Source organism: Streptomyces sp. NPDC015532 (assembly GCF_043078065.1).
Lineage (GTDB): Bacteria > Actinomycetota > Actinomycetes > Streptomycetales > Streptomycetaceae > Streptomyces.
On sequence record NZ_JBIBSY010000003.1, the window covers coordinates 385,378 to 500,196 of the forward strand.

The following is a 114,819-nucleotide window of genomic DNA, read 5'->3' on the forward strand; positions in this document are numbered from 1 at the left end:
TTGTCACGAGGCGGCGCATAGTTATCCTCGACATACGCAATGCCAACCAAGCGGCGATCAACGACGTCAAGTCGATCGTCGAGCAGCACGGGTGGAGTGATCGAGTTGTCTGGTATCCGTGACGTGAACCGAATCGTCCGGATGATGCCGCCCGATGCGGAGGCCGCTTCCGCCCTGCGGGAGTGGGTCGAGCAGGCGGACTCCCTTTTGGACGTCTCAGGACTCGACGTGTCCCAGGCAGATTTGTCAGGTGCGGATCTCGCCATGGGACTCCTGACGCAAACTGTCCTTCGGGGCACGAAACTCGTCGGCACCGACCTCTATCGGGCGAACCTGGATGGAGCCGTGCTGGATGAGGCTGACCTCTCCAGGGCGTCGCTGGTCAAGGCTGAAATCGATGAGGCCTCCCTGCGGGGCGCCACCTTGGACGAGGCAGACCTGGGTAGTACTGACCTCTGGGCCGTTGATGCGCGGTCGGCTCACTTCCGGGGAGCGAAGCTCGATGGCGCCTCCCTGATCGATGTCCAGCTACAGGGTGCCGATCTCACCAACGCGTCAGTGCGTGAGACATCCTTCAAGGCAGTGCTCGACGAACACACGGTCGTTCAGGGGCTCTCTGGCACGGTCTTCGGCCCCGCGGTCATTGACCAGGCAGGTGTGCGGCGAGAGATCAACGGACTGGAACTCGAGCGGTGGCTCAACAGCCGCGGAGCGAAGGTGCATGTTCTTGACCCGCGCTCTGGGGACATCACTTACTACGCGAAGTTCAGCGAGGGATACTCACGGAGCAACCCTCAGGGCATCGTCAGGCGTCGCATGGTGGACGGCGTGGCGCACGACGAGGCATTCACGAGAAACCTGCGCTGGGAGCCGACGGAGTACCTGCGGCTCTACGAGTTGGGGCACAACGAAGTCAACCGCGTGGAAATCACTGAAGCGGAAGCAACCGCGTTCATTCAAGAGGTCACCAGAGAGAACACATGACGGGCCTGGCAAGTGTGCGGCATGGCAACCAGGCAATTTATTGTGAATGGCAGGTAACCCGTGGCGGCGCAGGATTACGACAGCCAGTTGCTGGAGTCAGTGTCGGTGCGACGCCGACGGCTTCGGGATGCCGTGCTGTTCGGTGCACAGCGCCAGCGTCGGTCGGTCGATGAACGGTTGGGGAAAGTGTTCGCCGGGATCGTGATCGCGGCGGTGCTGTGCGCGGGGTGTGTGGGCTGGTCGTTCGTTTCCCATCGAGTCATCGGGAAGAGCCCGTATGGGGCGCCGGTGCAGCCGTCGTCTTCGCCTTCCGTGACCTCTTCGGCCCGATGATAGGTTCGAACGCGTGATATCTGCGGGGGCCATGAGTCGTACGACAAGGGGTGGGCGTACGGCGTTGAGCCGGGTCACCTTGGTCGGTGAGCGGCGGCGGGTCGATCTCGTCCTGCCGTCGCGGGAGCCGATCGGGCTGCTGCTGCCGGAAGTGATGCGACTGCTCGACGATCGCGCGTCGGCGCGGCCGGAGTTGCGGCATCTGGTCACCGTGGACGGTTCGGCGCTGGATCAGGACAGCACGCTGGAGTCGGCCGGGGTGCCGGACGGCGCGGTGCTGCGGCTGGTGAGGGTGGAGGTTGCCCCGTCGGCGCCGGTGGTGCATGACGTCACCGATGAGGTGGCCGACGATCTGGATGTGCGGACGTGGCGGTGGCGGCCCGCGGTGCGGCGTGTGGTGGCCGGGATGGCCACGGTGTTCTGGGCGCTGGCCGCCGGAGTGCTGGCTCGGGGCGCGTACGACCTGCCGGCAGTCGCTGGTGTGCTGCCCATCGCGGCGGTGGTGTCGGCGCTGGCCGGGGCCTTCTTCGGGCGGGCGCGGCAGCGGGGCCTGGCCACCACGTTGATCGTCACGGCCGGTTCGCTGGGCGTGCTCGGTGCGTGGACGTCGGCTGACGCGTACGGCTGGTCCGGCGCCGTGCGGCTGGCGGGTGTCGCGGCGGCCGTGGTGGCGGCGCTGTTGCTCGTGGGGTGGTTCTCGCCATTGGGACGTGGCGCGTTGATCGGGGCCGCGGCGGTTGCCGGATGTCTCGTACTGTGGGAGGTGGCGGCCGCATTGCAGGGCGGTGCGGAGACCGTGACGGGGCAGGCGCGGCTGGGTGCCGTGCTCGCGGTCGTGTCGGTGGTGGTGCTGGGTGTGCTGCCGCGAGTGGCGTTGATGGCGTCGGGACTGTCCTCGCTGGATGACCGGCGTACGGGCGGTGCGTCGGTGAGTCGCTACCAGGTGACTACCGCGCTGGCGGCCACCCATCGCGGGCTGGCCTGCGCCACGGTCGTCCTGGCAGCCTCCGCGGCTGCAGCGGGCGTTCTCGTGCTGCGGGAGCCGTCGGGATGGACTGTGCTGCTGGCCTTTGTCGCCACGGTGGTGCTGGCGCTGCGGGCGCGCGCCTATCCGCTGACAGTCGAGGTGGTCGCGCTTCTGGTGGCCGCTGCAGTCGTCACCGTCCGGTTGATCGTGGTGTGGCTGGGACACGCGGGAGCGGCGGGGCCCATCGCCGTGCTCGCCGTGCTGGCGATCGCTCCCCTCGCGGTGTTGGTGGTGGAGCCGGCCGAGCATGTGCGGGTGCGGCTGCGGCGTGCCGGTGACGTTCTGGAATCGGTGGGTGTCATCGCCCTGTTCCCGCTGCTCATCGGCATGTTCGGTGTGTACGGGCGTCTCCTCGGCACGTTCGCGTAGGGATCCGCATGACTGAAGGAGGGGACTGGCAGCGGGACGTGCTGCGGGAGTTGGCCGACACCCCCGCTGCACCGGCCAGCACCTCCCCACCGATGCCTCCGGCGCCGGTGGACCCGCGGCTCCCGAGCCCGCCGCCGCAACCGGCGTCCCCCACCCGGCCGGTACCCAGAGGAACCCGGGATCCGCGCCTGCCCCTAACGACCCCCGAGTCCGTACCGACCGTGGACCCACGACTCGCCCACGCGCTGGGCCGCCCCCAGCACGGTGACTCCCTGACGCAGCGCACCGGGCGTTCGCTGCGCAGGCTCACCACGTCGGCCGGGCAGGACGTGGCCGAACAGACGCACCTCGCAACAGAGTTGCAACGGCCGGTAACCACCGGGCGCATCATCGCCGTCACGTCCATCCGGGGCGGCGTGGGCAAGTCGACCGTCTCCGCGCTGCTGGGCCGCACCTTCAACCACTACCGACACGATCCCGTGCTCACGCTGGAGGCCGACGCGGCGCTGGGAACGTTGCCAGTGCGGATGGGGGCGGAGTCGGTGCGCTGGTCGTGTGCCGACCTCGCGCAGATACTCACCCCTGCAATGCAACTCACCGATGTCACGGGCTACCTGGTGCCGGTGGCCGACGGTGGTTGGCTGCTGCCCGCGGGTCAGGGGCGTGTCGGCGCGCCGATGGACGTACGCACGTACCGCACCGTGACGTTGGCGCTGCGGCGCTACTTCGCAGTGACGGTGGTGGACTGCGAGTCCTTGCCCGGTGACGTGGCGCGTACGGCGATGGATACCGCGCACGCCCGGGTGGTGGTCGCCCCGATGACCGCCGAGGGCGTCAATGGCACTCGCCAGGTCCTGAACTGGCTGGCCCAGCTTCCGCACGCGGCCCTGGCCAGTACCGCGGTGGCGCTCTCCGCGAGCTCCCCCGACACCACGCTCGACGAGAAGACGGCCGCCGCGCACCTGCGGGAGGCGGGCGTCGCCGTGGTCTCTCTCCCCTATGACCGGCATTTGGCCCAGGGAGGCCCCATCCACACCGTCATGCTGGGCCAGGCCACCCGGGACGCCGCCGTGCGCCTGGCCGCGGAGGCGATGCACCGGGCGGTGAGGGTGCGATGAGCCAGCACCGGATCCACCGGCCCGCGCGCTCCACCCGGCCCCTCGTCCCGGCCCAGCCACACACCATCGAGCCGCCGCCGAACCTGCCCGAGGGAAAGATCGGCAACGCGGCGACCGCGCTGCTGCCGATGGCCGGCGTCATCAGCTCGGTCGTGATGATGACCGTCATCCGCAACAGCCAGTTCGCCGCGCTCGGCGCGATCGTGCTGGTCTTCGCGCTGCTGGGCGCGGTGGCACGGTTCCTGTCCCAGCGCGGCAAGGCGCAGCGCACCCGGCGCACCCAGCGCGAACGCTACCTGGAGTACCTGGAGGAACTGCGCGACGAGCTCGGCACCGGGGAGCGGGAGCTGCGCCGACAGTCCCAGCTGCTCAATCCGCCACCCGAGGCACTGTACGACCTCGTACGCGATCCGGCACGGCTGTGGGAGCGGCGCCGCCATGACGCGGACTTCCTGCAGGTGCGGGTCGGCACCGGGGACGTACCGGTGCAGGAGCTGCTGGTCGGGCAGAACAGCACGGGCGGCGTCCTGACCCCGCCCGACCCCTTCATGCTCAACGAGGCGCGCGCCCTGCAGAACCGCTTCAGCACCGCGACGGACTTCCCGCTCACCGTGCCACTGGACCGGGCCGGAAACGTCAGCATCGTAGGCGACCGCGAGGGCGTGCTGCGGGTCGCCCACGCGCTACTGATCCAAACCTCCGTCACGCACGCCCCGGACGACGTCGCCGTCGCCCTCGGCATACCCGGCGAGAAGCTGGCCGAGTGGGAATGGGCCAAGTGGCTGCCCCACGTCCTCGATCCCAGCGAGCACGACGGTCCCATCGCCGCCCGCCGGATCGCACCCAGCCTGGCCGAGCTGGCCACGCTGTGCCGCCACGACCTGAGGCAGCGCGCCTCGTACGCGGCAGAGGTACGGCGCGGCCTATCCGACCGCAACGCACTGCGGATGACCGGCCGCCTACTGGTCGTCAGCGACGAGTACGGCGAGACAGCGACCGAACTTCCCCGCCCGGACACGGCCGTTGACCTGACCGACATGGGCGTCACCGTGCTGCACCTGCTGCAGCAACGAGTGCACGAACCCGACCAGGTGACCCTCCGCATCACTGTTGCCGGTGGCCAGGTCAGCGTGGAAGACCTGCGTGCGCCCTCGACGGTCTCGCAGGGGGCATCGGACGCGGTCAGCACTCCAGGAGCCGAAGGGCTCGCCCGAATGCTGGCCCCGCTCAGGTTGTCGGCGGAGTCCGCGGCTGAGGGCGCGCCGGTCTCCGGGCCGGTGGACTTCTCGGGCCTGCTGGGCATCGAGGATCCGGCCGCGCTGGACGTGGGCCGGCTGTGGGCGCCGCGCGGTGAGCGAGCGTTCCTGCGCGTACCCATCGGTTTGACGGATCGTCATGAGCCGGTGCTACTGGATCTGAAGGAGTCCTCCGAGCTCGGCATGGGCCCGCATGGGCTGTGCGTCGGCGCGACGGGCTCCGGCAAGAGTGAGCTGCTGCGCACTCTCGTCCTCGCGCTGACGGCCACCCACTCTCCCGAGGACCTGGCCCTTGTACTGGTCGACTACAAGGGCGGTGCCACCTTCGCCCCCTTCGCCGAGCTCCCTCATGTGGCCGGGGTGATCACCAACCTGGAGAACCAGGCCGGGCTCGTCGAGCGCGTCCACAGCAGCCTCGCCGGGGAGGTCAAGCGGCGCCAGCAGGTCCTCAAGGACGCGGGCAACATTGCCGACATCGGGCACTACGCCGCGCTGCGCGCCACCGAGCGGCCCGACCTGGCGCCCCTGCCGCACCTGTTCGTCGTCATTGACGAGTTCGGTGAACTCCTCACCGCGAAGCCGGACTTCATCGATCTGTTCCTGTCCATCGGCCGCATCGGCCGCTCCATCGGCGTCCACCTGCTGCTGTCCAGCCAGCGCATCGAGGGCGGCAAGCTCAAGGGCCTGGACACCTACCTCTCCTACCGCCTCGGGCTGCGCACCTTCTCCGCCGACGAGTCGCGCACTGTGCTGGACACCACCGACGCCTTCCACCTGCCGCCGCTACCGGGCTTCGGCTATCTGAAGGTCGACACCTCCACGTACGAACGTTTCAAGGCGGGCTACGTCTCCGGCGCCTACCGCGGCCCGGCCCTGCGCGACAAACGGAACGACGAGCCGCGCGCCTGGCCCTACCCCACATACAACACGCTCGACCCATCGCATGCGGACGCCGCGGAAGAACTCGCCGCCCCCAAGCGCGAGACCGGACCGACCGTGATGTCGGTCATGGTCGGCCAACTCGCCACCGCCGCCCCGCCGGTGCGCCGGATCTGGCTGCCGCCACTACCGGACGCCGTCACCCTCGACACTGCGGCCGGGCCCCTCGAAGCCGACACGGAAGGCCTTCGACTCGCTCACCGCGACGGCTCGATGCGCATTCCGCTCGGCATCCTGGACGACCCGGCCAAGCAGCGGCAGCGGTCCTGGCTGCTGGACTTGACCGTCGCGGGCGGCCACACGGCTGTCATCGGCGGCCCGCAGTCCGGCAAGACCACCCTGCTGCGTACCCTGGCCCTCTCCCTGGCTCTCACCCACACGCCGTACGACGTCGCCGTGTACGGCCTCGATCTGGTCGGCGGCGGCCTGTCCGTGCTGGCCGGGCTGCCGCATGTCGGCGGCATCGCGGGACGCGCCGACCACGAACGGGCAGCGCGTACCGTCGCCGAGGTCCGCACGATGCTCGGCGAACGCGAGGATCTCTTCCGCGCGTACGGCATCGACTCCATCGACCAGCTGCGCCACCTGCGCGCCCAGGGCCAGCTGCCGCAGCTCGGCTCGACCGACATCGTGCTGCTCGTCGACGGATTCGGCGCGCTGCGCGACGAGTTCGCCAACCTGGACGACGCTGTGGCCGACCTCCTCAAGCGCGGCGGCGGCTACGGCATCCACGTCGTCGCCGGGATGTTGCGCTGGAACGACGTCCGCATCGCCACCCAGTCGATGTTCGGCACCCGCGTCGAACTGCGCCTCAACGACCCGGCCGACTCGTCCATCGACCGCAAGCTGTCCGAGACCCTCTCACCCGACACCCCCGGCCGGGTCCTGACCGACGGAAAGCTGTTCGCACAGGTCGCGCTGCCCCGTATCGACGCCTCCCCGTCCACGGGCGACCTCGGTCCGGCCCTTGAGAAGGCCGCACGGACCATTCGCGCCACCTGGCACGGTGAACTAGCGTCTCCGGTAAGGGTGTTGCCGACCCGACTGCCCACCCCACGGCTGCCGTCCCTGGCGGCCGAACCCCGGCGTGTGCCGATCGGCATCGACCAGGACGCTTTGGCTCCCGCCCTCCTCGACCTATTCGGGAGCGATCAGCATCTGCTGATCCTCGGCGACAACGAGTGCGGCAAGACAAACCTGCTGAAGCTGATCGTCTCTCAACTGGTGGATCGATACGGCGATGAGGAGTTGGTCTTCGGCGTCTTCGACCCACGGCGCGGCCTGCGCGGCGTGGTCCCCGAGCCCTACCGCGGCGGCTACGCCCACAACGCGAAGCTGGCCGCCGCGCTGGCCACCGGCATCGCGACCGAGCTGGAGAAACGCCTGCCGGAGACGGCGGACCCCGACGCGGCCGATACGGAGCCCTCGTTCACCGGACCGCGGATCGTGATCCTCGTCGACGACTACGACATCCTCACCACCGCCGGCCAGCAGCCCCTGGCCCCCTTCCTGCCATACATCTCCTCCGCCCAGGACATCGGCCTGCACTTCGTCATCGCCCGCCGCACCGCCGGGGCCTCCCGTGCCCTGTACGAACCCCTGCTCACCACCCTGCGGGAGACCGGCACCACCGCCCTTCTCATGACCGGCGACCGCACCGAGGGCCAGCTCTTCCCCGGCCTGTACGCCTCCGCACAACCGCCCGGCCGCGGCACCCTCATCCGCCGCGGCCGCCACCACCAGCTCATCCAGACCGCCCTCACCGACGAAGACCCGGGATCCGCGCCGTGACCAAGGACGTCATCGCCCTCACTTCAAAGATGCCGGACCTGCGCACACTCCTCGCAGGCCTCTACGCCGGCGGCCCCGAACTCGGCGTGAACACCCTGGCCGACGGCGCCGTCATCCAGCTCTGCGCCCCCGACGGCCGCCCCCTCGTCTCCGTCGAAGCCCCTATCCTCATCCAGGTCCCCGGCGAAACCGCCCGCCTCCTCGGGACCGGTCCGGATCTCCCGGACAGCCCGGTGTGGTGGACCGAGGCCCGCGCCTCCACCGCCGTCGCGGAGGGCGGCCGGCTGGCAGGGTCCTTCGCCGGACGCCTCGCCACCGTCCTGAACGGCACGGTCTGGCCCCCAGAGGCGGCCTCGACCGACGTTGTCCCGCTCGCCACGGACGTCGCAGCGGTCCCCGTCCCCGCCACGTCGGCCCCGGCAGTGGACGTCCTCACCACCAAGGCTGCCGTGGTCATCCAGGACCGCCCCCTCGTCACCATGACGAGCTGGCTCTCCGACGCCCTGCGCGGCGCGACCACCGACGACCGCGCCCTGCAGATCGTCACCCCACCCACCACCCGCCTGACCCTGCCCACCCGCACCGCCCTGCACGGCCATCCCAACCGCTGGGTCGTCCAAGACCCGGACCACGGTTTCTACGACGGCCTCTCCGGCGCCCTACTCCACTGGAGGGGCGGCACCTTCACCCCCGTCCTCGACGAGAACGGCACCGCCTCCGCCGCCAAGGCCTTCACAGCCACCAGCACTGACGCCGATGAACGCCAGCTCATCCTCTCCCAGCGCACCCGGCACCCCGCCGACGAAGACCTGATCCTCGGCCGCGCCCTGGAAACCGCCTGGCAGCACCTCACCGGCACCCCACCCGCCGGCTGGAGCACCGCAGAACCCGTCAACCTTCCCTGGTCCACCCGCCAGTTGACGGACCTCGCCCGCAACCGCGCACCCCAACCGACCTGGCTGATCGCCGTCGGTCACCCCGGCCGCCCGGCCATCGCCACCGTCCGCATCACCCGCACCCCCGCAGGCGTCGAAGAGGACATCACCCTCACCCTCGGCTACGGCAAGGACGAAACCCCGCCCCTCGACGCCATCGAGCCCCTCGCTGAAACCCTCGCCACGCAGCACGGCCTCACCAGCATGCTCACCTCACTGCGGAGCGCTCGCCGCGACCTCACGATTCCCCCGCGCTTCGAGGCCCCGCCCGTCCCCGTCTCGTTCACGCTGGGTTCCGAAGCGGTCCGGGACGTCGGCCTCGCCCAGGCCCTCCGGCCACCCCTCAACCTCTCGTCCAGCCGACTGGGCCCTCCAACCGAACCCGCCCTCCACTACCTACTCGGTGACGGCACCGACCCCCGCACTTGGAACACACTCCAGCAGCTCACCCGCCATCTGAAGGGGGCATGACAGCCCCGGACCTGGATGACTGGCCACGTGGCGGACATGAAGAGAGCCGCGGTGGCCGACTCGATCGGTGGAGACGTCGCGGCCTTCGGCCAAGACCCGCTCAGCTTCAAGCCCGTCTTGGACTTCGCCTCCCGCCTCCCCTGGCAGGAGCATGAAGGTCTTCGAAGTTGAGCGGTGCCTTGTCGGTGTGTGCTGACTGCCCGTCATGATTTCTGACGGGCGGGATGGTTGTCGGCCCTGGATGCAGGACGCCCGTGGTCCTGGGTGGTCATTTCTGTTCTCTACGCAGAAGGATCACTGGGGAGCCACGGGCCTGGTCAACGATACGACGCTGCTGCTCGACCTCGACGGGTGCCCGTCATACGGGTCGAGCGGTGCGAGGACGGTGGGCGCCGGGTCCACCTGGCCACGGCAGATGCCTCGGCCCGGGGCTGCCCGGCCTGGATAACCGCCAGCATGCGATTCCATCAACCAGGTGTCAGGGTTCCCCGGACGGCTCGGGCCAGAAGCCAAGCCGTACAGAGCCAACTCTGCCGACGGGACGACAGATGCATGGCCGCCGACATTCTCATACCTGGGCGGGCGGACATGTGGCGCAGTGCCAGGCGTCGAGAGGTCAGGCAGCATCCCTGCCAGTGCTTGCGGTGACCTCGCACGCTTTCCCCAAGTTGTCCCATCGTGATTGCATGCGTCCGCAACTATCTGGGGAGTGATCTTGATGTCGCAGGGAAGTGCGTTAGCAACTGGCTGTATCGTCGCTGGTCAGCGGAACTCGTGAACGTCCCGCTTCTTGTAGAGATACGCACATGAGGACCACGGCCCGGCGGCCGCGGTCCTCTTCGCGTTTTCCTGGATCGAGGTGGCTCAAGGACTCCCGGGGTGAGGGCCGTCCGAGCGTCCTCGGCATCGCGGGCGGCGGCCGGTGTGGTTCCGGCCGCCGCCCGGCGGAAGGGTTCAGGTGCGCCTGCGCGCGTCGCGTGGCGTCAGTTCGAGGCGCTGCCCGAGACCCACTCGCTCCACGGCATGTTCCAGTCGCTGAGGCCGTTGCCCGGGGCCACCGTGGCCTTGTCCGCGGAGTTCTTGACGATCACGACGTCACCGGTCATCGAGTTGTCGAAGAACCACGCGGCGGGCTGCTTGCCGTCGCCGGCGTTCCTGACGTCCTTCAGGCCCACGCAGCCGTGGCTGGTGTTGACCTTGCCGAAGACCGAGTCGCCGCCCCAGTAGTTGCCGTGGATGAACGTGCCCGAGTCGGTCAGGCGCATGGCGTGCGGTACGGCCTTGATGTCGTACGAGGGCTTGCCGTCCTTCTCCGTGAGGCCGACGGTCGCGGCGTTCATGTGGACGTGCCGGTACTTCTCGGAGATCACCATCTGACCGTTGTACGTCGGGTGCTCGGCGCTGCCGGACGAGATCAGGATGGTCTTGACCGTCTTGCCGTCCCGTACGACGGACATCTGCTTCGTCTTGGCGTCGACGGTGCTGATCTGGCTCCGGCCGACCTTGAACGTGACCGTCTTCTGGACGCCGTCGACGGTCATGGTGACGCTCACGGTGGAGCCGGGCTTCCAGTAGTGCTCGGGGCGGAAGTCCAGGCGGCTGTCGCCGAGCCAGTGGCCGACGACCTGCTCGCCGCTGCTGGAGCTGACCTGGATCTTCGACTCGACGGCGGCCTTGTCACCGATCGCCCTGTCGAAGGTGAAGCTCACCGGCATGCCCACACCGACGGTCGAGCCGTTCTCGGGGGAGAGGTGCCCGAGGAAGTCGTTGGCCGGGGAGACCGTGGAGATCGCGGCGTTCCCGGTGACGGAGCGGCCCTTCGCGTCCTCGGCCTCCGCGGCGACCTGATAGCGCGTGGCCTGCTTCAGCGGCCCGTTCGGCGTCCAGGCCGTGCCGTCCGCGGAGAGGGTGCCCGGAACCTCGGTGCCGGTCGCGACGGCGGTCATGGTCACCTTGGTGAGTCTGCCGTCGCTGACGGTGACCTTCACCGGGTCGTTGATCCCGACATCGTGGGCGTGCCCGGGCGTGATCTTTATTCGGGCGTCGGAGGTGTCGGAGGTGTCGGAGGCGCCCTGGGGGGCCGCCTGGGTCGCCTGTGCCCGCGTCTCCGAGTGCGTCCCGGTGTCGTTCGTGGCGGCATAACTGGTACCGCCCAGTGCCGTGAGTGCGAGTGCCCCGGCCGTAGCCATCAGCCCGGTGCGTCGCTTGCGTACGGTGATCAAACGCTTCTCCCATGCCACTGGTCGGTGAATCCTGGGACCGATTGCCAGGTACGGCCATCAGTCCCAAAGAAGTATTTTTGCGCATTAGTCCGTTTTGTGGGGTGAATTGTGGCGGGTCTCACGCGGCACGCGTGCGTCGCCGACGCCCCGCTCGACGGCCGGACGGCGCGTGATCGACCCACTCCCACCGATCGGCCCAGGCCGCACGGCGATACGGAGGCGAGGGGTCCGGCGCGACCGGCGCCCGGCCCGCCACCGGCCCGCCCTGAGCCGCGCCCTCCGGGCAGGTCACTGATACTGAGGAAATGGGCAAACTTGGGCGAAACGTCCCAGCGAGCCGACGGGGCGACCGCGTGCCGCCGAAGGCCGTGTCGCCGGAAGCCGGCTCGGAAGCCCGTCGCCATTCGGCCGGCCGACGTCTGCTGCCGTTCCGGAAGCCGCGCAGCGTCGCCGGGCAGGTCTTCCTGCTGCAACTGGTGGTCGTCCTGCTGCTCGTCGCCACGGCCGTGGTGGTGCTCGTCATCCAGGACCGCAATCGCGCGATCCAGGAGGCCGGCGACCGGTCACTGGTGGCGGCCGAGTCGTTCGCGAACGCCCCGGGCACCGCGGACGCGATGAAGAGCGATGACCCGACGGCGGAACTCCAGCCACATGCCGAGGTCGTGCGCAAGAAGACCGGCGTCGACTACGTCGTGTGCCTGAGCCCCTACGGCTTCCGGTGGACCCACCCGGACCCGGACCAGATCGGGAAGCACGTATCGACCTCCTACGGCCAGGCGCTCGGAGGTGAGCCCCACCAGACCACGTTCGACAGCAGCCTGGGGAAGGCGGTCGACTCGACGGTGGCCGTCTTCGACGAGAAGGGGAACGCGGTCGGCCTCGTCACCGTGGGGGTCACGGTGGACAAGGTGAGCAATGTGGTGCAGCGCCAACTGCCGGTGATCTTCATCTCCGGAGGCGTCGCGCTGCTGCTGGCCGCCGGCGGCTCGGCACTGGTCAGCGGGCGTCTGCGGCGCCAGACCCGGGGCCTGGGGCCGGTGGAGATGACCCGGATGTACGAGCACCACGACGCGGTGCTGCACGCGGTCCGGGAAGGCGTGATCATTCTGGACGCTGACGGAAGGCTGCTGCTGGTCAACGACGAGGCGCGCCGGCTGCTCGCCCTGCCGCCGGAGGCCGAGGGCAAGCTGGTCACCGGACTCGGGCTGAGCCCGGGCCTGGCCGCGCTGCTGGGCTCGGGCCGGGCGGCCACGGACAAGGTCTTCCTGGCCGGGGACACCCTGCTCGCGGTCAATGTGCGGCCGGTGGGCGCGAAGGGGGGCAGCGTGGCCACCCTGCGGGACACCACGGAGCTGCGCGCCCTCGCGGGCCGGGCCGACGTGGCGGGCGGGCGCCTGCAACTGCTCTACGAGGCCAGCACGCGGATCGGTACCACCCTCGACGTGAAGCGCACCGCCGAGGAACTGGCCGAGGTGGCGGTCCCGCGCTTCGCCGACTTCGCCACCGTCGAGCTGGGGGAGCCTGTAATGCGCGGTGGTGACCCGACGGGGGCGAATATGGAAATGCGGCGCATCGCAGCCGAGGGCATCCGGGACGACGCGCCCCTTTACCCCGTCGGGACGCGTATGCCCTACGTGCCCGACAACCCCGTGGCCATCGGTATGACCGCCGGCCGGCCGGTCCTGGTGGAGAACCTCGCTCTGGCCGACGGATGGCGGGCCCAGGACCCGGAGCGGGCCCAGCAGGTCATCGAATACGGTATCCACTCCATGATCTCGGTGCCGCTCCGGGCTCGAGGCCAATTGCTGGGGGTCGTGGACTTCTGGCGCTCGGAGCAGGAGCCCTTCGAGCCGGACGACCTGTCCCCCGCCGAGGAACTCGCCGCCCGGGCGGCCGTGTGCATCGACAACGCGCGCCGCTACACCCGCGAGCACACCACGGCCGTCACCCTCCAGCGCAGCCTGCTGCCCGGCATGCTTCCCGAGCTGTCCGCCCTGGAGGTCGGACACCGTTACCTGCCCGCCCAGGCCGGGGTGGGCGGCGACTGGTACGACGTCATCCCGCTGCCGGGCGCCCGGGTGGCCCTGGTGGTCGGCGACGTCGTCGGACACGGTCTGCACGCCGCCGCGACGATGGGGCGTCTGAGGACCGCGGTGCACAACTTCGCCGCCCTGGACCTGCCCCCGGACGAGCTGCTCGCGCACCTGGACGAGCTGATCACCCGGATCGACCAGGACGCGGCGGCGGAGGGCAACACCGAGGCCGTCACCGGTGCCACCTGCCTGTACGCGGTCTACGACCCGGTCACCGGGAGGTGTGTTCTCGCCCGGGCCGGTCATCCCGGTCCGGCGCTGGTCTCACCAGACGGCTCCGTGACCTTCCCCGACATCCCCGTCGCCCCGCCACTCGGCGTGGGAGGAGGCCTGCCGGTCGAGACGGCCGTACTCCGGCTGGCCGCCGACAGCCGGCTGGTCCTCTACACCGACGGCCTGGTCGAGGCCCGCGGCCGCGACATCGACGTCGGGCTCGGCATGCTCAGGGAGGCGCTCGCCGATACGGACGGCGCCACCCCGGACGACACGTGCCGGGTGGTCCTCGACGCGATGCTGCGCACCAGATCGAGTGACGATGTCGCCCTGCTCGTCGCACGCACCCGGCTGCTGGACCCGGAGCAGGTCGCGGAGTGGGAGGTGCCCGACGACCCCGCGGCCGTCCCCCGGATCCGCGCCGAGGCCACCCGCCGGCTGGAGTCCTGGGGGCTCGGCGAGGCCGTCTTCACGACCGAGCTGATCCTCAGCGAACTGGTGACGAACGCCATCCGGTACGGAGGAAGCCCCATCAGCCTGCGGCTCCTGCGCGACCGCGACAGCCTGATCTGCGAGGTCGCCGACGGCACCAGCACCTCCCCGCACCTGCGCCGCGCGACCCTCACCGACGAGGGGGGCCGCGGCCTGTTCCTCGTCGCGCAGATGTCCCGCCGCTGGGGAACCCGGTACACCGACCGGGGCAAGATCATCTGGGCTGAGCAGGCGCTCGACGCCGGAGCGCTGGGAGACCTGGGCGCTCTCCTGATGGCCGACCTGTGACGCGGGACGGAGGAACGGAAACCCCGGACCGTCGCCCCGGGGTGTGCGCCCCCGGAGCGTTCAGGAGCCGTCGTCGACCGTGAAGTACGGGATCTTGGCCGGGTCCTGGCCGAAGGCGGACCCGAGATAGACGGCCGACAGTTTGGTGAGCGTCCCGTCGTCGATCAGCTGTCTGATGATCCGGTCCAGCTCGTCCTTGTTGCGTGACCCCTTCGGGTACAGGGCGCCGTACCCCTGGTCGGTCTTGTACTGGCCCACGAGGCGCACCTTGCCCTCCCGCTTCTGGGGATACGCCAGCAGGATCGTCGTGTCGTGGACGACCGCGTCGATCCGTCCCTCCTCCAGGGCCGTGACCATGTCCGGGTCGTTCGGGAAGGAGGTGACGGGCTTGGTCGGCTTGAGGCGCTCCTTGACGAACTCCTCGCCCGTGGTGCCCTCGGCCACGCCGATGCGGACGTCACGGATGTTGTCCTCGTTGATCTTCTCCCCGTCCCTGATCAGCACTCCCAGGGTCGAGGAGAGGTAGGGCGGGGAGAACTCGGCGACCTTGCTCCGTTCCGGGGTGATCGTGATCTGCGCCAGGGCCAGGTCGAAGTCCTTGGTCTTTCCGGACACGACCTCCGGGAAGGGAGCGTTCTCGACCTTCACCCGGTTGAGTCCGGACCGGTACGCGATGTTGGCGGCCATGCAGTACTCGTAGCCGCTCTTGATGGAGTCCGGTGTGTCACCGTTCCACCAGCCGGGTGCGGGCAGGGTGGTTTTGACCGTGAGGGCGTCCGCCGTCTTGGGCGACAGGTGGAACTCCCCGTAATGACCCGAGATCGGGCAGTCGCCGTAGTGGGTCTTCGGCGACTCCGACCCGCCCTGGTCGCAAGCCGATGTCGCGACGATGAGCGCCACGCTGACAGCCAGAGAGACGGTCGCTGCCGCGGCGCGCATCATTGCACCTCCGGTAGGGGCATACTCCTTGATTCACCATAAATCACCCCGAACCATACGACTGCCGGAGCCGCGTGGGAGGACTCCGGGGCGCGGGTCGGATTCCCGTCTTCGGGCGGTGCCGCCGTGGCCGCCGCAAGCGTGAGCCTTGTCCCGGCCCGGCGGCTGCCCGTGCCTCCCGGCTGCGAAACGTGACGTTAACGCTGGAAACAGTTTTGACATGAACACTTCCGCAAGGTGGTTGCCTGTTGTACCAAATGAGGGCCAGCTTTCCCGCTCAGGGAGGTCTCGTGAGACGCGTCAAATTGCTGTCCGCCCTTGCCACCTTCGGCCTCGCGATGATGTTCAGCCTGGCGCTGACCGGTCCGGCACACGCTGCCGGGCCGGCCTATGTCGCGCTGGGGGATTCGTACTCGGCAGGCAACGGCGCAGGAAACTACGACAGTTCGAGCGGAGGCTGCCACCGCAGCCTCAGCGCCTACCCCTATCTGTGGAAAAACGCCCACGCACCGTCCTCGTTCGCCGACACCTCCTGCTCGGGCGCGGTCACCACGGATGTGACGAACAGCCAGCTCGGCCCGCTGACCTCCGCCACCGGGCTCGTCTCCCTCACCATCGGCGGCAACGACGCCGGCTTCTCGGACGTCATGACCACCTGCGTGACCGGCTCCGACACCGACTGCGTCAACCGGGTGAACTCGGCCGAGAACTACGCCCGGAACACGCTCCCCGCCCGCCTCGACGCCACCTACGACGCCATCCGAGCCAAGGCGCCCAACGCCAAGGTGGTCGTTCTCGGCTACCCGCACGTGTATACCCTCAACGTCTTCTGCGTCGGCCTCAGCGGCACCAAGCACAGCAAGATCGACGAGGCTGCCGACGTCCTCGACACCGTCATCGCCGCCCGTGCCGCCGCCCACGGCTTCGTCTTCGGTGACGTCCGCACCACCTTCGGCGGCCATGAACTGTGCTCCAGCGACGACTGGCTGCACTCCCTGGTGATCTCCCCGAGCTGGGAGTCCTACCACCCCACCGCCACCGGCCACGCGAGCGGCTACTACCCCGTCCTCAACGCCAACAGCTGACCTCCTCGCGGGGCGCGCGTCCTCCGGCCGCGGAGGCCGCGCGCCCTGTGGGGCCGGCGAACACGCGGGCTATCGCATATCGCATACATCGAAGGGGTAGAGGTCTCTCCGTCACCGACCGGAGTGAGGTAGCCCTTCCATGTCGACTTCAGCATCCCGTCGCCCCGACCGGTCCGCCGACCCGCTTCCGGGCGACCGCACGGTCATCGACCGGCTCGTGACGGCCAACCGTGCGTACGCGGCCAGGTTCGTGGACACCGGCAGGGACGCCCGCCCTGTTCAACGCGTCGCCGTCGTGGCCTGTATGGACGCGCGCATCGACCTCCATGCCGCGCTCGGACTCCAGTTGGGCGACTGCCACACCGTGCGCAACGCGGGCGGCGTCGTCACCGACGACACCATCCGCTCCCTGACGATCAGTCAGCGTGCCCTCGGGACCCGTAGCGTCATCCTCATCCATCACACCGGCTGCGGGCTGCAGAGCATCACCGAGGAGTTCCGGCACGAGCTGGAGATGGAGGTCGGGCAGCGGCCGGCCTGGGCGGTGGAGGCGTTCCGTGATGTCGACCAGGACGTACGGCAGTCGATGCAGCGGGTCCGTACTTCACCGTTCCTTCCCCATACCGGCGACGTCCGCGGCTTCGTCTTCGACGTCACGACCGGATTGCTGAGGGAGATCGACCCGCGGGTGTGAGTCTTCCGGTTCCCCGGTTCCCCGGCTCCCCTGTTCTCTTGGTGCGGGGTGCGGGGTGCGGGGTGCGGGGTGCCGGGTGGGGGAGTCGTGGCGTACGGCGAGAGAGCAGGGCTCCTGGAATCGGCCGCGTACCTCCCTGGTGCACCTTGAGATCGAGCTGCATACTGTATGCAGTTTCTCGATTCCTCGGTTTCCCGTGGGAAGTCGTTCGCGAGGAGGGGGCAGCCCCGTGTCCTACCGCACTTCTCTCTCTGCCGTCCTGGCCGAAGTCGTCGCGCCCGCCGCCGAAACGACGGCCGGGGAAGGCAGGTTCCCCCGGGACGCCGTGTCGGCCTTCGGTCGTGCCGGGCTCCTCGGTCTCACCGTCGCCGCGGGATCCGGAGGTGGCGGGCTCGGGCTTGCGGAGGCCGTCGACGTGGTCGCGCGGACCGCCCGTGTCTGCCCCGCGACCGCCGCCGTGCTCACGTCCCATTTCGCCGCGGTCGCCGCCATCGAGTCCTGCGGGGGTTCCTGGGTGCGGGAGGAGATCGCCGCCGGGCGGCACCTCGTCGGCCTCGCCCTGTCCGAGGGCGGATCCGGCGAAGCGGGGGAGGACGAGCCGTACGGGAGGGAGTTCGGGAGGCCCCGCTCCGGCGCCGCCCGTTTCGCGGACGTGGTCGCCCTGCGGGGCCGTAAGCGGCAGGTGGTCGCGGCGGGTGAGGCCGACAGCTACCTCTGGTCCTCGCGACGGCTCGCGGGGCGGGACGGTCTGACGCTGTGGGTCGTTCCGGCGCAGGCCGCGGAACTGTTCGTCCCGGCCCGGCCCGCGGGGGGAGGGCCGAACGGCAGTGCCACGTCCACCCTGTCCGCGGATCCGGTGCTCGTTCCCGCCGACGTGATGCTCGGACGGGACGGTGGAGGGCTCGACATCCTGCTGAACGGCGTGCGGCCGTGGCTGCTGGAACTGAGGGCGGCCATCGACGGCGCACTCCCGGGACTTGGTCACGGCACCGACGCAGCCGGCACCTTCCGGCCGGGCGCCGACGCTCTCGGGCGTGGGGGTGGTGATCTCCGAACCGGCCCCGGCACGCTCCGGCCCGGGGGCGAACACCTCCGGCCGGCGCCCGCGGCGTGATCCGGCGGGCGGCGCCGGTGATGAGCCCCGTGCGGGAGACCCCTCGGTCAGTCCTGGTTCGCCCCGGCGGCGAGCTGCTTGCGATAGAAGCCGGTGGTGCGCTCGGTGTGCTTGCGCATGACCTCGCCTGCGCGGTCGGAGTCGCCCTTGGCGATGGCCCTGATGAGCTGGGCGTGCTCGTTCCAGGCCTCCTTGCCGCGGGGCCGCGCGATCGGCGTGTAGTACCAGCGCACCTTCTGGCTCACCCCCGCGATCAGTTCGGCCAGGACGGCGTTGTCGGCGATCGAGGTGATGAAGGTGTGCAGGGCGGTGTTGGCCGCGACCAGTCGCTCGATGTCGCTCGCGGCGAGCGCGTCGACGCCCTCCTGGTGCAGCTGCCAGAGTCTCTCGACATCCTCGGGCTTCGCTTGCTGGGCGGCGAGTTGGGCCGAGTAGATCTCCAGAACCGCGCGGACACCGAGGAGTTGGGCGGCCTCCTGCTCGGTGGGGGAGTGGACGAAGGCTCCCTGCGCGGGACGAAGGTCGACCCAGCCGTCGGTCTGGAGCCGCTGGAGTGCCTCCCGCACGGGCTGGCGGCTGACTCCGAGGTGCTCGGCGAGCTCGGCCTCGACGAGATGCTGGCCGGGCTTGAGGGAGCCGCTGACGATCAGCTCGGTCAGGGCGTCGTACACCGCCTGCCGGAGCGGGGCCGGGCGGGTGACGCGCCGGGCCGCGGCGGCCGTGAGTGCCTCGCGCATGGGAACCCCGTTCCGCCACCGGCCCGCGCGGGGCCGACGGCTCTGCCAAGAGGTGGCCGCCGGGAGGGTCGCCGACGGTCGCGTCAGGATACAGGTTTTCGTATGCAGGATGGCGGGTTGCCGGGGGGTGGTCCCAGGCCGGTCGGGGTCTCACCCGAGGCCGGGGCTCCCGGCGATGAGGTGACGCCGGTGCGCGGTTCGCCCTGTCGGAGGGTGTCGTCCGCCGCCCGTGGTGTTCGTCGCTGTCACTCCAGCGGTCAATTGCCGTACAGCGTAAGAGGGTTGATTCGGATTGAGTTCTGTATACAGAAGCCTGTATGGGGTAGTGTTCAAGTCTCCCGCACGCATCGCCGGGGACCCGCACGACGGAAGGCGGAGCGATCATGACGGCCAGCGTGAGTGACATGACGGTCGAAGGCGTGGTCCGGACGGCGGCGGCCGTCCATCGGGATCAGCGCGGCGCGCTCCTGCCCGTACTGCACGCGGTACAGGCCGAGTTGGGGTGTGTGCCCAAGGAGGCGATTCCCGTGCTCGCCGACGAGTTCAACCTCTCCCGGGCGGACGTCCACGGAGTGGTGACCTTCTACCACGACTTCCGCGCGGAACCGGCCGGACGCGTCGCCGTGCGCGTCTGCCGGGCCGAGGCCTGCCAGGCGCTCGGCGCCGACGGCCTGGTGACCTACGTCCGCGAGGCCGGACTGGCGCTCGGGGAGACGAGCGCGGACGGCGCGGTCACGGTCGAGCAGGTCTTCTGCCTCGGCAACTGCGCCCTGGGCCCCTCGGTCGAGGTGAACGGCCGGCTGTACGGACGCGTCGGACCTGCCCGGCTGGGCTCGATACTGAACGGGGAGGTCTCATCGTGAGGGGCGAGGCCGACCTTCCCGTGCTGAGCGACGAAGCCGGCCTTCCGGTGTTGAGCGAAGAGGCCGGTCCTCCGATGGTGAGCGAAGAGGCCGGTCCTCCGATGGTGAGCGACGAGGCCGGCCTTCCCGTCGTGAGCGATGAGGTCGACGACGCGACGCACCCCAAGGCCACCGTCTACGTCCCCCGCGACTCGGCGGCCCGGTCCGTCGGCGCCGACGAGGTAGCGGACGCCCTGCGACAGGCCGCCCTACGTGGCGACTTCGCCCTCGACGTCGTACGCAACGGCTCACGCGGCCTGCTCTGGCTGGAACCCCTCGTCGAGGTGGTGACCCCGCACGGACGCGTCGGATACGGACCCGTGGCCCCGGCCGACGTCGAGGACCTGCTCGCCTCCGGCATGCTCGACGGCGCCGACCATCCGCTGCGGATCGGTGTCGTGGACCAACTCCCGTGGCTGGCCCGGCAGAACCGGGTCACCTTCGCCCGGATCGGTGTCACCGACCCGCTGTCCACGGACGACTACCTGGCGCACGGCGGCCTCGCCGGGCTGCGCGCCGCGCTGGAACGCCCGCCCGCGGACGTGGTCGCCGAGGTCACCGCGTCCGGTCTGCGCGGCCGGGGCGGCGCGGGATTCCCCGCCGGCGTCAAATGGAAGACGGTGCTCGACTGCACGGACGACCTGAAGTTCGTCTGCTGCAACGCCGACGAGGGCGACAGCGGTACCTTCGCCGACCGGATGGTCATGGAGGGCGACCCCTTCATGCTCATCGAAGGCATGACCATCGCCGCGTACGCGGTCGGCGCGCGCGAGGGCTACCTCTACATCCGCTCGGAGTACCCGGACGCGGTGGCCACCATGCGGGCCGCGATCGGCATCGCACGTGAACACGGCTGGCTCGGCGAAGGCATTCTCGGTTCCGCGCTCTACTTCGACCTGCACGTCCGCGTCGGCGGCGGCGCGTACATCTGCGGCGAGGAGACCTCCATGCTGGAGAGCCTGGAGGGCAAGCGCGGCATGGTCCGCGCCAAACCCCCGATCCCGGCGATCGAGGGCCTGTTCGGCAGACCGACCGTGGTGAACAACGTGCTCACCCTCGCGACCGTCCCCGTCGTGCTCGCGTCCGGCGCGCGGGCCTACGAGGAACTCGGTGTCGGACGCTCGCGCGGCACCCAGGTCTTCCAGCTCGGAGGCAACATCGCGCGCGGCGGCATCGTCGAGACCGCGTTCGGCGTCACCCTGCGCGAACTGGTCGAGGACTACGGCGGCGGCACGTTCTCCGGGCGGCCGGTGCGCACGGTTCAGGTCGGTGGACCGCTCGGCGCCTATCTGCCGACGTCGATGTTCGATCTGCCGATGGACTACGAGGCCTTCGCGGAGGCCGGCGCGATGGTCGGCCACGGAGGTGTCGTCGTCTTCGACGACAGCGTCGACATGGCCGCCCAGGCCCGCTTCGCGATGGAGTTCTGCGCCGCGGAGTCCTGCGGCAAGTGCACGCCGTGCAGGGTCGGTTCGGTACGCGGTGTCGAGGTCATCGACAAGATCGTGGCCGGCCGGCACCGGGACGAGAACCTGGCGCTCCTGGAAGACCTGTGCGACCTGATGACCGACGGCTCGCTGTGCGCGATGGGCGGGCTGACCCCGATGCCCGTACGGAGCGCCCTCACCCACTTCCCTGACGACTTCCTCGCTCGCGACACCGGCCAGGAGGCCAACTCCCGGCAGCCGAGCGGCGCGAGGAGGGAGGCCACGTCATGACACTGCTCAAGGAACCTGACTTCGGAACCCCGGAACGGCCCGGCGAGGCCACGGTGACGGTCGAGGTCGACGGGCTTGCGGTGACCGTCCCCGAGGGCACCTCGGTGATGCGCGCCGCCGCGCTCGCCGGAGTCGACATACCCAAACTGTGTGCCACCGACAGCCTGGAGCCGTTCGGCTCCTGCCGGCTGTGCGTGGTGCAGATCGACGGCCGGCGCGGCACCCCGGCCTCCTGCACCACTCCGGTGGCGGACGGGATGACGGTGCGGACCCAGACACCGAAGGTGGAGAAGCTCCGCCAGGGTGTCATGGAGCTGTACATCTCCGACCATCCGCTCGACTGTCTCACCTGCCCAGCCAACGGCGACTGCGAACTCCAGGACATGGCGGGCGTGGTGGGTCTGCGGCAGGTGCGGTACGGCTACGAGGGCGAGAACCACCTCGAAGCCGAGAAGGACACCTCCAACCCCTACTTCGACTTCGACCCGTCCAAATGCATCGCCTGCTCGCGCTGCGTGCGCGCCTGTGGCGAGGTGCAGGGCACGTTCGCGCTCACCATCGAGGGGCGCGGCTTCGACTCCAAGGTCTCGCCCGGCGCCGCGGAGACGTTCATGGACTCCGAGTGTGTCTCCTGCGGGGCCTGCGTCCAGGCCTGCCCGACCTCCACGCTCCAGGAGAAGTCGGTGGTCGAACTCGGCATGCCGACCCGCTCGGTGGTCACCACCTGCGCCTACTGCGGGGTCGGCTGCTCCTTCAAGGCCGAGCTGCGCGGCGACGAACTCGTGCGCATGGTGCCGTACAAGGACGGCGGCGCCAACGAGGGGCACTCCTGCGTGAAGGGCCGCTTCGCCTTCGGATACGCCACCCACCCCGACCGGGTGCTCAAGCCCATGGTCCGTGACAGGATCACCGACCCCTGGCGCGAGGCCGGGTGGGACGAGGCCATCGGTACGGTCGCCCGGCGGATGCGGGACATCCAGCGCCGGCACGGGTCGGGATCGATCGGCGCGATCTCCTCGTCGCGGTGCACCAACGAGGAGGTGTACGTCGTCCAGAAGCTGGTGCGCGCCGCGTTCGGCAACAACAACGTGGACACCTGCGCCCGCGTCTGCCACTCGCCGACCGGGTACGGACTCAAGCAGACCTTCGGAGAATCGGCCGGAACCCAGGACTTCCGCTCCGTGGCGGAGGCCGACGTCATCGTGGTGATCGGGGCCAACCCAACCGACGGACACCCGGTGTTCGCCTCCCGCATGAAACGACGCCTGCGCGAGGGCGCGCGGCTGATCGTCGTCGACCCCCGCCGCATCGACCTGGTGCGCTCACCGCACATCGAGGCCGCGCACCACCTTCAGCTCCGGCCCAGCACCAATGTCGCCGTCGTCAACGCCATGGCCCATGTCGTCGTCACCGAGGGACTGGTCGACCGGTCCTTCGTGGACGCCCGGTGCGAAGGGTTCGACGCGTGGGCGGAGTTCGTCGCCCGGCCAGAGAACAGCCCGGAGGCCACCGAGGAGGTCAGCGGCGTCCCCGCCGCCCAACTGCGCGCCGCCGCACGCCTGTACGCGACGGCACCCAACGGTGCCATCTACTACGGCCTCGGCGTCACCGAGCACAGCCAGGGTTCGACCATGGTCATGGGAATGGCCAACCTCGCGATGGCGTGCGGCAACATCGGCCGCGACGGCGTCGGGGTCAACCCGCTGCGCGGCCAGAACAACGTCCAGGGCTCCTGCGACATGGGCTCCTTCCCGCACGAACTGCCCGGCTACCGCCATGTGTCCGACGACGCCGTCCGCGAGGTGTTCGAGAACCTGTGGGGCGGCACCCTCCTCGCCGAACCCGGACTGCGCATCCCCAACATGTTCGACGCCGCGATCGACGGGACCTTCCGCGGCCTGTTCGTGCACGGCGAGGACATCGCGCAGTCCGACCCCAACCTCCAGCACGTCACCGCCGCGCTCGAAGCGATGGAACTCGTCGTCGTGCAGGACCTGTTCCTCAACGAGACGGCCAGGTTCGCGCATGTCTTCCTGCCCGGCGCGTCCTTCCTGGAGAAGGACGGCACGTTCACCAACGCCGAACGCCGGATCAACCGGGTGCGCGCGGTGATGAAGCCGAAGACGGGAAGGCACGAGTGGCAGATCGTGTGCGACATCGCCACCGCCATGGGCTACCCGATGGCGTACGACCATCCCGGCCGGATCATGGACGAGATCGCTGCGGTCACGCCGACGTTCACGGGAGTGTCCTTCGACCTGCTCGACAAACTGGGCAGTGTGCAGTGGCCGTGCAACGACGCCGCTCCCGGGGGGACACCGGTGATGCACGTCGACGCCTTCGTGCGCGGCAAGGGCCGGTTCGTCGTCACCGCGTACGTGCCGACCAACGAGCGCAGCACCCGGCGTTTCCCGCTGGTGCTCACCACCGGGCGCATCCTCAGCCAGTACAACGTCGGCGCGCAGACCCGCCGTACCGGCAATGTCGCCTGGCATCCGGAGGACATCCTGGAACTGCACCCGCACGACGCCGAGGTCCGCGGTATCACCGACGGAGCGATGGTGACGCTGGCCAGCCGGGTCGGGCGGACGACACTGCGGGCGGAGATCTCCGACCGGATGCCGGCCGGCGTCGTCTACACCACGTTCCACCACCCGGTGACCGGTGCCAACGTGGTCACCACCGAGAACTCGGACTGGGCGACCAACTGCCCCGAGTACAAGGTGACCGCGGTCCAGGTCGGGCTCGCCCATCCGCTCGGGCACGGCGACGGGACATCGCGGCGGGCCCGGGGCGAGGGGTCCGTACGCGCCGGGGACGAGACGCCGCGGCCGGACGCCGACGACGTCCTCACGGTGGTGGACTGAGATGACGGCGACCGTGCCTCCCGAGCGCCGGATGGCGAACGACATCGCCATGAACCTCGGTCACCTGCCGGAGGAGTCGGCCGCCGAGGCCATCGCCGGTCACATCGGCCGCTTCTGGGACCCACGCATGCGGTCCCGGCTCCTCGCGTACGCCGACGCCGGAGCCGACGGCCTGCATCCGCTGGTGATAGCGGCGGTGCGGCTCATGCGCTGAACGAAGGCCCGCACGAGGCAGGAAGCGGAAGAGGGGGCGTGGATGCTGTTCCGGCAGTTGGAGTACTTCGTGGCGGTCGCCAGGGAGCGGCACTTCGCGCGGGCCGCGGGGACCTGTTACGTCTCGCAGCCCGCGCTGTCGGCGGCCATCGCCAAGCTGGAGCGGGAGTTGAACGTCACGCTCATCAACCGCGGCCACACCTACCAGGGCCTCACGCCCGAAGGGGAACGGCTCGTCGTGTGGGCCAAGCGGATCCTCGCCGAACAGGACGCGTTCAAGGCCGAGGTGGCCGCCGTGCAGTCGGGCATCACGGGGACACTCCGCCTCGGGACGGACCCCACGGCCTCGACGACCCTGGCGATGCCCGTGGCCGCTTTCTGCGCGGCGCACCCGCTCGCCAAGGTCCAGGTCCGCTCCCGGCTGTCGACGGACGAACTCCACCGACAGATAAGGGACTTCGAGCTCGACGTCGCCATCGCCCACTTCGATCCGGGCGACCGTGAAGGTCTTCAGGTCGTCCCCCTCTACGAGGAGAGGTACATGCTCCTGGTCGCCGACGACCAGCTCATGTCCCAGGCCGGCGCCATGACCTGGGCGGAGGCGGCCCAGCTCCCGCTCGCCCTGCTGACCCCCGACATGCGCATCCGCCGGCTCATCGACGACGTCTTCGCGGAGAAGGGATGTGTGGTGACGCCCCAGGTGGAGACCGACTCCATCGCCGCGCTCTACGCGCACGTCGGCGGCGGCGCGTGGGCCAGCATCGTTCCGCACACCTGGCTGCGCGCCATGCCGGTGATCGGCAGGACGCGCGCGCTGCCGCTGGTCGACCCGGAGGCGGGCGCCCAGGTGTCGGTGGCGATCCACGCGGGGACGCCTGGTTCGGTCGCCGCGCGTGCCTTCGTGAACGCCGCCACCGGGCTCGCGCTGGACGAGGTCTTCGGACAGCCCCTGCCGCACGAGCACTGGGTGCGCTGAGACCGGCCGGACCCGCCGGACTTCGGCGTTCGGAGTCCCCGTCCGCCCTTGATAGACGCTGTTTATCGGCTGGTCGCCGATGGGTCTTGGACGCGGGCGAGCGGGTTGACGATGGTGGGAGGAGCAGCCGTACCGACCGGACCTGCCCAAGGAGGACCTCGGACCATGACCGCTCCCTCGACGCCGGAGACCGCGGCGAACGCCGACGCGCAGACCGAGCTCACCGACGGGTATCACCTGGTCGTCGACGCGTTGAGGATGAACGACGTCGACACCGTCTACGGCGTCGTCGGCATCCCGATCACCGACCTGGCCCGCCTCGCGCAGGCACGGGGCATCCGCTACATCGGCTTCCGGCACGAGAGCAACGCGGGTCACGCGGCGGCGGCCGCCGGCTTTCTCACCAAGAGGCCCGGCATCTGCCTGACCGTGTCCGCGCCGGGATTCCTCAACGGTCTGGTCGCGCTGGCCAACGCCACCACCAACTGCTTCCCCATGGTGCAGATCTCCGGCTCCAGCGAGCGGCACCTGGTCGACCTCAGGCAGGGCGACTACGAGGAGATGGACCAGCTCGCCGCCGCGCAGCCGTTCTGCAAGGCCGCCTACCGGGTGAGCCGCGTGGAGGACATCGGCCGGGGCATCGCCCGCGCCCTGCGCACCGCCGTCTCGGGGCGCCCGGGGGGCGTGTATCTCGACATCCCCGCCGCGGTCCTCGGCTCCATCATGGACGCGCGGGCGGGCGCGAGGACACTGAGCCGCCTCGTCGACCCCGCGCCGCGACAGTTCCCGGCGCCCGAGGCGGTGGACCGGGCCGTCGACCTGCTCGCGGGCGCCGAACGCCCGCTGCTCGTGCTCGGCAAGGGCGCCGCGTACGCGCAGGCCGACGAACGCGTCCGCGAGTTCGTGGAGTCCACCGGCATCCCGTTCATCCCGATGTCGATGGCCAAGGGCCTGCTGCCGGACGACCACCCGCAGTCGGCGGCCACCGCCCGTTCGCTGGCCCTGAAGAAGGCCGACGTCGTGATGCTCGTCGGCGCCCGCCTCAACTGGCTGCTGAACCACGGTGAGGCGCCGCAGTGGAACCCGGACGCCCGGTTCATCCACGTCGACATCGAGGCCAGGGAGATGGACAGCAACCAGCCCATCGCGGCCCCGCTCGTCGGCGACATCGAGTCGGTGCTGGAGGCGATCGCCGAGCGCGCCAAGCCCGGCCGGATCGCGGCCCCCGCCGCCTGGCGGGCGGAACTGGGCGCGCGGTCGGCACAGAACGTCGCGAAGATGGCGGAGCGGCTGAAGGCCGATCCGCACCCCATGCAGTTCATGGGCGCGCTGAAGGCCGTGCGCGACGTCGTGCGCGAGCGCCCGGAGACGTACATCGTCAACGAGGGCGCGAACGCGCTGGACATCGCGCGCAACGTCATCGACATGCACGCACCGCGGCACCGCCTCGACAGCGGTACCTGGGGTGTCATGGGCATCGGCATGGGCTACGCGATCGCCGCCGCCGTCGAGAGCGGCGACCCGGTCGTCGCCGTCGAGGGCGACAGCGCCTTCGGCTTCAGCGGAATGGAACTGGAGACGATCTGCCGGTACAGGCTGCCCGTCGTCACGGTCGTCATGAACAACGGCGGTGTGTACCGCGGCGACGACGTCAACCCCCTCGGCGACGCGCCGTCCCCGACCACCCTGATGCTCGCGGCCCGCCACGACCGGATGATCGAGGCGTTCGGCGGCAAGGGCTACCGCGCGACGACTCCGGCCGAGGTCACGGCGGCGCTCACCGAGGCCCTGGCCTCCGGCGGCCCGGCGCTCATCGACTGCGTCATCGACCCCTCCGCCGGAACCGAGAGCGGCCACATAGCCCACCTGAACCCGAAGGGCATCACGGGCGGCAACATCACGCCGACCAGGTGAGCCCCGAACTCCCCACCCGGACACCTGGTTCCGGCACCGGCACGATGGCGGCTGGGTGGAGTCGTCGGCCGCTGGTGATCCGGGGTCCGGCGTGGGATCGTTTCGCGGTGACCGATACCGCTCTCGGAACGAACGCGTCGGGACGCCCCGACGACCGTCTGCCGTCCGTGTTCCGCTTCGCGACGGAGATCGTGGCCTGGGTGGCCACGCCCTGGGCCCTGGCCGACCGTTCGTGGCTGCTCGCCGTGGCTTCCGTGGTGCTGCTCATCGGTCTGCCGACCGTCTTCGCCACCCCGGGGGACAAGTCCAACGTCCTTGTGCCGGTGCCGGGTTGGGTGACCGTGGTGCTGGTACTGCTTCAACTCGTCGCGGCGGTGGTGTTCTCGTGGCTCGCCTGGCCCGCCTGGGCGGCGGTTCCCGTCACCGTGCTGGCCGCCGCGACCTGTGTGACGGAGCGCGGGCGCTGGCAGTGGCTGCTGAGCCGGGCCGGGTGAGACCGCCCGGTGGCCTGAATCCCCGTCCTGGCACAGCCCGTTCCGGCCCGCGCGAGGTCAGCCGCTCGTGCCGAAGTGGCTGCCGGTGGTCTCGCCGTCGGGCGTGATCGCCGCGGCGACGCAGCGGAACACCCGTAGCCCCTCCGCCCATTGCGGGGCGGTCGGCGGCAGGACGTCCACGTCCCAGCGGGTGGCGTCCGAACGGCTCGTCGACGTGAGGGAGTCACGCAGGACCTGCTGGGAACACAGCGCCCTGACGTCGGGATGCCTGACGAGATCCCTCGCGTTGTACGTCGTCCCGTCCTTGGGCAGCGGGGCGATGGCGAAGGTCTGCCACACGTGTGAGACGTGACAGTCGGCGCGGCTGACGGTGATCGTTCCCGAGATGTCGGTGATGCCGCTCCAGCACTCCGGGGTCGTGACACAGCGGCCGCCCACCCCTTCGACGTCGGCGGCTGCGCAGCCGCTTCGCGTGGTCCGTGCGCCGCCGAAGGCCGCGCCCGCGCCCGGCGAGGCGGTGTCCGAGGTGCCGGGGGTCGGGGACCCGCTCGCCGAGGAGCCGGGGCCGCCCGGCGACCCGTACTCATGGACCACCCAGGTGACGGACACGCTCACCGAGATCACGGCCGCCACCACGCCGATCAGGCCGGGACGCCACCGTGAGGACCCGAGCGTCGCCGGTTGGGCCACCGTGCTCGCCTCTCCAGCGGCGGCGGGCCGGCCGTGACCGTCCTCCGTCCGCCCGCCGTCGGCCCGAGGCCGGCCGTTCCCGCATGCCCTGCCGGCTCGGCCGTCCGGCCGCGCAGGCCCCGGAACCCGCGGGTCCGAGGGCGGTGGGGGAGGGGTGGAGGACGTGGAAGGCGTGTCCCGGTGGGCGGGAAGGGTGGTGGCCGTACGGGGTACCGACCCGAACGCACCCTGTACGGCGCTGTCGACGTCGACGGCCGCCAGGGCGTCCCGCAATGATGACGCGTCCTGTGTCCGAGAGGCCGGATCCGTCTCCAGGGCCTGTCTGAGCACCGCGTTGAGGGCGTTCGGCACGTTCGGCAGGTCGGCGTAGGGCCAGGTGTGCCGGACGATGAGCTCCGCGAGAGTGAGCTGGGTGCCGTCGTCGGGATGGTGCGGCGGGCGGCCCCGCAGGAGGGCGTAGAGCGTCGCGGCGAGCGAGTAGACGTCGCCCGTCGTCGTGGGCTCGGCCAGGTGGAAGGCCTCGGGCGGCGCGTACGCCGGGGTGAGCGCCTCGCGCGTCACCGACAGGTCCCGTCCGGGCCTGGGCATGGCGGCCAGTCCGAAGTCGGTGAGGGCGGCGGTGCCGTACCGGTTGACCATGATGTTGCCCGGCTTGATGTCACGGTGCAGCACCCCGGAGGCGTGCGCCGCTGCCAGGGCGTCGGCGATGCCGAGCCCGATGTCCCGGGCCTCCTTGACGGCGAGCGGTCCATGGCGGTGCAGACGCTCGCCGAGCGAGCCGCCCGGACACAGCTCCATGACCATGTACGGGCGGTCGTCGCCGAGGACACCCGCGTCGTAGACCGGGACGACGTGCGGATGCCCGGACAGCCGGCCCGCGGCGGTGACCTCGCGCAGGAAGCGCTGCCGGTCGCGGTCCGAGTCCAGCACCCTGCTGTCGACCTTCAGCGCGACTTCCCGGCCCACCGCCACCTGGTGCGCCCGGTAGACCGTGGCGAAGCCGCCCCGGCCGAGGATCCCCTGGATCTCGTACCCGGAGAGTTCCACGTGCTCGTACCGCATGGTGCCGTCATCCCCCAACGCACAGCCCACCCACGGCAGAAGCTCCGGCCGGGGACCGCGCCGACTCTAGCCCAGCCGTGCGGGCGCTCACGCCTCGTCCGCGAGTTCGGCGAATCCGTCCAGCAGGGCCGCGGCCACGGTCACGTCGCCGGTGAGCGGGCGGTCCCGCATGTCCGGGTCCAGCGCCGCAGCCGCGCGGGCGTAGGCGCGGCCCGCCGGGGTGCCGGGCGCGGGCGGAGTACCCCTCAGCCGCAACGCCCTTACGGCGGAGACGAGTTCGCAGGCTACGACCAGGCGGTACGCCTGCGCCGCCCGCAGCGCCTTGCGGGCGGCCTGGGGTGCGAAGGTCGCCGCCTCCTCCAGGCCCTGGGACAGCACGACATGCCCCAGCGAGGCCGGGGTGGCGCACGCCTGAATCTCCGCGAGGGCCGAGGCGGCGCTGTACTCCAGGATCATCATCCCGGACCCGGCCGAGGAGGCGTCGGCCAAGTAGGAGCGCAGTCCCGTCAGTTCGGGGCGGCCCAGGGCGGACAGCCGCGCCGCCGAGAGCCGGGCCGTGCCGAGCACGGCGAGGGCGAGCTGGTCGAGCGCGAGAGTGAGCGGTGCGGTGAAGAAGCCGCCGTGATGCCGGGCGACGGGATCGCCCGTGATGCCGTCCCAGCCGATGAGGGGGTTCTCGGCGGCGGAGTTGAGGTCGATGGACAGCACCCGGTCCAGGCCGGACCACGCCTCCATCGCGGGGCCGTGGGCCTGCGGGAAGCACCGGAAGCCGAAGGGGTCCTGCACCCGTGCCGGTGCGCTGTCCGGCAGCCCCGGTACACCCGGGTCCCCACCGGTCGCGGTGCCGAGCAGCCACCGGACGCGTGCCGCCACCTGTGCGATCGCCGGGTGGGCGGGGGCCGTGTGGACCTCCGGTGCGTACGGTTCGAGGGAGCCGTCCACCGCGTGCAGGGCGAGCGCGGCCACGGCGTGTGCGGCACGCAGCGGGATCCCGAGGTCGTGCCAGGCGAGAGCGGACTCACCGAGGGTGAGGGCATTGCTGCTCAACAGGGCCAGCGCGTCCCCGCGTTGCAGGAGAAGGCGCTCGGGGAGCGAAGCCCCGGCGAGCAGCCTTTCGGGCCGCGGGCTCTCGGGCGACGGGTCGTCGGCGACCAGGCTTTCCGAAACCGTCCGGTCCCGTGTCCAGGTGTCGTGGCCGAAGAGCGCGAGTCCCAGCCGGGCCAGGGCCGTCAGATCACCGGTGCCCACGGAGCCGTACTCCAGCACCCGGGGATGCAGTCCCGCTCGCAGCGCCTGCGCGACGGCCGCGGGGATCTCGGGGCCCAGCCCCGAACCGCCGGCCAGGAGCTGATTCGCGCGGACCGCCATCATCGCGCGGACCAGGCGGGCCGGCAGGGCCTCGCCCGCGCCGCCCGCGTGGCTCAGCAGCAGCCGCAGGTCGTGGCCCGCGCCGTCGTGCTCCTCGACCGCGAGTCCCCGGTGCGCTCCCACGCCGGTGCTGCGTCCGTAGACGCGGGCACCCTCGGCGGCCAGGCGCTGGGCCGCCCGACGGGTGTGCTCCATCGCGTCGAGCGCCGCCGGGCACAGGGAGAGCGGGGTCGCCTCATCGGCGATCCGGGCCACCGTGGCGGCGTCGAGGCCCCGGCCGTCGAGGACGACACCGGGCGGCGCGCTCACGGAGGCAGGGCGGTCGGCGGCCGGGGTGCCGGGGGCTGTGCGGGCCGTGCGGTCGAGCATGACGGTCGTTCACTCCTCAGCCGTACGCCGTCGCCGTCACGAGCCCGGGCCGGGAGGACGTCCTCCCGGCCCTGGGCACTCGTCCGGCGTGCGGTGCCGGTGTCAGCTCAGTCCCGCCGAGGCCAGCCAGTTCTTGGCCACGTCCAGCGGGTCCTTGTTGCCGTCCTGCACGTCGCTGTTCAGCTTCACCAGGGTTTCGGTGTCGAGCTTCGCCGAGACGTCGTTGAGGACCGAAACCCCGGCCGCGGGAAGGGCGCTCTTGTATGTCAGGGGAGTGACATTCTCGAACCCGAAGAGATTCTTGGGGTCCTGGAGCACGACAAACTTGTTCTTGCCGATTCCGGGGTCCGTCGTGAAGATGTCCGCGGCCTGGATGCTGTTCCCCTTCAGTGCCGCCACGGTGAGCGGGCCGCCCGCGTCCAGGGCCTTGAAACTCTTGAAATCGAGACCGTATACGGACTTCAGGCCCTTCAGGCCCTGCTGCCGGGTCTGGAACTCGGGCGAGCCGCCGACGACCAGGTCCTTCGCCGCGTCGGCGAGGTCGCTGATGGTCGACTTCTCCGTGAGGTCGTACTTCTTGGCCGTCGCCTCGTTCAGGGCGATCGCGTCCTTGTCCTGGGCCTGGGACGGGATCAGCAGCGAGAGCTTGGGGTCGAGCTTGGCCGAGATGGCCTGGCTGGTCTCTTCGACGGACGTCGGAGCGGCCTTGGCGTCCAGGTAGGCGAGCAGCGCGCCGTTGTACTCCGGAAGGACCGTGATCGTACCGTTCTTGATCAGACCGTACGTGGTCTCGCGGCTGCCGATGTTCAGCTTGTAACTGACTTTGATGCCCTTGGACTTGAGGGCCTCGCCGTAGATGTCGGCGAGCAGGATGCTCTCGGGGAAGTTGTTGGAACCGACAACGACCGTACCGGCCTTGGCGGTGTCGCCCTTCAACGGGTCCTTGCCGTCGGTGTCGTCGGAGGAGCCGCAGCCCGTCAGCGCGGCGGCGGCCACAAGCAGCAGGGAAACAGCGGAGGTTGCGGAGGTTCGAGTGCTTCTGGCGATGGTCACTTGGTCATCCAGACTTGGCAATCGGTGGGGCGGTGGTGGCTGGTGGGCACGGGCGACGGTCCTGACGATCCAACCGAGCCGCCTCAAGTACCGTCAAGACACGAATAGATCACTGATGGGGACCGTACAGCTTCAGCCCGTAGGCGCAACGTGACCGAAAGGGGATCGAACCAGGCGTCCTCGCGTGCCACTTTTCGGTTGATCATGGCCGTACTCTGACGGCAGCCGCTAGTGTTGGCCGCGTCGAGGGCCCCCTTCCACTTGTCGGCCCGATCGCGCTGCTCGTGACCATTGATCCATGCAGGCGGCCTGCTACGAGGCTTCCAACGGGGTATGAAGTCAAGGAGGTTGGGTGCCCGCGCACAGAAAAGCCGCCTCGGGGCAGCCGTCCAATGCTCTCGGGACCGGCCGGACACCATCCCTGCTGGACCGCTGGCCCTTCCGCCGGAAACTCAATGTTCTGGTGATCGTGCCGCTCGCGGTCATCTCGGTGATGCTCGCCTATGTCGTCTCCGGTGAGATCGGCCGGGCCCGGTCCGCCGCCGACACCGCCCAACTCGTCCGCGACAGCGCGCAGGTGACGAAACTCATCGACGCCGTGCAGACCGAGCACCGGCAGGCCCTCCTGGTCTCGCTGCGTTACGAGGCCGCGCCCTCGGGGGAGAGCGCGCCGGACACCGCCGCCTATCTGGCGGCGCAGGAGCAGGTCGGTACCCGCATCGACGCGGTCCGGGCCGCCTACGGCGACCGGCTGCCCGACGGCGAGGCCCAGGCGCTCAAGGAGCTCGAAGGCCTGGACAGCCTCCGCAAGACCGTCGAGCAGGGGCCGATCCCCGCCGACAACATCGACCCCGCGTACGGATCGGTGATCGAGGGGCTCATCGACGGCCTCGGTCTCGGCCGGTCGGGCAGCGAGTCCTCCGCGTCGGCAGGCAGTCTGCTGGACGCGCTGCTGCGGGCCGACACCGCCCACGCGTCCTTCGAGACCAGCGTCTTCGCCGCCCGCACCCGTGACTCCAACGCGCTCATCGAGTTCACCGGCGCCGTCGGCGACTACGACCAGTACACCTACCAGGCCGAGCGGTTCACCCGGTTCGCCGGCACGGAACAGGGCAGCGACCTCGCCGAGATCGAGCACAGCCCGTACCAGAGCGTCATCACCCAGCACTGGGCCGCGCTCCAGGTCGACACCGGAGCGCTGGTCGCCGAGAACGCGACACAGCTGCGGGCCGCGCTCGACGAGGCGCTGCGCGCCGGTCCCACCTACGAGCGGCAGGCCGAGAACCGGCTGAAGATCGTCCAGTCGCTGATCGGCGGGATCGCGGGGAACGCCCAGTCCGCGTCGAACGCCGCCTGGTGGCGGGTGGTCTGGCTGATCGCCGGCATCCTGGCCGCGTTCGCCGCCTGGCTGCTGTTCTCCGTACTGACCCGGCGTTCCGTGGTGCGGACCGTACGGACCCTCACGGCGGCGGCCCAGCATGTGGCCGGCGCCGCGGCGAGTGAGCTCGCCCGCGTCGCGGACGACGACGCCGACGACGCGAGCCCACCACGGCTGGAGGCCGTTCCCGTGCTGGTGCGCGACGAGATCGGTCAACTGGCCGAAGCCTTCAACCAGGTTCAGGTGACCGCGAGCGCGCTGCTGGAACGCCAGGTCGTCAGCCGGCGCAACATCGCCGAGATGTTCGGCAACGTCGGCCGCAGGGTCAGCAACCTCACGGCCCGCCAACTCGCCCTGATCGACTCGGTGGAGCGCGGCGAGACCGACCCCGAGGTGCTGGACCGGCTCTACCGCATCGACCACATCGCCGTCCGTCTCCAGCGCAACGCGGACAGCCTCATGCTGCTCGCCGGGATCAGCGAGACCGGTCTCAACACCGAACCGATGCGGCTCAGCAACATCGTCCGCGCCTCGCTCGGCCAGATCGAGGGCTTCCAGCGGGTGACTCCGCACGCCGAGGGCGATGTCGTCGTCGTCCCCGACATCGTCGGCGATCTGACCCTCATGCTCGCCGAACTCCTGGAGAACGCCGTGATGTTCTCCCCGGCGACCAGCGGCGTCGAGGTCGTCCTGCGGCCCCGTCACCACGGGGGCGGCGCCCTCGTGGAGATCATCGACCACGGGCTCGGCATGAGCCCCGAGCGGCTGGAGCAGGAGAACGCCCGGCTGATCCGCCGTGAGCGCCTCGACCTGGCGCCGACGGAGGTGCTCGGCCTGTTCGTGGTCGGCGGTCTGTCCCGGCGCTGGGGCATCGAGGTCGCCCTCTCCCGCACCCCGGGCGGCGGTGTCACCGCCACCGTCGCGGTGCCCGCGGTCCACCTCGTGCCCGGTGACCACGTCGCCGCCGCCGTCGCACAGGCCCCGCGGATGCAGCCTGCCGCGCGCCGCCCCGGTCCCGGTGAGCCGCGCAGGGCGCGGGTCGAGGCGCCGGCCGGACCCGCGGGCCTGCCCCGCAGGGTGCCCTCGCGGCCCCGTGGCGCCGAGTCCCCCGGCCACGCCCGCCGTTCGGAGGCGGCGGACACCGGCGCCGAGCGGGCGACGACGCACGGCGGTGCCCGGCCCGGCACCGGTCCCGACCCGGCGCCCACCGGCCCGGCGCGGTCCGGCGACGCCGGACCGCTGCGCCGCAGGGTGCGCGGGGCGACCCTGTCGGCCGGCACCGCCGCGAGCCGGCTGCCCAGACCCACCGAACCGCCCACCCACCGCAGGCCGCCCTCCTGGCAACCCACGGACGCCGAGGCCGCGCGCTCCGAACTCGACGAGTTCGAGGCCGCCGTCCTGCGGGCCGAGCGCGAGAGCGCGACCGAGGACCACACCGGCGCGGCCACCAGGCCGGGCGGCAGACCCGGCGGTCCGGCCGGGACCGACACCCAGAACAGAAGACCCTCTTCCCCGGAAGGCATGAGCACGTGACCATGTGGACAGGCGGGCCCGAGTCCCGGACAGCGGAACCCGCGGCGGACGTGAAAGCCGCCGCTGCCGACTTCAACTGGCTGCTCAACCGATTCGCCACCGAGACGGCCGGGGTCGTGGACGTGATCGGTGTCTCCTCCGACGGACTGCTCATCGCGGTGTCCCAACTGCGCGGCCAGGCCGACTCCGAGCGGCTCGCGGCGATCGTCTCCGGAATCACCAGCCTCGCCATGGGGGCGTCCGGCAACTACGGCCTCGGCAGCCTCAACAAGGTCATCATCGACCTGGAGGAAGGGCATGTGCTGGTGTCCGCGCTCGGCGCCGGAGCGGTGCTCGGCGTGGTCACCTCGAAGGAGGCGAAGCTCGGCAACATCGCCTACGAGATGACCCTCTTCGCCAACCGGGCCGGGGCGGTGCTGAGTCCGCAGCTGGTCATGGAACTGAAGAGAACCGTGGGCGTCGCACCGGCCGGCTGATGTCCGACGGCGCGTCACATGACCGGTGACGCGCGCACAGGTGAAGGGGGAGGACGTGATGACGTCCGGCGAGCCATTGGCCGGCGGCGACGCCGAACGGGGAGCGGAGCGCCCCGCCTCGGTCGTCCGGCCGTTCCTGCTGACCGCGGGACGGATCGCCGGCGGCGACAGTCTCGTACCGCCGATCCCGATCGAGACACAGGTGGTGGCCACGCGTGTGGGACTGGCGGCGCTGGACCGCTTCGTCTTCGACCAGCACCGCGACATCATCACGGTCTGCCGTGAGCCGCAGTCGCTCGCGGAGATCGCGGCGAGACTGCGGATGCACTTGAATGTGGTCCGTGTTCTCGCCGACGATCTGCGCGCCGACGGTCAACTGGCCCTGTACGCGCCGCAGGCCCGCTCCAATCGCGATGTCACTGTTCTGCGAAGGGTGATCGATGGTCTCCGAGCTGTCCCCGATTCCCGGGGCTCGATCCGTGAGGGATGACGACGAGCGTCCCCGGCCGCCGCTGCCGGTGAAGATGGTGATCGCGGGCGGCTTCGGCGTGGGCAAGACCACGACGGTGGGGGCCATTTCGGAGATCGAGCCGCTGACCACCGAGGCGTCCATCACCTCGGTCGCCGCCGGTGTCGACGACCTCTCCCACACCCCGGAGAAGGTGACGACGACCGTCGCCATGGACTTCGGCTGCGTCACCCTCGATCCGACCCTGAAGCTCTACCTGTTCGGGACCCCCGGCCAGGAGCGGTTCGGGTTCATGTGGGACGACCTGGTCGAGGGCGCGCTCGGCGGACTCGTCATCGTCGACACCCGGCGGCTCGACGACTGCTACGCGGCTGTCGACTACTTCGAGCACCGGGAGATCCCCTTCGCGGTGGCCGTCAACGCCTTCGACGGCCGGGTCGAACACGATCTGAACGACGTACGGTGGGCCCTCGACGTCGCCGACCATGTGCCGCTGACCGTGTTCGACGCACGCGACCGGGGGTCCGTGCGGGACGCGCTGCTCGTCGTCCTCGAACACGCCCTCGCCCGGGCCGAGAGAGCGGCGCGCGGTCCGGGAGAGGGTTCCTGAGCGAGGGCACGCGCGCCGGCGGGTCCGGCCCCGGGACGCGGACGGTCCGAAGGCGTCCCGGTCCGGCCGGGACGAGGACGGGGACGGCCCGAAGGCCGTCCCCGCGCGCTGTCCCTGTCCGTGCCGCTACGTGGTCCGGCGCCTGCGCACTCCGGGTGAGACCGCCACCCGGCCAACGGCCCAGAACAGCACGAGGACGAGCAGCGCGAGGACGGCCGTGAGGGCGGCTCCGCCGGCCACCTTCTCGTAGTTGTGCTGGTACAGGCCGTCCAGGATGTAGCGGCCGACCCCGCCGAGGGACACGTAGGCCGCGATCGTGGCCGTCGAGACGATCTGGACCGTCGCCGAGCGCAGCCCGCTGAGGATCAGGGGCAGCGCCGCCGGCACCTCGACCTGGAAGAGGATCCGTGCCTCCGCCATGCCCATGCCGCGGGCGGCGTCGACGGGGGACGGGTCCACGCTGCGGACCGCCTCGTAGGTGGTGATGAGGACCGGCGGGATCGCCAGCACCACGAGCGGGATCATCACCGGCACGATGCCGAGGCCCAGCCAGACGAACATCAGGACCAGGAGCCCGAACGTCGGCAGTGCGCGCGCCCCGGCGGACACGAAGGCCAGCGCGTTGCCGCCGCGCCCGGTGTGCCCGGTGACCAGGCCGATCGGCAGACCGATGGCCGAGGCGATCGCGAGGGCCGCGGCCGTGTACTGGACGTGTTCCCACACGCGCTGCGGGATGCCGTCGTAGCCGTGCCAGTGGGAGCCGTCGCTGAAGAAGGCCTGCATGAAGTTCAGTACGTTCACGAGGCGCCCTCCGGGGTGCCGGCGACGGCGTCCGCGGTCGTGGCCCCGGAGCGCCCGGCGGCACCGCCGGTCGGCGGCTGCCAGGGGGTGAGGACCCGCCGCAGCAGGACGAGCAGGGCGTCGATGGCGATGGCGAGGACGGCGATGGTGACCACCGCGGTCACGGCGAGCCGGGGGAGGCCGTACAACTGCGCGTAGGTCAGCAGATTTCCGAACGCTCCTTGGTTGCCGATCAGCGCGCCGACGCTCACCAGGCTGATGCTGGAGGCGACGGCCACGCGCAGCCCCGCCATGATCGCCGGTACGGCGATGGGCAGTTGGACCTGGAAGTAGCGGCGCACGACACCGATGCCCATGGCCGAGGCGGCGGCGTTCGTCTCCTCGGGGACCGAGCGGACCCCGTCGACCACCGCTGGGACGAGCACGACGAGGCTGTACAGGCACAGCGGGATCATCACGGTCAGCAGGCTCAGCCCGGTGTAGTCGATGAGCACCACGAAGAAGGCGATGGAGGGGATCGCGTAGAGCACGGTCGAGGTCCACAGCACCGGCGCGTAGAGCCAGTCGTAGTGGACGCACAGCAGTCCGATCGGCACGGCCAGCAGCAACCCGGCCAGTACGGGGACGAGCGCCTCCTCCATATGGAGGGCGATCAGGCTGAGATAGCTGTGCTGGATGGTGCTCGGAATGTGGAAGAACCCGTTCATCGCGAGGCCTTCGCCGTCGCCGTCTCCTGCGGGGCGTCCGCCGCCCGGCGCTTCCGGGCGGACCGGATCGCCGCGGCGACCGTCTCCTGCCCGGCGACCCCGAGGACCTTCCCCGAGCCGTCCACGCCGACCGCCTGGCCGGTCGGCGAGAGCACGGCCCGGTCCAGGGCGACCCGCAGCGAGTCGCGGCCCACCTCGAAGGTGGGACCGTACCCTTCGAGGTCCGCGATGTCCTCGCCCCAGCTTCCGGGGTCGGCCCAGCCGAGCGGCCTGCCGTCGGCGTCGGTGACCAGGACGGGCGCTCCCCCGGGCTCGCGTGCGGCGATCTCCCGCCAGTCGCAGCCCACGGGGAAGACCCGGGAGCGGTCGAGTCCGAGATCGCGGGTGGACAGGAACGACAGTCCGCGGATGCCCCGGTCCGCGCCGAGGAACTGCTCGACGAACGGATCGGCCGGCGCCGAGAGGATCTCGTCGGGGGCAGCGAACTGGGCGAGTTTGCCGCCGGCGCGCAGTACGGCGATCTGGTCGCCGATGGTGATCGCCTCGTCCATGTCGTGGGTGACGAACACGATGGCCTTGCCCAGTTCGCCCTGGATGCGCAGCAACTCCTCCTGGAGTCCCCGGCGTACGACCGGGTCGACCGCGGAGAACGGCTCGTCCATGAGCAGGATGGGCGGGTCGGCCGCCAACGCCCGGGCGACGCCGACCCGTTGCTGCTGACCGCCGGAGAGCTGGTAGGGATAGCGGCGGGCCAGGGCCGGATCGAGGCCGACCCGTTCCATCAGTTCCGCGGCGCGCTCGCGGGCGCGCTGCTTGGACCAGCCGAGCAGCCGGGGCACCGTGGCGATGTTGTCGACGATGGTCCGGTGCTGGAAGAGGCCGGCGTTCTGGATGACGTAACCCATGGAGCGGCGCAGGGTGTTGACCGGGCGGGTGCGGATGTCCTCGCCGTCGACCCGGATCGTGCCGCTGCTCGGCTCGATCATCCGGTTGATCATGCGGAGCGTGGTGGTCTTGCCGCAGCCCGAAGGTCCGACGAGAACGGTGATGGAGTGATCCGGTATCTGGAGAGACAGGCGATCGACGGCCACCGTGCCGTCGGCGTATCGCTTGCTGACATCTTCGATGGCTATCAAGCGTCGAAACCCTTCGGGAACGGCTTTGCCCGCGCGTGGCGCGATCACGTGCACGAGGCTGCGTAGTCTAGCCAGTCGATGTTCGTTCCCGGCCATGACAGAGCGTGAATGTCGCGCGTACGTCCGCTTTTCCTGGGCACTTCCGGCTTCCCGGGAACCCGGTCAACTCATTCTCGGGTTCGTACCGTTCGGTGATCAGCCCTCGGAACCCACGGGCGCCGAGCCCGCGGTGACCAGTTCCCGCGGGCGCTCGGTCTCCCGGGGCCGCTGGATCCGCTCCGCGGGCCCGCGGCCACCCTGCCGCCACAGCCACGCGATGTCGCGGCCGAACGACCACACGAGCAGCGCGAGCGCGGTCAGTACGGCGGCCATCTCCGCGTCGTACGGCAGGAGTCCGGAGCCCGCGACCAGCAGGATGACGCCCTGGAGGGCCGCCACCGTCTTGCGCGCCATGCTCGGCGGCAGCTCGCCGTTCAGCCACGGCATCACCCGGGCGGCGGCGACGAACGCGTACCGCATCGTGCCGATCAGCAGCACCCACGGGCCGAGCGACATCCCGACGTACACGCTCAGCACGAGGATCAGGAACGCGTCCACCTCCATGTCGAAGCGGGCACCCAGGGCCGAGGACGTGCCGGTCCGCCGGGCCACCTTGCCGTCGACGCCGTCGAGGATCAGCGCGACCGCCGTCAGGCCGACCAGCAGACTGATCGGCGGCGAGCTCTCGAAGGAGTCCGCGACCAGCGCGGTGACACCGCCCACCAGGATCGCGCGGCCGAGCGTGACGCGGTTGGCGGGTCCGAAGGAGCGGGGCTGTGTGCGCCGCAGCGCGCGGGTGAGCACCGCCCAGGTCGCGAACGCGAACACCAGGCCGGTCAGCCAGCCCGCCGGCCCCATCCCGATCGCCGTGCCCAGCAGGGCCAGCACCAGGAGCTGCACGCCGGCTCCCACCGTGGTCTCCTGCTGGGGAAGCCTTGCGCCGTACATGTTGTTCAGGGCCACCGCAGATCCTCCGGCCGAATGACAGATTCGATCAACGCCGCGTACCGTGTGCGCGACTTGTCACTGCTCCGTACGTGAAGATCTGCGGAATCGTTCAGGGGGACGCTCATGGAACTCACAGCTCGCGCCTTCTGGCTCGCATCTCCGGGCCACGGCGAGATCCGTGACGTCACCCTCAACGCGCCCACCGAGGGCGAGGTACTGATCCGTACGCTCTACTCCGGAGTCAGCAGGGGCACCGAGACCCTCGTGTTCCGCGGGGGAGTCCCGGAGAACCAGCACGCCTCGATGCGCGCGCCGTTCCAGGACGGGGATTTCCCCGCACCCGTGAAATACGGCTATCTGAGTGTCGGCCAAGTGGAGGAAGGTCCCGCGCGGCTGCTCGGGCGGACGGTCTTCTGCCTCTACCCGCACCAGACGCGGTACGTCGTCCCGGTGAGCGCCGTGACCGTCGTCCCCGAGTCGGTGCCCGCCTCCCGTGCCATCCTCGCCGGCACCGTCGAGACCGCGGTGAACGCCCTGTGGGACGCCGCCCCGCTCATCGGCGACCGGATCGCGGTGGTCGGTGGCGGCATGGTCGGCTGCTCGGTCGCCGCGCTGCTCGCCCGCTTTCCCGGGGTGCGCGTCCAGCTCGTCGACGCCGACCCGGCACGCGGTGCCGTCGCCCGCGCCCTCGGTATCGACTTCGCGCTCCCCGAGGAGGCCGAGGGCGAACTCGACCTCGTCGTGCACGCCAGTGCCACCGAGGCCGGGCTCAATCTCTCCCTCGGCCTGCTCGCCCACGAGGGGACCGTCATCGAGCTGAGCTGGTACGGGGACCGCCGGGTCGCCCTGCCGCTCGGCGAGGCCTTCCACTCCCGCCGGCTGACCCTGCGCAGCAGCCAGGTGGGTTCCGTTTCCCCCTCAGGCCGGGCCGGAAGGATGTACGCGGACCGTCTGGCTCTCGCCCTCGAACTTCTCGCCGAACCGGCCTTCGACGCCCTGATCACCGGGGAGTGCTCCTTCGGCGAACTCCCCGACGTGATGGGGAAACTGGCCTCCGGATCGATACCCGCGCTGTGCCACCGAGTCGCCTACGAAGAGGTTTGAGCCGACGAGAACCGGCCTGACCTCTACGGACTCCGAAGAAAGGGCGACACGCGGCTGAACAAGGTGAACCGGACAGCCGTACTACACGACGTGATCCCGGCAGGGGATCAGACGCACCGCACCTGGAGGGTCGTCCGTTGTTCAGCATCACCGTCCGCGATCACCTGATGATCGCCCACAGCTTCCGTGGCGAGGTCTTCGGACCCGCGCAGCGCCTCCACGGGGCGACGTTCCTGGTGGACGCCACCTTCCGTCGCCCCGAGCTGGACGACGACAACATCGTCGTCGACATCGGACTGGCCACGCAGGAGCTCGGCGCCGTCGTGAGCGAGTTGAACTACCGCAACCTCGACAGCGAGCCGGACTTCAAGGACACCAACACCTCGACCGAGTTCCTGGCGAAGGTCATCGCCGACCGGCTGGCCGACCGCGTGCACGCCGGAGCCCTGGGCGCGGGCGCCCACGGCCTCGCCGGCATCACCGTCACCCTCCACGAGTCGCACATCGCCTGGGCGAGTTACGAGCGTGCCCTGTGACCGATGTGACCCTCGACAAGGCGTCCGCGCCGTCCGGGCGTCCCGCCACGGTCCCCGGACCGGGCGCCCTGAACTACGTGCCCGTGCAGACCCCGGCTCTCAAGAACGCCGAGATCATCCCCATGTCCCTGCGCACCGTGCACTTCGTGATGCCGGGCGGCGTCGACGACCCGGCCACGCCGAGCGGCGGCAACGCCTACGACCGCCGGCTCTGCCTCGACCTGCCCGGCTTCGGCTGGCAGGTCCAGCGGCACATCGTCGCCGGCGAGTGGCCCCGCCCCGGTGCCGCCGCCCGTACGGAACTCACCCGGACCCTGGCGGACCTGCCCGACGGCACGGTCGTCCTCCTCGACGGGATCGTCGCCTGCGGAGTCCCCGAGATCGTCGCTCCCGAGGCCGACCGGCTGCGTCTCGTCGTCCTCGTCCACCTGCCGCTCGGCGACGAGACGGGACTCGAACCCGCCGTGGCCGCCGAGCTGGACGCCCTGGAACGTACGACCCTGCGGGCCGTGTCCGCCGTCGTCGCCACCAGCGAATGGGCCGTCCGCCGGCTCGTCGCCCACCACGGTCTCGCCCCCGACCGGGTCCACGCCGCCGCACCCGGCGCCGACATCGCACCGCTCGCCTCCGGCACCGACGGTGTCTCGCGGCTGCTGTGCGTGGCCGCGGTGACCCCGCGCAAGGGCCAGCACCGTCTCATCGAGGCCCTCGCCACCGTCACCGACCTGCCTTGGAGCTGCGTCTGCGTCGGCGGTCTGGGCCAGGACCCGGCCTACGTCGACCATCTGCGCGCCCTGATCGCCCAGCACGGCCTCGGCGACCGGCTGCACCTCGCCGGACCGCAGGCCGGCGCCGAACTCGACGCCAGCTACGCCGCGGCCGACCTCATGGTCCTCACCTCGTACGCGGAGACCTACGGCATGGCCGTCACCGAGGCCCTGGCCCGCGGCATCCCCGTGCTCGCCACGGACGTCGGCGGTGTGCCCGAGGCCGTCGGACGCGCCCCCGACGGCGGTGTGCCCGGCATCCTCGTCCCCCCGGAGGACCCGGCGGCCCTCGCCGCCGAGCTGCGCGGCTGGTTCGGCGAGGCCGACGTGCGGCGCCGGCTGAAGGCCGCCGCCCGCGGACGGCGTGCCGCGCTCGACGGCTGGGCCACCACCGCGCGCAGCCTGGCCGGTGTGCTCGGCCGGCTGTCCCAGGAACCCCGGAGGGCGGCATGAGCACCGCGACCACGCCCGCGAGCGGGCCGGACTCCGGCATCCCCGAGCAGAAGGTGAGGACGGGCGTGCCCGGTCAGCGAGTCGGGGACCCTGACGCCGAAGGGGTGCGCTACGCGCCCCAGTGGCTCCAGCTGCGTGAGCCCGCCGACGCCGCCGCGCGGGCGGTCGACCTCCTCGACCCGCTCCGCATCCGGCTGGCCAACCGGCCCGTGCGCGGCGGCCTGGCCATCCACGACCTCGGCTGCGGCACCGGCTCCATGGGCCGCTGGCTGGCGCCCCGGCTCGACGGTGCCCAGCACTGGATCCTGCACGACCGTGACCCGTACCTGCTGCACTTCGCCACCGTCGGGGCGCCCAAGGCGGCGGCCGACGGCAGCCACGTCGGCGTCACCACCCAGCGCGGTGACATCGGGCGGCTGACGGCGGACGCCCTGGCCGGCGCCTCCCTGGTGACCGCGTCGGCGCTGCTCGACGTGCTCACCGCCGAGGAGATCGACCGGCTCGCGGCGGCCTGCGCCGGCGCGGGCGTGCCCGCCCTGTTCACGCTGTCCGTCGCGGGCCGGGTCGAACTCACCCCGGCCGACCCGCTGGACGCCGAGATCACCGAGGCGTTCAACGCCCACCAGCGGCGCGGCGACCTGCTCGGCCCGGACGCCGTCACCGAAGCCTGCGAGGCGTTCGCCCGTCACGGCGCGACCGTACGGGTGCATCCGAGCCCGTGGCGGCTCGGCCGTGACGAGGCCGACCTCACCGCGGAGTGGCTGCGCGGCTGGGTCGCCGCGGCGGTGGAAGAGCGCCCCGAGCTGGCCGAACGGGCGGAGGCGTATCTGGAGTCGCGCCTGGCGGCGTGCGCCGCGGGCGAGCTGCGGGTCGTCGTCCACCACAGCGATGTGCTGGCGCTGCCCCGCCCGGTCGGGGGTGCGGCGTGAGCGCGGGCCTGGAGACACTGGGACCGGCCGCCGCCCCGGCGGCCGGGGCCCCGGACCTCGACGGCCCGCCCCTGAACATCCCCGCGGAGTCCGGCGCCCCGCTCGCGCCGGGCCCCACGGGCACGGAACCGGAGTCCCTCCCGGCCGAGGGCTCCGCGAGCCCGGCGGCCGGGGGAACCTCCCGCACCCGGCGCGTGTCCGGACGGGTGCGCAAGCACTTCGGCGCCGCGGCCGGCGTCCTCATCCTCGGAGTGCTGCTCTGGCGGCTGGGTACCGGGGTGTTCGTGGACGGGCTGCGACGGATCGACGGGACCACCCTGACGGTGGCGATGGCGATCGGGCTGCTCACCACGGTCTTCAGCGCCTGGCGGTGGTGCCTGGTCGCACGCGAGCTGCGTATCGAGCTCCCGCTGGGCGCGGCCGTCGCCGACTACTACCGGGCGCTGTTCCTGAACGCCGCGCTGCCCGGCGGGGTACTCGGCGACGTGCACCGGGCGGTACGGCACGGGCAGAGCGCCGGCGACATCGGCCGGGGCGTGCGTTCGGTGGTGCTGGAACGCACCGCGGGACAGGCCGTGCTGGTGGCCGTCGGAGCGGTGGTGCTGCTCACCCAGCCGTCGCCCGTGCTCGCGCAGGCCCGCGAGGCCGCGCTGGTGCTCGTGCTCGTCTCCGTGTGCGGCGCGGTGACCTTCGGCGTCCTCCGCAGGCGCCGGACCGCTGCCGCCACCGGACGGTACGGAGCCGTCCGCGGCGCGCTCGTCGAGGCCCGGGGTGCCCTGCTGGCCCGGCGCAGCTGGCCCGGCGTGACGCTCGCGTCGGTCCTGGTGCTCGCCGGTCATCTGGCGATGTTCGTGCTCGCCGCCCGGGCCGCCGGATCCGACGCGTCGGTCGCCCGGCTGACGCCGCTGGCCCTGCTGGCCCTGCTGGCCATGGGGCTGCCGCTGAACGTCGGCGGCTGGGGCCCCCGCGAGGGCGCCACCGCCTGGGCGTTCGGCGCCGCCGGGCTCGGCGCCGGCATGGGCCTGACCGTCGCGGTGATCTACGGCGTGCTCAGCCTCGCGGCGAGCCTGCCCGGCGCCGTGGTCCTGGTCGTCCGGTGGGGTGCCGCGCTCCGGCGCCCCCGGGAGGAGAGCGCGGGAGGACCTGTTCAGTGCAGCGTCTCGGACGTCACCAAGGAGAAGTACGCCCCGAAGGCCTCGGCCAGCCCGGCGAGGAGTTCCTTCCCCTTCTCGGCGCCGGCCATCGAGGGGCGGCCGATGACCCCGGACTCGGTATAGCCCGACATGCCGAGAGTGAGCAGATGCCGACGGTCGTCGGCCACGAAATCGGAGGCCTCATAACCGTCTTTGACGCATTCCGGATGGGCGTGCAGGAGAATGGACGTCTCAATTTCCCCGGCGTGCATATCCGTGAGCAACGACGTCTGCACACCGGCCCGTTCACACGCGCCTTCCCAGTCCTCCATGGCGGGGAAAAGCGCCATGCGCGTACCGGTGCCCGCGGATTCCTGGACCACGTTGCCCAGAACGTAATTCCCCCCGTGCCCGTTGACCACGACCAGGGTGTCGACGCCCGATCGCCGCAACGAAGCGGCGATGTCCCGGACGACGGCGTACAGCGTGACGGCGGAAATGCTGACGGTGCCCGGCCAGGCCGCGTGCTCGTGCGAGCACGAGATCGTCACCGGAGGAAGAAGATGCACCGGATAGGCGGCCGCGATCTCCCGCGCGATGGCGCACGCCACCAGTGTGTCGGTCGTCAGGGGCAGGTAGGCGCCGTGCTGTTCGAGGCTCCCGACGGGAAGGACGGCGACCTGGCGGGCGACACCGGCCCCCCGCTCGCGGACATCCTCCGTGGTGTCCAGTGACAGCACACCGGACTCCATCACGCGTGTTCCCGAACTACTCATCTTTCACGGCCCTTTCGACTCTGCTTAGGAACCAGATCATGACAGATAACTTTGGCGTACTCGGCGGGAATGCCCACCTCACAGGTGTCGAACGAGTCGTGATTGCCCCGCTGCCCACCGTGTACGGCGATTTCCACGCCGTCGGCTACCTCGACCACGATCGTGGCGAGGAACAAGTCGTCCTCGTGTACGGCGACTTGGACACCCTGGGAAAGGGGGACATCCTGACCCGGCTGCATTCCGAATGCCTCACCGGCGACTCCTTCGGATCGCAGCACTGCGAGTGCGGCCCCCAGCTCACCGCCTCGCTGCAGGCCATCGCGGCCGAGGGCCGGGGTGTCCTCGTCTACCTGCGCGGCCACGAGGGCCGGGGCATCGGCCTGCTCGCCAAGCTCAAGGCGATGAAGCTCCAGGCGGAGGGGCTCGACACCGTCGAGGCGAACGTCGCCCTCGGCCTGCCGGTGGACGCCCGCGACTACCGGGTGGCGGCGGAGATGCTGCACGACCTCGGCGTACGGTCCGTGCGGCTCCTGTCGAACAACCCGCGCAAGCGTGAGTCGCTGCTGCGCCACGGCATCAAGGTCGCCGAGCAGGTGCCGCTCCTGATACCGCCGTGCGAGGACAACCTCACCTACCTGCTGACCAAGCGGGAGCGCCTCGACCACTACCTGCCCCACCTGGACGGCGAGGAGTGGGCCAAGGCGATCTTCGCCGGCTCGGCGAAGACGGTCGTCACCGAGGAATGAGCGAAGAGGCCGGCGGGCGCGGGGCGACGGAAGAGGGATGACGGAAGAGGGGCGCACGGTCCCGGGGCTGTCCGCTCAGGGCCCCGGACCGATGCCGCCCTCGACCCCGCCCCCGCCCCCGCCCTTGACCCCGCCCTCGACCCCGCCCTCGACCCCGACCCCGCCCTCGACCCCGACCCCGCCCTCGACCCCGACCCCGCCCTCGACCCCGACCCCGCCCTCGACCCCGACCCCGACCCCGTATGATCGCCGCGCACGCGAGGGCGCCCGACGGGACGGCACGCCCCCATACCGGCGGCAGGGGGGGCCATGAAGACGGCGGCGCGGGTGCCGAAGGCCCGGACGGCACCCTTGCGCAGCGCCGGCTTCCGGCGGTTCGTGCTGGCGAGTCTGATCTCGGCGACGGGATCCGCGATGGCGCCACTCGCGCTCGCCTACGCGGTGATCGGACAGGGCGGCGGAGCCGGATCGCTCGGCCTGGTGCTCGCCGTGAACACCGTGCCGACCATCGCCTTCCTGCTGGTGGGCGGGGTGCTCGCGGACCGGATGTCCCGCAGCCGGATCCTGCTGGTGGGCAACCTGGCCGCCGCCGTGGCACAGGGGGCGCTCGCCGTCATCGTGCTGACCGGCAGCGCCTCGACCGGATCCATCGCCGCCTGCGGCTTCCTCTCGGGAGTCGCCGTGGCGTTCACCGTGCCCGCCGGCCAGGGCGTGGTGAACCAGTTGGTGGAGCCGGAACATCTGCAGCAGGCCAACGCGCTGGTCAGGCTGCCCAGCAACGCCGTACGGGTGCTCGGGCCCGTGGCCGGCGGGCTGGTCGTCGCCCTCTGCGGACCGGGGTGGGCGCTGACCGGGGACGCGCTCTCGTTCCTGGCAGCGGCCCTGCTGCTGCACGGGCTGCGTCTGGACGCACCCGTCGCTGCGGGCAGTGTCCTCGGCGACCTGCGGTCGGGCTGGTCCGGATTCCGCTCCCGTACCTGGCTGTGGACGTACACGCTGGCCGGCATGGCCGTGGTCGCCGCCTGGCTGGCCGGATTCCAGATGCTCGGACCGGTCCTCGCCGCGCGGCTGTACTCCGGGGCGAGTTCCTGGGGCCTGGTGCAGGGGGCGTTCGCGCTCGGGCTGCTGACGGGCGCACTGGTGTGCCTGTGGTGGAGGCCGTACCGGCTGCTCGCCGTCGCCGTGAGCACCGCCTCCCTGCTCTTCCTGCCGTTGACGGCGATGGGGCTCGCGCTGCCGCTGCCGGCCGTCCTGTTCTCCGCGCTTCTCGCGGGCGCCGGTCTCGACGTCGCCATCGTCGCGTGGACCACGGCCTTCCAACTCCACGTACCTGAGCAGGAGTTGGGAAGGGCCGCCGCGTTCAACAGCGTCGGGGAGCGCTGCGCGATCCCGCTCGGCTATCTGCTCGCCGCCCTGGCCGCGGGCGCCTGGTCGGAGCGCGAGGTGCTCCTGATCTGCGCGGGGGTGATCGTGACCGCCACCGTGCTCAACCTGTGCGTACCGGACGTGTACCGCGTCAACCGGACGACCCCGGGCTGATCAGGCACGTACCGCCTCGTGCACCAGCCGCTTGAGCTCGGGGAAGACCGAGTGGGAAGCCCTCGGGCGCAGTTGGCTCAGGAACTGCACGGTCAGATCGCGCCGTGGGTCGATCCAGAAGGTCGTGGTGGCCACCCCGCTCCAGCCGAACGCGCCCTCGGCGGCGGGCGCCCGCGTGACCGCCGGGTCCACCACGACGGACACCCCCAGACCGAAACCGAGGCCGGCGTTACCGGGTTCCCGGTGGACAGGGCTGCCGAAGGAGCGCCGGTCGGCGTTGCCTGGCAGCTGGTTGGCCGTCATCAGGTCCACGGTCCCGGGGCGCAGCAGACGGGTTCCGTCGAGTTCGCCGCGGCGCCGGAGCATCTCCATGAAGCGGTGGTAGTCGTGGGCCGTGGCGACCATCCCCCCGCTGCCGGACAGGAAGCGGGGCCGCCCGCGCAGCGGGAGACCGGCGATCGGGGTGAGTGCCCCGTTGTCGTCCTCGCCGTACAACTCGGCCAGTCTGCCCGCCTGTTCGTCCGTGACCTGGAAGCCGGCGTCCGTCATCCCGAGCGGCCCGAGGACGCGCCGGTGGAGGAAGACGTCGAGGTCCTGGCCGGACACCACCTCGATGACACGGCCGAGGACATTGGTGGCCACCGAGTAGTTCCACTGCGTGCCCGGCTCGAACTGGAGCGGCAGCCCGGCGTACACCTCGCAGGTCTCGGCCAGGTCGGCGTCCGGTGCCACGGAGGACTCGACCCCGGCGTCCCGGTAGAGACCGTCGACGGGGTGCGTGTGGTAGAAGCCGAAGGTCAGGCCCGCGGTGTGGGTGAGCAAGTGGCGTACCAGGATGGGCTGTCGGGCGGGCCGGGTCGTGGTGTCCGGCCCGGACCCGCCGACGTACACCCGCGGTTCGGCGAAGGCGGGGAGGAAGTCGGCCACCCGGTCGTCGAGTCCGAGGCGGCCCTCTTCGAGCAGCATGAGCGCCGCGACCGAGGTGACCGGCTTCGTCATGGAGTAGATCCGCCACAACGTGTCGCTCCGCACCGGGAGTTCCGCCGCACGGTTACGCCGGCCGTACGTGGTGAGGTGGGCGACCCGCCCGTGCCGGGAGACGGCCACCAGGAAGCCGGGGAGCCTGCCGTCGTCGACCAGGGCGGCGAAGTGCCGGTCGAGCCGGTCCAGCGCCTCGGGGTCGAGGCCGGCGGATTCCGGCTCGACTTCCTGTCGCAGATGTCCCATGGCTCTCCTTCGGACCGCGGCTCGTGTCCCTCATCGTCCCAAACGCGCTGGTGACGCGTCGCGCGGGCTTCCCCCGACGGCCCCCACGGTGTCCTTGTGCCCCGGAAGCCTCAGGGAGAGCAGGGCTCCCGCCGCGGAGAACAGCGCCAGCGCCGTCAGCGGGGGGCCGATGGCGGCGCCGGGACTGAGCGACATCAGCGTGGCCGCCACCGCGATCCCCAGCGTGGGCCCGATGTTCATCGCCGTCTGCTGCAGCCCGCCCGCCACACCGGCCGACGCCGCTGGGGCGTGCCTGACGGTGACCGCCGTCGCCGTCACCATCACCGTGACGAAACCGGCGCCCAGCAGCAGGAAGCCGCAGGCGACGGGCAGGGCGGTGGACGTCGGTCCGAGCCGGCCCAGGAGCAGGACACCGAGCGTGAGGACGAGCGTCCCGGCCACGGCTGTCCGCCGCGGGCCGAGCCTGCGCATGAGGACGGCGGCGAGGGGAGCCCCGAGCACCATCATCACTCCGGCGGGCAGTGCCCGCAGGCCGGTCTCCTGCGGATCGAGACCCTGGGTGCGCTGGAGGAAGTAGCTGGCGGCGAACAGGGTGCCGAGCATCGCGGCGGACACGGCCACCAGGATGCCGAGCGCCGCGCCGATGGTCGCCGAGCCGAGGATCTCGGACGGCACCAAGGGGTTGGCGGCCCGGCGCTGCCGGTGTACGAACGCGGTGCCGGCGGCGGCCACCAGGGCCGCTCCGGCCACCGTCGCCGCCGTCCAGCCGGTGTCGGGTACGGCGACCAGGGTGTGCACCAGGGCGGCCAGGGCGACGGTGAGCAGACAGGCTCCCGGCACGTCGAGGCCGTCGGCCGCCGGCGGGCGGACCGTTCTCCTCGCCGGGCCGTCGGGCGCCCGGACGAAGAGCGCGGCCGCGCCCATCGCCAGCGCGGGCGGCACATTGAGGAAGAAGACGGACCGCCATCCGAAGTGGCCGACCAGCGCGCCGCCGAGCAGCGGACCCGTGGCCGCGGCGATCCCGATGGCGCTCGCCCGCAGCGCGATGGGCGTCCCGAGCCGGTCGGGCGGGTACGCGGCGCGCAGCATGCCGAGCGTGGCCGGTTGCAGCAGCGCGCCGAAGACACCCTGGGCGACCCGCAGCGCGATCACCCAGCCGATTCCCGGCGCGAGACCGACTCCGGCCGACGCCGCCCCGAAGCCCAGGATGCCGAGGGCGAAGATCCGTTGATGCCCGTAGCGGTCGCCGAGGCGTCCTGAGAACACCAACAGGCCCGCCACCGCGATGAGATACGCGGTGCTCGTCCACTGGACCCGCGCGAACGAGGCGTGCAGGTCGGCCTGGAGCGCGGGCTGTGCGACGGTGAGGACCGTGCCGTCGAGGGCGACGATCACGGCGCCGACGACGCTGCTCGCGAGGGTGATCCGGCGGTGTGCCGCCCCTGGAGGGGGCAGGCGCGCGGCCTTCGTGGGGGTGACGCCGTCGGAGCCGGGGGCGGTCATCGTTCCTCCGGGCCGAGGTGCGCGTCGAGCGCCGCTTTCAGCAGCGGTGCGCAGTCGTCGGCGTCGGTGGTGAGCTGGAGGCTTCCCCAGCCCCACAGTTGGGCGATGCCGTGCAGGTTCGCCCACAGGGCGCCGGCGACGATCCGGGCGTCGGCCTGCGGGCGCACCCGGCCGACGAGCTCCACCAGTGTCCCGAACAGCGGCAGGCTGGTCTCCCGGAGCCCCAGCCGGTTGCTCTCCAGCAGGTCGTGACGGAACATCAGCTCGTACATGCCGCGCTGGGCCAGCGCGAAGTCCAGGTACGTCTTCGCGAGGGCGGTGAGCCGGGCCCGGGGGTCCGTCCCGGCGGCGCCGGCCGTGTGCGCCGCGCGGTGGTGGAGGTCGTCGAAGCCGTGGCGCGCGATGGCGGACAGCAGTTCCACATGGGTCGGGAACCAGCGGCGCGGGGCGCCGTGCGAGACCCCCGCCCGGCGGGCGATCTCCCGCAGGGTCAGCGCCTGCGCGCCTTCCGTCGTCACGAGGTCGACTCCGACGTCGATCAGGCGCGTCCGCAGCCCGGTGGTGGTTTCCCGCTCGCTCATAGACACTGTCTACCAGGTGGGGGTAGACAGCGTCTACGATCCCGGCCGCACGGTGGGGCGATGGGCCGGCGGGGTGACCGGGAGCGGGGAAGGGGGCCGACCCGGAATGACGTACCGGATCCGGAGCGTTCACCTGACATGACTGAGGAAGCGACCAAGAGCGCGACGCCGGACACGGCGCAGGACGCACTGCTGAAGCTGCTCTCCGCGTACAAGGGCGGGGTGCTCGTCACCCTCAAGAAGGACGGCCGGCCCCAGCTGTCGAACGTCAGCCACGTGTACTACCCCGAGGAGGGGGTCATCCGCGTGTCGCTCACCGACGACCGCGCCAAGACCCGCAACCTGCGCAGGGATCCGCGGGCGTCGTACCACGTGACCAGCGCGGACCGGTGGGCGTACACGGTCGTCGAGGGCACGGCCGAGCTGACGCCCGTCGCCCGGGATCCGCACGACGAGACGGTGGAGGAGCTGATCAAGGTCTACCGGGACGTCCTCGGTGAACACCCCGACTGGGACGACTACCGCGCGGCCATGGTCCGCGACGGCCGGCTGGTGCTGCGGTTGCGCGTGGAGCGGGCGTACGGGATTCCCTCACGCTGACACCCGCTGTCCCGGAGCGCGGGTACCCGCGGTGTGAGCACGCCCGAGTCCCCGAGCGGTCCTGCGCGTCGGGGACTCGGGCGGTCCGGATCAGGCGTCCGGACCCGGCGTGCGGACCGGGCGTCCGGGTCGGGCGATCACGGTCTCGCGGTGTGTCGTGTCGTCCGCGGCGCGCAGGCCGAGCCGCTCGGTCGGCACCTCGTGGGTCTCGCGGGCGGTGAGCACGGCGATCACCGGCGGTACGCACAGCGCCGCGGTGAACAGCGCGACCGAGGACCAGTCGTCGCCGTGGGGACCGGCGATCCGCGCGGCGAAGGTGACGGCGAACCCGGCCACGGCGAAGCCGATCTGGGTGCCGACGGCCGTGCCGGAGAGCCGGACGCGCGTGGAGAACATCTCTCCGTAGAAGGAGGGCCAGACACCGTTGGCGGCGCTGTAGACGACGCCGAAGGCGAGGATGCCGAAGAGCAGGACCAGGGGGTAGGAGCCGGTGGAGATGGCCCACAGGTAGGCGAACATCAAGGCCGCGCTGCCCGCGGCGCCGATCAGGTACACCGGGCGGCGGCCGATGCGGTCGGAGAGCACGGCCCAGGCGGGGATCGCGCCGAGGGCGACCAGGTTGGCCAGCGCGCCGACCCACAGCATCTGTGTCCGTGAGAGGCCGACCGCGTCACTGGTGCCGTAGGCCAGCGCCCACACCGTGAAGATCGTGCTGACCGAGGCGATGAGCGCGCCCGCGACCACGCGCAGCACGTCCGCCCAGTGGTCGCGGAAGAGCACGGCGAGGGGCAGTTCGACGACGCCCTCGGTCTCCGCCTGCCGGGTGAAGGCCGGAGTCTCCTGGAGGGTGCGGCGGATGACGTAGCCGACCAGGGCGACGGCGACGCTCGCCCAGAAGGGCACACGCCAGCCCCAGGAGAGCAGTTGGTCCTCGGGCATCGTGGCGACCGCCAGGAAGACCAGGGTAGCGATGAGCTGGCCGCCCTGGGTGCCGCTGAGGGTGAAGCTGGTGAAGAAGCCGCGCCGCTCCGGCGGTGCGTGCTCCAGCGTCATCGAGTTGGCTCCGGCCTGCTCGCCGGCCGCGGAGATGCCCTGAAGGACGCGGCACAGGACGAGCAGGACCGGGGCGATGCCGCCGACCTGGTCGCGGGTCGGCAGACAACCGATGAGGAACGTCGACAGACCCATGAGGATCAGGGTGAAGACCATGATCTTCTTGCGGCCCAGCCGGTCGCCGAAGTGGCCGAGGAACAGCGCGCCGACGGGGCGGGCCGCGTAGGCGACGCCGAAGGTGGCGAGCGACAGGAGGGTCGCGGTGGCCGGGTCGGACTCGTCGAAGAAGACCTTCGGGAAGATGAGGGCCGCGGCGCTGCCGTAGATGAAGAAGTCGTAGTACTCCAGGGCGCTGCCGATCCAGGCGGCCATGGCGGCCTTCGTGGGCTGGCCGGGTGGCGCGTCGAGCGGGACGGCGGGTTCGGACACGGCTTGCTCCTTCGGGTGACTCCGGGGACGGGAGTACGGCGGGGCGCGGGGCCGGTGCCGTGACCCCGAGGGCGGGCCGCGGCACCACAGCCGTACCAAGTAGAGGCCGGACGGCGGTGCGACGGTGGCCGGCTGTGACCCCGCAACTAATTAACCCACTGGATAGTTAGTAGCGGATGGCTACGGATGCTGCGCCCAGGTCACCCGGGTGTCAAGGGGTCGCGCCGAAGGATGTTCCCGTGCTCAGTCGGCCGCGCGGTCCGCGGTCAGATAGGCGATGACCATGTCGCCGAGCATCGCGCGATAGTGCTCCCGCTGGTCGGGGGCTGTCAGGTCGCGGCCGAACAGGGCGCCGAACGTATGCCGGTTGGAGACGCGGAAGAAACAGAAGGCGCTGATCATCGCGTGCAGGTCCACGGCGTCGACGTCGGCGGTGAACAGGCCCGACTTCCTCCCGGTCGCCAGGATCCGGCGGATCACGTCGAGCGCGGGGGAGCCGATCCTGCCCAGCGCCTCGGAGTCCGCGATGTGTTCGGCCTCGTGGATGTTCTCGATGCTCACCAGGCGGATGAAGTCGGGGTGCGCCTCGTGATGGTCGAAGGTCAGCTCGGCGAGCCGGCGGATGGCCGCGACCGGGTCCAGGTGCTCGACGTCCAGCTCCTGTTCGGCCTGCCGGATCACCGTGTAGGCCCGCTCCAGCACCGCCGTGAAGAGCTGCTCCTTGCCGCCGAAGTAGTAGTAGATCATCCGCTTCGTGGTGCTGGTGCGGGCGGCGATCTCGTCGACCCGGGCGCCCGCGAAACCGGCACGGGAGAACTCCTGGGTCGCCACGTCGAGAATCTCGGCCTTGGTGCGGGCGGCGTCGCGGATGCGCCCGCCAGGTCGTGCCGGTTCTTCGACGCTGGTCATCGGGTTCCTTCGGGCGAGACGGTCGGTGTCCGCGATTCTAGAAGCAGGGCGGGTCCGTGGGAGATCGCGAGGGCGTCCTCGCGTGCCTTGCCCGGGGCGGCCCTTCCCTTCGGGGAGGCGGCTTGATATGACTAACGAACCAGTTCGTACATTAGTGACGGCCGATCGGTCACCGCTCGCCCGCCGACCCCACGCCTCCGGAGGCCCGCCGTGTCCCAGACCTCGTACCTCGTCGGCCTCATCGGCTCCGGAATCGGCCCCTCCCTCAGCCCCGCCCTGCACCAGCGGGAGGCCGACCGGCAGGGGCTGCGCTGTCTGTACCGGCTGATCGACATCGACACCCTCGGCGTTCCGCCGGGAGCCGTAGGCGATCTCGTACGGGCCGCACGCGACGTCGGCTTCGACGGGCTGAACATCACCCACCCCTGCAAACAGCTCGTCATCCCGCATCTCGACGATCTCGCCCCGCAGGCCGCCGCACTCGGCGCGGTCAACACCGTCGTCTTCGAGGACGGCCGCGCCACGGGACACAACACGGACGTCACCGGCTTCGCGGCCTCCTTCGCGCGCGGACTGCCCGACGTCCCGCTGGAACGGATCGTCCAGCTCGGCGCGGGCGGCGCGGGGGCGGCTGTCGCCCACGCCGTGCTCACCCTGGGCGCGGGACATGTCACCGTCGTCGACGCCCTGCCCGACCGCGCCGCCTCCCTCGCCGCCGCGCTGAACGGCCACTTCGGCGAGGGCCGGGCCGCCGGGGCGGTACCGGACACACTCGCGCCCCTGCTCGCCGGCGCCGACGGCGTCGTGCACGCCACCCCCACCGGCATGGCCGCGCACCCGGGACTCCCCTTCCCCGCCGCGCTCCTGCGCCCCGGACTGTGGGTGGCCGAAGTGGTCTACCGGCCGCTGGAGACCGGACTGCTGCGCACCGCCCGCGCGGCCGGCTGCGCCACGCTCGACGGCGGCGGAATGGCCGCCTTCCAGGCCGCGGACGCCTTCCGGCTGTTCACGGGGCGCGAGCCCGACACGGCACGGATGCTCGCGGACATCGCCGAGCTGGCCGGCGCCGCGGGCGCCCGGAGCTGAGGGCGTCGCGCGGCGGATACCCGAGACGGACAGACCGAAGGAGCATCGCCATGCGTACGTCCATCGCCACCGTGTCCCTCAGCGGCTCCCTGACCGAGAAGCTCACGGCCGCCGCCCGGGCGGGCTTCGACGGAGTGGAGATCTTCGAGAACGACCTGCTCGCCAGCCCCCTCACCCCCGAGGAGATCCGGGCCCGCACCGCCGACCTCGGCCTGCGCATCGAGCTCTACCAGCCGATGCGCGACATCGAGGCCGTCCCGGAGGAGGAGTTCACCCGCTCCCTGCGGCGGGCGCGCCACAAGTTCGCGCTCATGCGCCGCCTCGGTGCCGACACCGTGCTGGTGTGCTCCAGCGTCTCGCCGCACGCCGTGGACGACGACGCGCTCGCGGCGGAGCAACTGCGCCGACTGGCCGTCCTCGCCGAGGACTTCGGCGTCAAGGTCGCGTACGAGGCGCTCGCCTGGGGACGGCACGTGAGCACGTACGACCACGCCTGGAGCATCGTCGAGGCGGCCGGACACCCCGCTCTCGGCACCTGCCTGGACAGCTTCCACATCCTGGCCCGGGGATCGGACCCCAAGGGGATCGAGGACATCCCCGGGGACAAGATCTTCTTCCTGCAACTGGCCGACGCCCCGCTGATGGCGATGGACGTGCTCCAGTGGAGCCGTCACTACCGCTGCTTTCCCGGTCAGGGCGGCTTCGACCTCGCGGGACTGCTCGCCCACGTCCTGCGCGCCGGTTACCGCGGGCCCCTGTCCCTGGAGGTCTTCAACGACGTCTTCCGGCAGGCCGAGGCCGGTCCGACCGCCGTCGACGCCCGCCGTTCCCTCCTCGTCCTCCAGGAGACGGTCAGGCCGCTGCTGCGCGAGGCGGCCGGGCTCGCGGCACCGCCCGCTCCCGTCGTGCCGACCGGCGTCGCCTTCGCCGAACTCGTCACACCCGACGTCGTCCCCCTCGCCACGCTCCTCGGCGCCCTCGGCTTCGCCCGTACGTCCCGGCACCGCAGCAAGCCCGTCGACCTCTGGGAACAGGGCGAGGCCCGCGTCCTCGTCAACACCGGACCGGCCGTCCGGCAGGGCGGCACCGCTCTCGCCGCGATCGGCCTGGAGTCGCCCGACCCCGCCGCCGCGGCCCGGCGCGCCGAATCCCTCCTCGCTCCCGTCCTGCCGCGCCGCCGCGCCCTGGAGGACGCGCCCCTCGACGCGGTCGCCGCGCCCGACGGCACCGAACTCTTCTTCTGCGCCTCTCCCCGGCCCCCGGCGCCACCGGCGGGCGGCGCTTCTCCCGCCCGCGGTGAACTCCCGCTCTGGACGGACGACTTCGAGCCGGTGGAACGGGTGTCCCACGATGAGTCCGTCGAGGGGGCCCCGGGAGCCTCACGCGTGACCCGGATCGACCATCTGGCGCTCACCCAGCCCTGGCACCAGTTCGACGAGGCCGCCCTGTTCCACCGTGCCGTCCTCGGGCTGGGCGCCCAGGAGAGCGTCGACGTGGCCGACCCCTACGGACTGCACCGCAGCCGCGCGGTCACCAACGACGACGGAAGCGTCCGGATCGCCCTCGGCGTCGGCCCGGCGCCCACGGACGACGGCGCCCGCGCGCAGCACATCGCCCTCGCCACCGGCGACGTGACCGAGGCAGCCCGGCGCTTTCGCGCGGCCGGCGGCCGGCTGCTGGAGATACCCGCCAACTACTACGACGATCTGGCCGCCCGGTACGGGCTCGGCGAGGAGGAACTGGCGGTGTACCGCGAGCTCGGCATTCTCTACGACCGCGACGGGGAAGGCGAGTTCCGGCACTGCTACACGCGGACCGTCGGCCGTGTCTTCTTCGAACTCGTCCAGCGGGACGGCGGATACCGGGGGTACGGAGCGCCGAACGCCCCGGTGCGCCTCGCCGCGCAGCGCGCGGCGGGGCGGCCGGGGCGCTGAGCCGAGGGGCCCGGTGGGCAGGGTGTCCTGGAGGTCGAACTCGTGCGGCGGCAGGTCGAGCGTGAAGCACGCCTCGCGCGCGACGGCCTGCTCGGTCTTGTCGAAGTCGCCGTCGGCGCCGCCGATGACGATGCCGATCCGGATGACCGCACGCGCCTCGGCGGGCTTCCTCATCGGCGGTCAAGAGCCCGGTCCGCCCGGGTGGGCGGACCGGAAGACTCTCTTCGGTTTCTACGGCGGCACCGTAGAAGCTAGTGGACCGTGACGGAGGTTCCCGGTTGATTCCAGGCGGCGATCACGGGGTCGCCGTGCTCGGTGGAGAGCCGGCTGACGGTCCCGGTCGAGAGCTGGAACAGCCGTCCCGACTCGGGGGGCAGTCCCAGCCGCCGGGCCGTGAGCACCCGCAGGAAGTGCGCGTGCGCCACCAGCACCACGTCACCCGGGTGGTCGCAGAGCGCGGCGTCCACCCGGGAGAGCACCCGGTCGGCCCGCACGCCCACCTCGCGAGGCGATTCGCCGGGGTGGCCGTCCGGACCGGGCGGCACCCCGTCGTCCCAGAGCACCCAGCCGGGCCGGGCCCGGTGGATGGCGCGGGTGGTGATCCCCTCGTAGCCGCCGTAGTCCCACTCGTGCAGATCCGGGTCGGTCCGCGGGCCGGACAGCCCCGCGAGTTCGGCCGTCCGGACCGCGCGGCCGAGGGGACTGGTCAGGACCTGGGCGAAGGACCGCCCGGCGAAGAGCGGCGCGAGGGACTCGGCCTGCTCCTCGCCGTGCCGGGTGAGCGGAAGGTCGGTCCAGCTGGTGTGCTGTCCCGTCAGCGTCCACTCGGTCTCTCCGTGGCGGACCAGGATGAGATCGCCCATGGCCCGTCCTACTTCGCCGACTCGACGGCGTGGCCGCCGAACTGGTTGCGCAGCGCCGCGATCATCTTCATCTGCGGCGAGTCGTCCTGGCGGGACGCGAAGCGGGCGAAGAGGGACGCCGTGATGGCGGGCAGCGGAACGGCGTTGTCGATGGCCGCCTCGACGGTCCAGCGGCCCTCGCCCGAGTCCTCCGCGTGGCCGCGCAGCTTGTCCAGGTGCTCGTCGCCGTCCAGGGCGTTGACCGCGAGGTCGAGCAGCCAGGAACGGATGACCGTGCCCTCCTGCCAGGAGCGGAACACCTCACGTACGTCGGTGACCGAGTCGACCTTCTCCAGGAGTTCCCAGCCCTCGGCGTAGGCCTGCATCATGGCGTACTCGATGCCGTTGTGGACCATCTTGGAGAAGTGGCCCGCACCCACCTTGCCGGCGTGCACGAAGCCGAAGTCGCCCTCCGGCTTGAGCGCTTCGAAGACCGGCCGCACCTTCTCGATGTTCTCGGCGTCGCCGCCGACCATCAGCGCGTAACCGTTCTCCAGGCCCCACACACCTCCCGAGACGCCGGCGTCGACGAAGCCGATGCCCTTGGCCGCCAGTTCCTGGGCGTGCTTCTCGTCGTCCGTCCAGCGGGAGTTGCCGCCGTCCACGACCGTGTCGCCGTCCTCCAGCAGATCGCCGAGTTCGTCGATGACGGACTGGGTGGGGGCGCCCGCCGGCACCATCACCCAGACCACGCGGGGCCCTTCGAGCTTGCCGACGAGTTCGGCGAGGCTGTGCACGTCGGCGACGTCCGGATTACGGTCGTAGCCGATGACGGTGTGCCCCGCGCGGCGTATCCGCTCGCGCATGTTGCCACCCATCTTGCCGAGACCGATGAGTCCGAGCTGCATATCAGTTCACTTCTTCCGGAGAGTGCGGTAAGCGGCCACCAGGGCGGCCGTGGAGGGGTCGAGACCGGGCACGTCGGCGCCTTCGGTGAGGGCGGGCTCGACGCGCTTGGCGAGCACCTTGCCGAGTTCGACGCCCCACTGGTCGAAGGAGTCGATGTTCCAGATCGCGCCCTGGACGAAGACCTTGTGCTCGTAGAGGGCGATCAACTGGCCGAGGACCGAGGGGGTCAGTTCGGCGGCGAGGATCGTGGTGGTGGGGTGGTTGCCCTCGAACGTCTTGTGCGGCACCAGTTCCTCGGGCACGCCCTCGGCGCGGACCTCGTCCGGGGTCTTGCCGAAGGCCAGCGCCTGCGTCTGCGCGAAGAAGTTCGCCATCAACAGGTCGTGCTGGGCCGCGAGTTCGTCGCTCAGTTCACCGACCGGGTTGACGAAGCCGATGAAGTCGGCGGGGATCAGCTTGGTGCCCTGGTGGATCAACTGGTAGTAGGCGTGCTGGCCGTTGGTGCCGGGGGTGCCCCACACCACCGGTCCCGTCTGCCACTCGACGCGCTGCCCGTCACGGTCCACGGACTTGCCGTTCGACTCCATGTCGAGCTGCTGGAGATAGGCCGTGAACTTCGACAGGTAGTGCGAGTACGGCAGCACGGCGTGCGACTGCGCGTCGTGGAAGTTGCCGTACCAGACGCCCAGCAGGCCCAGCAGCAAAGGCACGTTGGCCTCCGCGGGAGCCGTGCGGAAGTGCTCGTCGACCAGGTGGAACCCGTCGAGCATCTCGCGGAAACGCTCCGGGCCGATCGCGATCATCAGCGACAGACCGATCGCCGAGTCGTAGGAGTAACGCCCGCCGACCCAGTCCCAGAACTCGAACATGTTCGCCGTGTCGATACCGAAGTCCGACACCTTCTCCGCGTTCGTGGACAGCGCCACGAAGTGCTTCGCCACCGCCTTCTCCTCACCGAGCCCGGCGAGCAGCCAGGTGCGTGCGGAGGTGGCGTTGGTGATCGTCTCGATCGTGGTGAACGTCTTCGAGGCGATGACGAACAGCGTCTCGGCCGGGTCCAGGTCCCGCACGGCCTCGTGCAGGTCCGCGCCGTCCACGTTCGACACGAACCGCACGTTCAGCGAGCGGTCGGTGAACGAGCGCAGCACCTCGTAGGCCATCGCCGGGCCGAGGTCGGAGCCGCCGATGCCGATGTTGACGACGTTCCTGATGCGCCGGCCGGTGTGCCCGGTCCACTCGCCCGAGCGGACCCGCCCGGCGAAGTCCGCCATCTTGTCCAGGACCGCGTGCACGGCCGGCACGACGTTCTCCCCGTCGACCTCGACCACCGCGTCCCGCGGCGCCCGCAGCGCCGTGTGCAGCACCGCCCGGTCCTCGGTCACGTTGATCTTCTCGCCCCGGAACATCGCGTCCCGCAGCCCGAACACGTCCGTGGCCACGGCGAGTTCCTGGAGCAGGGCCAGGGTCTCGTCGGTGATCAGGTGCTTGGAGTAGTCGACGCGCAGATCGCCGACCTGGGCGACAAAGCGCTCGCCGCGCGCGGGGTCGGCGGCGAACAGGTCACGCAGCCGCGGGTGCAGCAGCGTGGTCGCGCGGTGGTCCTCCAGCGCCACCCACTCCGGACGCCGGGTGGGCTTGGGGTAGTCAGACACGAGGGCTCTCCTTGGGGGCCTCGCCGCGCAGGGCGATGGCGTACATCTCGTCCGCGTCGAGGCGGCGCAGTTCCTCGGCGATCAGCTCGGAGGTGGAGCGCACCTTCAGCGCGAGGGTGCGGGAGGGCTGACCGGGCAGGGTCAGGGTGGCGAGCGGGCCTTCGGGGCGGTCGATCACGATCTCGCCGTTCTCGGTGCCCAGCCGGACGGCGGTCACCACCGGGCCCGCGGTGACGACCCGCTCGGTCGTGACCTTCAGGCGGGCCTCCAGCCAGCGGGCGAGCAGTTCGGCGCTCGGGTTCTGCGCCTCGCTCTCGACGGTCGCCGAGATCACCTTCGTGCGGGCCTGGTCGAGGGCCGCCGCCAGCATGGAGCGCCACGGCGTGAGCCGGGTCCACGCCAGGTCGGTGTCGCCCGGCGCGTACGAGGCGGCGCGGGCGTCCAGCGCCTGCAACGGTGTCTCGACGGCGTACATGTCGGTGATCCTGCGCTGGGCGAGGGCGCCCAGCGGGTCCTTGACCGGGTTGTCGGGCGCGTCCACCGGCCACCAGACCACGACGGGGGCGTCCGGCAGCAGCAGCGGCAGGACGACCGAGTCGGCGTGGTCGGAGACGTCGCCGTACGTCCGCAGGACGACCGTCTCGCCGGTGCCCGCGTCGGAGCCGACGCGTACCTCGGCGTCCAGACGGGAGTTGGTGCGGTCGCGCGGGGTGCGGGCGACGCGCTTGATGACGACCAGGGTGCGCGAGGGGTGCTCGCGGGAGGCCTCCTCGGCCGCCTTGATCGAGTCGTACGCGTTCTCCTCGTCGGTGACGATGACCATCGTCAGGACCATGCCCACGGCGGGGGTGCCGATGGCACGGCGCCCCCGTACGAGTGCCTTGTTGATCTTGCTTGCCGTGGTGTCGGTCAGGTCGATCTTCATGGCCTGCGCCAGCTCCGTCCGTCTCGTGCGAGCATCTCGTCGGCTTCCTCTGGACCCCAGCTGCCCGAGGGGTACTGCGCGGGTGTGCCGTGGCTCTCCCAGTACCCCTCGATCGGGTCGAGGATCTTCCAGGACTCTTCCACCTCCTGGTGACGGGGGAAGAGATTGGCGTCGCCGAGCAGGACATCCAGGATCAGCCGTTCGTACGCCTCCGGGCTGGACTCGGTGAACGACTCGCCGTACGCGAAGTCCATGGTGACGTCCCGGATCTCCATCGACGTACCCGGCACCTTCGATCCGAAGCGCACGGTCATGCCCTCGTCGGGCTGGACGCGGATGACGATCGCGTTGGCGCCGAGTTCCTCTGTGGCCGTGGAGTCGAACGGGGAGTGCGGGGCGCGCTGGAAGACCACCGCGATCTCCGTGACCCGCCGGCCGAGGCGCTTGCCGGTCCTGAGGTAGAACGGGACGCCCGCCCAACGGCGGTTGTCCACCTGGAGCTTGACGGCCGCGTAGGTGTCGGTCGTCGACCCGGGGTCGATACCGTCCTCCTGGAGGTAGCCGCGCACCCTCTCGCCGCCCTGCCAGCTCGCCGCGTACTGGCCGCGCACGGTGTGCTCGCCCAGGTTCTGAGGCAGCTTCACGGCCCGGAGGACCTTGAGCTTCTCTGCGAGCAGCGACTGGGCGTCGAAGGAGGCGGGTTCCTCCATGGCGGTGAGCGCCATGAGCTGGAGCAGGTGGTTCTGGATCACGTCCCGGGCGGAGCCGATGCCGTCGTAGTAGCCGGCCCGGCCCCCGATGCCGATGTCCTCGGCCATCGTGATCTGGACGTGGTCGACGTACGACCGGTTCCAGACGGGCTCGTACATCTGGTTGGCGAAGCGGAGCGCCAGGATGTTCTGGACGGTCTCCTTGCCGAGGTAGTGGTCGATCCGGAACACCTGGTCCGGGTCGAACACCTCGTGCACGATCCTGTTCAGCTCGCGGGCGCTCGCCAGGTCGTGGCCGAACGGCTTCTCGATGACCGCGCGCCGCCAGGACCCCTCGGGAGGGCTCGCCAGCCCGTGCTTCTTGAGCTGCTGGACCACCTTCGGGAAGAACTTCGGCGGTACGGAGAGGTAGAACGCGTAGTTGCCGCTGGTGCCCCGGGAGGAGTCCAGCTCGTCGACGGCCGAGCGCAGCTGCTTGAACGCCGTGTCGTCGTCGAAGTCGCCGGGGATGAACCGCATGCCCTCGGCGAGCTGCTGCCAGACCTCCTCGCGGAACTCGGTCCGCGCGTGCTCGCGCACCGAGTCGTGCACCACCTGCGCGAAGTCCTGGTCCTCCCACTCACGGCGGGCGAAGCCGAGGAGCGAGAAGCCCGGCGGCAGCAGACCCCGGTTGGCGAGGTCGTACACGGCCGGCATCAGCTTCTTGCGGGACAGGTCGCCGGTGACGCCGAAGATGACCAGACCGGAGGGGCCCGCGATCCGGGGGAGCCGGCGGTCGCGCGGGTCGCGCAGCGGGTTGTCCCAGTCGGCCGCCGGGACACCGAGCGCCCCGGCGAGAGCACCGGCCGCCGGGACACCCAGGGCCTCGGCGAGGGCCTCGGGCGTCAGGCCGTCCTGTTCCACGGCCGTGTCACCGGGTCCCTGCGGCGCGGTGGCCGCATCCTGCGGCTCGCTGTCGGAATGCGCCTCACCCCTGGTCATTCCCCTTCAACTCCCTTGCCCCGCAGGGAGGCCGCCACCGCGTCGAGGAGGTCCTCCCAGGCCGCCTCGAACTTCGCGACGCCCTCGTCCTCCAGCTGCCCGACGACCTCGTCGTAGGAGATGCCGAGCGCCTCGACCGCGGCGAGGTCGGCGCGGGCCCGGTCGTAGCCGCCGGTCACCGTGTCGCCGTGGATGTCACCGTGGTCGGCGGTGGCGTTCAGCGTCCCCTCCGGCATGGTGTTGACCGTGCCCGGCGCCACCAGCTCGTCGACGTACAGGGTGTCCTTGTACGCGGGGTCCTTGACACCGGTCGAGGCCCACAGCGGACGCTGCCTCTGCGCGCCGGAGGCGGCGAGCGCCGTCCAGCGGGCGTCGCCCTCCGCCGAGTTGCCGGCGGAGCCGAACACCGCTTCGTACGCCTCGTAGGCCAGACGGGCGTTGGCGAGGGCCGCCCTGCCCCTGAGCGCGAGGGCGTCGTCCGTGCCGTTCTTCGCGAGCCGCTTGTCGATCTCGTTGTCGACGCGGGAGACGAAGAAGGAGGCGACGGAGTGGATTCCGGCGAGGTCGATGCCCGCGGCCCGCGCCCGCTCCAGGCCGGCCAGATAGGCGTCCACGACCTCGCGGTAGCGCTCCAGCGAGAAGATCAGCGTGACGTTGACGCTGATGCCGAGGCCGATGACCTCGGTGATCGCCGGGAGACCGGCCTTCGTCGCCGGGATCTTGATCATCACGTTCGGACGGTCGACCAGCCAGGAGAGCTGGCGGGCCTCGGCGACGGTCGCGGCGGTGTTGTGCGCCAGCCGCGGGTCGACCTCGATGGAGACCCGGCCGTCACGGCCCTCGGTCGCCTCGAACACCGGGCGCAGGATGTCCGCGGCGGCGCGGACGTCGGCGGTCGTCATCATGCGGACGGCCTCGTCGACCGTCACCCCGCGTACGGCGAGGTCGGCGAGCTGCTGCTCGTACCCCTCGCCGGAGCCGATGGCCGCCTGGAAGATGGACGGGTTGGTGGTCACGCCCACCACGTGCCGCGTGGCGACGAGTTCGGCCAGGTTGCCGGACTCGATGCGCTTGCGGGAGAGGTCGTCGAGCCAGATGGAGACGCCCTCGCCGGAGAGGAGTTCAAGAGGTGCCGCGGGCGCGGTCGTTTCGGTCACAGTGATCATCTTCCTTCGTGCGAACGGATCAACCGCGCAGGGCGGCAATGGATTCCCGCGCGGCGGCGGCGACGTTCTCGGCGGTGAAGCCGAACTCGGCGAACAGCGTCCCGGCGTCGGCCGAGGCGCCGAAGTGCTCCAGCGAGACAATGCGTCCGGCGTCCCCGACGTACCGGTACCAGGTCAGACCGATCCCGGCCTCGACCGCCACGCGGGCCTTCACGGACGGCGGAAGGACGCGGGCCCGGTACTCGGGGGACTGCTCCTCGAACCACTCGACGGACGGCATCGACACCACCCGGGTGCCGACCCCCTCGGCCTCCAGCAGCTCGCGCGCCGCGACGGCGAGCCGCACCTCGGAGCCGGTCGCGACGATGATGAGGTCCGGGGTCTCGGTGGAGGCGTCCACAAGGACGTAACCGCCGCGCGCCGCGTCGGGGTTGGCCGGGTAGGTCGGCACACCCTGACGGGTGAGCGCCAGACCGTGTGGTGCCGGGTTCGTGGCGTGCCGCTTGAGGATCTCGGCCCAGGCGATCGCGGTCTCGTTGGCGTCGGCGGGGCGGACGATGTTGAGGCCGGGGATGGCGCGCAGCGAGGCGAGGTGCTCGACCGGCTGGTGGGTGGGGCCGTCCTCGCCGAGGCCGATCGAATCGTGCGTCCACACGTACGTCACCGGGAGCTGCATCAGCGCGGACAGCCGGACGGCGTTGCGCATGTAGTCGGAGAACACCAGGAAGGTGCCGCCGTAGATGCGCGTGTTGCCGTGCAGCGCGATGCCGTTCATCTCCGCGGCCATGGAGTGCTCGCGGATGCCGAAGTGGATCGTGCGGCCGTACGGGTCCGCCTCCGGCAGCGGGTTGCCCTCCGGCAGGAACGAGGAGGTCTTGTCGATGGTGGTGTTGTTCGAGCCGGCCAGGTCGGCGGAGCCGCCCCACAGTTCAGGCAGCACGGAACCGAGCGCCTGGAGGACCGTGCCGGAGGCGGCGCGGGTGGCGACGGACGTGCCCTCCTCGAACACCGGCAGCGCGCTCTCCCAGCCCTCGGGAAGCTGTCCGGCGACGATCCGGTCGAAGAGCTTCGCGTTCTCGGGCCGCTCGGTGCGCCACACGCCGATCCGCTTGTCCCAGGCGGCGTGCGCCTCGGCGCCCCGGTCCAGGGCCTGGCGGGCGTGGGCCAGCACGTCGGCGTCCACCTGGAAGGACTGGTCCGGGTCGAAGCCCAGGATCCGCTTGGTGGCGGCGATCTCCTCGGCGCCCAGCGCCGAGCCGTGCGAGGCCTCGGTGTTCCGTGCGTTCGGGGCGGGCCAGGCGATGACCGTGCGCATCGCGATGATCGACGGGCGCCCGGTCTCGGCCTGCGCGGCCCTCAGCGCCGCGTACAGGGCCTGCACGTCGATGTCGCCGTCGGGGGCGGGCTCGATGCGCTGCACATGCCAGCCGTACGACTCGTAGCGCTTCGGCACGTCCTCGGAGAAGGCGGTCGCGGTGTCGCCCTCGATGGAGATGTGGTTGTCGTCGTAGAGGAAGACGAGGTTGCCGAGCTTCTGGTGGCCGGCGAGCGAGGAGGCCTCCGCCGAGATGCCCTCCTCCAGGTCGCCGTCGGAGACGATCGCCCAGATGGTGTGGTCGAACGGGGACTCGCCCCCGGGGGCCTGCGGGTCGAACAGGCCGCGCTCGTAGCGGGCCGCCATCGCCATGCCCACCGCGTTGGCGGCACCCTGGCCGAGCGGACCGGTCGTGGTCTCCACGCCCGCGGTGTGTCCGTACTCGGGGTGGCCGGGCGTCTTGGACCCGTGGGTGCGGAACGCCTTCAGATCATCGAGGCCGAGTTCATAACCTGACAGGAAGAGCTGTGTGTAGAGGGTCAGCGAGGTGTGGCCGGGGGACAGGACGAAGCGGTCGCGGCCGGTCCACTCCGGGTCGGCCGGGTCGTGACGCATCACCTTCTGAAAGAGCGTGTACGCCGCCGGGGCCAGGCTCATCGCGGTTCCGGGGTGCCCGTTGCCGACCTTCTGCACGGCGTCGGCGGCCAGAAGGCGGGCGGTGTCGACGGCTCGGCGGTCGAGCTCGGTCCAGGTGAAGCTGTCGGAGCTCTGCGTACTCATCTTCAAGAAGTCCTTACAGAATGGGCTGGAACGCGGTCTGTGTGTTCAAACCTAAAAGTCAGACTTTTGCTGGGGAAGGTGCCCGTGTGTCAGCCTTCGGTGAAAGTGGGACACGTGGAGCCGTGGCGAGCCGACGCGAGAAGGACATGAACGACAGAACCACCCAAGGCGGCACCGGCGGTGCGGGCGGCCAGGACGGGATCAGGACCTTCCCCTTTCCGGCCGATCTGAGCCTGTCCGGCGTGGGCATGCAGGTCGGCGCGATGGGGGCCGGGCGTACCTGGCACGCGGACGCCCCGCTGGAACGCGTGCACCGCATCGACTTCCACGTCGTGATGCTCTTCCACGAGGGACCGGTACGGCACATGATCGACTTCGCGGAGTACGAGGCCCGCGCGGGCGACGTCCTGTGGATCAGGCCCGGCCAGGTGCACCGCTTCTCCAGCACCGACCCCTACCGCGGCACCGTCCTGACCATGCAGCCCGGGTTCCTGCCCCGCGCGACCGTCGAGGCGACCGGCCTCTACCGCTACGACCTGCCCCCGCTGCTGCGCCCCGACGCCGCCCGGCTGGCCGCACTCGAACACGCGCTGACCCAGCTGGAGCGCGAGTACGTCGACACGACCACGCTGCCGCTCAGCCTGCACACCGCGGTGCTGCGGCACTCGCTCACCGCGTTCCTGCTGCGGCTCGCCCACCTCGCGGCGAGTTCCGCCGAGGCCGCCCACGAGCACACGGACACCACGTTCACCCGATTCCGGGACGCGGTCGAGAAGGACTTCGCCGTCAACCACAGCGTCAGCGCCTACGCCGACGCCCTCGGGTACTCGCGCCGGACCCTGGTGCGCGCGGTGCGGGCCGCCACCGGCGAGACGCCCAAGGGGTTCATCGACAAGCGGGTCGTCCTGGAGGCCAAGCGGCTCCTCGCCCACACGGACATGCCGATCGGGCGCATCGGGGCCGCCGTCGGATTTCCCGACGCGGCCAACTTCTCGAAGTTCTTCCATCAGCACACCGGGGCGACCCCGGTGGTCTTCCGGACCGAACTGCGCTGAGCGGGACGGACCCTGGTGGGTCCGCCCCGCTCGTGGTGCCGTTCTACGGGTGACTACCCGTCAGTCCGCCTGTCCGTCCACCCGGTCAGTGACCGAAGTCGAACCAGTTGACATTCACGAAGTCCGCGGGCTGGCCGCTGCTGAAGGTCAGATAGACGTCATGGGTTCCGGTCACGGAGCCCATGTTCGCGGGTACGGTCCTCCAGGACTGCCAGCCGCCGGTGTTGGCCAGCGCGAAGCTGGCGACCGGTGTGCTCGTACGGCTGTCGAGGCGCACCTCGATCAGGCCGCTGACCCCGCCCGCCGCGCCGCTCGCGACCCGGCCGTAGAACTGGGTGGCCGCCGAGGAGCCGAAGTTGACGCCCTTGTAGACCGCGTAGTCGCCGTTCGCGATCGTGCCGATGTCCTGGCCGCCGCCGGTGTCCGTGGTGGTCTCGCTGACGACACCGCTCTGGCTGTCGTAGGACTCGGCCTGGATGGCGCTGTAGGCGTCACGGTTGCCGGTGGGCGGCGGAGTGGTGCCACCGCCGCCGCCGGCCGCCTGGAGCACCTGGACGTAGTCGACCACGAGCGGGTGACCGGGCTCCGTGCCGCCGTCGGGGCCGCCGCCGAAGGCGCCGGGGAAGCCGCCGCCCATCGCGACGTTCAGGATGATGAAGTAGCCGTGGTTGGTGGCGTTCGCCCAGGTGGTCGCGTCGACCTGGTTCGCCTTCACCGTGTGGAAGTTGACGCCGTCGAGGTAGAAGCGGACCTCCTCGGGGCTCGTCGACCTGTCCCACTCCATCGCGTAGGTGTGGAAACCGGCCTGGCAGGTCGTCCCGGTACAGGGCGTGTTGTTGCCGATGCCGCTGGTCTCGTTGCACGGGCCGCCCGGGCTGGTGCCGCAGTGCATCGTGGCCCACTCGGTGTTGAGGCCCTGGACGTTCTCCATGATGTCCAGTTCGCCGACGCCCGGCCAGTTCTGGTAGTTGCCGCGGTAGGGCGCGCCCAGCGCCCAGAAGGCGGGCCAGTAGCCCTTGGCGGCGGCGCCGGTCACGTTCGGCATCTGCAGTCGTGACTCGATGCGCAGCTTGCCCCCGGCGGGGGGCTGGAAGTCGGTGCGCTTGGTCTCGATACGGCCCGAGGTCCAGTTGCCCGAGGCGTCGCGGCGCGGGGTGATCAGCAGGTTGCCACTGCCGTCCAGGGCGACGTTGCTGGTGCTGGAGGTCATCGTCTCGACCTCGCCGGTACCGAAGTTGGCCGGCCCGCCGGGGTAGCTGGTGCCCGTCGTGTACTGCCAGTTCGTCGTGTTGACGCCGCTCCCGGCGGACCCGGTGAAGTCGTCGACGAAGACCTGGGACCAGCCGGTGGGGGGTGTGGGGGCGGACGCGTTGGCGGGGAGGGTGGCCGCGGTCGCGGCCGCCGCCGCCAGGCTCAGCGTGCCGAGCACGGCGATGAGCACGCGCCGGACGGAGCCGCGTCTGGGTGTGCCGGAAGTTTCACTCATGGGTGCCTCTTCGCGTACGGAGTGTGGGGTGCGCGGGTGGGGGGAGCGCTCCCATGGCTGCTTGAGAGCGCTCTCAAAAAAGCTGCGCGGCCAATGTGCTCTCTGTCACTCCGGTCGTCAAGAGGTGAAGCCGAGAAAGTCCTTTCGCCGTACGGGAGTTCACGCCGTGAAGGAAGGCAGAAGGCCCGATGGGCGTGCCCCGAGGGGCAGTTGAAGTCCGTCCATCGGGTGCGGCCCTCAAAGAGCGCTGCCGGCCTTCCAGTCGGCCCAGGACAGGTTCCAGCCGTTCAGGCCGTTCGACGGTTCGACGGTCCGCTCACCGGAGTTCTCGACGACCACCACGTCGCCGAGCATCGAGCTCTCGTAGAACCGGTACCCGGGCACGGAGCTGTCGTTCGCGCCCTTCGTGTCATGGAGGCCGACACAGCCGTGGCTGGTGTTGCTGCCGCCGAAGACCGAGGCCGCGGCCCAGTAGTTGCCGTGGATGAAGGTGCCCGAGGTGGTCAGGCGCTGGGCGTGCGGCACGTCCGCGATGTCGTACTCGTCGCCGAGCCCGACCGTCGAGGACTCCATCCGGGTCTCCTTGAACCGCTCGCTGATCACCATGATCCCGGACCACGTGGTGTGGTCCGCGGCGCCGCCGCTGACCGGGTAGCCGGCGAGAGCGACCCCGTCCCGCTCGACCGTCATCGTCTTCTTGGCGAGGTCGACGGTGCTCACCTGGCGGCGGCCTATGTGGAAGGTGACGTCCTTGGACTGGACTCCGTAGACGCCGTCCGTGCCCTCGACGTCCCTCAGGCGCAGGCTCAGCGTGATCTTCGTGCCGGCCGCCCAGTATCGCGCCGGACGGAAGTCGAGACGGGTGTTCCCGAACCAGTGACCGACCACCTCGACCGCGGGCTCCGCCGTCACCGTGATGGCCTTTTCCACGGCGGCACGGTCCTTCACCGCCTGGGTGAAGTTGATCGACACGGGCATGCCGACGCCGGACGTCGAATTCGCCTCGGGCGTGAAATAGCCGGCGAACGTCTCGCCCGGGGACCTGGTGACGAACGTCGCGGTGTGCTCCGCGGCACCCTCCGCTTTCGCCGTGACCGTGTATTTGGTGCCCGAGTACGGATTCCCGGCCGAGGTCCAGCGCGTACGGCCGTCGTCGAAGGATCCGGCCAGAGTGGAACCGTCGTTGCCGGACACCTCGACCGACGACAGCGTGCCGTCCGCCACGGAGACCACGACCGGAGCGGTGAAGTCGGCCCTCTTCGTGCCGTCGGCCGGGGAGACGGTGACCGTCGGCGTCTTCACCTGCGCCTTCGCCGTCGCCCCGGCCCCGGCGGCCCCGGTGGGCGTCGCGTCCTTCCCCTCGGTGGCGCCCGCCGGACCGCCGCACCCGCTCAGCGCGAGGGCCGGTACCGCGGCACCCAGGGCCGCCAGAATTCCGCGCCGTGACCAGGCCGGACGTCCCGGACTCCGGCGCACCCGGCCCGGGTCCCGCGGTGCGGACTCGGGCCGGTTCGCTATCTCAGGGACGCCCACGGAACGCCTTTCGTCGGTTCTCTCGCTCACCACCACTGCGGGTGCATCCTGCGTGACTTTCCTGGGTTGATTCTTTGAATCCGGCTGCCCCAGCCTGAGATTCCGGTGAAGACGCGCGGAGGGACGGCCGGATTCCACGGTTGCCGGGCCGCCCCGCATTGTGAACAGAGTATGAAGTGCCCCGCCCGATCCCTGAGTTCTCCATGAGATCCGCTTTCGGGGAGTTCTTCCGGGAGTCCTCTCGGGAGTCCTTGCGTGAGGACTCCGCAGAGTCCTTTCGGGACTCTGCGGACACAGGAGTGAAGGAGAAGCCCCGCTTGCCGGATCCGCGACCACCCACGCCGGAGGCATCCGTGAACCCAGCCCGTGAGCGGCACGCCGTGGCCATCGTCGGAGTAGGCGCCGCCGGCACCCTCACCGCCCTGCAACTGTGCGAGACGGCGACCCGCCGCCGCACCCCGCTCGACCTCTTCCTGGTCGACCCCGTCCCCGAGGCCGGGCGGGGCGGCGCCTACGCCACCACCGATCCCCGGCACCGGCTGAACGTGCCCGCGGGAGGGATGAGCTGCTATCCCGACGACCCCGGCCACTTCACCCGATGGCTGTGCCGGCACGGTGAACCCACCGTCAGGGGAACCGACTTCGCCACCCGCTACCGGTACGGCGCCTATCTCGCCGACACCCTGGCCCGGGCGATCGTGCACGCCCACGGCACGGTCGCCGTGCACCGGCTGCGGACCAGGGCCGAAGCCTGCGCCCCCGCCCCGGACGGGGGCCTGGAACTCCGGCTCGCCGACGGGCACCGCCTGGCGGCCGACAGCGTGGTCCTCGCCACCGGACCGGCCGCCACGACGGGGGCCTGGGCCCCGCCCCGGCTCCGTGCCTCCGAACGGTTCATCGGCTCACCGTGGGCGCCCGGCGCCCTCGACGGACCGCTCGCCGACCCGGCCGGCCGCGCGCCGGAGGGTGCGAGCGACGACGTCCTGCTCGTGGGCACCGGCCTCACGGCGGTCGACCTCGCGCTGAGCCTCGACCGGCCCGGACGCACCGTGCACGCCCTCTCCCGGACCGGTCTGCTGCCCCAGCCGCACGCGCTGAGCCCCGCACCGGCGATGGCCGCGCCCGAAGGTCTCGACGCGCCGGACCTGCGCACGCTGCGCCGGGCCGTCTACCGCCACATCGGCCGGGCCGTGCGCGCCCACGGCGACTGGCGCCCCGCGCTCGACAGCCTGCGCCCGCACACCGCGCGCCTGTGGCGCAGCCTCACACCCGAGGAACGCGCAGCCTTCCTGCGGAGCGAGGGCGCGCTCTGGAACACCCACCGGCACCGGATGGCACCGGCGACGGCCGAGTCGCTGGACCGCGCCCGCACGGCCCGGCGCCTGCGCGTGCACACCGGCGGGATCGCCGACGCCGTCCCCCGGCCGGACGGCTCCGAGCTGCTCACCCTCTCCGACGGGCGGCGCCTCACGGCTGGTTGGGTGATCGACTGCACCGGACCGGGGCCGCGCTCCGAAGACCCCCTGTGGCGCTCGCTGTTCGACACGGGTGCCGCCGTCCCCGGCCCGCTCGGCCTGGGCGTCGCGACCCGCGACGGCCGGCTCCTCGACGCCGGAGGCAGGGCCGGGTTCGCCGTGTTCACCCTCGGCGCCCCGCGCCGCGGTGAACTGTGGGAGACCACCGCGATCCCCGAGATCCGTGTCCAGGCCGCGGAGTTGGCCGAGCAGGTGCTCGCGCCACTGGCTCCCCGCCGCCGCCCCGCCCGCCGTCGGCCTCTCGACGCGCACGGGCTCCCGCTGTCCACCCACGCCGAGGCGGCCGCCGCCCACCGCACCGGCCTCGAACGGGTCCTCAAGGTCAGGGCAGGCGCCGAGGACGCCTTCGCGCGCGCCGTCGCCCTCGACCCCGGCTTCGCGCTCGGGCACGCGGCCCTCGCCCTGCTCGGCCATGAGTGCGGCGCCGACGTCGACGTACCGCGGGCCCTGGCCGACGCGCGGCGCTGCGCACGGGAACGGGCCGACGCGCGGGAACGCTCCTTCGTCGACGTGGTGACCCACCGCGTGCGCGGCGACAGCCCGGACACCGGAGCGCGCGCCCTGCTCGGGCACCTGGCCGCCTACCCCGCCGACGCGCTGGCGCTCGCCGCGGCCGTGCCCACCATCGCCTTCTCCGGCATCAACGACCTCGACAGCGGCTACGCGTTGAGCCTGGTCGAGCGCGCCTCGCCCGCCTACGACGGCCACTGGTTCCCCGCCTCGCTCCTCGCCTTCCTGCGCCAGGGCCAGGGCCGCTACGAGGAGGCCGCCGAGCTGGCCGGACGCGCGCTGGCCGCCGAGCCCGCCTCCGGACACGCCGTGCACGCGCTCGCCCACGTCCACTACGAGTCAGGGGCCCACGAGAGCGGCCGCGACTGGCTGGACGCCTGGCTGTCCGGGCACGGACGGGGCGCCGTCCACCGGGCCCACTTCTCCTGGCACATCGCCCTGCACGAACTGGCCCTGGACGACCCCGCCGCCGTCCGCAGACGCTGGTTCGCCCAGCTCGCGCCCGGGCGGGTGACCGGGGTGCGCGCCCTGGTCGACTCGGGGTCGCTGCTGTGGCGGGCCCGGCTCAGCGACAGCTGGCGGGGGCGGGTGCCGGTGGCGGACGTGCTCGACAGCGTCGCCCGCGACATCGTGGAGCGGCCCGCGACCGCCTTCACCGCGCTGCACGCCGCCGTCGCGCTCACCGCCGCCGGTGATCTCGCGGCCCTGCACCGGCTGCGCGACCACGCCGCCGGCGCCGATCCGGTGCAGCGCGAGGTCGTCGTCCCCCTGTGCGAGGCCCTCGCCGCCCTCGTCGAGGAGCGCTTCAACGAAGCCGCCCGGGGGCTGGGCGCCCTGCTGCCGGTTCTCTGCCGGGTCGGCGGCAGCGCGGCCCAACGCGAGGTCGTCGAGGAGACACTGCTGTACGCCCTGGTCGCGGCGGGCCGCTCCGAGGCCGCCCGGCGCCTCCTGGACAGCCGCCTCGACCGGGGTCACGCACCCCGGGACCGGCGGATGCTGGCGGCCTTGTCCGACTGAGCCCGCGGCGCGGGACGGCCTCGCGGGCCCGCCGGAGCACCCTCGTGCGCCGCCGGCCGCCGAAGCGGAGCCGTGCGCTGTCGGCTCGGGCCCGCCGGTCCCCGAAGCGTGCCCGGTGCGCCTCAGCGCTCGGCGCGGCGGTCGCGATGGGGTATCCGGCGGACCGGGCGTGGTCACGCCGCGTCAGGTTCCCGGCTCGGCTCGGGGTGCCGGACGCCAGCCGAGGGCCCGGGAGACTCCGCGGGCCGCCACGCGTACCGCCGGGACCAACGCCGGTACCCGGGCCTCGGCCCAGGGCACGACGAGCGACACGGCCGCGACGACCGGGCCGTCCGGACCGCGCACCGGAGCGGCCACCGACAGGGCGTCCTCGGTCACCTGACGGCTGCTCACCGCCACTCCCGTGCGCCGGACTTCGGACAGGGCGCGGCGCAGACGGGCCGGGTCGGTGATCGTGTACGGGGTGTACGCGGCCAACGGCCCCGCGCAGTAGGTGTCCTGGAAGGCGCCCTGCGTGTACGCCAGCAGCGCGAGCCCCACGCCCGTCGCGTGCAGCGGCCAGCGGGCGCCCACCTGGATGCGTACCCCTACCGAGGAACGGCCCGAGATCCACTCGGTGTAGACGACCTCGGCACCGTCCCGGACCGCCAACTGCACGTTCTCGTGCGTCGCTTCGTACAGGTCCTCCAGATACGGCAGGGCGACCTGGCGCAGCGGGAGCCCGCGCGGGGCGAGCGCCGCGAGCTCCCACAGGCGCAGGCCCACGTGGTAGAGGCCGTCCCTGTCCCGTTCCAGCGCGCCCCACTCGGTGAGCGCGGCCACCAGCCGGTGGGCGGTGGTGAGGCTGAGGCCGGCTCGGCGGCTGATCTCCGTCAGGGACAGCGCGGGGTGCCCGTGGTCGAACGCGGCGAGCACGGCGAGGAGGCGGCCGGAGGCGGACAGGGCGGCGTGCTCTCGACCTGCCATGGACCGGCTCCCTGCGGCCTGACCCCGGACGGGGCGGTTCGGGCGTGGGGACCCACCATCCCGTACGGGCCGGACGGCGACAATCGTCGAGGCCGGCCGGGGTGACGCGTGGCGTAGGTCCCCGGGGCGGGAACTCGACGTGGTGGTGACGGACCGGCCCGGGCGCGCGATGGCACGCTGCTCCCTGGAAGACATGGGTGAAACAGGTGGTCGTGGCATGCTCCGTCGCCGCGCGGCCTGGGTCACCGCGAACTGCGAAGGTGGTACTTGCGTGAGGCTGACCATTCTGGGCGGCGGCGGATTCCGTGTCCCGCTCGTGTACGGGGCACTCCTCGGGGACCGGGCCGAGGGCCGTGTCACCCGGGTCGTGCTGCACGACCTGGACGGGGGCCGGCTCGCCGCCGTGGCCCGAGTCCTCGCCGAGCAGGCGGCCGGGCACCCGGACGCACCGGAGGTGACCGTCACCACCGACCTCGACGAGGCCCTGCGCGGCGCCGACTTCGTCTTCTCCGCGATCCGCGTCGGCGGCCTCGACGGGCGCGCCGCGGACGAGCGGGTCGCTCTGGCCCAGGGCGTCCTCGGCCAGGAGACGGTCGGCGCCGGCGGCATCGCGTACGGCCTGCGTACGGTGCCCGTCGCCGTGGACATCGCGCGGCGCGTGGCCCGGCTCGCGCCCGACGCCTGGGTCATCAACTTCACCAATCCGGCCGGGCTGGTCACCGAAGCCATGTCCCGTCACCTCGGCGACCGCGTGATCGGCATCTGCGACTCCCCGGTCGGCCTCGGGCGCCGGATCGCCAAGGTCCTCGGCGCGCACCCGGGCGAGGCGTGGATCGACTACGTCGGGCTCAACCACCTCGGCTGGGTGCGCGGCCTGCGCGTCGCCGGCAGGGACGAACTCCCGCGTCTGCTCGCCGACCCCGATCTGCTCGGCTCCTTCGAGGAGGGCCGGCTCTTCGGCCCGCAGTGGCTCCAGTCCCTCGGCGCGGTCCCCAACGAATACCTGCACTACTACTACTTCAACCGGGAGACCGTCCGCGCCTACCAGCGGGCCGAGAAGACGCGCGGCGCGTTCCTGCGCGACCAGCAGGCCGGTTTCTACGAGGAGATGGGGCGCCCCGACGCGGCGGCCCTGACCGCCTGGGAACGCACCCGGGCCGAGCGCGAGGCGACGTACATGGCGGAGAACCGGGACGCCTCCGGTGCCGGGGAACGCGAGGAGGACGACCTCTCCGGCGGTTACGAGAAGGTGGCGCTCGCGCTGATGCGGGCCATCGCCCGTGACGAACGCACGACCCTGATCCTCAACGTGCGCAACCGGGGCACGCTGAGCGTCCTCGACGCCGAGGCCGTCATCGAGGTTCCGTGTCTGGTGGACGCCAACGGCGCGCACCCCGTCGCCGTCGACCCGCTGCCGGGCCACGCCACCGGACTGGTGTGCGCGGTCAAGGCGGTGGAGCGCGAGGTGCTCTCCGCGGCCGAGTCGGGTTCCCGTAGGACCGCTGTGAAGGCCTTCGCCCTGCACCCGCTCGTCGACTCCGTGAACGTGGCACACGCGTTGCTCGACGGCTACACGGCCGTGCACCCGGGTCTCGCCTATCTGGCGTAGGACTCCGGCGACGGACGACAACGGACCCGCGAACAGGCTGAGATGGGCCGCCCGGATCTACCGGGCGGCCCACCGTGTTCCCTTGTCCCGTCGTCGTCAGCCCGTGAAGCCGGCCGTGATCGACGTGAACTGCCAGGTGCTCTGGCTGATGCCGGAGCAGTTGCTCACCACGCCGCCGCCGGGGCAGGACCGGTCGCGGTTGACCGCCCAGTAGGCGAGCCGGGCGATGTGGTGACCGTTCGCCCAGTCACGGATCGAGGTCCAGATTGCCGGGGTGGTGTTCTCCTGCTGGTCGGACAGGCCGTTCATGCCCGAGATGCCGATGTGGGAGTAGGCCGTCGCGTCGTCCCAGCCGAAGGTCGACTTCAGCTTGGTCTTCAGTCCCTCGGCGGCGTTGACCGTGTTGCCGTACATGTCGGAGCCGCCGCCGAAGTCGAACGGCATGATGGTGAAGACGTCGATGTTGGCGTTCAGGGACTGCGCCTGCTCGATGAGCCGGTTGCCGTAGTAGGTCGGGCCGGTCGTCGAGGTGCCGAAGGTGACGATCGTCTTCAGGCCGGGGTTGTTGGCCTTGACGGTCTTCAGCGCGGTCAGGATCCGGGCCTGCACGGCCTCGTTCTCGAACTCGTCGGTGTTCTCGATGTCCATGTCGATCGCCTTGAGGCTGTAGGCGTCGATCACCTTCTGCAGAGCACCGGCGAGCGCGCTCGCCGACGAGCAGTTGGCGCCGAGCTTGCTGCCCTGCCAGCCACCGAACGACGGGACGATGTCACCGCCCGCGGAACGGATCTGGTTGATCGCCGTCTGGTCGACACCGCCGGTCAGTGCCCGGCTGCCGTCCCAGGCCGGGTTGCAGCCACCGGAGTCGAGCACGAACGCCATCGTGAACCACTTGATCCCGGTCGCGCTCATCACCGTGGTCGGGTTCGGGGGGTCGCCCCAGCCCTCGTACAGATAGGGAGCTGCCTGCTTGAAGCCGGTGCCGCCCCCGCCGCCCGCGTCCGTGGTGACGCTCACGGAGTTGGAGGCTCCGGAGGTGTTCCCGGCCGCGTCCCGCGCCTTGACGGTGAACGAGTACGCGGTGCTCGCGGACAGTCCGCTGACCGTGGCACTCGTGCCCGACACACTGAGCAGCTTGTTGGAGCCGCTGTAGATGTCGTACGCGCTGACGCCGACGTTGTCGCTCGACGCGCTCCACGACAGGGACACGCTGGAGGACGTCTTGCCCGTGGACTTCAGGCCGGTGGGCGCGGTCGGCGCCTGGGTGTCGCTGCCGCCGCCACCGCCGCCGGGGCCGTCGAGGCTGACGTCGTCGGCGTAGTAGGTGCCCTGCGCGTACCAGCCGTGGACGTAGATCTTGGCGCTGGTCTGCGAGGCGCCGGTGGTGAAGGACACGGTGAGCTGGCTGTAGGCCGACGGGGAGGTCGTCCAGGTCGAGGCACCGCCGTCCACACCGAGGTAGACGTAGCTGCCGCGCACCCAGCCGGAGAGGCTGTACGTCGTGTTCGGCTGGACCGAGACGGTCTGGGTGCACTGTGCGTTGTCGCTCGAACTCGCCGCCCCCGCAAGGGCTTTGGAGCCGCCGTGCACGGGGCTGGAGACGATCGAGCCCAGGTTGCCGGAGCAGGACCAGGGGGAGAGGCTGCCGGTCTCGAATCCCGGGTTGGACAGGATGTTGGCCGCCTCGGCCGTGCCCGGCAGGGCGACCGCGCCGGCGAGGGCCAGCGCGGCGGTGCCGAGCAGGGCGAGGAAACGGTGTCTGGAACGTCTGAGCATGGTCATGCGCACGCGATCTCCCTGGGGATATGGGGGTGTTCGGGAGTGCAGAGAGGTGCGCAACCAAGTTGGTATGGACCAATCCCGCTGTCAAGACACTGCGCGGGAATTGGTCCAGACCGGTAAAGGGGGTGGATGGCCCAAAATCTGTGGGCCTGGCCCTAGGCCGGCGCGATCGCGGGCGTGGCGGCGGTGGTGGCCTGGGTGGGAACGGCGGAGGCGGTCGCCTCGGCCGGGGCGGACGGCGCGGACACCGGCTCCATGGCCTGCGCCGGCATCGCGGACAGGGTGGGCACGCCTGGGTCGTTCCGCTGCGCGGGCAGCGACACCGGACGCACCGGCCGCGGCCCGGCGACCACCGTGTAGTCCGGTCCGAGGAACGGCGGGTTCAGCTCGCCCGACTCCTCACCCAGCGCCAACTGCACAGCTGCCCAAGGGGCGTTGACCCCGCACTGGGCGGTCTGGTGCAGCCCGCCGGCCGGACGGGTGTTCACGTCCATCAGCACCGGCTCGTCGCCGTACATGCGGAACTGGATGTTGGACAGATAGTGCAGTCCGAACGCCTCGGCGAGCAGCCGGGCGGGCCCGGTCCACGCGTCGTCGAGCGTGAATCCGCGGCGCCGGCCGTTCTTCGTGCGCCCGATGGCCATACGGACCCGGCCGTCCGGCCCGGTGAGGCAGTCCACCGACACCTCCGGCTGTCCGAGGTGCGGCATCACCAGCCAGTCGACGGGCTCCTCGGCCGTGTGCAGCGCCTCCACCACCAGGTCCAGGGGCACGTACGCGCTCGGGAAGCCGTTGAGGTGCTTGAGCGAGAACGGGGAACGGGTGATCACCCGGAAGCCCACCCCGCCCGCGCCCGCCGCCGGCTTGAAGCAGGCGCGCTCACCCGCGGCCTCCAACTCCTCGACCGCCGCGACCAGTTCCTCGGCCGTGCGCACCCGCCACCACGGAGGGACGGGAACACCCACGGCCTCCACGGCCTGGTACGCGACGACCTTGTCGTGGAAGACCGCGACCGCCTCCGCCGGCGGCGCCAGCAGCGCCGTACCGAGCGCCGCGAACTCCGCGCGCTGCGCCACGATCGCGTCCTGGTGCAGGACCGGCACGAACACGTCGATGGAACGGCGTGCGCACATGTCGAGGGCGTACTCGACGTAGGCACGCGGAGACAGGCCCTCGGGCTCCGGCTCGGCGGTGTCGGCGGCGGCCAGGACGGGCGAGTCGGCGTCGCCGTGGGTGGCGTGGATCTCGACCGCGCGGTGCTGCGGATTATTTCGCAGCTGGTCCATGAAGAACACGTTCTCCGCGTACGTGCGGTTGAGCCAGACGCGTACGCGAGAGCCCATGCAAGCCACCATTCGGGGTTCGCGGGCACGGCGGAGCGGGCCGGGCCCGGCCAGGGGTAGGGGAGGTACACCGAGCCGTCGCACGCCAAAGCAGATTCGGGCGGTGGTGTTGGGGCGATCATAAGGGGCGCGGGACCCCGATGCTGCTACAGGGATGTTACGGATTCGGCGGCCCGCCCGAGCGGGCCTCCTTGTCCGTCGGCGGGAGCGTGTGCTGTTGTGTTGGCATTCGCTTTCTACGGGGGTGGCGCGTGCGGCCGACAGACGGCGATGCGGGAAACCTGCTGGCCATCAGCGACCTGCACATCGGCTACCCCGAGAACCGCGCCCTCGTCGAGAACATGCGTCCCGAGACGGATCAGGACTGGCTCCTGGTGGCCGGTGACATCGGGGAGATCGTCGAGGACATCCGGTGGACCCTCCGGACGCTCGCCGACCGCTTCCGGAAGGTCGTCTGGGTGCCGGGCAACCACGAGCTGTGGACCCATCCCAAGGATCCCGTCCAGCTCCGCGGAGTGGCCCGCTACGAGCATCTGGTCGCCCTGTGCCGGGAGTTGGGCGTCATCACCCCCGAGGACCCCTACCCCGTCTGGAACGGGCCGGGCGGCCCCGCCGTCGTCGCGCCGCTCTTCCTGCTCTACGACTACTCCTTCCTGCCGCAGGGCTGTGCCACCAAGGCGGAGGGACTCACGTACGCCGAGGGGACCGGCATCGTGTGCACGGACGAGTACCTGCTGCACCCCGACCCGTATCCGAGCCGCGAGGAGTGGTGCCGGGCCCGGGTGGCCGAGACCGGACGCAGACTCGCCGCGGTCCCCGAGGGGCTGCCGGTCGTCCCGGTCAACCACTACCCCCTGGACCGTCACCCGATGGACGTCCTGTGGCACCCCGAGTTCGCCATGTGGTGCGGCACGGCGGCGACCGCGGACTGGCACCGCAGGTTCCGTATCGAGACCATGGTCTACGGACATCTGCACATCCCCCGGACCACCTGGCACGAGGGTGTCCGGTTCGAAGAGGTGTCGGTGGGTTATCCGCGAGAATGGCGTAAGCGACCGGGACCGCCGGGCACGCTGCGCCGCATTCTGCCGATGGAGGTCAAAGCCGGTGATGGAGGAGCTGCTTCCGGAGTCGGTGGTGGCCGTGGAGAGCCACGGTGACGATCCGGCCGGGGACGCGAGTCTGTACCCCGAGGAACTGGCGGTCCTGACCCGCGCCGTCAACAAGCGGCGCCGCGAGTTCGCCGTCGTGCGCGTGTGCGCCCGGCGCGCCATGGAGAAGCTGGGTGTGGCCCCGGGGCCCGTGCTGCCGGGCGAGCGCGGCGCCCCGCGGTGGCCGGCGGGCGTCATCGGCAGCATGACGCACTGCGAGGGCTACGGCGCGGCCGCGCTCGCCCGCGCCGGCGATCTCGCCTCCCTCGGCATCGACGCCGAACCCCACCTGGCACTCCCCGACGACGTCCTGGAAGCCGTCGCCCTGCCCGGTGAGTCGGACCGTCTGGACCGGCTCGGCGCCCGCGTGCCCGCCGTCCACTGGGACCGGCTGCTGTTCAGCGCCAAGGAGTCGGTCTACAAGGCGTGGTTCCCGCTCACCGGCAAGTGGCTGGACTTCTCCGGGGCGGACATCGACATCTCCCTCGACCGGGCTCCCGTCACGGAGGGCCTCTCGGGAGACCTGAGGGCCCAACTCCTCGTCCCGGGGCCTGTGGTGGACGGTCTCGCCGTCCAGACCTTCACCGGCCGCTGGACGGTGCGGGGCGGTCTGGTCGCGACGGCGGTCACGGTCCCGCACACCGGGCCGGGCCCCGCGTCGGGGTCCGGCGCCTGACCGTACGCCGCCACCCCGGCACGGTCCCGGCGCCGACCGCGCGCGGTCAGCCCGGTTCCGGGCACCAAGCGTGCAGGAGTTCGAAGAACGCGTCCTCGTTGCCCGCGAGGCCCGCCGCCTTCAGGGCCCGTTCCGTCTCGGCGAGCACGGCGGGCGGGACCATGGGTGGCCGGCCTCCGTCCGGCGGGCCGTCGAACGCCGCCCGTACCGTGTGGAGGAGGCGGAGGTAGGCCTGCACGGCGGCGCGTTCGTGGTCGGTCAGTACGGCGGTCGGCATCGGACGGCTCTCCCTGGTCGGCTTGTCGTGACACTGGTCCTGACCCCAGCTTGCCGTCCGCCACTGACAATCCGGTTTCGGTCCGCGGAGGTTCGCCCGCTTAGCGGAGGCGAAACCTCACGGAAACGCCTGGTGGAACAGGGCCCCTACGCTGGACGGAAGAGCGGGGGCCGCCCACCGGACGGCCTCGCAAGCCGCCACCCGGCGGCTCGGGAGCCGCCTTCGCGGCGGCCTGCGAACGGGAGGTTCGGCCCGTGGTCGACGTACAGCCCAGGCAGCCGCGGCGCACCGCGCGGCTGCGTTCGGTCGGTGACGGAGAACTGCGTCTTCGGCACCGCCTCGTGCACGGCTATCGGCGCGCCTACCGGATGGCGGGACAGGGCCCTGCGCTCGTCCTGATCCACGGCATAGGCGACTCCTCGGCGACCTGGGCGGAGCTGATCCCCGACCTCGCCCGCAGACACACCGTGATCGCGCCCGACCTGCTCGGGCACGGCGCCTCCGACAAACCGCGCGCCGACTACTCGGTGGCCGCCTACGCCAACGGCGTCCGCGATCTGCTCGCCACGCTCGACATCGAGTCCGCCACCCTGGTCGGGCATTCCCTGGGCGGGGGAGTGGCCATGCAGTTCGCCTACCAGTTCCCCGAGCGCACCGAGCGGCTGATCCTGGTCAGCGCGGGCGGTGTGGGCGGCGAGGTCAACCCCGTCCTGCGTGCCGTCTCGCTGCCCGGAGCCCATCTGCTGCTCTCCACGCTGCGCCTGCCCGGCATGCGGCTGAACGTGGGTCTCTTTCTGCGTCTGATGCGTCTGCTCGACGCCGATCTGGCCCAGGACGCACCGTCGTTGCTGAACCTCGTGGACGCGCTGCCCGACGCGACCTCCCGCAGCGCGTTCATCCGGACCCTGCGGGCCGTGGTCGACTGGCGCGGTCAGGCGGTCACGATGCTCGACCGCTGCTATCTCACCGAGGGCATGCCCACCATGCTGCTCTGGGGGGACCGGGACAGCGTGGTACCGGTGCGGCACGCCCACGGGGCGCACGCGGCCATGCCGGGCAGCCGCCTGGAGATCTTCGAGGGAGCGGGCCACTTCCCCTTCCACAGCGATCCGGCGCGCTTCCTCGCCCTGGTCGAGGAGTTCACGGCCACCACCGGTCCGGCCGACTGGAGCCGCGAGCACTGGAGGGAGCTGCTGCGTGCCGGGCGCCCGGGCACGGCGGCGGGGCAGCCGGACACCGTCCGCAACCGCGAGCGGGAGCGGGACCTGCGCGAGGCGAGCGAACGCAGCGCGACCTGAGGACCCGAGGAAGGGACCGTGGACGGGCTCAGCCGGTTCGTTCGCGGGCGTCGCGCTCCGGCCCGGTCGTCGTCCGGCCCCGGACGGCCGCGACGACCGGCGAGTGGCGCAGCGCGTTCGACATGCGCACGAGGTCGCGCCGGCCGTCGGTGTGCGCGAACGTGGTTCCGGCCGCGGGCGGCGGGTCCGCCGTCTCGGCCGAGCTGATGACCCGGCCCTCCGGGTCCGCGGCCCTGGCCCGCACCGCCACGGTCACCATCGCCGCGTCCGCCTCGGCGTGTGCCTCGGCGGCCGAGGAGCCCGCCGCGACCGCGGCTCCGTACGCCCGGGAGCGCACCTCGGAGTCGAAGTAGGGGTAGAGGCTCAGCATGCCGTCATGGATGTCGGACTCCCGCTGGGTGACCTGGAGTTCGGCGGGCGACCACCAGGACATCCGCACCGCGCGGTCCTCCGGCACGGAGACCGGCTTCAGCTCGCGCCACAACGGCCCGAGCCGGCGATAGGTCGACCAGGTGTTCCAGCTGTCCTCGATACGCCGCCAGGCGAGGGGGAGACAGAAGCCGACGGCGGTGATCTGGGCCCCGGCCGAGGCGAGCAGGGGGGCCACATTGGTGCTGAGGCCGTCCAGGTCCGTGTCGTTCCAGCGGGCGACCACCGCGGTGAACTTGGCAGCGGAGTAAGGGATGTTGCACAGCGACCCGAAAGCGATGATCACGAGTCCGGCGCGCAGCCGGCCACGGACCTGGATCGCCCAGCGCCAGCACATGATGTTCATCGCGACACCGGCGACGGTGAGCGACGCGAGATAGAGGACGATCATCTCGCGGATGAAGGGGGTGTTGGCGTAGTACGTGTCGAGGTCGCGCAGCCGCTCGACGGAGGCGTCCCCGAGGGCGAACAGGGCGATCAGCGCCACGCCGACCACGGTGTACCCGAAGGTCCAGCGGCGGGAGAGCCGCCGGGTCACCTCGGGCGGTCCGCCGCGCCAGTTGATGATCAGTACCAGGCACGAGGCGCTGTAGGCGCTCAGCAGGCAGTAGACGAGGGGGGCCGAGACGTTCGGTATCCCGGTGACGTCGTTGACCGCGGCGATGGTCGGCGGGGCCGCGAAGAGGAACACCAGGCCGGCGAGGGCGAGGAGCACGCCGACGGAACGCAGCAGCGGGTCGCGCCAGCCGCGCAGCAGTGAGGGCCCTTTGAACGCGATCGCCGCGCCCATGGCGACGGCCGGGATGTAGTAGCTCGATCCGTCCATGACCCCGGGACCTTCAGCCTCGCGGCCCGCGACAGCCCAGGGAGGCCTCGATGCGGCCGGCCAGACCGTGCCGCTGCACCGGTCCGCGCAGTGAGGAACCGGCCAGCCAGGTACGGCACTTGCTGGCGAGCAGAAGGCCGAAGCTCTCGGCCTCCTGTTCGTCGGCGAGGTCGAAGCGGGTGCGCGCGGCCACTCTGAGGACGGTGGCCTGGAGGTCGGCCCCGTCGCTCAGTAAGCGCGCCGCGACGGCAGCGCCGTCGACGTGATGGCTGCAGTGCCCGGCCTTCATGTGCCACAGCTCGTGGCCGAGGATGACCAACTGGTGGTCGGGCGCGGTGCGTTCCTCGATGACGACCAGGTCCTGTTCGGCCATGTCGAGCCACAGTCCGCTGGCGGTGCCGGGCGGGAACGCGGCCGTACGGAACTGGACGGGACGGCCGCGGCGCCGGCTCATCGCGCCGCACAGCGCGGTGTAGAGGTCGGCGGGTGCCGCCGGTGCGGGGAGCGAGAGCTCCGAGACCAGCTCGCCGCACAGGCGGCGCATTTCCCTTCCGATGCCCACTGATCTCCCCCGGCTCACGACTCTGGCCGTTTGACGCTCTCCAGGAGCATGTCCAGCCATTCCGCGACCTTGTCCCGGTGCTGGTCGGTGGGCAACTGCGCGGCCCGCCAGGCGATTCCGCGGACGCCGTGGTCCAGGAGCAGCCGTTCGAGCGGATCGTGGGCGACGGAGGCGGCGGCGCGTTCGCGGTCGGCGAGCCGTTGCAGGAGTTCCTGTTCCGACCGCTGGAGGGCGCCCACGAGCGCTTCGGAGTCCTCGGCCGTGAGGAATCCGGCGTGCACCCGGAAGAAGCGCTGGATCGCGTCGCAGTGCTCCATGGTGGGGCGCCGGTCTCCGTTGATGAGGGCGCCCGCCTGCTGGCGCGACATACCGGCGCCGTCCGCTATCTCCTGCTGCGTGTAGCGGCGGCCGTTGGGCTTGAGCCGGGTGCGGCGCAGCAGGTCCAGGCGTTGCAGGAAGCGCGCCTGAAGGTCGGGTTCGCCGGCTGGGCGGCCGCCCAGCAGGGCCTTCGCCACGGGTTCGGGGACACCGGACTCGGCCGACAGCCGCCGTACGTCGAAGACTTCGGCGTGCGGCACGCCGAGCCGGTCGGCGAGTGCGGTGACCCTGGCCACGACGGCCTGCAGCAGAACCGTCGCCGTGGCGCACGGAACCTCGAAGCCATCCGTCACCGACAGATCTCCTACGTCTCTCTCAGGTGGCTCTCACGAAGTTCGGGAACCATGTGGACACGAGGGTCAGGAACCATCCCGACGGCAAGGCCGGGGGCCAACCGGAGCCTAGCCGGTCGCTCGAACTCACATCCAGGTCTCGCCACAACTGTGGCGAGATTCAGCCGTCAACAAGCGCCAAATGCCACGATAGTTGACACGCCTGTCCCCGGGGCAGCAGGATCGGGGCGCCGCGTGAAGGCCGCAGAGGCAAGAGGGGTGACCTCCCGATGGCGTACCAGGCAGGAAGGCAGCGGTCCCAGCCGCGACCTGTCCCCGAGAGTCTCGAAGCGCAGGCGTACCTTCAGGACTACGCCACGCTCCTCGAGGCCGTGCCCTTCCCCTCTTTCGTCTTCGACGACCGCTGGGACGTCGTGCTGTCCAACGTCGCCTTCGAGACACTTTTCGACGGCGTCGGCGCGCATCCGACCGCCATGCCGGGCGACAACTTCCTGCGCTTCGTCCTCTTTCACCCGGACGCGGGATCGATTCTCGGTGAGCACGAGTCGAGTTGGTGTCTGCCGATGCTCGCGCACTTCGCCGCGGCGGTGGAGCGCAACGGCCAGGACCGCGGACTCCAGGCGATCCGCCGCGACATCGCCGCCGACCCGATCATGGACGCCGCCTATCGGCACGGTCTGCCGCACTGGATCGAGGCGGTCGGCCCGCGCGGGGTCGAGCACGACGGCGCCGTGCGCCCGCTCGTCCACCCCGATCCCCGCTGGGGCGCCACGGACTGCCGGATCGTCGACGAGACCCCCAAGGCCCTTCAGCGGATCGGCTATTCGCGGATGACCCTGGTGCTGCGCGAGGCGGTCCGGCCGGTCACCGGCGGACCGCGCAGGACACGCAAGACGCGCAATGGAGCGGCGGAGCTTCGCGCCGTGTGACGCGCGTAGCCGGAGCGCCTCCGCGCCTCGCCCGGATGACGCCGACGCCCTGCGGGGCGCGCGGGCGACCCGCGGCGGCGACCGTTCAGCAGGCCGGCATCACGAGGACGAGGGGCACGCCGTCGCAGGGCACGAGCCGCAGGTCCCCGTGGCGCGTGCTCCGCGCCGCCGCCAGCACGGCCGCGAAGTCCGGTCCCTTGGTGAGCGATCCGGCCAGATGGGCGGGGTCCGCGGAGGCGGCCACCCGGCCCCGCGCGTTCACCAGGTAGGCGGCCCCGGGCAGCCGTTGCAGGAGCGGGACGACCGCGGCCTCGAAGTGCCGCAGATACACGTCGGCCGCGGCGACCCCCACGAACCGGCCCTCCACGTGGACCGGCGCGGACAGGGTCAGGCTGTACTCGTCGGAGCAGAGGTAGTCGACGTAGGGACCGGCGACCGCGCGCTGCCCCGTGTCGCGGGGGAGGGCGAACCAGTCCCAGTGCGTGTAGTCCGAGTACGCGGAGCGCGCCGGATCGAGGTCGAGCAGCAGCGGCCGTACGCCACCGTCGGAGTCCTGCTGCCACCACTCCAGCCACGCCGGTACGTCACCGAGCAGCCCCGGCGCCGCCACGAAGCCGGCGCCCGACACCAACTCCTCGCGGGTCAGCCGCAGATGCAGTCCCGGGCGCAGGGCCGCCAGATCCACCGTCGCCGGGCGGCGGCGCTCGGCGGCGACGCGGGAGAGCAGCGCGGTCGTCTGGTCCCGGGTCTCGGCGACCGCGGCGAAGACGGCCTCCAGAGTGCCGCGGACCCGCGCGGCGACGGCCGCCTCGGGCGCGTCAAGCGTCGCCGTCGCGCCGGCCCGGCCGGGGCTCCTGCTCATGGGTGCCCTCCAGGGGACGCCTGCCTGAAGCGGCGCGCGGCATCGCGAGGCGGAGGGTGATGAGCCGCGACGTCGAGTCCTGCACGCACCGCTCGGCCAGTGCTCTGGCCGAATCGTGGGCCCCATCTTGCACGGCCGAGATTACGGAGCGGTGACGGTCGGTGACTTCTTCACAATATTCGTCGTCCCCGAGCACGAGGCACAGCAGCGCGCCCACCTCCGTCTGGAGCACGACCTGTTCCCGGGTCAGCCGGGCGGACTGCGCCGCCGCGGCGAGCTCGACGTGGAAGCGGCCGTAGACGCGGCTGCGGGCGGCGCCGTCCTCGGCGGACGCCAGGTCGTCCAGGGTGCGCCACAGTGCCTTGAGGTCGTCCGGTTCGGTGCGCTGCGCCGCGAGCCGGGCAGCCGCTCCGGACACGGCCGCCCAGTGGTCGCCCAGGTCACGCAGTTCCTCGGTGCTCCAGTCGGCCAGCCGCGCCAACAGCCTTTCCTGACCCGGCACTTCGGGCAGTGACACGAAGCTGCCGCCACCGCGCCCGCGCCGGGTGGTGACCAGTCCCTGCTGCCGCAGGGCCATGAGGGCCTCGCGCAGGGTGACCGTGGACACGCCGAGCTGGCCGGCCAGCTCCATTTCTCCCGGCAGCTGCTCGCCGTCGGCGAGCAGGCCGAGCTCGATGGCGTCGCCGATCCGGTGTACGACCGTCTCGACGCGCGCGCGGTTGTCCACGGGAGTGAAGACGGCTCTGCGAACGCCGTCGCCCCTGTGTTGCTTCACGGTCACCACCTTGTGCGTTGACTCAACCTTTACTCTAAAGGGGTCTTGAAGTTTGAACTATGGCTTCATATCTTTCCGGTCAGTGTTGCAAACGTACCTCCGCACCAGAAAGGTTCCCCGCCCATGGAGGCAAAGGCGATCCGGCTCCAGGGCCTGCGAAAGGCGTTCGGTGACACGACCGCCGTGTCCGGAGTCGATCTGGAGATAGCCGACGGCGAGTTCTTCTCGATGCTCGGCCCGTCCGGCTCGGGCAAGACGACCGTGCTGCGGATGATCGCCGGATTCGAGAGCCCGACCGAGGGCCGGATCGAGCTGGCGGGCCAGGAGGTCACCGGCCTCGCCCCCTTCGAACGGGACGTGCACACCGTCTTCCAGGACTACGCCCTGTTCCCGCACATGACCGTCGAGGAGAACGTCGCCTACAGCCTCAAGGTCCGCAAGGTACCCAGGGCGGAGCGCCTGGTCCGGGCCCGCAAGGCGCTCGCCGACGTACGCCTGGAAGGGTTCGGCAGGCGCCGCCCGGGTCAGCTCTCCGGGGGCCAGCGCCAGCGCGTCGCCCTCGCCAGGGCACTGGTCGGCCGCCCCCGTGTCCTGCTGCTCGACGAACCGCTCGGCGCCCTCGACCTCAAGCTGCGCGAGCAGATGCAGGTCGAACTCAAGGCGATCCAGCGCGAGGTCGGCATCACCTTCGTGTTCGTCACCCACGACCAGGAGGAGGCCCTGACGATGAGCGACCGCGTCGCCGTCTTCAACCAGGGCCGCGTCGAACAGGTCGGCACCCCCGCCGAGATCTACGAACGCCCCGCCACCGCCTTCGTCGCGGGCTTCGTCGGCACCTCCAACCTGCTCGACGGCCAGTCGGCGCTGCAGGTCGTCGGCGCCCCGGGCACGTACAGCATCCGGCCGGAGAAGATCCGGGTCCTCAAGGAGCCGGCCGAGACCGGCACGCTTGCGGAGCCGGACCACTCCTCGGCCACCGGAACCGTCGCCGAGGTCGTCTATCTGGGCGACGCCACGCGCTTCCTGGTGGACCTCGACGCGGGCGGCCGCCTCACCGCGCTCCAGCAGAACCTGGAGACCTCCTCCGAGGACGTCGCCGCCCTGCGCGGCACCCGGGTCCGGCTCCAGTGGCACCGCCGCCACACCTTCCAGGTCCCCGACCCCAGCTGACTCCCCGCTCAGTCCCCCGTCACGTATGGAGTACGCCGTGCGCCTCACCCCAACCCTCAAGGCCGCCGCCGCTGTCGCGGTGCTCCTCGCGGCCACCGCCTGCGGATCGTCCGGCACGGGCTCCTCCGCGTCCACCGGCTTCAACCCGCCCGACCTCAAGGAACAGTCGAAGCTCGGCAAGGCCGAGGGGCAGGTCAACCTGATCGCCTGGGCCGGTTATGTCGAGGACGGCTCCAACGACCCCGAGGTCGACTGGGTCAGCGACTTCGAGAAGCAGACCGGCTGCCAGGTCAACTCCAAGGTGGCCGCCAGCTCCGACGAGATGGTCAAGCTGATGAAGACCGGGCAGTACGACGCGGTCTCCGCCTCCGGGGACGCCTCCCTGCGCCTCATCGCCTCGGGCGACGCGGCCCCGGTCAACACCGGCCTCGTACCGAACTACAAGGACGTCTTCAGCGGCCTGAAGAAGGGTGCCTGGAACTCCGTCGACGGACAGATGTACGGCATCCCGCACGGCCGGGGCGCCAACCTCCTGATGTACAACACCCAGAAGGTCAGCCCCGCCCCCGACTCCTGGTCCGCGGTCTTCGACGACGCCTCGGCGAACAAGGGCCACGTCACCGCGTACGACTCGCCGATCTACATAGCCGACGCGGCGCTCTACCTGAAGTCGGCCAGGCCCGAGCTGAAGATCAAGGACCCCTACGCGCTCGACCAGAAGCAGTTCGACGCGTCCGTCGCGCTGCTGAAGAAGCAGAACGTGAACGTGGGGGAGTACTGGAGCGACTACCTCAAGGAGATCTCCGCCTTCAAGAGCGGCGACTCCGTGGTCGGCACCACCTGGCAGGTCATCGCCAACCTCGCGGCCGGCGAGGGCGCCAAGATCAAGGCCGTCGTGCCCAAGGAGGGCTCCACCGGCTGGTCCGACACCTGGATGATCTCCGCCAAGGCCAAGCACCCCAGCTGCGCCTACCGGTGGATGGACTGGATCATCTCGCCGAAGGTGAACGCCCAGGTCGCCGAGTACTTCGGTGAGGCGCCCGCCAACGCCCAGGCGTGCGGGTACACCAGCGACAAGGCCTTCTGCGACACCTTCCACGCCACGGACGAGAGCTACTGGAAGAACATCGCGTTCTGGAACACGCCCATCGAGCAGTGCCTCGACGGCCGCACCGACGTCAAGTGCGTCCCGTACGCGAAGTGGGTCCAGGCCTGGACCGAGATCAAGGGCTGATCGAGCGATGACCACCACCGCGCAGGCCGCCGGACGCTCCCCCGTCCGGCGGCTCGCCGGGACCCTGCACCGGCGCCCCCGGCTGCGGCTGTCCCTGCTGCTGACCGCACCCCTGCTCTGGCTGGCGGTGCTCTATCTCGGCTCGCTGGCCGTGCTGTTCGTCTCGGCGTTCTGGACGACGAACTCCTTCACCTCCGAGGTCGTGAAGGTCTGGTCGGGCGACAACTTCCACCAGCTGTTCACCCTGCCCGTGTACCGGCAGGTGATCCTGCGCAGCATCGGCATCGCCCTCGCGGTCACCGTCCTGTGCGCGGTGATCGCCTTCCCGGTCGCCTTCTACACCGCGCGCGTCGCCAGGCCCGCCCGGCGCCCGCTGCTCGTCGTCGCCATCCTCACGCCGCTGTGGGCCAGTTACCTCGTCAAGGTGTACGCCTGGCGGCTGATCCTCTCCCAAGACGGCCTCGCCGACTGGATGCTGAAGCCCTTCGGACTGAGCGGGCCCGGGTACGGACAGGTCGCGGCGATCATCGCTCTCACCTACCTCTGGCTGCCGTACATGATCCTTCCGATCCACACCGCGCTGGAGCAACTGCCCGCCAACCTGCTCGACGCGTCGGCGGACCTGGGCGCCGGAGCCGCCCGCACCTTCCGGTCCGTGGTGCTGCCGATGGTCCTGCCGTCCGTGGCCGCCGGCTCGGTCTTCACCTTCTCGCTCAGCCTCGGCGACTACATCACCGTGCAGATCGTCGGCGGCAAGACCCAGCTCATCGGCAATGTCGTCTACTCCAACATCGAACTGAACCTGCCCATGGCCGCCGCGCTCGGCACGGTCCCCGTCGTGGTCATCGTGGTGTACCTGCTCGCGATGCGCCGCACGGGCGCCCTGAGCAGTCTCTGAGGAGCCCGCTGTGCAACTCTCCCGTCCCGCGCGTATCGCGCTGCGCGCCGCCGCCGGGCTCGGCTTCGCGTTCATCTACGTGCCCCTCGCGCTCGTTCTCGTCAACTCCTTCAACCGGGACCGCAGCGCGAGCTGGCCGCCGTCCGGGCTCACCGTCCACTGGTGGACGGTCGCCTGGGAGAACGAGGGGGCCCGCTCGGCGCTGTGGGTCTCGGTCAAGGCCGGCCTCGGGGCCACCGCCATCGCGCTGGTCCTGGGCACGCTGATCGCCTTCGCGGTCGCCCGGTACCGCTTCTTCGGCCGGGACACGATCTCGTTCGTGGTCGTCCTGCCGATCGCGCTGCCCGGCATCGTCACGGGCATCGCCCTCAACTCGGCGTTCAGCACGGTGCTCGAACCGCTCGGCGTCGGCCTCGGCATGTTCACCGTGATCGTCGGCCACGCGACCTTCTGCATCGTCGTCGTCTTCAACAACGTGGTCGCGCGGCTGCGCCGTACGTCCGGCACGTACGAGGAGGCCGCGATGGATCTGGGCGCGGACACCTTCCGGGCCTTCCTGGACGTGACCTTCCCGCTGGTGCGCTCGGCGCTGCTGGCCGGCGGACTGCTCGCCTTCGCGCTGTCCTTCGACGAGATCGTCGTGACGACGTTCACGGCCGGGCCCGGCATCGAGACCCTGCCGATCTGGATCTTCAACAACATGACCCGGCCCCAGCAGGCCCCCGTCGTCAACGTCGTGGCGGCGGTGCTCGTCCTGCTCTCCGTGATTCCGATCTACGTGGCCCAGCGGCTGTCCGCGGACACGGCCACCGACAGCAGAATCTGACGGTGTCGACGAACTGCCCCAGGCAGAGCACCGGTTGACGCCGACGAGGGGCCGGAGTCCGCGTGCGGCGGACGTCGGCCCCTCACCGGCGCTTCGGGACGCAGGCTCTCAACGCCTGGTGGTGCTGTTGAACAGCGAGCGCGACCAGACGTAGCCGACCAGGCTGATGCCGGCACACCAGGCGAGCGCGATCCAGCCGTTGTCACCGATCGCCGAACCGGAGAGCAGACCGCGCAGCGTCTCGGTCATCGGTGTGAAGGGCTGGTTCTCGGCGAACCAGCGAAGGCCCGGGGACATCGAGTCGGCCGGCACGAACGCGGAGCCGAGGAACGGCAGGAACTGGACCAGCAGCGGCTTGTTGCTCGCGGACTCGACGGTCCTGGAGACCAGGCCGAGCGCCGCCGACAGCCACGTCACCGCGAACGCGATGGCCACGAGGAGACCGGCGGCGGCGAGCCATTCGAGGGGGCTCGCGTCCGAACGGAAGCCGATGGCGAGCGCGAAGCCCACGACCAGGGCCATGCTCACCATCGTCTGGATGACGCTGCCGATGACATGGCCCGTCATGAACGACGAACGAGTGATGTTCATGGTGCGGAAGCGGTTGATGATGCCTTGCGTCATGTCCGAACAGACCGCGATCGAGGTCGACATGGCCCCGGCCGCCACACCCATGATGATGATGCCGGGCGTCAGGTATTCCAGATAGGCGTCCCGGCCGCCGCCCATTCCGGCGCCGATCGAGTCACCGAAGGCGTACACGAACAGCACCAGCATCAGGATCGGCATCATGGCGGCGCCGAGCGACACACTCGGATAGCGGATCGCGTGCTTGAGGTTGCGCCGCAGCATCGTCATCGAGTCGTGCACGGCGTAGGTGAGGGTGCTCATCGCAGGGTCTCCTTGACGTGAAGCGGGCTGCTGGTGCCGGTCCGGGTGGCGCCGCCGGTCAGGGTGAGGAACACGTCGTCCAGGTCGGGGGTGTGCACGGAGAAGTCGGCGGCCCGGACACCGGCGGTGTCCAGCCGGTCGAGCAGGACGCGCAGCGCGTCGAGCCCACCGTCGCCCGCCACGCGCAGCGCGAGGTCCTCGTCGTCGCGGGCCGCGTCGGGGAAGGCCTCGGCCGCGCGCTCGTACTCGCCGGGCCGGGCGAAACGCAGCCGGACGTGGCTTCCGGGGATCCGCGCCTTGAGTTCGCCGGCGGTGCCCTCGGCGACGATCCGGCCGCCGTCGAGCACGGCGATCCGGTCGGCCAACTGGTCGGCCTCCTCCAGATATTGGGTCGTGAGGAACACGGTGGTGCCGCCCGCGACCAGCGAGCGCACCGTGTCCCACATCGTGCGGCGGCTGCGCGGATCGAGACCGGTCGTGGGCTCGTCCAGGAAGATCACCTGGGGTTCGCCGACCAGGGTCATGGCGAGGTCGAGCCGGCGCCGCATGCCGCCGGAGAAGGTCGCGGCCCGCTTGTCGGCGACGTCCGCGATGTCGAACCGCTGGAGCAGCTCCCTGGCGCGGAACCGTCCTTCGCGCCTGCCGAGACGCAGCAGGTCGGCCACGAGAAGCAGGTTCTCCTCGGCGGTGAGCAGATCGTCGAGCGCCGAGAACTGCCCGGTGACACCGATCGCGGAGCGCACCCCGTCGGGTGAGTCGGTGAGGTCGTGGCCCGCGACCTGGGCCCGCCCGCCGTCGGCGGCGATGAGCGTGGACAGGATCTGCACGGTGGTGGTCTTTCCGGCGCCGTTCGGTCCGAGCAGCGCGAAGACGGAGCCGGCCGGGATACGCAGATCGATCCCGTCGAGCACGGTCTTGTCGCCGTACGCCTTGCGCAGACCGACGGCGGAGACGGCGGCGGGCGGCTGCGGACCGCCGTCCCGACCGGAGTTAGGAATAGGCATGGGCATGACAGAAAAAGACATGGAGCTCTCCGTTCGAAGGCCGGGTGAGTCAGGCACTGGAGGGGAGCGGAGGTGCTGAGGGCGTGGGGCGGGGGAGCGGCGGTGGTGAGCCCGTGAGGCGGGGGAGCTCAGGACTTGGCGCGCAGGATGTCGATGTTGCCCCAGTTGGTCCGCGCGCGGACCGTGACCGTGCCCTCGGTCTCCTCCGGAGCCTCGGCCGAGGCGAGCATGTTGCGTACCTGACCACGGTTGGAACTTACGTCGAGCCAGGCGGCGACGCCCCGGCGGACGCCGACCTCGATGGATCCGTTGGAGGTCTCCAACTGGATGTCACCGCCGACGACTTCGGCGACACGAAGGTGTCCGTTGGTCGTGGTGCCGGCGACCGACGCCTCGGCGCGCGCGATGTCGATGCCACCGTTGGTACCGCTCGCCCGCAGCTCGCCGGTCACCGTGCCGACGGTCGTGGTGCCGTGCGCGTTCTTCAGGACGGCGGGTCCGACGACCGTGCCGACGCGCACGTTGCCGGTGCTGCTGGTGATCTCGGCCATGCCCTCGACGCGGTCCACGGTGATCAGGCCGTGCGACGCCGTCAGATTCAGCGGGCCGGTGGTGTCGAGGCGCACGTCTCCGGCCGAGGTCTTCACGCGGACCTCGCCGAACCGGCCCTCGGCCAGCACCTGGGTCCAGGAACAGGTCATGTCGAGCCGCGAGCCGGTGGGAAGGCCGACCGTCACATCGACGGCACCGCTGGAGCCGATCAGATGACGCTGCTTCGTCCTGACCGTCAGGGAGCCGCCCGCGTACACGACCTCGGTCTGCTCGGCGGCCCGTACGTCCCTGTCCTTCTTCGGGTCGAGGGGCCGCACCTCGACGACCGTGTCCGGGCGGTCCGCGGCGGTGAGACGGATGGCGCCGGCGGTCACCTCGGCGGTGACCGAGATGGGTTCGGGGGTGTCGAAAGAAGGCATGGCTGTACCGTCCTCGTGGGTCCTTGGGTCGTCCCCGCAGGTGGGACGTGGTGGGTGGGTGACGTGGTGCGGGCGCGGGGGCGGCTAGCGCACCCAGCCCGTGAAGCTCTGTCCGATGGTGCGGCTCTTGCCCGTCGGGCGCGGCCGGGTTCCGCCGTCGACCGCGGCCGACACGGCCCGCACGAGCCACGCGTTGACCGACAGGCCCTCATGGCTCGCGGCCTCCTCGGCGCGCGTCTTGAGATGGGCGGGCAGGCGCAGATTGACGCGGGCGGTGCCGCCCTCGTCGCCGTCGGCGGGCAGCGGTGCCCTGAACGGTTCGACGGGTGCCTCCGCCGCTTCCCTGGTGTCACCGTAGGAAGGCGGCGGTGTCACCACGAAGTCGGGGTCCAGTCCCCGCAGCCGTACGTCGACCGAGCCGGGAGCCAGCTCGCGGGTGATCTCGTCCATCGCGGCGGAGAGCACGTTGAGCAGGGTCAGACGCGTCGCCGACTCCAGCGGAGCGGTGAGGCGCTCGGCCAGCTGACGGGCTTCTTCCCCGCCGGCCTCGGCGGCCACCGCGAGTTCCTGGCGCAAGGTGTCGACATACGGAGTGAGGTCCATGACGACATGGTGGCACCACTATGGCGCCACGCGCAAGCGTGAACGGCTCCCGGCGTCGGGTCATTCTGTAGATTGCCCCTCTGAACTGCGGAAATACTGAGGGAGGTGTTCGGGGTGCGGTGGTGCCACGGGGGTCCGTGTGTCAAGGGAGGGTGCAGTGTGGCGCCGGGTGGTGCCAATTTGTGTCAGGTGCGCCGGGGGGTGGTGTCGAGTGGTGCCGGGTGGCGTCGAACGGCGCCAGGCGATGCCAGGCGATGTCCGGTGAAGCCGATTTCGCCGCAGCCCGTCCCTGTCCCCGTCCCTGCCTCGGTCCGGTCCCCGTCGTCGCCGTCCGCGTCCCGTCCTCGCCTTCGGATCGGGCCCGTTCCTTGTGTCGGACTCCGGGACCGGCGCGGCAATATGTGACATGGTACTGATGTGAGTCAGCCTGTTACCTGCGATGTCGTGATCGTCGGAGCCGGAATGGTGGGCGCCGCCTGTGCCCTGTACGCGGCTCGTGAGGGCCTCGACGTCGCCGTGGTGGACCGTGGCCCGGTGGCCGGCGGCACGACCGGCGCGGGTGAGGGGAATCTGCTCGTCTCCGACAAGGAACCCGGACCCGAGCTCGACCTCGCCCTGCTCTCCGGGCGTCTGTGGGCCGACCTCGCCGAGGAGCACGCCAAGGCGATCGAGTACGAGGCCAAGGGGGGCGTCGTCGTGGCGTCCACGCCCGAGGACCTGGCCGCGCTGGAGACGTTCGCAGCCGGCCAGCGAACGGCGGGTGTGCGGGCCGAACCCGTCGCCGCCGACCAACTGCACGATCTGGAGCCGTACTTGGCCCCGGGGCTCGCGGGCGCCGTGCGCTATCCCCAGGACACCCAGGTGATGCCCGCCCTCGCGGCCGCGCATCTCCTCCGGGCGTCGGGGGCCCGGCTGCTGACCGGGCGCACCGTGACCGAGGTGCTGCGCGCGAGGGACGGCTCGGTCCGGGGAGTGCGCACCGACCGGGGTGACGTGCACGCGCCCGCCGTCGTCAACGCGGCCGGCACCTGGGGCGCCGAACTGGCCTCGCTCGCGGGCGTCACGCTTCCCGTCCTGCCCCGCCGGGGATTCGTCCTCGTCACCGAGCCCCTGCCGCGCCGGGTGCGCCACAAGGTGTACGCCGCGGACTATGTCGCCGACGTCGCCAGTGACTCGGCCGCCCTCCAGACCTCGCCCGTCGTGGAGGGGACCGCGGCCGGCCCGATCCTGATCGGGGCGAGCCGGGAACGGGTCGGCTTCGACCGGTCGTTCTCGCTGCCGGTGGTACGGGAACTGGCCGCGGGCGCCGTTCGGCTCTTCCCGTTCCTCTCGCAGGTGCGCGCCCTGCGGACCTACCTCGGATTCCGGCCCTACCTGCCCGACCATCTGCCCGCCATCGGCCCCGACCCGCGGGCCCCCGGGCTCTACCACGCCTGCGGTCACGAAGGGGCGGGCATCGGGCTGTCCACCGGGACCGGACAGCTCCTCGCGCGGCTCCTGGCGGGCAAGGCACCCGGCCTCGACCTCACGCCGTTCCGGCCCGACCGCTTTCCCGAGGAGGCCGTGTGAACCCGCTTTCCCGAGGACGCCGTGCGACCCCCCTGGATCTCGTACGGGCCGAACCCGGCCCCGCCTTCACCGTCACCCTGGACGGCCGGGCCGTCGAGGTGCTGCCCGGCCGGACGGTCGCCGCCGCGCTGTGGTCCGAAGGCATCACCGCGTGGCGCAGCACCCGTGACGAGGGCCGGCCCCGCGGGGTCTTCTGCGGCATCGGCGTCTGCTTCGACTGCCTCGTCACCGTCAACGACCGCCCCAACCAACGGGCCTGTCTGGTCACGTTGGCGCCAGGCGACACGATCCGCACCCAGGAAGGAACCGGCCACGATGACTGACGGACCCCACCGCCTCGCGGTGATCGGCGCGGGCCCGGCCGGTCTCGCCGCCTCCCTGGCCGCGGCGGCCCGCGGCATCCACGTCACGCTGATCGACTCGGCCACATCCGCGGGCGGACAGTTCTACCGCCGGCCCGCGAGCGGCCTGGGCGCCCGGCGGCCCCGCGCGCTGCACCATCGGTGGCGCACGTGGCGGCGGCTGGAACAGGGGCTCGCCGGACACCTGGAAGCGGGCACGGTCGAGTTCCTGGCGGACCATCATGTCTGGCTGGTCGAAAGGACCGGGGCGAGCACCGGCACACGGCCGGGATTCACCGTCCACGCTCTCGTCGGCCCGCTCCAGGAGCGCCCGGTCGGTGTGCGTGCCGACGCCGTGGTCCTCGCCGCCGGCGGGTACGAGAAGGTGCTGCCCTTCCCCGGCTGGACCCTGCCCGGAGTGGTGACCGCGGGCGGGGCCCAGGCCATGCTCAAGGGCGGTCTCGTCGTGCCGGGGAGAAGAGTGGTCGTCGCGGGAAGCGGGCCGCTGCTGCTGCCCGTGGCGACCGGACTGGCCGGCGCGGGGGCCGAGGTCGCCGCGCTCGTGGAGTCCCTCGATCCGAGAAGGCTGCCGCGCGCTGCCGGGGCGCTGGCGGCCGAGCCGGGCAAGGTCGCCGAGGCGGTCCTGTACGCGGCCCGCCTCCTGCGCCACCGTGTTCCGTTCCTCCCCCGGCACACCGTCGTGGAAGCCCATGGCGCGGCGCGGCTCGAAGCCGTCACCGTCGCCGCGCTCGGCCCGGACGGGCGCGTACGGCCCGGAACCGGGCGCCGCATCCCGTGCGACACGCTCGCCGTCGGCCACGGGATGCTCCCGCACACGGATCTCGCCGGAGCGCTCGGCTGCCGTATCGACGGGGCGAGGGTCGACGTGGACGACGAGCAGCGCACCGACGTCCCCGGCGTCTGGGCCGCCGGGGAGACCACGGGGATCGGCGGTGCCGTGCTCTCCCTGGCCGAGGGGCATCTCGCGGGCCGGTCGGTGGCCGCCCGGCTGCGCGGCACCGGACCCGATCCGCGCTCGGCCGCCAAAGCCGTCAGGGTCCGGGCGAGGGCGCGCTCGTTCTCCGCCGCCCTCGACGCCGTGTACACGCCGCCCGCCCACTGGACGGACCAGGTCACCGACGACACCGTCGTGTGCCGCTGCGAGGAGGTCACCGCCGGCCGCGTCCGCGAGGCCGCCGGCCTCGGCGCGGGCGACGTACGGACGGTCAAGCTGTTCACCCGCGCCGGAATGGGATGGTGCCAGGGCCGGATCTGCGAACCCGCCGTCGCCGGACTGGTCGGCTGCGAACAGACGCCCGCGCGAAGGCTGTTGGCCCGTCCGGTACCGCTCGGCGTACTCGCCCGGGCCGGTTCGGACGACGACGACCCGCCACCCGGCACGAGTTCGCCCCCGGAGCCCGGCCGCACCTCACCGCCCCTCGACCGGCAGTGAGAAGTCACCCGCTCTTGATCACATCCTTTGGTCACACCCTTGATCGCACCCCATGGAGAGGGATGAGCAGCTCATGACCGTCACCCCCGACAGCCGGCGCCCCTGGCGTGGTGTCCTCGTCGCCACCGCGCTCCCGCTGAACGACGACCTCGGCGTCGACCACGGCCGGTACGCCGAACACTGCGCCTGGCTCGTCGAGAACGGCTGCGACGGCGTCGTACCGAACGGTTCGCTCGGCGAGTACCAGGTGCTCACGCCCGAGGAGCGCGCCAAGGTCGTCGAGACCGCCGTCGCCGCGGTCGGCGGGGCCCGGGTGATGCCCGGCGTCGCCGCGTACGGCTCCGCGGAGGCGCGTCGCTGGGCCGAGCAGGCCAGGGACGCGGGCTGCGGCGCCGTGATGCTGCTGCCGCCCAACGCCTATCGCGCGGACGACCGTTCGGTCCTCGCCCACTACGAGGAGGTCTCCCGGGCGGGCATCCCGGTCGTCGCGTACAACAACCCGATCGACACCAAGGTCGACCTGGTGCCCGAACTCCTCGCGAAGCTGCACGGCGCCGGTTTCGTCCAGGCGGTCAAGGAGTTCTCCGGCGATGTGCGCCGCGCCTACCGCATCGCCGAACTCGCTCCGGAACTCGACCTGTTGATCGGCGCCGACGACGTCCTGCTCGAACTCGCGGTGGCCGGGGCCAAGGGCTGGGTGGCCGGCTATCCGAACGCGCTGCCCCGGGCGAGCGTCGAGCTCTACCGCGCGGCCGTGGCCGGTGACCTCGACACGGCCGGCAAGCTCTACCGGCAGCTCCACCCGCTGCTGCGCTGGGACTCCCGGGTCGAGTTCGTCCAGGCCATCAAACGGTCCATGGACATCGTCGGCCGGTACGGCGGTCCGGTGCGGCCGCCGCGCGTCCCGCTGCTGCCCGAGCAGGAGGCCGCCGTGCGCCTGGCCACGGAGCGGGCCGTCGCCGCCGGTCTCGCCTGAGCCGGAACGGCCCCCGCCACCACCGTCCAGCCGTCCCGCCGACACGACTCAGGAGTCCCATGCGCAGCAAACTCGTCCTGCACGCCGTCGACTCGCACACCGAGGGCATGCCGACCCGGGTGATCACGGGCGGGATCGGCACGGTCCCGGGCGCGACCATGAACGAGCGGCGGCTGTACTTCCGTCAGCACCGCGACGACATCAAACAGCTCCTGATGAACGAGCCGCGCGGCCACCCGGCGATGAGCGGGGCCATCCTCCAGCCGTCCACCCGCCCGGACTGCGACTACGGAGTGATCTACATCGAGGTGTCGGGCTATCTGCCGATGTGCGGACACGGCACGATCGGTGTGGCGACCGTTCTGGTGGAGACGGGCATGGTCGAGGTCGTCGAGCCCGTCACCACGATCCGGCTCGACACCCCCGCGGGGCTCGTCGTCGCCGAGGTCGCCGTGGAGGACGGCGCGGCCCGGGAGGTCACGCTCAAGAACGTGCCGTCCTTCGCCGTCGGCCTCGACCGCGAGGCCACGCTCGCCGACGGGCGCACGGTGACGTACGACCTGGCCTACGGCGGGAACTTCTACGCGATCCTGCCGCTGGAACAGTTCGGCCTGCCCTTCGACCGCTCCCGCAAGGACGAGATCCTCGCGGCCGGGCTCGCGCTGATGGACGCGGTCAACGCCGAGGGCGAGCCCGTGCACCCCGAGGACCCGTCCATCCGCGGCTGCCACCACGTCCACCTGTACGCGCCCGGGGCGACGGCCCGCTTCTCGCGGCACGCGATGGCCATCCACCCCGGCTGGTTCGACCGCTCACCGTGCGGTACGGGCACCAGCGCGCGCATGGCCCAGCTGCACGCCTGCGGTGAACTCCCGCTGGACACCGAGTTCGTGAACGAGTCCTTCATCGGGACGCGGTTCACCGGGCGGCTGCTCGGCACCACCGAGGTCGCCGGAGTGCCCGCCGTGCTGCCCAGTTTCACGGGACGCGCCTGGATCACGGGCACCGCCCAGTACCTGCTCGACCCCTCGGACCCGTTCCCGGCCGGGTTCGTCCTGTGAGCGGCTCCGCGCCGGGGCGTAGATACTGGAGTTCCGAGTAGGACGTGACATGGCACAGGGCCGGTGCGGCGGGACGACGACGCGCCGGCCCGTACGAGGAGACCCCGATGGCCGCCCAGCGCAGCAGCGCACCCTCAGCCGCTCCCGACCTGCCCGCGCTGGGCGGCAGGCGGAGCAGCTACCGAGAGCGCGTGGCCGACGCCCTGCGCGCCGCGCTGATCGCGGGTGAGCTGCGGCCCGGCGAGGTGTACTCGGCGCCGACCCTGGCGGCCCGTTTCGGCGTCTCGGCGACGCCGGTCCGCGAGGCCATGCTCGACCTGGCCAAGGAGGGTCTGGTCGACACGGTCCCCAACAAGGGTTTCCGCGTCACGGAGGTCTCCGAGAAGCAGCTCGACGAGTACACCCACATCCGCTCGCTCGTCGAGATCCCCACCGTCGTGCGGCTGGCCACCACGGCGGACCCCGTCTCGCTGGAGGCACTGCGTCCGGCCGCCCGGGAGATCGTGACGGCTGCCGCCGCCGGTGACCTCATCGCCTACGTGGAGGCGGACATCCGCTTCCACCTCGGTCTGCTGGCCCTCGCGGGCAACGCGCATCTGGTCGAGGTCGTCGGCGACCTGCGCAAGCGCTCACGCCTGTACGGACTCGACGCCCTGGTCCGGGCGGGGCGTCTGGAGGACTCGGCGAGGGAGCACCTGGAACTCCTCGACTCGCTCCTGGAGCGTGACGAGCGCGCCGTGCACGCGGTGATGACACGCCACCTGGGTCACGTCCGCGGGATGTGGGCGGCGCCCTGAGGGGTCCGGCGGTGCGGGCGTGAAGCCGTCCGGCTCGTTCCTGGGAGCGGGAACCCGGCCGAACTTTTACGCAAGCAACTTGCATTTCTTGCGCTATTCTTGCGTTCATGACGCGACGACTTGCTCAGGTGGCGAAGAAGGTCGGGGTCAGCGAGGCCACGGTCAGCCGGGTGCTCAACGGCAAGCCGGGTGTCTCCGACTCCACCCGGCAGGCGGTCCTGTCCGCCCTGGACGTCCTCGGCTACGAGCGGCCGACCCAGCTGCGCGGCGAACGCGCGCGGCTCGTAGGGCTCGTGCTGCCCGAGCTCCAGAACCCGATCTTCCCGGCCTTCGCCGAGGTGATCGGCGGAGCGCTCGCCCAGCTCGGCCTCACCCCGGTGCTGTGCACCCAGACCAAGGGCGGTGTCTCCGAGGCCGACTACGTGGAACTCCTGCTCCAGCAGCAGGTCTCCGGGGTGGTGTTCGCCGGCGGGCTGTACGCGCAGGCCGACGCGCCGCACGACCACTACCGCCAGCTCGCGGACCGTAACATTCCGGTGGTGCTGGTCAACGCGGCCATCGAGCACCTCGGCTTCCCGTGCGTCTCCTGCGACGACGCCGTCGCCGTCGAGCAGGCCTGGCGTCATCTCGACTCGCTCGGCCACGAGCGGATCGGACTCGTCCTCGGCCCCGGCGACCACATGCCCTCGGGCCGCAAGCTCGCGGCGGCGCGCGCCCTCGCGCCGGATCTGCCGGACGCGTACGTGGCACGGGCGATGTTCTCGCTGGAGGGCGGTCAGGCCGCGGCCACGCGACTGCTCGACCAGGGGGTCACCGGCATCATCTGCGCCAGCGACCCGCTCGCGCTCGGTGCGGTCCGGGCGGCCCGCCGCAAGGGGCTCAGCGTCCCCGGCGAGATCTCCGTCGTCGGGTACGACGACTCGGCGTTCATGAACTGCACCGAACCCCCGCTGACCACGGTCCGCCAGCCCATCGAGGCCATGGGGCGCGCCGCGGTGGAACTGCTGAACGCGCAGATCGGCGGCAGCAGTGTGACCCCCGAGGAGCTGCTGTTCGAGCCGGAGCTGGTGGTGCGCGGGTCGACCGCGCAGGCACCCCGCGGCTGAGCGGCACGGCCGGTCCGCCGTACCGGGGCCGCTGACTCCGGTACGCAACCACCTGCAACGAAGACCCCCCATCACTGTCAAATAATTACAGATTCTGCGCGACATCTTGCGGACGGATGGTGTCGGTGCTTGAGTGTGCGGCGCCAGAACACGGCGGCACGCCCGCCGTGGGCCTTCCTCGCTCCAGCCCGAAGGGGTCCACCAATGAGAAGTACCGGGTTCCGCCGTACCTTCGTCATGCTCATGGCGTCCTCCGTCGCGCTCACCGCCACCGCGTGCGGTTCGAGCGACGACGACGACGCGGCCAACGGAAAGACCCGCGTCACCGTCAACTGCGAGCCGCCGAAGAGCGCCAAGGTCGACCGCTCGTTCTTCGACGCCGACATCGCGGCCTTCGAGAAGGCCAACCCGGACATCGACGTCGTCGCCCACGACGCGTTCCCGTGTCAGGACCCCAAGACCTTCGACGCCAAGCTGGCCGGCGGCCAGATGGAGGACGTGTTCTACACGTACTTCACCGACGCCAAGCACGTCGTCGACGTCAACCAGGCCGCCGACATCACGAGTTACGTCAAGGACCTCAAGAGCTACAGCACCATCCAGCAGCAACTGCGCGACATCTACACCGTCGACGGCAAGATCTACGGCATCCCGCGCACCGGCTACTCGATGGGCCTCATCTACAACAAGGCGCTCTTCAAGAAGGCCGGTCTCGACCCCGACAAGCCGCCGGCCACCTGGGAGGAGCTGCGCGCGGACGCCAAGAAGATCGCCGCGCTCGGCGAGGGCACGGTCGGGTACGCCGACTACAGCGCCCAGAACCAGGGCGGCTGGCACTTCACCGCCGAGCTCTACTCGCAGGGCGGGAACGTCGTCGCCGAGGACGGCAAGTCGGCGACCGTCGACACCCCCGAGGGCAAGGCCGTCCTGCAGAACCTGAAGGACATGCGCTGGAGCGACAACTCCATGGGCAGCAAGCAGTTGCTGGTCATCAACGACGTCCAGCAGATGATGGGCTCCGGAAAGCTCGGCATGTACCTCTCCGCGCCCGACAACATCCCGATCCTGGTCAAGGAGAAGGGCGGCAACTACAACGACCTCGGTCTGGCGCCGATGCCCGGCGGCAAGGGAACGCTCATCGGCGGCGACGGCTACATGTTCAACAAGAAGGACTCGCCGGCCCAGATCAAGGCGGGCCTCAAGTGGCTCGACTCCATGTTCCTGACGCCCGGCGACGGCTTCCTCGGTGACTACGCCCGCGCCAAGCAGAACAAGGCGCCCGTCGGCCTGCCCGAGCCGCGCCTGTTCACCGGCGCCGCCGACGACAAGGACCAGCAGGTCAAGAAGGCCAACGCCAACGTGCCCGTGGAGAACTACCAGGCCTTCCTCGACGGCAACCAGAGCCTCCAGATGAAGATCGAGCCCCCGCAGGCCCAGCAGATCTACTCCGTCCTCGACGCCGCCGTGTCCGCGGTGCTCACCAAGAAGGACGCCGACATCGACCAGCTCCTCAAGGACGCCTCCGGCAAGATCGACTCGATTCTGGCCCGAGGCTGACACCGTTCATGAAGACCGCATCGAAGCCCCCCGCAGCGCTTCCTCCGGCCGCCCTCGGCGTGCCGGAGGCGCCGCGGTCGGCCGGGCGCCGGACCGGGGGACCATCGCGCCGGCGCCTGGCCGACCAGTTCCGCGCCTACGCCTTCCTGGCCGGCGGCCTGCTCTGCTTCGCCCTGTTCTCCTGGTACCCGGCGATCCGCGCCGTCGTGATCGCCTTCCAGAAGTACACACCGGGCAGCGGCGGCGAATGGGTCGGCACCGCCAACTTCACCCGGGTCTTCCACGACCCGGAGTTCACCGCCGCCTGGCGCAACACCCTCACCTTCACCGTCCTCGCCCTGCTCATCGGCTTCGCCGTCCCCTTCGTGATGGCGCTGGTCCTCAATGAACTGCGGCACGCGAAGGCCTTCTTCAGAGTCGTGGTCTACCTGCCGGTGATGATCCCGCCGGTGGTCAGCGCCCTGCTGTGGAAGTGGTTCTACGACCCCGGGGCCGGCCTCGCCAACGAGACGCTGCGCGCGCTGCACCTGCCGACCTCGAACTGGTCCAACGGAGCCGACACCGCGCTCGTCTCGCTGGTGATCGTCGCCACCTGGGCCAACCTCGGAGGCACCGTCCTCATCTACCTCGCCGCCCTCCAGAGCATCCCCGGCGAGCTGTACGAGGCGGCCGAGCTGGACGGCGCGAACCTGCTCCAGCGCATCCGCCACGTGACGATCCCTCAGACGCGCTTCATCATCCTCATGCTGATGCTGCTTCAGATCATCGCCACCATGCAGGTGTTCACCGAACCGTTCGTGATCACCGGCGGCGGTCCCGAGGACAAGACCGTCACCGTGCTCTACCTGATCTACAAGTACGCCTTCCTCTACAACGACTTCGGAGGGGCCTGCGCGCTGAGCGTCATGCTGCTCGTCCTGCTCAGCACCTTCTCCGCCCTGTACCTGCGGCTGACCCGCTCGGAAGGGGACGACACATGAGCACCCGCACCCTGGTCTCCCCGCTCGCCCTGGCCCGCCCCCGCGGCAGGGCCGTCTACTGGACCGTGTTCAGCGGCGTCGTCCTGCTGTTCGCGCTGGCCTTCCTGTTCCCCGTCTACTGGATGGTGACCGGCGCCATGAAGTCGCCGGACGAGGTCACGCGCACCCCGCCGACCCTCGTCCCCGACCGGTGGCACCTGTCCGGCTACACCGACGCGTGGGACCTGATGGACCTGCCCACACACCTGTGGAACACGGTCGTCCAGGCGGCGGGGGCCTGGTTCCTCCAGCTCGTCCTCTGCACGGCCGCCGCCTACGCCCTGTCCAAACTGAAGCCCGCCTTCGGCAACGTGATCCTCGGCGGCATCCTCGCCACCCTGATGGTCCCCGCGCAGGCCCTGGTCGTCCCGAAGTACCTGACGGTCGCCGACCTGCCCCTCATCCACACCAGCCTGCTCAACGACCCGCTGGGCATCTGGCTGCCGGCCGTCGCCAACGCCTTCAACCTCTATCTCCTCAAACGCTTCTTCGACCAGATCCCGCGCGACGTCCTGGAGGCCGCCGAGATCGACGGCGCCGGACGGCTGCGCACCCTGTGGTCGATCGTGCTGCCCATGTCCCGGCCCGTCCTCGGAGTCGTGTCGATCTTCGCCCTGGTCGCCGTCTGGCAGGACTTCCTCTGGCCGCTGATGGTCTTCTCCGACACCGACAAGCAGCCCATCAGCGTGGCGCTCGTCCAGCTGTCGCAGAACATCCAGCTCACCGTGCTCATCGCCGCGATGGTGATCGCCAGCATCCCCATGGTCCTGATGTTCCTGGTGTTCCAGCGGCACATCATCGCCGGCATCAGCGCGGGCAGCACCAAGGGCTGACGCCCCTCACCGACCTCCTCGAACGAAAGGCAACGCACCGTGGGACAGCCCCGCCCTGCCCGAAATCAGTCCGCGTGGTGGCGTTCCGCCGTCATCTACCAGGTGTACGTCCGCAGCTTCGCGGACGGCGACGGCGACGGCACCGGCGACCTCGCGGGCGTCCGCGCCAGACTCCCGTACCTCGCCGAACTCGGCGTGGACGCCCTGTGGTTCAACCCCTGGTATCTCTCGCCCCTGGCCGACGGCGGCTACGACGTGGCCGACTACCGCACGATCGACCCGGCCTTCGGAACCCTAGCCGAGGCCGAGAAGCTCATCGCCGAGGCCCGCGAGCTGGGCATCCGCACACTCGTCGACATCGTGCCGAACCACGTCTCGGACCAGCACCCCTGGTTCCGGGCGGCGCTGGCGGGCGGCCCGGAGCGCGACCTCTTCCACTTCCGCCCCGGACGCGGCGAGAACGGCGAACTGCCGCCCAACGACTGGCCGTCCCAGTTCGCGGGCTCCACCGAACCCGTGTGGACCCGGCTGCCCGACGGCGACTGGTACCTCCACCTGTTCACCCCCGAGCAGCCCGACCTCAACTGGGCGCACCCGGCCGTCCGCCGGGAGCACGAGGAGATCCTGCGCTTCTGGTTCGAGCGCGGAGTGGCGGGAGTTCGCATCGACTCGGCCGCGCTGCTGGCCAAGGACCCGGACCTGCCCGACTTCGTCGAGGGCCGCGACCCGAACCCGTACGTCGACCGTGACGAGCTCCATGACATCTACCGTTCCTGGCGGGCGGTCGCCGACGCCTACGACGGTGTCTTCGTCGGCGAGGTCTGGCTCCCCGACTCCGAGCGCTTCGCGCGCTATCTGCGCCCCGACGAACTGCACACCGCCTTCAACTTCTCCTTCCTGTCCTGCCCCTGGGACGCCGGACGGCTGCGGACCTCCATCGACGAGACCCTCGCCGAACACGCCCCCGTCGGCGCTCCGGCCACCTGGGTGCTGTGCAACCACGACGTGACCCGCACGGTCACCCGCTACGGCCGTACGGAGACCGGCTTCGACTTCACCGCCAAGACCTTCGGCACCCCCACCGACCTGGCTCTCGGCACCCGCCGGGCCCGCGCCGCCGCGCTGCTCTCGCTCGCCCTGCCCGGCTCCGTCTACCTCTACCAGGGCGAGGAACTCGGCCTGCCCGAGGTGGAGTTGCCGCTCGACAGAATCCAGGACCCGATGCACTCGCGCTCCGGGGGCACGGACCCGGGCCGCGACGGCTGCCGGGTCCCGCTGCCCTGGACCGCCGGGGAGCCGTATGCCGGCTTCGGCGGGGAGCCCTGGCTCCCGCAGCCCGCCGACTGGCCCGCGTACGCCGCCGACCTCCAGGGGGTCGACCCCCGGTCCATGCTGAGCCTCTACCGTGCCGCGCTGCGCGTCCGCCGCGACGAACCGGGCTTCGGTGACGGCGTGTTCGGCTGGCTGCCCGCACCGGAGGGCGTCCTCGCCTTCACCCGCGCGGACGGTCTGCTCTGCGTGGTCAATCTGACCGACGGCCCGGTCGGGCTCCCCGAGCACTCCCGGCTCCTGCTCCACAGCGACCCGCTGACGGCCGACGGGCTCCTTCCGCCGGACACGGCGGTCTGGCTGCGCGCCTGAGCCGGCCGACCGCTACCGCACAGCGCAGTCCCCCAGGGCCGGTTCAGTTCGGTCGAGGCGCGTCCCTGGGTGCGTCCTTCCTCGTGACCGGCTCCCCGCGCTTCGCCGCCTGGATCTGCTCGTACACACGGGTCCGCAACTCGGCGAAGCGCGGGGAGACCCGTGTCCGCAACTGGTCGCGGTCCTCCGGAAGATCGACCTTCAGCTGCTCCTGGACGACGGTCGGGGAGGCCGAGAGGACCAGGACCCGCTCACCCAGATAGACGGCCTCGTCGATGTCGTGGGTCACGAACAGGATGGTGATCCCGCGCTGCCGCCACAGCCGGCGCACCAGATCCTCCAGATCGGCGCGGGTCTGCGCGTCGACCGCCGCGAACGGCTCGTCCATGAGCAGGACTTCGGGCTCGTACGCCAGGGCCCGCGCGATGGCGACCCGCTGCTGCATCCCCCCGGACAGCTGCCACGGATAGGCCCCCTCGGCATCGGCCAGGCCCACGGACTCGAGTGCGTCGGCGACCAGTTCCCGGCGCCGCGCCCTGCTCAGATTCTTCTGCCGCAGCGGGAGTTCGACGTTCGCGCCGACCCTCATCCAGGGGAACAGGCTGCGCCCGTACTCCTGGAACACGAACGCCATGCCCGGCGGCGGCCCGCTCACCCGCCGGCCCCCGAGCAGCACCTCGCCCGACGTCGGTGTCAGCAGGCCGCCCATGCACTTCAGCAGGGTGGTCTTGCCGCAGCCCGACGGCCCGACCAGACAGACGAGTTCACCCGCGTCCACCGTGAAGGTGAGGTCGCGGACCGCCTCCACCCGGCGGCCCGACCCCTCGTAGACCTTCCGCAGGCCGGATACGACCAAAGACGCGTGCATGGACCGCCCTTTCGCGAGCGTCACGAGGACCGCCTGGAGGAGTCGCGCAGACCGTGGTACCAGCCGAGGACCCGGCGCTCGACCAACTGGAAGACGACCGAGAGGAGAAAGCCGAGCAGGCCGAGGACGAGGATCCCGGTCCACATGTCGGGGATCGCGAAGCCGCGCTGGAACTGCACGATGGTGAAGCCGAGTCCGTTGCTCGCCGCGAACATCTCGCTGATGACCATCAGGATGATGCCGATGGACAGCGCCTGGCGCAGGCCCGCGAAGATCTGCGGGCTCGCGGACGGCAGGACGACGGACCGTATCCGCGCCGGACCCGTGATGCCGTACGAGCGGGCCGTCTCGGACATCACGGAGTCGACGGCGCGCACCCCCTCGATCGTGTTGAGCAGGATCGGCCACACACAGCCGCTGGCGATCACGACGATCTTCATCGTGTCCCCGATGCCCGCGAACAGCATGATGACCGGAACGAGGACGGGCGGCGGCACCGCCCGCAGGAACTCCAGGACCGGTTCGCACACCGCCCGCACCTTCCGGTACGAGCCGATGACCGTGCCGACGCCGACTCCCACCACGGCCGCGGCCGCGTAGCCGGCCAGCAGCCGCAGCAGGCTGGGCACCAGGTCGGCGCGGAGCCGGTCACGCGTCCAGACGTCGGGGAACGTCTTCAGGATCGTGCGCAGTGGCGGCCAGTAGACATTGGTGCTGCCGTCCGACGCGAGCCACCAGAGGACGAACAGGAGCACGGGGAGCGCCACGACGAACAGCACCCGCAGCGGGAGACTTCCCCACGGGCTCGGCCGCGTCGGTTCGGGCGGGAGGCCCGTCACACCGTCACCTCCCCGCGCACCGACTGGTGCCAGGCCAGCGCGTACCGCTCCACCGTCCGGGCCCCCACGTTGATGAGCAGCCCGAGCAGACCCGTGACCACGATCAGCGCGTACATCTCGGGCACCGCCTGCGAGGTCTGGGCGACCGCGATGCGCGCGCCCAACCCCGGTGCCCCGATGACGAGTTCGGCGGTCACCGTGAGGATGAGCGCGACGGCCGCGGCGAGCCGGACCCCCGTCATGACGTACGGCAGCGCGGTCGGCCACAGCACATGACGGACCCGGGCCCAGGTGCCGAGCCCGTACGAGCGCGCCGTCTCCTCCGCCACCGGGTCCACGTCCCGCACCCCGTACATGACCTGGACGAGAACCTGCCAGAAGGACGCGTAGACGACCAGCAGGAGCACCGACCTCAGCTCGGTCCCGTACAGCAGGACGGCGAGCGGGATCAGGGCCACGGAGGGGATGGGGCGCAGGAACTCGATCGTCGAGGCGGTCGTCTCGCGCAGATACGGCACGACCGAGACGACCACCCCCACCACGATCCCCGCGCCGACCGCGATCGCCAGGCCCAGCGCCCAGCCCGTGAGCGTGTCGCCGAGATCCGTCCAGAAGGCGCCCTCGGTGATCTGCTCACCGAGGGCGCGCGCGATCCGGCTGGTCGGCGGGAAGTACCGTTCCTTGACGATGCCGAGCCGCGGCACCGCCTCGCCGAGGGCGAGGAAGGCCGCGAGCCCGGCCGCGCCCAGTGCGGCGTTCACGGCCCGTCCGGCAAAGCCGCCGCCGCGCACTCGCTTCCGTGTCACGGCAGCAGCTTGTCCAGGTCGGGTGCCGACTTGAAGAGGCCGTCCTGCTCGCCGAGCTTCTCCAGTGTCTCGATCGAGGCCCGGTTCTCCTCGGCCGGCCACTTGGGCAGCGTCACCTCGGCCAGCACGGCCGCGGGGATCGTCGTGTACGTGGTGACGATCTGCCGGACCTCGTCCGGGTGCTCGTCGGCGTACGCGAGCGATTCCGCGGTGGCCTCCTGGAACTTCCTCACCACGTCGGGGTGCTGCTGCATGTACTGGTTCGAGGTGAAGTACATGGCGACGGTGAGGTTCTCCGCGACGTCGACCAGGGAGGAGGCGATCTCGGTCGCGCCCTGGCTCTTGACGGTGGCGAGCGCGGGCTCGACCACCATCGCGGCGTCGATCTGGCCGCTGTCGAGGGCCGCGGGCATCTGGTCGAAGGCGAGCTCGACGAACTTCACCTTGGAGGGATCGCCGCCCGCCTTGCGCACCGACGCGCGTACGGCCGTCTCGTTGATGTTCTTGAGGGTGTTGACGGCGACCTTCTTGCCCTCCAGGTCCTTCGCCGAGGTGATGGCGCTGCCCTTCTTGACCGTGATGGCGCCGAAGTCCTTGCCCGCCACGCCCGTCGAGGCGACACCGTTCGCGATGGCCTTCACGGGAACGCTGTTGGACTGGGCGATCATCAGCGAGGTCACGTTGGAGAACCCGAACTGGAACTGGCCCGACACGACCCCCGGGACGATGGCCGCGCCGCCCTGGGCGGCCGTCATCGACAGGGTCAGGCCGTGCTTCTTGTAGAAGCCCTTCTTCTGGCCCAGATAGACGGGGGCGACATCGACGATGGGGATGATCCCCAGCTTCACGGTGGTGGTGCCGCCGGACGAAGAGTTCTTGTCCGAGGCGCCACCGCCGTCGGACGAACCGCAGGCCGACGCGGTGACCAGCAAGGCTCCGACCGCGATACCGGCGAGCAGACGACGCATGGCTCCTCCTGTGCAGACGAGAGTGTTCCGACAGGGCGTGCGCACACCGCACAATGGTGCTCAGCGCGAAGGTAGAACCCTGTCCGTGCCGGGTCAATGGCCTTGGCTGACAATATTGTTGACAGTTATCGAAGTGTGCTCCCGTTCCATACGAGAGCACTCCGTTTGTCCCTCTGGAGGCGACGATGCCTGCAGCAGACCGAGCGCCGCATTTCGTCCGGTCCTTCGAACGCGGACTCGCCGTGATCCGCGTCTTCGGCGCCGACCGGCCGGAACTGACACTCAGTGAGGTCGCGCGCGGCTGCGACCTGACCCGCGCGGCGGCACGCCGCTTCCTGCTGACCCTGGTCGATCTCGGATACGTCCACACGGACGGCCGGGTCTTCCGGCTCACCCCGCGCGTGCTGGAACTCGGCTACGCCTATCTCTCCGGCTTCACCCTCCCGGAGATCGCCGAGCCTCACCTGAAACAACTCGCGGAGAAGGTGGGGGAGTCGAGCTCGCTCTGTGTCCTCGACGGCGACGACATCGTGTACGTGGCGCGGGTCCCGACCCGCCGGATCATGACGGCGACGATCACCGTCGGCACCCGCTTCCCGGCCCATGCCACCTCCGTGGGCCGGGTGATCCTCGCGCACCTCACGGACGACGAGATCGACGACCGGCTGAACCGGGCCGATCTGGGCGCCCTGACCGCGCGCACGATCGTCTCGCCGGCCCTGCTGAGAGCCGAGCTGGCCCGGGCGCGGAGCCAGGGATACGCCATCGTGGACCAGGAGTTGGAGGAGGGGCTCCGCTCGGTCGCCGCCCCGGTGCGGGACCGGGACGGCGCCGTGGTGGCGGCCGCGAACATCCCCGTGCACGCCAGCCGCAACAGCCTCGAATCGGTCCGCCGCGACCTGCTTCCCCACCTGCTGGACACGGTCGCCCGGATCGAGCGTGATCTGGGAGTCACAGGTCCAGTACGAGCCGGCCCCCGAGGCAGCGGGACACGCAGATGAGCATGGTCTCGCCCGCCTCCCGCTCCTCGGCCGTGAGCACCGAGTCCCGGTGGTCCGGGGTTCCCGCGAGCACGTCGGTCTCGCAGGTCCCGCAGGTGCCCTCGGCGCAGGAGTAGAGCACCTCGACACCCGCGGCGCGCACGGCGTCGAGGACGGAGACCTCGGGGGGGACGGTGACCGTCCGCCCCGACCGCTCCAGGACGACCTCGAACTCCTGCTGCCCGTCGGCCTCCCCGTCCGTCTCCCGGTCCTTCGGCCGGAACCGCTCGATGTGCAGCAGGCCGGCCGGACAGCGCTCCTCGACCGCGTCGAGCAGCGGCCCGGGACCGCAGCAGTAGACGAGGGTGCCGCCGGGGAGCCCGCCGAGCACGGAGGGCAGATCGAGCGGTCCGGTCTCGTCCAGGGGAGCGAGCGTGACCCGGTCCCCGTACCGCCCCAGTTCCTCGGTGAACGCCATGGAGCCGCGGGTCCGTCCGCCGTACAGCAGGGTCCACTCGGCGCCCGCCGCCTCGGCCGCGGCGAGCATCGGCAGGATCGGGGTGATGCCGATGCCGCCCGCCACGAAGCGGTAGCGCGGAGCGGGCGCGAGGGCGAAGTGATTGCGCGGGCCCCGGACACGGACCCGGTCACCCTCGCCCAGCCGGCCGTGCGCATAGGCCGATCCGCCGCGCCCGTCCGGTTCGAGCAGCACCGCGATCCGCCACGTCCCGCGGTCCGCCGGGTCACCGCACAGGGAGTACTGCCGCTCGATGTCCGGCCCGAGCCGGACATCGATGTGGGCCCCGGGCTCCCAGCGCGGGAGTTCGGCGCCGAGCGGCTGCCGCAGGCTCAGGGCGAGTACACCCTCGGCGACGAACTCCCTGCGCGTGACGACGAGTTCGGTCTCGTACGAGCTGTCCCCGGCGGTGCCGGTCACCGCACCCCCTCCACCGGCTTGTCGCCCTCCTCGGCCAGCCGGGCCAGGATGCGCCGGGCCGCGAGGCCGCCGGCGTCGATGTTGATGCTCAGCTCCTGGTAGCCGGTGGGCTCGGAGGCGAGGGTCCGCTGGAGAATGGTGAGCGCGTCGACGTCCTGCATCACGACGGTGTGGTTCAAGTCCCGCATGAAGGTGCTGACGTCGTCGTCCGCTCGGGCGAAGTCACGCGAGACCGCCCAGAAGTCGTACACCTTGCCCGCGCCGGACGGCGTGATGGCGTACGTGATCTCGGTGTGGAAGGCGTTCGGGTCACTGCCGTCCGCCTCCGGCAGCACACCGGCCGGTGCGATCCTGCTGTGCAGCAGATAGAGGCACGGCGCGTGGTACTCGATGTCCTGCCAGCGGGTGACGCGCCCCTCGATGCCGGTCGACCGCGCGTAGAAGGGCGGACACTCGGCGTCGGCCATGCGCCGGGAGACGCGCACGATCCCGGCCTCCTCGTCCACCTCGGTGGCTATCGGCGTCTCGGCGACCTCGGGCGTGCCGATGTAGCCGCCGTGCAGATACGTCTCGTGCGAGAGGTCGAGGAGGTTGTCGACGAGGAGTCCGTAGTCCGCGTCGATGGGCTCCATGCCGCTGACCGTCGTCCAGCCGGGCGAGTCCATGTGCGGTGCGCGCGGCACGGATCCCGGGTCGGCGAGCGCGGGGTCGCCGATCCAGACCCAGACGAACAGGTCCCGCTCGACGACGGGGTAGGAGGCGACCCGGGCG

At 71.1% G+C, this 114,819-nt stretch carries 98 protein-coding genes and 2 pseudogenes (2 of these 100 cut by a window edge); 55 read left to right on the forward strand and 45 right to left on the reverse strand.

The window, feature by feature from the left end; genetic code table 11:
- The 7 genes in view from ACF07B_RS12960 to ACF07B_RS12990 are tightly spaced (at most 60 nt apart) and all read left to right on the forward strand, a layout consistent with a single transcriptional unit that may run on beyond the window.
- Positions 1–122 carry the 3' end of a hypothetical protein gene (locus ACF07B_RS12960; RefSeq protein ID WP_392178980.1) on the forward strand. Its footprint begins 2,662 nt before the window's first position, so the window shows 122 of its 2,784 coding nt (coding positions 2,663–2,784); its start codon lies beyond the left edge, outside the window; its stop codon occupies positions 120–122.
- Entirely contained in the window at positions 97–984 is an 888-nt protein-coding gene (locus ACF07B_RS12965) for a pentapeptide repeat-containing protein (protein ID WP_392178981.1), read from the forward strand. The genes ACF07B_RS12960 and ACF07B_RS12965 overlap by 26 nt, the downstream gene beginning before the upstream one ends.
- A 60-nt stretch (positions 985–1,044) precedes the next feature.
- Entirely contained in the window at positions 1,045–1,317 is a 273-nt protein-coding gene (locus tag ACF07B_RS12970) for a hypothetical protein (protein WP_388140643.1), read from the forward strand.
- 31 nt (positions 1,318–1,348) lie between these two features.
- Positions 1,349–2,713: a type VII secretion integral membrane protein EccD gene (gene eccD / locus ACF07B_RS12975; RefSeq protein WP_392178982.1), complete on the forward strand. Its 1,365-nt coding sequence runs from the start codon at positions 1,349–1,351 to the stop codon at positions 2,711–2,713.
- An 8-nt stretch (positions 2,714–2,721) separates the two neighbouring features.
- Positions 2,722–3,831, forward strand: a complete 1,110-nt coding sequence (locus tag ACF07B_RS12980; RefSeq protein WP_392178983.1) for a hypothetical protein — start codon at positions 2,722–2,724, stop codon at positions 3,829–3,831.
- Complete coding sequence (eccCa, locus tag ACF07B_RS12985; RefSeq protein ID WP_392178984.1) at positions 3,828–7,817, forward strand: type VII secretion protein EccCa; 3,990 nt, start codon at positions 3,828–3,830, stop codon at positions 7,815–7,817. The genes ACF07B_RS12980 and eccCa overlap by 4 nt, the downstream gene beginning before the upstream one ends.
- Positions 7,814–9,223, forward strand: a complete 1,410-nt coding sequence (locus ACF07B_RS12990) for a DUF6177 family protein (protein WP_392178985.1) — start codon at positions 7,814–7,816, stop codon at positions 9,221–9,223. Before eccCa ends, ACF07B_RS12990 begins: the two co-directional genes overlap by 4 nt.
- Positions 9,224–10,206: 983 nt before the next feature.
- Here the strand turns inward: ACF07B_RS12990 and ACF07B_RS12995 are convergent.
- Positions 10,207–11,445, reverse strand: a complete 1,239-nt coding sequence (locus ACF07B_RS12995; RefSeq protein WP_392178986.1) for an Ig-like domain-containing protein — start codon at positions 11,443–11,445, stop codon at positions 10,207–10,209.
- Positions 11,446–11,750: 305 nt separating this feature from the next.
- Between ACF07B_RS12995 and ACF07B_RS13000 the strand changes: the two genes are divergently transcribed.
- The gene (locus ACF07B_RS13000; RefSeq protein WP_392178987.1) at positions 11,751–14,531 is read left to right on the forward strand and encodes a SpoIIE family protein phosphatase; all 2,781 of its coding nucleotides are present in this window, start codon (positions 11,751–11,753) and stop codon (positions 14,529–14,531) included.
- 60 nt (positions 14,532–14,591) lie between these two features.
- Here ACF07B_RS13000 and ACF07B_RS13005 read toward each other — a convergent pair whose 3' ends face one another.
- Positions 14,592–15,470: an ABC transporter substrate-binding protein gene (locus ACF07B_RS13005; RefSeq protein ID WP_392178988.1), complete on the reverse strand. Its 879-nt coding sequence runs from the start codon at positions 15,468–15,470 to the stop codon at positions 14,592–14,594.
- A gap of 290 nt (positions 15,471–15,760) precedes the next feature.
- On the opposite strand from ACF07B_RS13005, the gene ACF07B_RS13010 reads away from it, so the two are divergent.
- The 3 genes from ACF07B_RS13010 to ACF07B_RS13020 all read left to right on the forward strand — a co-directional run bounded on the left by ACF07B_RS13010 (position 15,761) and on the right by ACF07B_RS13020 (position 18,363).
- On the forward strand, positions 15,761–16,555 hold the full coding sequence (locus ACF07B_RS13010) for an SGNH/GDSL hydrolase family protein (protein WP_369483801.1): 795 nt from the start codon (positions 15,761–15,763) through the stop codon (positions 16,553–16,555).
- Between the two features lie 139 nt (positions 16,556–16,694).
- Positions 16,695–17,249 carry a beta-class carbonic anhydrase gene (locus tag ACF07B_RS13015; protein WP_392178989.1) on the forward strand — a complete coding sequence of 185 codons (555 nt, stop codon included), beginning with the start codon at positions 16,695–16,697 and terminating at the stop codon, positions 17,247–17,249.
- Positions 17,250–17,478: 229 nt separating this feature from the next.
- Positions 17,479–18,363: an acyl-CoA dehydrogenase family protein gene (locus ACF07B_RS13020; protein WP_392178990.1), complete on the forward strand. Its 885-nt coding sequence runs from the start codon at positions 17,479–17,481 to the stop codon at positions 18,361–18,363.
- A 47-nt stretch (positions 18,364–18,410) separates the two neighbouring features.
- On the opposite strand, the gene ACF07B_RS13025 is transcribed toward ACF07B_RS13020, so the two are convergent.
- Entirely contained in the window at positions 18,411–19,100 is a 690-nt protein-coding gene (locus ACF07B_RS13025; protein WP_369483804.1) for a GntR family transcriptional regulator, read from the reverse strand.
- 383 nt (positions 19,101–19,483) lie between these two features.
- Here ACF07B_RS13025 and ACF07B_RS13030 point away from each other — a divergent pair, with 383 nt between their 5' ends.
- The 7 genes from ACF07B_RS13030 (at position 19,484) to ACF07B_RS13060 (ending at position 28,184) form a co-directional block, all read left to right on the forward strand.
- Positions 19,484–19,963 (forward strand): NAD(P)H-dependent oxidoreductase subunit E, encoded by a 480-nt coding sequence (locus ACF07B_RS13030; protein WP_392178991.1) that lies wholly within the window; start codon positions 19,484–19,486, stop codon positions 19,961–19,963.
- Between the two features lie 101 nt (positions 19,964–20,064).
- Positions 20,065–21,720 (forward strand): formate dehydrogenase beta subunit, encoded by a 1,656-nt coding sequence (locus tag ACF07B_RS13035; RefSeq protein ID WP_392179202.1) that lies wholly within the window; start codon positions 20,065–20,067, stop codon positions 21,718–21,720.
- Complete coding sequence (fdhF, locus tag ACF07B_RS13040) at positions 21,717–24,587, forward strand: formate dehydrogenase subunit alpha (protein WP_392178992.1); 2,871 nt, start codon at positions 21,717–21,719, stop codon at positions 24,585–24,587. Before ACF07B_RS13035 ends, fdhF begins: the two co-directional genes overlap by 4 nt.
- A 1-nt stretch (position 24,588) precedes the next feature.
- Complete coding sequence (locus ACF07B_RS13045; RefSeq protein ID WP_369483807.1) at positions 24,589–24,801, forward strand: formate dehydrogenase subunit delta; 213 nt, start codon at positions 24,589–24,591, stop codon at positions 24,799–24,801.
- 42 nt (positions 24,802–24,843) lie between these two features.
- Entirely contained in the window at positions 24,844–25,776 is a 933-nt protein-coding gene (locus ACF07B_RS13050; protein ID WP_392178993.1) for a LysR family transcriptional regulator, read from the forward strand.
- 165 nt (positions 25,777–25,941) lie between these two features.
- The gene (gene oxc, locus ACF07B_RS13055; protein ID WP_392178994.1) at positions 25,942–27,690 is read left to right on the forward strand and encodes an oxalyl-CoA decarboxylase; all 1,749 of its coding nucleotides are present in this window, start codon (positions 25,942–25,944) and stop codon (positions 27,688–27,690) included.
- Between the two features lie 107 nt (positions 27,691–27,797).
- Entirely contained in the window at positions 27,798–28,184 is a 387-nt protein-coding gene (locus ACF07B_RS13060; RefSeq protein ID WP_392178995.1) for a hypothetical protein, read from the forward strand.
- 57 nt (positions 28,185–28,241) lie between these two features.
- Here ACF07B_RS13060 and ACF07B_RS13065 read toward each other — a convergent pair whose 3' ends face one another.
- From ACF07B_RS13065 to ACF07B_RS13075, 3 genes are all read right to left on the reverse strand, one after another.
- Positions 28,242–29,936, reverse strand: coding sequence for a serine/threonine-protein kinase (locus ACF07B_RS13065; protein ID WP_392178996.1), 1,695 nt, complete (start codon positions 29,934–29,936; stop codon positions 28,242–28,244).
- A gap of 87 nt (positions 29,937–30,023) precedes the next feature.
- Positions 30,024–31,673, reverse strand: coding sequence for an aromatic amino acid ammonia-lyase (locus ACF07B_RS13070; protein ID WP_392178997.1), 1,650 nt, complete (start codon positions 31,671–31,673; stop codon positions 30,024–30,026).
- Positions 31,674–31,775: 102 nt separating this feature from the next.
- A complete protein-coding gene (locus ACF07B_RS13075; protein WP_392179203.1) occupies positions 31,776–32,720 on the reverse strand; it encodes an ABC transporter substrate-binding protein in 945 nt (314 codons plus the stop codon).
- Positions 32,721–33,078: 358 nt separating this feature from the next.
- Here ACF07B_RS13075 and ACF07B_RS13080 point away from each other — a divergent pair, with 358 nt between their 5' ends.
- From ACF07B_RS13080 to ACF07B_RS13095, 4 genes are read left to right on the forward strand one after another with little or no spacing between them, the layout of a single operon-like run.
- On the forward strand, positions 33,079–35,637 hold the full coding sequence (locus ACF07B_RS13080) for an ATP-binding protein (RefSeq protein WP_392178998.1): 2,559 nt from the start codon (positions 33,079–33,081) through the stop codon (positions 35,635–35,637).
- A gap of 2 nt (positions 35,638–35,639) precedes the next feature.
- Positions 35,640–36,113 (forward strand): roadblock/LC7 domain-containing protein, encoded by a 474-nt coding sequence (locus tag ACF07B_RS13085; RefSeq protein ID WP_326790727.1) that lies wholly within the window; start codon positions 35,640–35,642, stop codon positions 36,111–36,113.
- 58 nt (positions 36,114–36,171) lie between these two features.
- Positions 36,172–36,603 (forward strand): DUF742 domain-containing protein, encoded by a 432-nt coding sequence (locus tag ACF07B_RS13090; protein WP_369485467.1) that lies wholly within the window; start codon positions 36,172–36,174, stop codon positions 36,601–36,603.
- A complete protein-coding gene (locus ACF07B_RS13095; protein WP_392178999.1) occupies positions 36,554–37,192 on the forward strand; it encodes an ATP/GTP-binding protein in 639 nt (212 codons plus the stop codon). The genes ACF07B_RS13090 and ACF07B_RS13095 overlap by 50 nt, the downstream gene beginning before the upstream one ends.
- Before the next feature lie 126 nt (positions 37,193–37,318).
- Here ACF07B_RS13095 and ACF07B_RS13100 read toward each other — a convergent pair whose 3' ends face one another.
- The 4 genes from ACF07B_RS13100 to ACF07B_RS13115 all read right to left on the reverse strand — a co-directional run bounded on the left by ACF07B_RS13100 (position 37,319) and on the right by ACF07B_RS13115 (position 40,838).
- The gene (locus tag ACF07B_RS13100; RefSeq protein ID WP_369485468.1) at positions 37,319–37,993 is read right to left on the reverse strand and encodes an ABC transporter permease; all 675 of its coding nucleotides are present in this window, start codon (positions 37,991–37,993) and stop codon (positions 37,319–37,321) included.
- Positions 37,990–38,700, reverse strand: a complete 711-nt coding sequence (locus ACF07B_RS13105) for an ABC transporter permease (protein WP_392179000.1) — start codon at positions 38,698–38,700, stop codon at positions 37,990–37,992. The genes ACF07B_RS13100 and ACF07B_RS13105 overlap by 4 nt, the downstream gene beginning before the upstream one ends.
- Entirely contained in the window at positions 38,697–39,836 is a 1,140-nt protein-coding gene (locus ACF07B_RS13110; protein ID WP_392179001.1) for an ABC transporter ATP-binding protein, read from the reverse strand. The genes ACF07B_RS13105 and ACF07B_RS13110 overlap by 4 nt, the downstream gene beginning before the upstream one ends.
- A 195-nt stretch (positions 39,837–40,031) precedes the next feature.
- Entirely contained in the window at positions 40,032–40,838 is an 807-nt protein-coding gene (locus ACF07B_RS13115; RefSeq protein ID WP_392179002.1) for a CDP-alcohol phosphatidyltransferase family protein, read from the reverse strand.
- A 108-nt stretch (positions 40,839–40,946) separates the two neighbouring features.
- Here ACF07B_RS13115 and ACF07B_RS13120 point away from each other — a divergent pair, with 108 nt between their 5' ends.
- The 5 genes and pseudogenes from ACF07B_RS13120 to ACF07B_RS13140 all read left to right on the forward strand — a co-directional run.
- Positions 40,947–41,927, forward strand: coding sequence for a zinc-binding alcohol dehydrogenase (locus tag ACF07B_RS13120; RefSeq protein ID WP_392179003.1), 981 nt, complete (start codon positions 40,947–40,949; stop codon positions 41,925–41,927).
- A 137-nt stretch (positions 41,928–42,064) separates the two neighbouring features.
- Positions 42,065–42,463: a 6-carboxytetrahydropterin synthase gene (locus ACF07B_RS13125; RefSeq protein ID WP_328672536.1), complete on the forward strand. Its 399-nt coding sequence runs from the start codon at positions 42,065–42,067 to the stop codon at positions 42,461–42,463.
- Positions 42,460–43,683, forward strand: coding sequence for a glycosyltransferase family 4 protein (locus ACF07B_RS13130; RefSeq protein ID WP_392179004.1), 1,224 nt, complete (start codon positions 42,460–42,462; stop codon positions 43,681–43,683). Before ACF07B_RS13125 ends, ACF07B_RS13130 begins: the two co-directional genes overlap by 4 nt.
- A complete protein-coding gene (locus ACF07B_RS13135; protein WP_392179005.1) occupies positions 43,680–44,612 on the forward strand; it encodes a class I SAM-dependent methyltransferase in 933 nt (310 codons plus the stop codon). The genes ACF07B_RS13130 and ACF07B_RS13135 overlap by 4 nt, the downstream gene beginning before the upstream one ends.
- 284 nt (positions 44,613–44,896) lie before the next feature.
- Positions 44,897–45,622 (forward strand): annotated as a pseudogene (locus ACF07B_RS13140) (lysylphosphatidylglycerol synthase transmembrane domain-containing protein); the annotation flags it as partial.
- Positions 45,623–45,759: 137 nt separating this feature from the next.
- Here ACF07B_RS13140 and ACF07B_RS13145 read toward each other — a convergent pair.
- On the reverse strand, positions 45,760–46,521 hold the full coding sequence (locus ACF07B_RS13145; protein WP_392179006.1) for a creatininase family protein: 762 nt from the start codon (positions 46,519–46,521) through the stop codon (positions 45,760–45,762).
- 38 nt (positions 46,522–46,559) lie between these two features.
- Here ACF07B_RS13145 and ribA point away from each other — a divergent pair, with 38 nt between their 5' ends.
- Together ribA and ACF07B_RS13155 are read left to right on the forward strand one after the other, a co-directional pair.
- A complete protein-coding gene (gene ribA / locus ACF07B_RS13150; protein ID WP_369485475.1) occupies positions 46,560–47,267 on the forward strand; it encodes a GTP cyclohydrolase II in 708 nt (235 codons plus the stop codon).
- Between the two features lie 309 nt (positions 47,268–47,576).
- Positions 47,577–48,806 (forward strand): MFS transporter, encoded by a 1,230-nt coding sequence (locus ACF07B_RS13155; protein ID WP_392179007.1) that lies wholly within the window; start codon positions 47,577–47,579, stop codon positions 48,804–48,806.
- On the opposite strand, the gene ACF07B_RS13160 is transcribed toward ACF07B_RS13155, so the two are convergent.
- The 3 genes from ACF07B_RS13160 to ACF07B_RS13170 are packed head-to-tail and all read right to left on the reverse strand — an operon-like array spanning position 48,807 to position 52,117.
- Positions 48,807–50,033 (reverse strand): serine hydrolase domain-containing protein, encoded by a 1,227-nt coding sequence (locus ACF07B_RS13160; RefSeq protein WP_392179008.1) that lies wholly within the window; start codon positions 50,031–50,033, stop codon positions 48,807–48,809. It abuts the gene before it with no gap.
- Positions 50,034–50,063: 30 nt separating this feature from the next.
- Entirely contained in the window at positions 50,064–51,536 is a 1,473-nt protein-coding gene (locus ACF07B_RS13165) for an MFS transporter (RefSeq protein WP_392179009.1), read from the reverse strand.
- Positions 51,533–52,117 (reverse strand): TetR/AcrR family transcriptional regulator, encoded by a 585-nt coding sequence (locus ACF07B_RS13170; protein ID WP_392179010.1) that lies wholly within the window; start codon positions 52,115–52,117, stop codon positions 51,533–51,535. The genes ACF07B_RS13165 and ACF07B_RS13170 overlap by 4 nt, the downstream gene beginning before the upstream one ends.
- Positions 52,118–52,255: 138 nt before the next feature.
- Here ACF07B_RS13170 and ACF07B_RS13175 point away from each other — a divergent pair, with 138 nt between their 5' ends.
- Positions 52,256–52,717 carry a PPOX class F420-dependent oxidoreductase gene (locus tag ACF07B_RS13175; RefSeq protein WP_392179011.1) on the forward strand — a complete coding sequence of 154 codons (462 nt, stop codon included), beginning with the start codon at positions 52,256–52,258 and terminating at the stop codon, positions 52,715–52,717.
- Positions 52,718–52,807: 90 nt separating this feature from the next.
- On the opposite strand, the gene ACF07B_RS13180 is transcribed toward ACF07B_RS13175, so the two are convergent.
- Positions 52,808–54,199: an MFS transporter gene (locus tag ACF07B_RS13180; protein WP_392179012.1), complete on the reverse strand. Its 1,392-nt coding sequence runs from the start codon at positions 54,197–54,199 to the stop codon at positions 52,808–52,810.
- Positions 54,200–54,442: 243 nt separating this feature from the next.
- On the reverse strand, positions 54,443–55,108 hold the full coding sequence (locus ACF07B_RS13185; RefSeq protein ID WP_369485481.1) for a TetR family transcriptional regulator: 666 nt from the start codon (positions 55,106–55,108) through the stop codon (positions 54,443–54,445).
- Positions 55,109–55,318: 210 nt separating this feature from the next.
- On the opposite strand from ACF07B_RS13185, the gene ACF07B_RS13190 reads away from it, so the two are divergent.
- Both ACF07B_RS13190 and ACF07B_RS13195 read left to right on the forward strand, forming a co-directional pair.
- Positions 55,319–56,194 (forward strand): shikimate dehydrogenase, encoded by an 876-nt coding sequence (locus ACF07B_RS13190; protein WP_392179013.1) that lies wholly within the window; start codon positions 55,319–55,321, stop codon positions 56,192–56,194.
- A gap of 50 nt (positions 56,195–56,244) precedes the next feature.
- Positions 56,245–58,128, forward strand: a complete 1,884-nt coding sequence (locus tag ACF07B_RS13195) for a bifunctional sugar phosphate isomerase/epimerase/4-hydroxyphenylpyruvate dioxygenase family protein (protein ID WP_392179014.1) — start codon at positions 56,245–56,247, stop codon at positions 58,126–58,128.
- A 30-nt stretch (positions 58,129–58,158) separates the two neighbouring features.
- Here the strand turns inward: ACF07B_RS13195 and ACF07B_RS13200 are convergent.
- From ACF07B_RS13200 to tkt, 8 genes and pseudogenes are all read right to left on the reverse strand, one after another.
- Positions 58,159–58,299: pseudogene (locus ACF07B_RS13200) on the reverse strand (TerB family tellurite resistance protein); the annotation flags it as partial.
- A gap of 80 nt (positions 58,300–58,379) precedes the next feature.
- Positions 58,380–58,991: a histidine phosphatase family protein gene (locus tag ACF07B_RS13205; protein ID WP_392179015.1), complete on the reverse strand. Its 612-nt coding sequence runs from the start codon at positions 58,989–58,991 to the stop codon at positions 58,380–58,382.
- Positions 58,992–58,999: 8 nt separating this feature from the next.
- Entirely contained in the window at positions 59,000–59,878 is an 879-nt protein-coding gene (gene gnd / locus ACF07B_RS13210) for a phosphogluconate dehydrogenase (NAD(+)-dependent, decarboxylating) (protein WP_369485485.1), read from the reverse strand.
- A 6-nt stretch (positions 59,879–59,884) separates the two neighbouring features.
- On the reverse strand, positions 59,885–61,531 hold the full coding sequence (pgi, locus tag ACF07B_RS13215; RefSeq protein ID WP_392179016.1) for a glucose-6-phosphate isomerase: 1,647 nt from the start codon (positions 61,529–61,531) through the stop codon (positions 59,885–59,887).
- Complete coding sequence (gene opcA, locus ACF07B_RS13220) at positions 61,524–62,456, reverse strand: glucose-6-phosphate dehydrogenase assembly protein OpcA (RefSeq protein WP_362403670.1); 933 nt, start codon at positions 62,454–62,456, stop codon at positions 61,524–61,526. The genes pgi and opcA overlap by 8 nt, the downstream gene beginning before the upstream one ends.
- Complete coding sequence (zwf, locus tag ACF07B_RS13225) at positions 62,453–64,147, reverse strand: glucose-6-phosphate dehydrogenase (protein WP_392179017.1); 1,695 nt, start codon at positions 64,145–64,147, stop codon at positions 62,453–62,455. The genes opcA and zwf overlap by 4 nt, the downstream gene beginning before the upstream one ends.
- Positions 64,144–65,313: a transaldolase gene (tal, locus tag ACF07B_RS13230; protein WP_392179018.1), complete on the reverse strand. Its 1,170-nt coding sequence runs from the start codon at positions 65,311–65,313 to the stop codon at positions 64,144–64,146. The genes zwf and tal overlap by 4 nt, the downstream gene beginning before the upstream one ends.
- A gap of 19 nt (positions 65,314–65,332) precedes the next feature.
- Positions 65,333–67,408 (reverse strand): transketolase, encoded by a 2,076-nt coding sequence (tkt, locus tag ACF07B_RS13235; RefSeq protein ID WP_392179019.1) that lies wholly within the window; start codon positions 67,406–67,408, stop codon positions 65,333–65,335.
- Positions 67,409–67,554: 146 nt separating this feature from the next.
- On the opposite strand from tkt, the gene ACF07B_RS13240 reads away from it, so the two are divergent.
- A complete protein-coding gene (locus ACF07B_RS13240; protein WP_392179020.1) occupies positions 67,555–68,463 on the forward strand; it encodes an AraC family transcriptional regulator in 909 nt (302 codons plus the stop codon).
- An 85-nt stretch (positions 68,464–68,548) separates the two neighbouring features.
- Here ACF07B_RS13240 and ACF07B_RS13245 read toward each other — a convergent pair whose 3' ends face one another.
- Positions 68,549–69,949, reverse strand: a complete 1,401-nt coding sequence (locus tag ACF07B_RS13245) for a glycoside hydrolase family 16 protein (protein ID WP_392179021.1) — start codon at positions 69,947–69,949, stop codon at positions 68,549–68,551.
- Positions 69,950–70,186: 237 nt separating this feature from the next.
- Positions 70,187–71,482 (reverse strand): Ig-like domain-containing protein, encoded by a 1,296-nt coding sequence (locus tag ACF07B_RS13250; RefSeq protein ID WP_392179022.1) that lies wholly within the window; start codon positions 71,480–71,482, stop codon positions 70,187–70,189.
- A 353-nt stretch (positions 71,483–71,835) separates the two neighbouring features.
- Here ACF07B_RS13250 and ACF07B_RS13255 point away from each other — a divergent pair, with 353 nt between their 5' ends.
- On the forward strand, positions 71,836–74,544 hold the full coding sequence (locus ACF07B_RS13255; RefSeq protein ID WP_392179023.1) for an FAD/NAD(P)-binding protein: 2,709 nt from the start codon (positions 71,836–71,838) through the stop codon (positions 74,542–74,544).
- Positions 74,545–74,727: 183 nt separating this feature from the next.
- On the opposite strand, the gene ACF07B_RS13260 is transcribed toward ACF07B_RS13255, so the two are convergent.
- Entirely contained in the window at positions 74,728–75,510 is a 783-nt protein-coding gene (locus ACF07B_RS13260) for an IclR family transcriptional regulator (protein WP_392179024.1), read from the reverse strand.
- A 271-nt stretch (positions 75,511–75,781) separates the two neighbouring features.
- Here ACF07B_RS13260 and ACF07B_RS13265 point away from each other — a divergent pair, with 271 nt between their 5' ends.
- Positions 75,782–77,119: a 6-phospho-beta-glucosidase gene (locus ACF07B_RS13265; protein ID WP_392179025.1), complete on the forward strand. Its 1,338-nt coding sequence runs from the start codon at positions 75,782–75,784 to the stop codon at positions 77,117–77,119.
- A 96-nt stretch (positions 77,120–77,215) separates the two neighbouring features.
- Here the strand turns inward: ACF07B_RS13265 and ACF07B_RS13270 are convergent, their stop codons facing one another.
- Together ACF07B_RS13270 and ACF07B_RS13275 are read right to left on the reverse strand one after the other, a co-directional pair.
- Complete coding sequence (locus ACF07B_RS13270; RefSeq protein WP_392179026.1) at positions 77,216–78,901, reverse strand: carbohydrate binding domain-containing protein; 1,686 nt, start codon at positions 78,899–78,901, stop codon at positions 77,216–77,218.
- A 155-nt stretch (positions 78,902–79,056) separates the two neighbouring features.
- On the reverse strand, positions 79,057–80,244 hold the full coding sequence (locus ACF07B_RS13275; protein ID WP_392179027.1) for an ATP-grasp domain-containing protein: 1,188 nt from the start codon (positions 80,242–80,244) through the stop codon (positions 79,057–79,059).
- A gap of 251 nt (positions 80,245–80,495) precedes the next feature.
- On the opposite strand from ACF07B_RS13275, the gene ACF07B_RS13280 reads away from it, so the two are divergent.
- Both ACF07B_RS13280 and ACF07B_RS13285 read left to right on the forward strand, forming a co-directional pair.
- Positions 80,496–81,404: a metallophosphoesterase family protein gene (locus ACF07B_RS13280; protein ID WP_392179028.1), complete on the forward strand. Its 909-nt coding sequence runs from the start codon at positions 80,496–80,498 to the stop codon at positions 81,402–81,404.
- Positions 81,352–82,071 (forward strand): 4'-phosphopantetheinyl transferase, encoded by a 720-nt coding sequence (locus ACF07B_RS13285; protein ID WP_392179029.1) that lies wholly within the window; start codon positions 81,352–81,354, stop codon positions 82,069–82,071. Before ACF07B_RS13280 ends, ACF07B_RS13285 begins: the two co-directional genes overlap by 53 nt.
- Positions 82,072–82,117: 46 nt before the next feature.
- Here the strand turns inward: ACF07B_RS13285 and ACF07B_RS13290 are convergent, their stop codons facing one another.
- Complete coding sequence (locus ACF07B_RS13290) at positions 82,118–82,348, reverse strand: hypothetical protein (RefSeq protein WP_362403706.1); 231 nt, start codon at positions 82,346–82,348, stop codon at positions 82,118–82,120.
- Positions 82,349–82,602: 254 nt separating this feature from the next.
- Between ACF07B_RS13290 and ACF07B_RS13295 the strand changes: the two genes are divergently transcribed.
- Positions 82,603–83,646, forward strand: coding sequence for an alpha/beta hydrolase (locus ACF07B_RS13295; protein ID WP_362403709.1), 1,044 nt, complete (start codon positions 82,603–82,605; stop codon positions 83,644–83,646).
- A gap of 28 nt (positions 83,647–83,674) precedes the next feature.
- Here ACF07B_RS13295 and ACF07B_RS13300 read toward each other — a convergent pair whose 3' ends face one another.
- Genes ACF07B_RS13300 through ACF07B_RS13310 form a run of 3 tightly spaced genes read right to left on the reverse strand, consistent with a single transcriptional unit; the run spans position 83,675 to position 86,134 of the window.
- Complete coding sequence (locus ACF07B_RS13300) at positions 83,675–84,901, reverse strand: MAB_1171c family putative transporter (protein ID WP_392179030.1); 1,227 nt, start codon at positions 84,899–84,901, stop codon at positions 83,675–83,677.
- 13 nt (positions 84,902–84,914) lie between these two features.
- The gene (locus ACF07B_RS13305) at positions 84,915–85,445 is read right to left on the reverse strand and encodes a toxin-antitoxin system, toxin component (RefSeq protein WP_369482467.1); all 531 of its coding nucleotides are present in this window, start codon (positions 85,443–85,445) and stop codon (positions 84,915–84,917) included.
- Between the two features lie 32 nt (positions 85,446–85,477).
- Positions 85,478–86,134: a helix-turn-helix domain-containing protein gene (locus tag ACF07B_RS13310; RefSeq protein ID WP_369482468.1), complete on the reverse strand. Its 657-nt coding sequence runs from the start codon at positions 86,132–86,134 to the stop codon at positions 85,478–85,480.
- Between the two features lie 269 nt (positions 86,135–86,403).
- Between ACF07B_RS13310 and ACF07B_RS13315 the strand changes: the two genes are divergently transcribed.
- On the forward strand, positions 86,404–87,063 hold the full coding sequence (locus tag ACF07B_RS13315) for a hypothetical protein (protein ID WP_392179031.1): 660 nt from the start codon (positions 86,404–86,406) through the stop codon (positions 87,061–87,063).
- Positions 87,064–87,148: 85 nt separating this feature from the next.
- Here ACF07B_RS13315 and ACF07B_RS13320 read toward each other — a convergent pair whose 3' ends face one another.
- Together ACF07B_RS13320 and ACF07B_RS13325 are read right to left on the reverse strand one after the other, a co-directional pair.
- Complete coding sequence (locus ACF07B_RS13320; RefSeq protein ID WP_392179032.1) at positions 87,149–87,925, reverse strand: hypothetical protein; 777 nt, start codon at positions 87,923–87,925, stop codon at positions 87,149–87,151.
- On the reverse strand, positions 87,882–88,700 hold the full coding sequence (locus ACF07B_RS13325; RefSeq protein ID WP_369482471.1) for a FadR/GntR family transcriptional regulator: 819 nt from the start codon (positions 88,698–88,700) through the stop codon (positions 87,882–87,884). The genes ACF07B_RS13320 and ACF07B_RS13325 overlap by 44 nt, the downstream gene beginning before the upstream one ends.
- A 123-nt stretch (positions 88,701–88,823) precedes the next feature.
- Here ACF07B_RS13325 and ACF07B_RS13330 point away from each other — a divergent pair, with 123 nt between their 5' ends.
- Genes ACF07B_RS13330 through ACF07B_RS13345 form a run of 4 tightly spaced genes read left to right on the forward strand, consistent with a single transcriptional unit; the run spans position 88,824 to position 92,828 of the window.
- The gene (locus ACF07B_RS13330; protein WP_392179033.1) at positions 88,824–89,870 is read left to right on the forward strand and encodes an ABC transporter ATP-binding protein; all 1,047 of its coding nucleotides are present in this window, start codon (positions 88,824–88,826) and stop codon (positions 89,868–89,870) included.
- A 25-nt stretch (positions 89,871–89,895) separates the two neighbouring features.
- Positions 89,896–91,104 (forward strand): ABC transporter substrate-binding protein, encoded by a 1,209-nt coding sequence (locus tag ACF07B_RS13335; RefSeq protein ID WP_392179034.1) that lies wholly within the window; start codon positions 89,896–89,898, stop codon positions 91,102–91,104.
- A 7-nt stretch (positions 91,105–91,111) separates the two neighbouring features.
- On the forward strand, positions 91,112–92,002 hold the full coding sequence (locus ACF07B_RS13340) for an ABC transporter permease (protein WP_392179035.1): 891 nt from the start codon (positions 91,112–91,114) through the stop codon (positions 92,000–92,002).
- Positions 92,003–92,012: 10 nt separating this feature from the next.
- On the forward strand, positions 92,013–92,828 hold the full coding sequence (locus tag ACF07B_RS13345; protein ID WP_392179036.1) for an ABC transporter permease: 816 nt from the start codon (positions 92,013–92,015) through the stop codon (positions 92,826–92,828).
- Positions 92,829–92,936: 108 nt separating this feature from the next.
- Here the strand turns inward: ACF07B_RS13345 and ACF07B_RS13350 are convergent, their stop codons facing one another.
- The 4 genes from ACF07B_RS13350 to ACF07B_RS13365 all read right to left on the reverse strand — a co-directional run bounded on the left by ACF07B_RS13350 (position 92,937) and on the right by ACF07B_RS13365 (position 96,297).
- Positions 92,937–93,719: an ABC transporter permease gene (locus ACF07B_RS13350; RefSeq protein WP_384234113.1), complete on the reverse strand. Its 783-nt coding sequence runs from the start codon at positions 93,717–93,719 to the stop codon at positions 92,937–92,939.
- Entirely contained in the window at positions 93,716–94,729 is a 1,014-nt protein-coding gene (locus tag ACF07B_RS13355; RefSeq protein WP_392179204.1) for an ATP-binding cassette domain-containing protein, read from the reverse strand. The genes ACF07B_RS13350 and ACF07B_RS13355 overlap by 4 nt, the downstream gene beginning before the upstream one ends.
- A gap of 122 nt (positions 94,730–94,851) precedes the next feature.
- Positions 94,852–95,694, reverse strand: coding sequence for a DUF4097 domain-containing protein (locus ACF07B_RS13360; RefSeq protein ID WP_369482477.1), 843 nt, complete (start codon positions 95,692–95,694; stop codon positions 94,852–94,854).
- 84 nt (positions 95,695–95,778) lie between these two features.
- Entirely contained in the window at positions 95,779–96,297 is a 519-nt protein-coding gene (locus tag ACF07B_RS13365; RefSeq protein WP_392179037.1) for a hypothetical protein, read from the reverse strand.
- A 417-nt stretch (positions 96,298–96,714) separates the two neighbouring features.
- Between ACF07B_RS13365 and ACF07B_RS13370 the strand changes: the two genes are divergently transcribed.
- From ACF07B_RS13370 to ACF07B_RS13420, 11 genes are all read left to right on the forward strand, one after another.
- Positions 96,715–97,866 carry an NAD(P)/FAD-dependent oxidoreductase gene (locus ACF07B_RS13370; RefSeq protein ID WP_392179038.1) on the forward strand — a complete coding sequence of 384 codons (1,152 nt, stop codon included), beginning with the start codon at positions 96,715–96,717 and terminating at the stop codon, positions 97,864–97,866.
- Positions 97,863–98,189, forward strand: a complete 327-nt coding sequence (locus ACF07B_RS13375; RefSeq protein WP_392179039.1) for a (2Fe-2S)-binding protein — start codon at positions 97,863–97,865, stop codon at positions 98,187–98,189. The genes ACF07B_RS13370 and ACF07B_RS13375 overlap by 4 nt, the downstream gene beginning before the upstream one ends.
- Positions 98,182–99,660, forward strand: coding sequence for an FAD-dependent oxidoreductase (locus ACF07B_RS13380; RefSeq protein ID WP_392179040.1), 1,479 nt, complete (start codon positions 98,182–98,184; stop codon positions 99,658–99,660). Before ACF07B_RS13375 ends, ACF07B_RS13380 begins: the two co-directional genes overlap by 8 nt.
- Before the next feature lie 73 nt (positions 99,661–99,733).
- Positions 99,734–100,636, forward strand: a complete 903-nt coding sequence (locus ACF07B_RS13385) for a dihydrodipicolinate synthase family protein (RefSeq protein WP_392179041.1) — start codon at positions 99,734–99,736, stop codon at positions 100,634–100,636.
- 59 nt (positions 100,637–100,695) lie between these two features.
- Positions 100,696–101,697, forward strand: coding sequence for a proline racemase family protein (locus ACF07B_RS13390; protein ID WP_392179042.1), 1,002 nt, complete (start codon positions 100,696–100,698; stop codon positions 101,695–101,697).
- Between the two features lie 107 nt (positions 101,698–101,804).
- Complete coding sequence (locus tag ACF07B_RS13395) at positions 101,805–102,494, forward strand: GntR family transcriptional regulator (RefSeq protein WP_392179043.1); 690 nt, start codon at positions 101,805–101,807, stop codon at positions 102,492–102,494.
- 107 nt (positions 102,495–102,601) lie between these two features.
- Positions 102,602–103,600, forward strand: coding sequence for a LacI family DNA-binding transcriptional regulator (locus tag ACF07B_RS13400; protein ID WP_362403756.1), 999 nt, complete (start codon positions 102,602–102,604; stop codon positions 103,598–103,600).
- 204 nt (positions 103,601–103,804) lie between these two features.
- Entirely contained in the window at positions 103,805–105,157 is a 1,353-nt protein-coding gene (locus ACF07B_RS13405) for an ABC transporter substrate-binding protein (RefSeq protein ID WP_392179044.1), read from the forward strand.
- A gap of 8 nt (positions 105,158–105,165) precedes the next feature.
- A complete protein-coding gene (locus tag ACF07B_RS13410) occupies positions 105,166–106,137 on the forward strand; it encodes a carbohydrate ABC transporter permease (protein ID WP_392179045.1) in 972 nt (323 codons plus the stop codon).
- Positions 106,134–107,009 (forward strand): carbohydrate ABC transporter permease, encoded by an 876-nt coding sequence (locus ACF07B_RS13415; RefSeq protein WP_392179046.1) that lies wholly within the window; start codon positions 106,134–106,136, stop codon positions 107,007–107,009. The genes ACF07B_RS13410 and ACF07B_RS13415 overlap by 4 nt, the downstream gene beginning before the upstream one ends.
- Positions 107,010–107,048: 39 nt before the next feature.
- A complete protein-coding gene (locus ACF07B_RS13420; RefSeq protein ID WP_392179047.1) occupies positions 107,049–108,650 on the forward strand; it encodes a glycoside hydrolase family 13 protein in 1,602 nt (533 codons plus the stop codon).
- 43 nt (positions 108,651–108,693) lie between these two features.
- Here the strand turns inward: ACF07B_RS13420 and ACF07B_RS13425 are convergent, their stop codons facing one another.
- The 4 genes from ACF07B_RS13425 to ACF07B_RS13440 are packed head-to-tail and all read right to left on the reverse strand — an operon-like array spanning position 108,694 to position 112,131.
- Complete coding sequence (locus tag ACF07B_RS13425; protein ID WP_392179048.1) at positions 108,694–109,518, reverse strand: ABC transporter ATP-binding protein; 825 nt, start codon at positions 109,516–109,518, stop codon at positions 108,694–108,696.
- 20 nt (positions 109,519–109,538) lie between these two features.
- Complete coding sequence (locus tag ACF07B_RS13430) at positions 109,539–110,303, reverse strand: ABC transporter permease (protein ID WP_392179205.1); 765 nt, start codon at positions 110,301–110,303, stop codon at positions 109,539–109,541.
- Between the two features lie 50 nt (positions 110,304–110,353).
- Complete coding sequence (locus ACF07B_RS13435) at positions 110,354–111,163, reverse strand: ABC transporter permease (RefSeq protein WP_369482491.1); 810 nt, start codon at positions 111,161–111,163, stop codon at positions 110,354–110,356.
- Complete coding sequence (locus tag ACF07B_RS13440; protein WP_392179049.1) at positions 111,160–112,131, reverse strand: ABC transporter substrate-binding protein; 972 nt, start codon at positions 112,129–112,131, stop codon at positions 111,160–111,162. The genes ACF07B_RS13435 and ACF07B_RS13440 overlap by 4 nt, the downstream gene beginning before the upstream one ends.
- Positions 112,132–112,316: 185 nt before the next feature.
- Here ACF07B_RS13440 and ACF07B_RS13445 point away from each other — a divergent pair, with 185 nt between their 5' ends.
- Positions 112,317–113,132: an IclR family transcriptional regulator C-terminal domain-containing protein gene (locus ACF07B_RS13445; RefSeq protein ID WP_392179050.1), complete on the forward strand. Its 816-nt coding sequence runs from the start codon at positions 112,317–112,319 to the stop codon at positions 113,130–113,132.
- Here ACF07B_RS13445 and ACF07B_RS13450 read toward each other — a convergent pair.
- Complete coding sequence (locus ACF07B_RS13450) at positions 113,083–114,048, reverse strand: PDR/VanB family oxidoreductase (protein ID WP_392179051.1); 966 nt, start codon at positions 114,046–114,048, stop codon at positions 113,083–113,085. The genes ACF07B_RS13445 and ACF07B_RS13450 overlap by 50 nt on opposite strands.
- Positions 114,045–114,819: the 3' portion of a Rieske 2Fe-2S domain-containing protein gene (locus ACF07B_RS13455; RefSeq protein WP_392179052.1), read on the reverse strand. 290 nt of this gene lie beyond the right edge of the window; 775 of the gene's 1,065 nt are visible here — the last part of the coding sequence; the start codon falls outside the window, past its right edge; the stop codon is at positions 114,045–114,047. The genes ACF07B_RS13450 and ACF07B_RS13455 overlap by 4 nt, the downstream gene beginning before the upstream one ends.

Excerpts from the sequence above, each read along its gene's own strand:
- ACF07B_RS13425 (WP_392179048.1), bottom strand. The coding sequence starts at position 109,518 with ATGCACGCGTCTTTGGTCGTATCCGGCCTGCGGAAGGTCTACGAGGGG.
- ACF07B_RS13315 (WP_392179031.1), top strand. The coding sequence starts at position 86,404 with ATGGCGTACCAGGCAGGAAGGCAGCGGTCCCAGCCGCGACCTGTCCCC.
- eccD (WP_392178982.1), top strand. The coding sequence starts at position 1,349 with ATGAGTCGTACGACAAGGGGTGGGCGTACGGCGTTGAGCCGGGTCACC.
- ACF07B_RS13445 (WP_392179050.1), top strand. The coding sequence starts at position 112,317 with ATGCCTGCAGCAGACCGAGCGCCGCATTTCGTCCGGTCCTTCGAACGC.
- ACF07B_RS13275 (WP_392179027.1), bottom strand. The coding sequence starts at position 80,244 with ATGGGCTCTCGCGTACGCGTCTGGCTCAACCGCACGTACGCGGAGAAC.
- ACF07B_RS12980 (WP_392178983.1), top strand. The coding sequence starts at position 2,722 with ATGACTGAAGGAGGGGACTGGCAGCGGGACGTGCTGCGGGAGTTGGCC.
- ACF07B_RS13195 (WP_392179014.1), top strand. The coding sequence starts at position 56,245 with ATGCGTACGTCCATCGCCACCGTGTCCCTCAGCGGCTCCCTGACCGAG.
- ACF07B_RS13290 (WP_362403706.1), bottom strand. The coding sequence starts at position 82,348 with ATGCCGACCGCCGTACTGACCGACCACGAACGCGCCGCCGTGCAGGCC.
- zwf (WP_392179017.1), bottom strand. The coding sequence starts at position 64,147 with ATGACCAGGGGTGAGGCGCATTCCGACAGCGAGCCGCAGGATGCGGCC.
- fdhF (WP_392178992.1), top strand. The coding sequence starts at position 21,717 with ATGACACTGCTCAAGGAACCTGACTTCGGAACCCCGGAACGGCCCGGC.
- ACF07B_RS13005 (WP_392178988.1), bottom strand. The coding sequence starts at position 15,470 with ATGCGCGCCGCGGCAGCGACCGTCTCTCTGGCTGTCAGCGTGGCGCTC.
- ACF07B_RS13090 (WP_369485467.1), top strand. The coding sequence starts at position 36,172 with ATGACGTCCGGCGAGCCATTGGCCGGCGGCGACGCCGAACGGGGAGCG.
- ACF07B_RS13095 (WP_392178999.1), top strand. The coding sequence starts at position 36,554 with ATGGTCTCCGAGCTGTCCCCGATTCCCGGGGCTCGATCCGTGAGGGAT.
- ACF07B_RS13400 (WP_362403756.1), top strand. The coding sequence starts at position 102,602 with ATGACGCGACGACTTGCTCAGGTGGCGAAGAAGGTCGGGGTCAGCGAG.
- ACF07B_RS13405 (WP_392179044.1), top strand. The coding sequence starts at position 103,805 with ATGAGAAGTACCGGGTTCCGCCGTACCTTCGTCATGCTCATGGCGTCC.
- ACF07B_RS13030 (WP_392178991.1), top strand. The coding sequence starts at position 19,484 with ATGACGGCCAGCGTGAGTGACATGACGGTCGAAGGCGTGGTCCGGACG.
- ACF07B_RS13440 (WP_392179049.1), bottom strand. The coding sequence starts at position 112,131 with ATGCGTCGTCTGCTCGCCGGTATCGCGGTCGGAGCCTTGCTGGTCACC.
- ACF07B_RS13260 (WP_392179024.1), bottom strand. The coding sequence starts at position 75,510 with ATGGCAGGTCGAGAGCACGCCGCCCTGTCCGCCTCCGGCCGCCTCCTC.
- ACF07B_RS13035 (WP_392179202.1), top strand. The coding sequence starts at position 20,065 with ATGGTGAGCGACGAGGCCGGCCTTCCCGTCGTGAGCGATGAGGTCGAC.
- ACF07B_RS13410 (WP_392179045.1), top strand. The coding sequence starts at position 105,166 with ATGAAGACCGCATCGAAGCCCCCCGCAGCGCTTCCTCCGGCCGCCCTC.
- ACF07B_RS13300 (WP_392179030.1), bottom strand. The coding sequence starts at position 84,901 with ATGGACGGATCGAGCTACTACATCCCGGCCGTCGCCATGGGCGCGGCG.
- ACF07B_RS13340 (WP_392179035.1), top strand. The coding sequence starts at position 91,112 with ATGACCACCACCGCGCAGGCCGCCGGACGCTCCCCCGTCCGGCGGCTC.
- ACF07B_RS13320 (WP_392179032.1), bottom strand. The coding sequence starts at position 87,925 with ATGAGCAGGAGCCCCGGCCGGGCCGGCGCGACGGCGACGCTTGACGCG.
- ACF07B_RS13065 (WP_392178996.1), bottom strand. The coding sequence starts at position 29,936 with ATGCGGTACGAGCACGTGGAACTCTCCGGGTACGAGATCCAGGGGATC.
- ACF07B_RS13305 (WP_369482467.1), bottom strand. The coding sequence starts at position 85,445 with ATGCGCCGCCTGTGCGGCGAGCTGGTCTCGGAGCTCTCGCTCCCCGCA.
- eccCa (WP_392178984.1), top strand. The coding sequence starts at position 3,828 with ATGAGCCAGCACCGGATCCACCGGCCCGCGCGCTCCACCCGGCCCCTC.
- tkt (WP_392179019.1), bottom strand. The coding sequence starts at position 67,408 with ATGAGTACGCAGAGCTCCGACAGCTTCACCTGGACCGAGCTCGACCGC.
- ACF07B_RS13165 (WP_392179009.1), bottom strand. The coding sequence starts at position 51,536 with ATGACCGCCCCCGGCTCCGACGGCGTCACCCCCACGAAGGCCGCGCGC.
- ACF07B_RS13415 (WP_392179046.1), top strand. The coding sequence starts at position 106,134 with ATGAGCACCCGCACCCTGGTCTCCCCGCTCGCCCTGGCCCGCCCCCGC.
- tal (WP_392179018.1), bottom strand. The coding sequence starts at position 65,313 with ATGATCACTGTGACCGAAACGACCGCGCCCGCGGCACCTCTTGAACTC.
- ACF07B_RS13105 (WP_392179000.1), bottom strand. The coding sequence starts at position 38,700 with ATGAACGGGTTCTTCCACATTCCGAGCACCATCCAGCACAGCTATCTC.
- ACF07B_RS13240 (WP_392179020.1), top strand. The coding sequence starts at position 67,555 with ATGAACGACAGAACCACCCAAGGCGGCACCGGCGGTGCGGGCGGCCAG.
- ACF07B_RS13360 (WP_369482477.1), bottom strand. The coding sequence starts at position 95,694 with ATGCCTTCTTTCGACACCCCCGAACCCATCTCGGTCACCGCCGAGGTG.
- ACF07B_RS13045 (WP_369483807.1), top strand. The coding sequence starts at position 24,589 with ATGACGGCGACCGTGCCTCCCGAGCGCCGGATGGCGAACGACATCGCC.
- ACF07B_RS13350 (WP_384234113.1), bottom strand. The coding sequence starts at position 93,719 with ATGAGCACCCTCACCTACGCCGTGCACGACTCGATGACGATGCTGCGG.
- ACF07B_RS13085 (WP_326790727.1), top strand. The coding sequence starts at position 35,640 with ATGTGGACAGGCGGGCCCGAGTCCCGGACAGCGGAACCCGCGGCGGAC.
- ACF07B_RS13000 (WP_392178987.1), top strand. The coding sequence starts at position 11,751 with ATGGGCAAACTTGGGCGAAACGTCCCAGCGAGCCGACGGGGCGACCGC.
- ribA (WP_369485475.1), top strand. The coding sequence starts at position 46,560 with ATGACAGATAACTTTGGCGTACTCGGCGGGAATGCCCACCTCACAGGT.
- ACF07B_RS13245 (WP_392179021.1), bottom strand. The coding sequence starts at position 69,949 with ATGAGTGAAACTTCCGGCACACCCAGACGCGGCTCCGTCCGGCGCGTG.
- ACF07B_RS13015 (WP_392178989.1), top strand. The coding sequence starts at position 16,695 with ATGTCGACTTCAGCATCCCGTCGCCCCGACCGGTCCGCCGACCCGCTT.
- ACF07B_RS13050 (WP_392178993.1), top strand. The coding sequence starts at position 24,844 with ATGCTGTTCCGGCAGTTGGAGTACTTCGTGGCGGTCGCCAGGGAGCGG.
- oxc (WP_392178994.1), top strand. The coding sequence starts at position 25,942 with ATGACCGCTCCCTCGACGCCGGAGACCGCGGCGAACGCCGACGCGCAG.
- opcA (WP_362403670.1), bottom strand. The coding sequence starts at position 62,456 with ATGAAGATCGACCTGACCGACACCACGGCAAGCAAGATCAACAAGGCA.
- ACF07B_RS13120 (WP_392179003.1), top strand. The coding sequence starts at position 40,947 with ATGGAACTCACAGCTCGCGCCTTCTGGCTCGCATCTCCGGGCCACGGC.
- ACF07B_RS13380 (WP_392179040.1), top strand. The coding sequence starts at position 98,182 with ATGACTGACGGACCCCACCGCCTCGCGGTGATCGGCGCGGGCCCGGCC.
- ACF07B_RS13390 (WP_392179042.1), top strand. The coding sequence starts at position 100,696 with ATGCGCAGCAAACTCGTCCTGCACGCCGTCGACTCGCACACCGAGGGC.
- ACF07B_RS13135 (WP_392179005.1), top strand. The coding sequence starts at position 43,680 with ATGAGCACCGCGACCACGCCCGCGAGCGGGCCGGACTCCGGCATCCCC.
- ACF07B_RS13270 (WP_392179026.1), bottom strand. The coding sequence starts at position 78,901 with ATGACCATGCTCAGACGTTCCAGACACCGTTTCCTCGCCCTGCTCGGC.
- ACF07B_RS13335 (WP_392179034.1), top strand. The coding sequence starts at position 89,896 with ATGGAGTACGCCGTGCGCCTCACCCCAACCCTCAAGGCCGCCGCCGCT.
- ACF07B_RS13185 (WP_369485481.1), bottom strand. The coding sequence starts at position 55,108 with ATGACCAGCGTCGAAGAACCGGCACGACCTGGCGGGCGCATCCGCGAC.
- ACF07B_RS13145 (WP_392179006.1), bottom strand. The coding sequence starts at position 46,521 with ATGAGTAGTTCGGGAACACGCGTGATGGAGTCCGGTGTGCTGTCACTG.
- ACF07B_RS13160 (WP_392179008.1), bottom strand. The coding sequence starts at position 50,033 with ATGGGACATCTGCGACAGGAAGTCGAGCCGGAATCCGCCGGCCTCGAC.
- ACF07B_RS13155 (WP_392179007.1), top strand. The coding sequence starts at position 47,577 with ATGAAGACGGCGGCGCGGGTGCCGAAGGCCCGGACGGCACCCTTGCGC.
- ACF07B_RS13170 (WP_392179010.1), bottom strand. The coding sequence starts at position 52,117 with ATGAGCGAGCGGGAAACCACCACCGGGCTGCGGACGCGCCTGATCGAC.
- ACF07B_RS13070 (WP_392178997.1), bottom strand. The coding sequence starts at position 31,673 with ATGCTCGACCGCACGGCCCGCACAGCCCCCGGCACCCCGGCCGCCGAC.
- ACF07B_RS13025 (WP_369483804.1), bottom strand. The coding sequence starts at position 19,100 with ATGCGCGAGGCACTCACGGCCGCCGCGGCCCGGCGCGTCACCCGCCCG.
- ACF07B_RS13365 (WP_392179037.1), bottom strand. The coding sequence starts at position 96,297 with ATGGACCTCACTCCGTATGTCGACACCTTGCGCCAGGAACTCGCGGTG.
- ACF07B_RS13205 (WP_392179015.1), bottom strand. The coding sequence starts at position 58,991 with ATGGGCGATCTCATCCTGGTCCGCCACGGAGAGACCGAGTGGACGCTG.
- ACF07B_RS13355 (WP_392179204.1), bottom strand. The coding sequence starts at position 94,729 with ATGCCCATGCCTATTCCTAACTCCGGTCGGGACGGCGGTCCGCAGCCG.
- ACF07B_RS13175 (WP_392179011.1), top strand. The coding sequence starts at position 52,256 with ATGACTGAGGAAGCGACCAAGAGCGCGACGCCGGACACGGCGCAGGAC.
- ACF07B_RS13395 (WP_392179043.1), top strand. The coding sequence starts at position 101,805 with ATGGCCGCCCAGCGCAGCAGCGCACCCTCAGCCGCTCCCGACCTGCCC.
- gnd (WP_369485485.1), bottom strand. The coding sequence starts at position 59,878 with ATGCAGCTCGGACTCATCGGTCTCGGCAAGATGGGTGGCAACATGCGC.
- ACF07B_RS13330 (WP_392179033.1), top strand. The coding sequence starts at position 88,824 with ATGGAGGCAAAGGCGATCCGGCTCCAGGGCCTGCGAAAGGCGTTCGGT.
- ACF07B_RS13385 (WP_392179041.1), top strand. The coding sequence starts at position 99,734 with ATGACCGTCACCCCCGACAGCCGGCGCCCCTGGCGTGGTGTCCTCGTC.